Annotated in this window: 108 protein-coding genes and 1 pseudogene (2 of these 109 cut by a window edge); 43 read left to right on the top strand and 66 right to left on the bottom strand. The window is 47.4% G+C overall.

Going from position 1 to position 115,343, the window contains the following annotated elements:
* A protein-coding gene (gene glgP, locus NC997_RS15425; protein WP_190526946.1) for an alpha-glucan family phosphorylase crosses the window boundary here: on the bottom strand, positions 1-816 show its 5' end (the start). It extends 1,818 nt beyond the left edge of the window; only the first 816 of its 2,634 coding nucleotides appear in the window; its start codon is at positions 814-816; its stop codon lies off the left edge, out of view.
* Between the two features lie 644 nt (positions 817-1,460).
* On the opposite strand from glgP, the gene NC997_RS15420 reads away from it, so the two are divergent.
* Positions 1,461-1,577, top strand: a complete 117-nt coding sequence (locus NC997_RS15420; protein ID WP_190413836.1) for a photosystem II reaction center protein I — start codon at positions 1,461-1,463, stop codon at positions 1,575-1,577.
* A gap of 120 nt (positions 1,578-1,697) precedes the next feature.
* Positions 1,698-4,280, top strand: a complete 2,583-nt coding sequence (locus NC997_RS15415; protein WP_190526944.1) for a DUF3769 domain-containing protein — start codon at positions 1,698-1,700, stop codon at positions 4,278-4,280.
* Between the two features lie 105 nt (positions 4,281-4,385).
* Here the strand turns inward: NC997_RS15415 and NC997_RS15410 are convergent, their stop codons facing one another.
* Genes NC997_RS15410 through NC997_RS15400 form a run of 3 tightly spaced genes read right to left on the bottom strand, consistent with a single transcriptional unit; the run spans position 4,386 to position 5,487 of the window.
* Entirely contained in the window at positions 4,386-4,844 is a 459-nt protein-coding gene (locus NC997_RS15410; RefSeq protein WP_190526942.1) for a ferredoxin, read from the bottom strand.
* The gene (locus NC997_RS15405; protein ID WP_190413833.1) at positions 4,844-5,230 is read right to left on the bottom strand and encodes a DUF1257 domain-containing protein; all 387 of its coding nucleotides are present in this window, start codon (positions 5,228-5,230) and stop codon (positions 4,844-4,846) included. The genes NC997_RS15410 and NC997_RS15405 overlap by 1 nt, the downstream gene beginning before the upstream one ends.
* Positions 5,231-5,277: 47 nt before the next feature.
* Positions 5,278-5,487 carry a DUF2997 domain-containing protein gene (locus NC997_RS15400; protein ID WP_190413832.1) on the bottom strand — a complete coding sequence of 70 codons (210 nt, stop codon included), beginning with the start codon at positions 5,485-5,487 and terminating at the stop codon, positions 5,278-5,280.
* A gap of 365 nt (positions 5,488-5,852) precedes the next feature.
* On the opposite strand from NC997_RS15400, the gene NC997_RS15395 reads away from it, so the two are divergent.
* A complete protein-coding gene (locus NC997_RS15395) occupies positions 5,853-6,875 on the top strand; it encodes a saccharopine dehydrogenase-like oxidoreductase (RefSeq protein ID WP_190526940.1) in 1,023 nt (340 codons plus the stop codon).
* Between the two features lie 59 nt (positions 6,876-6,934).
* Here NC997_RS15395 and NC997_RS15390 read toward each other — a convergent pair whose 3' ends face one another.
* The 4 genes from NC997_RS15390 to NC997_RS15375 all read right to left on the bottom strand — a co-directional run bounded on the left by NC997_RS15390 (position 6,935) and on the right by NC997_RS15375 (position 12,268).
* The gene (locus tag NC997_RS15390; protein WP_190526937.1) at positions 6,935-7,522 is read right to left on the bottom strand and encodes a hypothetical protein; all 588 of its coding nucleotides are present in this window, start codon (positions 7,520-7,522) and stop codon (positions 6,935-6,937) included.
* 126 nt (positions 7,523-7,648) lie between these two features.
* The gene (locus NC997_RS15385; RefSeq protein ID WP_190526935.1) at positions 7,649-8,875 is read right to left on the bottom strand and encodes a type II secretion system F family protein; all 1,227 of its coding nucleotides are present in this window, start codon (positions 8,873-8,875) and stop codon (positions 7,649-7,651) included.
* 187 nt (positions 8,876-9,062) lie between these two features.
* Positions 9,063-10,169, bottom strand: coding sequence for a type IV pilus twitching motility protein PilT (locus tag NC997_RS15380; RefSeq protein ID WP_190413828.1), 1,107 nt, complete (start codon positions 10,167-10,169; stop codon positions 9,063-9,065).
* A gap of 107 nt (positions 10,170-10,276) precedes the next feature.
* Positions 10,277-12,268 (bottom strand): GspE/PulE family protein, encoded by a 1,992-nt coding sequence (locus NC997_RS15375; RefSeq protein ID WP_190413827.1) that lies wholly within the window; start codon positions 12,266-12,268, stop codon positions 10,277-10,279.
* 839 nt (positions 12,269-13,107) lie between these two features.
* Between NC997_RS15375 and grpE the strand changes: the two genes are divergently transcribed.
* From grpE to rsgA, 5 genes are all read left to right on the top strand, one after another.
* Entirely contained in the window at positions 13,108-13,887 is a 780-nt protein-coding gene (gene grpE / locus NC997_RS15370) for a nucleotide exchange factor GrpE (RefSeq protein ID WP_190526933.1), read from the top strand.
* Positions 13,888-14,032: 145 nt separating this feature from the next.
* On the top strand, positions 14,033-15,991 hold the full coding sequence (gene dnaK, locus NC997_RS15365; protein ID WP_190526931.1) for a molecular chaperone DnaK: 1,959 nt from the start codon (positions 14,033-14,035) through the stop codon (positions 15,989-15,991).
* A gap of 101 nt (positions 15,992-16,092) precedes the next feature.
* Positions 16,093-17,217, top strand: coding sequence for a molecular chaperone DnaJ (gene dnaJ / locus NC997_RS15360; RefSeq protein ID WP_190526929.1), 1,125 nt, complete (start codon positions 16,093-16,095; stop codon positions 17,215-17,217).
* Positions 17,217-17,492, top strand: a complete 276-nt coding sequence (locus NC997_RS15355; RefSeq protein WP_190413870.1) for a sulfurtransferase TusA family protein — start codon at positions 17,217-17,219, stop codon at positions 17,490-17,492. The genes dnaJ and NC997_RS15355 overlap by 1 nt, the downstream gene beginning before the upstream one ends.
* Entirely contained in the window at positions 17,489-18,661 is a 1,173-nt protein-coding gene (rsgA, locus tag NC997_RS15350; protein WP_190526927.1) for a small ribosomal subunit biogenesis GTPase RsgA, read from the top strand. The genes NC997_RS15355 and rsgA overlap by 4 nt, the downstream gene beginning before the upstream one ends.
* A gap of 123 nt (positions 18,662-18,784) precedes the next feature.
* Here the strand turns inward: rsgA and NC997_RS15345 are convergent, their stop codons facing one another.
* The 8 genes and pseudogenes from NC997_RS15345 to NC997_RS15310 all read right to left on the bottom strand — a co-directional run bounded on the left by NC997_RS15345 (position 18,785) and on the right by NC997_RS15310 (position 23,964).
* Entirely contained in the window at positions 18,785-18,943 is a 159-nt protein-coding gene (locus NC997_RS15345) for a hypothetical protein (protein WP_190526925.1), read from the bottom strand.
* Between the two features lie 160 nt (positions 18,944-19,103).
* A pseudogene (locus tag NC997_RS15340) lies at positions 19,104-19,490 on the bottom strand (alpha/beta hydrolase); the annotation flags it as partial.
* Positions 19,491-19,651: 161 nt separating this feature from the next.
* Positions 19,652-20,713 (bottom strand): NAD(P)-dependent alcohol dehydrogenase, encoded by a 1,062-nt coding sequence (locus NC997_RS15335; protein ID WP_190526923.1) that lies wholly within the window; start codon positions 20,711-20,713, stop codon positions 19,652-19,654.
* Positions 20,631-20,957 (bottom strand): hypothetical protein, encoded by a 327-nt coding sequence (locus NC997_RS15330; RefSeq protein WP_190526921.1) that lies wholly within the window; start codon positions 20,955-20,957, stop codon positions 20,631-20,633. The genes NC997_RS15335 and NC997_RS15330 overlap by 83 nt, the downstream gene beginning before the upstream one ends.
* Positions 20,938-21,732 carry an SDR family oxidoreductase gene (locus NC997_RS15325; protein ID WP_190526919.1) on the bottom strand — a complete coding sequence of 265 codons (795 nt, stop codon included), beginning with the start codon at positions 21,730-21,732 and terminating at the stop codon, positions 20,938-20,940. Before NC997_RS15325 ends, NC997_RS15330 begins: the two co-directional genes overlap by 20 nt.
* A 23-nt stretch (positions 21,733-21,755) precedes the next feature.
* Positions 21,756-22,850 carry an alpha/beta hydrolase gene (locus tag NC997_RS15320; RefSeq protein WP_190526917.1) on the bottom strand — a complete coding sequence of 365 codons (1,095 nt, stop codon included), beginning with the start codon at positions 22,848-22,850 and terminating at the stop codon, positions 21,756-21,758.
* Positions 22,851-22,933: 83 nt separating this feature from the next.
* A complete protein-coding gene (locus NC997_RS15315; RefSeq protein ID WP_199306150.1) occupies positions 22,934-23,461 on the bottom strand; it encodes a cyclophilin-like fold protein in 528 nt (175 codons plus the stop codon).
* Positions 23,461-23,964 carry a cupin domain-containing protein gene (locus tag NC997_RS15310; RefSeq protein WP_190526978.1) on the bottom strand — a complete coding sequence of 168 codons (504 nt, stop codon included), beginning with the start codon at positions 23,962-23,964 and terminating at the stop codon, positions 23,461-23,463. The genes NC997_RS15315 and NC997_RS15310 overlap by 1 nt, the downstream gene beginning before the upstream one ends.
* A gap of 360 nt (positions 23,965-24,324) precedes the next feature.
* On the opposite strand from NC997_RS15310, the gene NC997_RS15305 reads away from it, so the two are divergent.
* Positions 24,325-25,308, top strand: a complete 984-nt coding sequence (locus tag NC997_RS15305) for an AraC family transcriptional regulator (protein WP_190526976.1) — start codon at positions 24,325-24,327, stop codon at positions 25,306-25,308.
* 366 nt (positions 25,309-25,674) lie between these two features.
* Here the strand turns inward: NC997_RS15305 and NC997_RS15300 are convergent, their stop codons facing one another.
* The 3 genes from NC997_RS15300 to NC997_RS15290 all read right to left on the bottom strand — a co-directional run bounded on the left by NC997_RS15300 (position 25,675) and on the right by NC997_RS15290 (position 27,536).
* A complete protein-coding gene (locus tag NC997_RS15300) occupies positions 25,675-26,574 on the bottom strand; it encodes a class I SAM-dependent methyltransferase (RefSeq protein ID WP_190526916.1) in 900 nt (299 codons plus the stop codon).
* A 188-nt stretch (positions 26,575-26,762) separates the two neighbouring features.
* Positions 26,763-26,945 (bottom strand): hypothetical protein, encoded by a 183-nt coding sequence (locus tag NC997_RS15295; RefSeq protein WP_242031345.1) that lies wholly within the window; start codon positions 26,943-26,945, stop codon positions 26,763-26,765.
* Between the two features lie 369 nt (positions 26,946-27,314).
* Positions 27,315-27,536 carry a helix-turn-helix transcriptional regulator gene (locus tag NC997_RS15290; RefSeq protein WP_190413812.1) on the bottom strand — a complete coding sequence of 74 codons (222 nt, stop codon included), beginning with the start codon at positions 27,534-27,536 and terminating at the stop codon, positions 27,315-27,317.
* 118 nt (positions 27,537-27,654) lie between these two features.
* Here NC997_RS15290 and NC997_RS15285 point away from each other — a divergent pair, with 118 nt between their 5' ends.
* The gene (locus NC997_RS15285) at positions 27,655-28,110 is read left to right on the top strand and encodes a hypothetical protein (protein ID WP_190426374.1); all 456 of its coding nucleotides are present in this window, start codon (positions 27,655-27,657) and stop codon (positions 28,108-28,110) included.
* A gap of 69 nt (positions 28,111-28,179) precedes the next feature.
* Here the strand turns inward: NC997_RS15285 and NC997_RS15280 are convergent, their stop codons facing one another.
* The 4 genes from NC997_RS15280 to NC997_RS15265 form a co-directional block, all read right to left on the bottom strand.
* Positions 28,180-29,559, bottom strand: coding sequence for a serine/threonine-protein kinase (locus tag NC997_RS15280; protein ID WP_190436290.1), 1,380 nt, complete (start codon positions 29,557-29,559; stop codon positions 28,180-28,182).
* 46 nt (positions 29,560-29,605) lie between these two features.
* Positions 29,606-30,835 (bottom strand): DUF445 family protein, encoded by a 1,230-nt coding sequence (locus NC997_RS15275; RefSeq protein ID WP_190526913.1) that lies wholly within the window; start codon positions 30,833-30,835, stop codon positions 29,606-29,608.
* Positions 30,836-30,975: 140 nt separating this feature from the next.
* Positions 30,976-31,677 (bottom strand): bifunctional demethylmenaquinone methyltransferase/2-methoxy-6-polyprenyl-1,4-benzoquinol methylase UbiE, encoded by a 702-nt coding sequence (ubiE, locus tag NC997_RS15270; RefSeq protein ID WP_190526911.1) that lies wholly within the window; start codon positions 31,675-31,677, stop codon positions 30,976-30,978.
* A 66-nt stretch (positions 31,678-31,743) separates the two neighbouring features.
* Positions 31,744-32,691, bottom strand: a complete 948-nt coding sequence (locus NC997_RS15265) for a response regulator (protein WP_190413807.1) — start codon at positions 32,689-32,691, stop codon at positions 31,744-31,746.
* A gap of 244 nt (positions 32,692-32,935) precedes the next feature.
* Here NC997_RS15265 and NC997_RS15260 point away from each other — a divergent pair, with 244 nt between their 5' ends.
* Positions 32,936-34,036 (top strand): RuBisCO accumulation factor 1, encoded by a 1,101-nt coding sequence (locus tag NC997_RS15260; RefSeq protein WP_190526909.1) that lies wholly within the window; start codon positions 32,936-32,938, stop codon positions 34,034-34,036.
* Between the two features lie 304 nt (positions 34,037-34,340).
* Here the strand turns inward: NC997_RS15260 and NC997_RS15255 are convergent, their stop codons facing one another.
* Positions 34,341-36,161: a glycosyltransferase family 39 protein gene (locus NC997_RS15255; protein WP_190526907.1), complete on the bottom strand. Its 1,821-nt coding sequence runs from the start codon at positions 36,159-36,161 to the stop codon at positions 34,341-34,343.
* A gap of 224 nt (positions 36,162-36,385) precedes the next feature.
* On the opposite strand from NC997_RS15255, the gene NC997_RS15250 reads away from it, so the two are divergent.
* On the top strand, positions 36,386-38,743 hold the full coding sequence (locus NC997_RS15250) for an ATP-dependent helicase (protein WP_190526972.1): 2,358 nt from the start codon (positions 36,386-36,388) through the stop codon (positions 38,741-38,743).
* Between the two features lies 1 nt (position 38,744).
* Here the strand turns inward: NC997_RS15250 and NC997_RS15245 are convergent, their stop codons facing one another.
* From NC997_RS15245 to NC997_RS15230, 4 genes are all read right to left on the bottom strand, one after another.
* A complete protein-coding gene (locus tag NC997_RS15245; RefSeq protein ID WP_199306149.1) occupies positions 38,745-39,368 on the bottom strand; it encodes a PEP-CTERM sorting domain-containing protein in 624 nt (207 codons plus the stop codon).
* A 173-nt stretch (positions 39,369-39,541) separates the two neighbouring features.
* Positions 39,542-40,831, bottom strand: coding sequence for a choice-of-anchor tandem repeat NxxGxxAF-containing protein (locus tag NC997_RS15240; protein WP_199306148.1), 1,290 nt, complete (start codon positions 40,829-40,831; stop codon positions 39,542-39,544).
* Between the two features lie 135 nt (positions 40,832-40,966).
* Positions 40,967-41,581, bottom strand: a complete 615-nt coding sequence (locus NC997_RS15235; protein WP_190526904.1) for a PEP-CTERM sorting domain-containing protein — start codon at positions 41,579-41,581, stop codon at positions 40,967-40,969.
* A 145-nt stretch (positions 41,582-41,726) separates the two neighbouring features.
* Positions 41,727-42,377: a PEP-CTERM sorting domain-containing protein gene (locus NC997_RS15230; RefSeq protein ID WP_190526902.1), complete on the bottom strand. Its 651-nt coding sequence runs from the start codon at positions 42,375-42,377 to the stop codon at positions 41,727-41,729.
* Between the two features lie 688 nt (positions 42,378-43,065).
* On the opposite strand from NC997_RS15230, the gene NC997_RS15225 reads away from it, so the two are divergent.
* Positions 43,066-43,539: a tryptophan-rich sensory protein gene (locus tag NC997_RS15225; protein WP_190413802.1), complete on the top strand. Its 474-nt coding sequence runs from the start codon at positions 43,066-43,068 to the stop codon at positions 43,537-43,539.
* A gap of 184 nt (positions 43,540-43,723) precedes the next feature.
* Positions 43,724-44,782, top strand: coding sequence for a galactokinase (gene galK, locus NC997_RS15220; protein ID WP_190526968.1), 1,059 nt, complete (start codon positions 43,724-43,726; stop codon positions 44,780-44,782).
* A gap of 54 nt (positions 44,783-44,836) precedes the next feature.
* Here the strand turns inward: galK and NC997_RS15215 are convergent, their stop codons facing one another.
* A complete protein-coding gene (locus tag NC997_RS15215) occupies positions 44,837-45,280 on the bottom strand; it encodes a late competence development ComFB family protein (protein WP_190526900.1) in 444 nt (147 codons plus the stop codon).
* A gap of 130 nt (positions 45,281-45,410) precedes the next feature.
* On the opposite strand from NC997_RS15215, the gene rpmI reads away from it, so the two are divergent.
* From rpmI to NC997_RS15195, 4 genes are all read left to right on the top strand, one after another.
* Positions 45,411-45,608 carry a 50S ribosomal protein L35 gene (rpmI, locus tag NC997_RS15210; protein ID WP_190413800.1) on the top strand — a complete coding sequence of 66 codons (198 nt, stop codon included), beginning with the start codon at positions 45,411-45,413 and terminating at the stop codon, positions 45,606-45,608.
* A gap of 98 nt (positions 45,609-45,706) precedes the next feature.
* The gene (gene rplT, locus NC997_RS15205) at positions 45,707-46,063 is read left to right on the top strand and encodes a 50S ribosomal protein L20 (protein ID WP_190413799.1); all 357 of its coding nucleotides are present in this window, start codon (positions 45,707-45,709) and stop codon (positions 46,061-46,063) included.
* Between the two features lie 98 nt (positions 46,064-46,161).
* A complete protein-coding gene (locus NC997_RS15200; RefSeq protein ID WP_190526966.1) occupies positions 46,162-46,935 on the top strand; it encodes a transporter substrate-binding domain-containing protein in 774 nt (257 codons plus the stop codon).
* 97 nt (positions 46,936-47,032) lie between these two features.
* The gene (locus tag NC997_RS15195) at positions 47,033-47,560 is read left to right on the top strand and encodes a tetratricopeptide repeat protein (RefSeq protein ID WP_190413797.1); all 528 of its coding nucleotides are present in this window, start codon (positions 47,033-47,035) and stop codon (positions 47,558-47,560) included.
* A 284-nt stretch (positions 47,561-47,844) separates the two neighbouring features.
* Here NC997_RS15195 and NC997_RS15190 read toward each other — a convergent pair whose 3' ends face one another.
* The 6 genes from NC997_RS15190 to NC997_RS15165 form a co-directional block, all read right to left on the bottom strand.
* Positions 47,845-50,022, bottom strand: coding sequence for a hypothetical protein (locus NC997_RS15190; protein ID WP_190526899.1), 2,178 nt, complete (start codon positions 50,020-50,022; stop codon positions 47,845-47,847).
* Positions 50,023-50,141: 119 nt separating this feature from the next.
* Positions 50,142-51,089 (bottom strand): glycosyltransferase, encoded by a 948-nt coding sequence (locus NC997_RS15185; RefSeq protein WP_190526897.1) that lies wholly within the window; start codon positions 51,087-51,089, stop codon positions 50,142-50,144.
* 77 nt (positions 51,090-51,166) lie between these two features.
* Positions 51,167-52,264, bottom strand: coding sequence for a glycosyltransferase (locus NC997_RS15180; RefSeq protein ID WP_190526894.1), 1,098 nt, complete (start codon positions 52,262-52,264; stop codon positions 51,167-51,169).
* Between the two features lie 105 nt (positions 52,265-52,369).
* Positions 52,370-53,662: an O-antigen ligase gene (locus tag NC997_RS15175; RefSeq protein WP_190526892.1), complete on the bottom strand. Its 1,293-nt coding sequence runs from the start codon at positions 53,660-53,662 to the stop codon at positions 52,370-52,372.
* A 125-nt stretch (positions 53,663-53,787) separates the two neighbouring features.
* Entirely contained in the window at positions 53,788-55,188 is a 1,401-nt protein-coding gene (locus tag NC997_RS15170; RefSeq protein ID WP_190526890.1) for an oligosaccharide flippase family protein, read from the bottom strand.
* A complete protein-coding gene (locus NC997_RS15165) occupies positions 55,185-55,367 on the bottom strand; it encodes a hypothetical protein (protein ID WP_190430198.1) in 183 nt (60 codons plus the stop codon). Before NC997_RS15165 ends, NC997_RS15170 begins: the two co-directional genes overlap by 4 nt.
* 695 nt (positions 55,368-56,062) lie before the next feature.
* Here NC997_RS15165 and NC997_RS15160 point away from each other — a divergent pair.
* The 4 genes from NC997_RS15160 to NC997_RS15145 all read left to right on the top strand — a co-directional run bounded on the left by NC997_RS15160 (position 56,063) and on the right by NC997_RS15145 (position 57,189).
* A complete protein-coding gene (locus NC997_RS15160) occupies positions 56,063-56,200 on the top strand; it encodes a hypothetical protein (RefSeq protein ID WP_190526888.1) in 138 nt (45 codons plus the stop codon).
* Between the two features lie 142 nt (positions 56,201-56,342).
* Positions 56,343-56,543 carry a hypothetical protein gene (locus tag NC997_RS15155; protein WP_190526886.1) on the top strand — a complete coding sequence of 67 codons (201 nt, stop codon included), beginning with the start codon at positions 56,343-56,345 and terminating at the stop codon, positions 56,541-56,543.
* A 130-nt stretch (positions 56,544-56,673) separates the two neighbouring features.
* Positions 56,674-56,862 carry a hypothetical protein gene (locus NC997_RS15150; protein WP_190526884.1) on the top strand — a complete coding sequence of 63 codons (189 nt, stop codon included), beginning with the start codon at positions 56,674-56,676 and terminating at the stop codon, positions 56,860-56,862.
* A gap of 141 nt (positions 56,863-57,003) precedes the next feature.
* Positions 57,004-57,189: a hypothetical protein gene (locus tag NC997_RS15145; RefSeq protein WP_190411464.1), complete on the top strand. Its 186-nt coding sequence runs from the start codon at positions 57,004-57,006 to the stop codon at positions 57,187-57,189.
* Positions 57,190-57,880: 691 nt separating this feature from the next.
* Here the strand turns inward: NC997_RS15145 and NC997_RS15140 are convergent.
* The 7 genes from NC997_RS15140 to NC997_RS15110 all read right to left on the bottom strand — a co-directional run bounded on the left by NC997_RS15140 (position 57,881) and on the right by NC997_RS15110 (position 66,445).
* On the bottom strand, positions 57,881-59,068 hold the full coding sequence (locus NC997_RS15140; protein ID WP_190411463.1) for a glycosyltransferase family 4 protein: 1,188 nt from the start codon (positions 59,066-59,068) through the stop codon (positions 57,881-57,883).
* Positions 59,065-60,312 carry a glycosyltransferase family 4 protein gene (locus NC997_RS15135; protein WP_190526882.1) on the bottom strand — a complete coding sequence of 416 codons (1,248 nt, stop codon included), beginning with the start codon at positions 60,310-60,312 and terminating at the stop codon, positions 59,065-59,067. Before NC997_RS15135 ends, NC997_RS15140 begins: the two co-directional genes overlap by 4 nt.
* 1,102 nt (positions 60,313-61,414) lie before the next feature.
* Positions 61,415-63,628 (bottom strand): polysaccharide biosynthesis tyrosine autokinase, encoded by a 2,214-nt coding sequence (locus NC997_RS15130; RefSeq protein WP_190411461.1) that lies wholly within the window; start codon positions 63,626-63,628, stop codon positions 61,415-61,417.
* Between the two features lie 209 nt (positions 63,629-63,837).
* Positions 63,838-64,185 (bottom strand): hypothetical protein, encoded by a 348-nt coding sequence (locus NC997_RS15125; protein WP_190411460.1) that lies wholly within the window; start codon positions 64,183-64,185, stop codon positions 63,838-63,840.
* A gap of 24 nt (positions 64,186-64,209) precedes the next feature.
* Positions 64,210-64,377, bottom strand: a complete 168-nt coding sequence (locus NC997_RS15120; protein ID WP_190526880.1) for a hypothetical protein — start codon at positions 64,375-64,377, stop codon at positions 64,210-64,212.
* A 23-nt stretch (positions 64,378-64,400) separates the two neighbouring features.
* On the bottom strand, positions 64,401-66,197 hold the full coding sequence (locus NC997_RS15115; RefSeq protein WP_190526878.1) for a serine/threonine-protein kinase: 1,797 nt from the start codon (positions 66,195-66,197) through the stop codon (positions 64,401-64,403).
* A 107-nt stretch (positions 66,198-66,304) separates the two neighbouring features.
* Positions 66,305-66,445, bottom strand: a complete 141-nt coding sequence (locus NC997_RS15110; protein ID WP_348257801.1) for a hypothetical protein — start codon at positions 66,443-66,445, stop codon at positions 66,305-66,307.
* 207 nt (positions 66,446-66,652) lie between these two features.
* On the opposite strand from NC997_RS15110, the gene NC997_RS15105 reads away from it, so the two are divergent.
* The 5 genes from NC997_RS15105 (at position 66,653) to NC997_RS15085 (ending at position 69,721) form a co-directional block, all read left to right on the top strand.
* Positions 66,653-66,829 carry a hypothetical protein gene (locus NC997_RS15105; RefSeq protein ID WP_190436328.1) on the top strand — a complete coding sequence of 59 codons (177 nt, stop codon included), beginning with the start codon at positions 66,653-66,655 and terminating at the stop codon, positions 66,827-66,829.
* A gap of 56 nt (positions 66,830-66,885) precedes the next feature.
* Positions 66,886-67,569, top strand: a complete 684-nt coding sequence (locus NC997_RS15100; protein WP_190526876.1) for an S-layer homology domain-containing protein — start codon at positions 66,886-66,888, stop codon at positions 67,567-67,569.
* A gap of 148 nt (positions 67,570-67,717) precedes the next feature.
* Positions 67,718-68,560, top strand: a complete 843-nt coding sequence (locus tag NC997_RS15095; RefSeq protein WP_190436622.1) for an FAD-binding domain-containing protein — start codon at positions 67,718-67,720, stop codon at positions 68,558-68,560.
* A gap of 48 nt (positions 68,561-68,608) precedes the next feature.
* Positions 68,609-69,025: a hypothetical protein gene (locus NC997_RS15090; RefSeq protein WP_190411456.1), complete on the top strand. Its 417-nt coding sequence runs from the start codon at positions 68,609-68,611 to the stop codon at positions 69,023-69,025.
* Between the two features lie 15 nt (positions 69,026-69,040).
* Positions 69,041-69,721 carry a chromophore lyase CpcT/CpeT gene (locus NC997_RS15085; RefSeq protein ID WP_199306147.1) on the top strand — a complete coding sequence of 227 codons (681 nt, stop codon included), beginning with the start codon at positions 69,041-69,043 and terminating at the stop codon, positions 69,719-69,721.
* On the opposite strand, the gene NC997_RS15080 is transcribed toward NC997_RS15085, so the two are convergent.
* Positions 69,685-70,047: a hypothetical protein gene (locus NC997_RS15080; RefSeq protein WP_190526874.1), complete on the bottom strand. Its 363-nt coding sequence runs from the start codon at positions 70,045-70,047 to the stop codon at positions 69,685-69,687. The two genes, NC997_RS15085 and NC997_RS15080, sit on opposite strands and share 37 nt — an antisense overlap.
* 43 nt (positions 70,048-70,090) lie before the next feature.
* Between NC997_RS15080 and NC997_RS15075 the strand changes: the two genes are divergently transcribed.
* The 4 genes from NC997_RS15075 (at position 70,091) to NC997_RS15060 (ending at position 74,161) form a co-directional block, all read left to right on the top strand.
* Positions 70,091-70,969: an AAA family ATPase gene (locus NC997_RS15075; RefSeq protein WP_199306146.1), complete on the top strand. Its 879-nt coding sequence runs from the start codon at positions 70,091-70,093 to the stop codon at positions 70,967-70,969.
* A 14-nt stretch (positions 70,970-70,983) separates the two neighbouring features.
* Positions 70,984-71,361 carry a hypothetical protein gene (locus NC997_RS15070; protein ID WP_199306145.1) on the top strand — a complete coding sequence of 126 codons (378 nt, stop codon included), beginning with the start codon at positions 70,984-70,986 and terminating at the stop codon, positions 71,359-71,361.
* 430 nt (positions 71,362-71,791) lie between these two features.
* Positions 71,792-73,948: a tetratricopeptide repeat protein gene (locus NC997_RS15065; RefSeq protein ID WP_347276093.1), complete on the top strand. Its 2,157-nt coding sequence runs from the start codon at positions 71,792-71,794 to the stop codon at positions 73,946-73,948.
* A gap of 57 nt (positions 73,949-74,005) precedes the next feature.
* Positions 74,006-74,161 (top strand): hypothetical protein, encoded by a 156-nt coding sequence (locus tag NC997_RS15060; protein WP_190526870.1) that lies wholly within the window; start codon positions 74,006-74,008, stop codon positions 74,159-74,161.
* Positions 74,162-74,169: 8 nt separating this feature from the next.
* On the opposite strand, the gene NC997_RS15055 is transcribed toward NC997_RS15060, so the two are convergent.
* Positions 74,170-74,388 carry a hypothetical protein gene (locus tag NC997_RS15055; protein WP_190411451.1) on the bottom strand — a complete coding sequence of 73 codons (219 nt, stop codon included), beginning with the start codon at positions 74,386-74,388 and terminating at the stop codon, positions 74,170-74,172.
* A gap of 213 nt (positions 74,389-74,601) precedes the next feature.
* On the opposite strand from NC997_RS15055, the gene NC997_RS15050 reads away from it, so the two are divergent.
* The 7 genes from NC997_RS15050 (at position 74,602) to NC997_RS15020 (ending at position 82,938) form a co-directional block, all read left to right on the top strand.
* The gene (locus tag NC997_RS15050) at positions 74,602-75,687 is read left to right on the top strand and encodes an RNA ligase family protein (protein ID WP_190526868.1); all 1,086 of its coding nucleotides are present in this window, start codon (positions 74,602-74,604) and stop codon (positions 75,685-75,687) included.
* 167 nt (positions 75,688-75,854) lie between these two features.
* Complete coding sequence (locus tag NC997_RS15045; RefSeq protein WP_190526866.1) at positions 75,855-77,213, top strand: sorbosone dehydrogenase family protein; 1,359 nt, start codon at positions 75,855-75,857, stop codon at positions 77,211-77,213.
* 33 nt (positions 77,214-77,246) lie between these two features.
* Positions 77,247-78,539, top strand: a complete 1,293-nt coding sequence (locus NC997_RS15040) for a pentapeptide repeat-containing protein (RefSeq protein WP_190526864.1) — start codon at positions 77,247-77,249, stop codon at positions 78,537-78,539.
* A 131-nt stretch (positions 78,540-78,670) separates the two neighbouring features.
* Positions 78,671-79,174, top strand: a complete 504-nt coding sequence (locus NC997_RS15035; protein WP_190526862.1) for a pentapeptide repeat-containing protein — start codon at positions 78,671-78,673, stop codon at positions 79,172-79,174.
* A 143-nt stretch (positions 79,175-79,317) separates the two neighbouring features.
* Positions 79,318-81,102, top strand: a complete 1,785-nt coding sequence (pyk, locus tag NC997_RS15030) for a pyruvate kinase (RefSeq protein WP_190411446.1) — start codon at positions 79,318-79,320, stop codon at positions 81,100-81,102.
* Between the two features lie 244 nt (positions 81,103-81,346).
* Positions 81,347-82,282, top strand: a complete 936-nt coding sequence (locus NC997_RS15025; protein ID WP_190526861.1) for an ABC transporter permease — start codon at positions 81,347-81,349, stop codon at positions 82,280-82,282.
* Positions 82,279-82,938 (top strand): HAD family hydrolase, encoded by a 660-nt coding sequence (locus tag NC997_RS15020; protein ID WP_190526859.1) that lies wholly within the window; start codon positions 82,279-82,281, stop codon positions 82,936-82,938. The genes NC997_RS15025 and NC997_RS15020 overlap by 4 nt, the downstream gene beginning before the upstream one ends.
* 10 nt (positions 82,939-82,948) lie before the next feature.
* Here NC997_RS15020 and upp read toward each other — a convergent pair whose 3' ends face one another.
* From upp to NC997_RS15000, 4 genes are all read right to left on the bottom strand, one after another.
* Positions 82,949-83,584 (bottom strand): uracil phosphoribosyltransferase, encoded by a 636-nt coding sequence (upp, locus tag NC997_RS15015; protein ID WP_190426659.1) that lies wholly within the window; start codon positions 83,582-83,584, stop codon positions 82,949-82,951.
* Positions 83,585-83,856: 272 nt separating this feature from the next.
* Entirely contained in the window at positions 83,857-85,092 is a 1,236-nt protein-coding gene (locus NC997_RS15010) for a URC4/urg3 family protein (RefSeq protein ID WP_190526857.1), read from the bottom strand.
* A 72-nt stretch (positions 85,093-85,164) separates the two neighbouring features.
* A complete protein-coding gene (locus NC997_RS15005; protein WP_190526855.1) occupies positions 85,165-86,430 on the bottom strand; it encodes a GTP cyclohydrolase II in 1,266 nt (421 codons plus the stop codon).
* A 482-nt stretch (positions 86,431-86,912) separates the two neighbouring features.
* The gene (locus NC997_RS15000) at positions 86,913-87,467 is read right to left on the bottom strand and encodes a DUF2808 domain-containing protein (protein WP_190526853.1); all 555 of its coding nucleotides are present in this window, start codon (positions 87,465-87,467) and stop codon (positions 86,913-86,915) included.
* 526 nt (positions 87,468-87,993) lie between these two features.
* On the opposite strand from NC997_RS15000, the gene NC997_RS14995 reads away from it, so the two are divergent.
* The gene (locus tag NC997_RS14995) at positions 87,994-89,811 is read left to right on the top strand and encodes an iron uptake porin (protein ID WP_190526851.1); all 1,818 of its coding nucleotides are present in this window, start codon (positions 87,994-87,996) and stop codon (positions 89,809-89,811) included.
* 202 nt (positions 89,812-90,013) lie between these two features.
* On the opposite strand, the gene NC997_RS14990 is transcribed toward NC997_RS14995, so the two are convergent.
* The 7 genes from NC997_RS14990 to NC997_RS14960 all read right to left on the bottom strand — a co-directional run bounded on the left by NC997_RS14990 (position 90,014) and on the right by NC997_RS14960 (position 101,861).
* Positions 90,014-91,114 (bottom strand): ABC transporter ATP-binding protein, encoded by a 1,101-nt coding sequence (locus NC997_RS14990; protein WP_190411438.1) that lies wholly within the window; start codon positions 91,112-91,114, stop codon positions 90,014-90,016.
* Between the two features lie 145 nt (positions 91,115-91,259).
* Positions 91,260-92,066, bottom strand: a complete 807-nt coding sequence (locus NC997_RS14985) for a carbohydrate ABC transporter permease (RefSeq protein WP_242028893.1) — start codon at positions 92,064-92,066, stop codon at positions 91,260-91,262.
* Between the two features lie 81 nt (positions 92,067-92,147).
* Positions 92,148-93,059, bottom strand: coding sequence for an ABC transporter permease subunit (locus NC997_RS14980; RefSeq protein ID WP_190436357.1), 912 nt, complete (start codon positions 93,057-93,059; stop codon positions 92,148-92,150).
* Positions 93,060-93,186: 127 nt separating this feature from the next.
* Positions 93,187-94,515, bottom strand: coding sequence for an ABC transporter substrate-binding protein (locus tag NC997_RS14975; RefSeq protein WP_190526849.1), 1,329 nt, complete (start codon positions 94,513-94,515; stop codon positions 93,187-93,189).
* Between the two features lie 589 nt (positions 94,516-95,104).
* On the bottom strand, positions 95,105-97,759 hold the full coding sequence (locus tag NC997_RS14970) for a response regulator (protein ID WP_190526846.1): 2,655 nt from the start codon (positions 97,757-97,759) through the stop codon (positions 95,105-95,107).
* Between the two features lie 204 nt (positions 97,760-97,963).
* Positions 97,964-98,425 (bottom strand): response regulator, encoded by a 462-nt coding sequence (locus NC997_RS14965; RefSeq protein ID WP_190436369.1) that lies wholly within the window; start codon positions 98,423-98,425, stop codon positions 97,964-97,966.
* Positions 98,426-98,495: 70 nt separating this feature from the next.
* Positions 98,496-101,861 carry a PAS domain S-box protein gene (locus tag NC997_RS14960; protein WP_190526843.1) on the bottom strand — a complete coding sequence of 1,122 codons (3,366 nt, stop codon included), beginning with the start codon at positions 101,859-101,861 and terminating at the stop codon, positions 98,496-98,498.
* A 420-nt stretch (positions 101,862-102,281) separates the two neighbouring features.
* Between NC997_RS14960 and NC997_RS14955 the strand changes: the two genes are divergently transcribed.
* Together NC997_RS14955 and NC997_RS14950 are read left to right on the top strand one after the other, a co-directional pair.
* Positions 102,282-102,467 carry a DUF4089 domain-containing protein gene (locus tag NC997_RS14955; protein WP_190411431.1) on the top strand — a complete coding sequence of 62 codons (186 nt, stop codon included), beginning with the start codon at positions 102,282-102,284 and terminating at the stop codon, positions 102,465-102,467.
* Positions 102,464-103,864: an AtzE family amidohydrolase gene (locus NC997_RS14950; protein WP_190526841.1), complete on the top strand. Its 1,401-nt coding sequence runs from the start codon at positions 102,464-102,466 to the stop codon at positions 103,862-103,864. Before NC997_RS14955 ends, NC997_RS14950 begins: the two co-directional genes overlap by 4 nt.
* Before the next feature lie 320 nt (positions 103,865-104,184).
* On the opposite strand, the gene NC997_RS14945 is transcribed toward NC997_RS14950, so the two are convergent.
* The 4 genes from NC997_RS14945 to NC997_RS14930 all read right to left on the bottom strand — a co-directional run bounded on the left by NC997_RS14945 (position 104,185) and on the right by NC997_RS14930 (position 107,440).
* Entirely contained in the window at positions 104,185-104,373 is a 189-nt protein-coding gene (locus NC997_RS14945; RefSeq protein WP_190411487.1) for a hypothetical protein, read from the bottom strand.
* A 193-nt stretch (positions 104,374-104,566) separates the two neighbouring features.
* Positions 104,567-105,958: an aminotransferase class I/II-fold pyridoxal phosphate-dependent enzyme gene (locus tag NC997_RS14940; protein WP_190526839.1), complete on the bottom strand. Its 1,392-nt coding sequence runs from the start codon at positions 105,956-105,958 to the stop codon at positions 104,567-104,569.
* Positions 105,959-106,139: 181 nt separating this feature from the next.
* Complete coding sequence (locus tag NC997_RS14935) at positions 106,140-106,769, bottom strand: methyltransferase domain-containing protein (protein WP_190526837.1); 630 nt, start codon at positions 106,767-106,769, stop codon at positions 106,140-106,142.
* Positions 106,770-106,918: 149 nt separating this feature from the next.
* Positions 106,919-107,440: a hypothetical protein gene (locus tag NC997_RS14930; RefSeq protein WP_190526835.1), complete on the bottom strand. Its 522-nt coding sequence runs from the start codon at positions 107,438-107,440 to the stop codon at positions 106,919-106,921.
* Between the two features lie 208 nt (positions 107,441-107,648).
* On the opposite strand from NC997_RS14930, the gene NC997_RS14925 reads away from it, so the two are divergent.
* The gene (locus NC997_RS14925; protein ID WP_190526962.1) at positions 107,649-108,818 is read left to right on the top strand and encodes an FAD-binding oxidoreductase; all 1,170 of its coding nucleotides are present in this window, start codon (positions 107,649-107,651) and stop codon (positions 108,816-108,818) included.
* Positions 108,819-108,894: 76 nt separating this feature from the next.
* Positions 108,895-109,728 (top strand): sulfite exporter TauE/SafE family protein, encoded by an 834-nt coding sequence (locus NC997_RS14920; RefSeq protein ID WP_190526833.1) that lies wholly within the window; start codon positions 108,895-108,897, stop codon positions 109,726-109,728.
* Positions 109,729-109,957: 229 nt separating this feature from the next.
* Here NC997_RS14920 and NC997_RS14915 read toward each other — a convergent pair whose 3' ends face one another.
* From NC997_RS14915 to hypA, 7 genes are all read right to left on the bottom strand, one after another.
* Positions 109,958-110,413 (bottom strand): cupin domain-containing protein, encoded by a 456-nt coding sequence (locus NC997_RS14915; RefSeq protein ID WP_190526830.1) that lies wholly within the window; start codon positions 110,411-110,413, stop codon positions 109,958-109,960.
* A 70-nt stretch (positions 110,414-110,483) separates the two neighbouring features.
* Complete coding sequence (locus NC997_RS14910; protein ID WP_190526828.1) at positions 110,484-111,263, bottom strand: cysteine hydrolase family protein; 780 nt, start codon at positions 111,261-111,263, stop codon at positions 110,484-110,486.
* Positions 111,264-111,537: 274 nt separating this feature from the next.
* Entirely contained in the window at positions 111,538-112,341 is an 804-nt protein-coding gene (locus tag NC997_RS14905; RefSeq protein ID WP_190526825.1) for an ABC transporter ATP-binding protein, read from the bottom strand.
* Between the two features lie 106 nt (positions 112,342-112,447).
* Complete coding sequence (locus tag NC997_RS14900) at positions 112,448-113,296, bottom strand: ABC transporter permease (RefSeq protein ID WP_190526823.1); 849 nt, start codon at positions 113,294-113,296, stop codon at positions 112,448-112,450.
* The gene (locus tag NC997_RS14895) at positions 113,293-114,312 is read right to left on the bottom strand and encodes an ABC transporter substrate-binding protein (protein ID WP_190526821.1); all 1,020 of its coding nucleotides are present in this window, start codon (positions 114,310-114,312) and stop codon (positions 113,293-113,295) included. The genes NC997_RS14900 and NC997_RS14895 overlap by 4 nt, the downstream gene beginning before the upstream one ends.
* A gap of 28 nt (positions 114,313-114,340) precedes the next feature.
* Complete coding sequence (hypB, locus tag NC997_RS14890) at positions 114,341-115,051, bottom strand: hydrogenase nickel incorporation protein HypB (RefSeq protein ID WP_190526819.1); 711 nt, start codon at positions 115,049-115,051, stop codon at positions 114,341-114,343.
* On the bottom strand, positions 115,035-115,343 hold the 3' portion of the coding sequence (gene hypA, locus NC997_RS14885; RefSeq protein ID WP_199306142.1) for a hydrogenase maturation nickel metallochaperone HypA. Its footprint extends 78 nt past the window's final position; the window shows 309 of its 387 coding nt (coding positions 79-387); the start codon falls outside the window, past its right edge — the gene reads right to left on this strand; the stop codon is at positions 115,035-115,037. The genes hypB and hypA overlap by 17 nt, the downstream gene beginning before the upstream one ends.

Raw genomic sequence — 115,343 nt, 5'->3', positions numbered from 1 at the left:
CCGCATATCCAAGTCACCACCATACAGCTCGTCGGTGATGTCGTGGTCGTAGGGATTGTTTGGCTCAATGTTGGTATCGAGCAGGTATAGGGGCACAGTTCCCACTTGCACGCGCCAGACACGGGCATAGACGGTGCGCCCTGGATACTCTACAGAAATCCGCAGTTCCGAACCGTCAGGATTTTGCTCCGGGTGCAACGGCATATTGTAGAAATCGTTAACCGGATAGCGTTCCTGCTGCCAACCATCGGCATTGAGGTACTGGGCAAAATACCCTTCCTGATAGAGTAAGCCGACGGCAACCAGCGGTAAGCCTAAGTCACTGGCTGATTTCAGATGGTCTCCCGCGAGAACGCCCAAGCCACCAGAGTAAATGGGCAGGCAGTCGGTTAGACCAAATTCCGCGCAGAAATAGGCATAACACTCCTGAGTCCTGAGTCCTGAGTCCTGAGGACTGAGCGAGGAAGCAGAAGAATTTTCTTGTTTCTTCTCAGTCCTCTGACCGTTCACCTCATTCCTGTGTTTGCGATACCACGTCCGTTCTTGCAGGTAGTCGTCTAGCTGGCGGCTGGCTCGTTCCATGTGGGCAACAAAGCCTTCATCTTCAGCAACTTCTTGTAGCCGCGCTTGAGAAATAGTTCCCAGCATTAGCACTGGATTGTGACGGCTGGATTCCCACAAATCGCGGTCTAGGCGGCGAAATAACTCTTTAGTTTCAAAGTTCCAATCCCAATGCAGGTTATATGCCAGTTTTCGTAAGGGTTCTAGTCTTGACGGCAAGGCGGGGGAAACGTTAAATGTCCGAATCGGCTGCATTGACAAAGCCTCAAAAGTCTTAATAGAGCTATTGTGTACTCACTTCCGCTACAAGTTGGATGCTCTTTATACTCTTTTTTTGGACTGGAAATGTTGATCCCTTTATCCAGCTAGCTGCCCTTAGCAAGCTGCCGCTTTCAATCTAAAATCCTAGTTTTTCCAGGGAATATTGAGAAAATTTGTTTAGAAAAGCGCTCCTAGCACGGGAGCGATCGCCTAAAAGCGGTGAACATCGCGTCTCTTGCAACGCTGCCCTTGGGCACCATTAGTGGCATTTAGTGGCATTCGCGTGTTTATCCTCCTGGCGTCCAAACACCTTAGCTATCTGGGATCGCACCCTAGCAAAGATTCCAGTATTTCCCAGGTTCTGCAATTTCCTGGATTTTGAGCTAGGGAAAAGTTAAAACCCAGGAACCGGGTGCGATCTCGTGGTATAACAACTAAGCGATCGCTAGGGAAACTTCGCGCTCTGGCAATCGTCAGAGCAGTTTAAGCAGCTCAAACGACGGCTGGACTGACCGCTTGAGGTCAACAATCACTCCAGACTCAAGGCAAAAATGAAGCAATATTTCGGTATTATGAGAAAGTTGTTCTGCCTTTAAGGCAGCAACATTCAGCCTTTCCCGTCTGGAGTAGATATCGGTATGGTGACTCTCAAAATTGTCGTTTATATAGTCGTTGCCTTCTTCAGCCTGCTCTTTGTGTTTGGATTTTTGTCCAGCGATCCTTCCCGTAACCCAAAACGCCGGGATCTGGAATAAACAGCGATCGCTTTATGCCTCAGGCCGATGTCGGGGCAGCAGTCCACTGCGAGGCACCCTACTCAGAGTGCAGTTGAGGATAGGCATTGGTGCTGTCCGCTCAACTCCTGTTGCTAGAAGATGCCCCAACCAGTTCCGCCGCCCCCACCGCCTGCGATTATCAACACGTTGCCGCCAGAGGATGTCACTTCTCTAGCTGTCTCCGCTCAAACAATTGCATCGGATTCCCAGCGAACCCTGCAACCTGAGACCCTTGCTGCCCCGACGCAGCCGGAAACGTTTGCGCCGGAGTCTTCTTCCTCGCTCTCTGTAATTTCTATCCCCACCAGAAAAGCTGCCCCCCTTGGTGCCCCAATTTCAGTGGGTCATCCAATTGTCAGGAATGGGAGTGGTAGGGAAGAAGCATCTGTGCAGACAGACCAGAATGACGACGACCCTGCATTGTCAGCACAACGGCTTCGCCCTTACGCATACCCAGATCAGGATTTTCCGAACGTTGCTGAATTTGATGCTTCGTCGGTAGAAAATCAAGAGTCAGAACCTAGGCAAGAGAACACTGAAAGTCAGGCTGCGATCGCAAAAGAACGCGCGGCAACTCCTATGTTGCAAAAGCAGCTGCCGAGTGTCGAGCAACAGCCTCCAGAACCCTCAGAATCTCCGGAATCTCCGGAATCTTTGCCGAGTGAAACTCCGATAGAGTCTACTCCTCCAGCGCCCGTGTCGGAGGGTGAGCCTTGGCCTGAAGAGGAATTGGCACCGGCACCGGCACCCGCACCTCCCACCCCAGAAAATCAACCAGCACCCGCCCCTGCCCCCGGTACAACGCCACCTCCGCCTACGACTTCTGGCGGTACGGGAGGCGTTGTGGAATTAACTTCTGACCAGCAAGAATACGATGTAGATCGACAAGTCGTTACAGCAGAAGGCGATGTTGTCTTGCGCTACCAGGGTGCGGTAGTAGATGCGGATCGGCTACAGGTAAACTTGCCGAATCGCGTTGTAGTGGGCGACGGGAATGTCGCCATGACGCGAGGCGAACAAGTGCTGCGGGGCGATCGCGTTGAGTATTATTTTGCCCAGGATAGCGGTTTCCTCCTAAATGCCAGTGGCGAGATTTACCAGCCTTCAGCAGGGGCAGATTTTTCGAGTCCTTTACCCAATGATGCCAGTGCTGCGGCTGCCTCAGTACGACCGTTAAGCGATCGCATTACCGCCAACCAACCCGTCTCGAATATCACCAGTCCCGGCGGCTACGGACTGGTCTTTGGGGCTGGTCAGAACATCCAAAACCAGCAGTCGTTTCAGCAAGGGGGCGCAATTAACCGGTTGCGCTTTCAAGCCGATCGGGTAGATTTCGACTCCGAAGGAGCCTTTGCCACCAATGTTCGGCTAACCAACGACCCCTTTTCGCCACCAGAACTTGAGGTACGGGCAGATACAGCCAGATTCAGGCGGATTTCGCCCCTGGTAGATGAAATTACCACCACCCGCTCCCGCGTCGTTTTTGACCAGGGTTTTTCGATCCCGATTTTTCAAGATCGTAGAGTAATTGACCGGAGCGAAACCGAACCGGGTCTTCTCACCTTTGGGTATGATGCTGAAGACCGAGGCGGTGTGTTTGCGGAACGTACCTTTCAATTGATTTCTACCAACCGCGTGCGATTGCGCGTGACCCCGCAATATTTTCTTCAAAAAGCCGTTTCTGAGGGAAGCTTCCTCGATCCCTCCGTGTTTGGTCTCAGGACTAGACTAGATGCCACCCTCAGTCCTACCACAACCCTGAGAGGGTCGGCTGTTTTCACCAGTCTAGATCCAGAAGAGATTTCAAACGACCAGCTACGAGCGAGCCTGCGACTGCGCCAGATCATCGGCACCCGTCTACCCCATACCTTGAATGTAGAATATAGCTACCGCGATCGCCTGTTCAACGGCTCTCTCGGCTATCAAACTGTCCAGAGTAGTTTAGGCGCAGTTCTGACTTCTCCGGTCATTCCCTTAGGGAATACTGGCATCAACCTCACTTATCAAGCGGGTGCCCAGTTCATTAACGCAGATACAGACCGTTTAGACTTGCTCGAACCAGGACAAACCAACAATCGCGTTAGTCTCAGTCGCTATCAAGCTAGTGCCTCCCTCAACCGCAACTTTTTACTTTGGCGGGGTAAAGCTTTGCCTGCCACCCCCACCGAAGGATTGCGCTATACACCCGTGCCAGTTGTTCCCTATGTACAATTAACGACGGGCATCACCGGCGTTTATAGTGGTTACAGCAGTGGGGATAGCCAGGAATCCCTGAGTGGGAACATTGGGCTGCAAGGGCAATTCGGTCATTTCTCTCGACCTTTTTTAGATTACACCGGGTTTAATGTTACTTACTCTCAAGTTGCTCGTGGTGGCATATCACCTTTCTTATTTGACCGCCTCGTGGATACCAGCGTTCTTTCCGCTGGCATTACTCAACAGATTTATGGGCCGTTTCGCCTGGGTTTTCAAACCTCGGTCAATTTAAATACTAAGGAGAACATCAGCACCGACTACTTTCTGGAATACAGCCGCCGCACCTACAACATTGTCCTGCGTTACAACCCTGTTTTGCAGCTGGGTTCCATCAGTTTTCGGCTGAATGACTTTAACTGGTTGGGTACTCCGGAACCTTTTCCTGGCTCTGGTGTGCGTCCAGTCGTGCAAGGGGTTTCTCGTTAGAAGCGAGAGTGCAACGCTTTAAATAAAACCCCCAATAGCTGCCTGCTATTGGGGGTTTTATTTATTTAGCCCGTGCAGACGGGCATTTTTTATACGAGCGAACCTTTATTCTATTGGTTTCGGTTGCTTTTTCTTAACCTTCCTTTGCCGCTGCTTCACAGCCGTAATCGCATGGTCAGCAGGGAATCCGATCAATGGAATCACCTGATATTGCCGCTCTTGTTCAAGCTTTTTCAATTCCGTGTAATCGACCCAGTGGATACAATCGACCGGACAGGTGTCAATGGCTTCTTGAATGACTTCTTCTGAGTCTCCATCCTGCCGAACTACACGCGATCGCCCATAATCTGGCTCAATATAAAAAGTATTGCGAGCAACATGGGCACAGTGCTTGCAGCCAATACAGGTTATTTCATCAACATAGACGCCTTTTTGCCGCAGGGTGCCACCCAACTCCGGCTCCAAACCCGAACGTTCCGGTGCATCCCGCCAAATACCACCTAACTCTGGCTCCAAGCCAGAACGTTCGGGAGTTGGCTGTTCAGGAGTTGGGTAATCAGACATTAGGCACTCCAGCGCTGCACTACTAGGCGGATTGAACCATCTTCATTCTGTTTTTGCTCGGCAACTTGGAAGCCCTGCATTGCAGATTCTTTGACAACCGTGTGGTAAGCATAACGCTGAGTCACTCGGTTGAGAAACCGCTCTACAGAACCCGTTTGCTGCCAATACTGTAGGTCAGCAACAAGTTCGTATTCCTGACCGTTCCAACGAAAACCAATGTCATAACCATTTTTTTGCTCAATGGCAACATCAGCCGTAAGGGTTTGACCGCGATAGCCGCGCACTGTTTGCGGGCCAGATTTCCAATCTATTCCTAAGTCGGTCAAAGCGGCTTCTAACGAGACAAGATTGCGGATTTGAGTTTTGATGTTGCTAAAGTGTGACATGACGATTTTTTCAAATAAATTAAGTTGGACTCAAAAAAAAACTTACCTTACCACTCGCTATAAGTTGCCCCGGCTGTCGCCGTCGCACTCTGATGAATCACTGAGGCAAAAAATTCAGAAGTCGGTTCCTGAGTTAGTACCAGACCCAATTGGGCTTCAATAGCGGCAGTCACTTCGGCACAGGATTTCCCAGTAATTCCGGTGACTTTCTCCTGCACCCGACCATCCGGATAAATGATAAACTCTAGCGTTTCCATGCTCATTGGTTAGGGATTGCTCAAGTTAGGCGGCGGCACAAACCATACTGATGATGCTGCCGGATAAGACATCTTTCTTAGAACTGACTCGCTGGGATATTAATAAATTAATGTTGCTCAAATGTTGAGCAATTGAGTCACAACGAGTTAAAACGTAACAAAACTTAATTAATTAGGCGAGTCTTACTTTGATTATTTGTCAGTGTCGCTTAACTTTACATCTGCGTCAAGATAGAGAAATTATCCGAAATTGAGCAAAAAAGCCAACAGACTTCTTGAGCGATCGCTCAAGCTCTCAAAAGTGAACGAACCGGCGCGTCCAGGAGCCTGGATAATTAAAGTTTGTTCAATTGCAAGAAGACGCTATGAGTGCAGAGCAAGTCACAGGTTCAATCAACTCCCCAACCCCCATTCGAGTGGGCGTCTTGGGCTTTGGTGGACTGGGGCAGGCTGCCGCCAGAGTGCTTGCGCCAAAACGCGAGATGATCTGGGTTGCAGCTGCTGACCAGAAAGGCTATACCTACGCCGCCCAAGGGTTAGATCCAGATGCCAGCATTGGGATTTACCAAACAAGGGGTTCTCTTGGCTATTTAGAGCCGACAGGCACCCTCAGCAGCCAGAGCATCCAGGACTTAATCGAACGAGCTAAGCCGGTAGATGGATATTTCCTAGCACTGCCCAATCTGCCCAACACCTTTATGGCGTCCGTCGCGCGGCAATTTATTCAATCTGGCTGGCGGGGGGTTCTGGTAGACGCCATGAAGCGTACCAGCGCTGTCGAGCAGCTACTGGATCTGCAAGAGGAACTTCTTGCAGCAGGAATTACTTATCTGACTGGCTGTGGGGCGACGCCTGGATTGTTGACAGCGGCAGCGGCTCTTGCCGCCCAAAGTTATGCCGAAATCCATAGCGTCAAGATTACGTTTGGAGTAGGGATTGCAAATTGGGAAGCCTACCGAGCGACGATTCGGGAAGATATTGCCCATCTACCCGGATACGATGTGGAGCGCGCCAGAGCCATGAGTGATGCCGAAGTGGAAGCATTGCTGGATCAAACCAACGGCATCCTGGCTCTGGAGAATATGGAACACGCTGATGATGTGATGCTAGAGCTAGCTGGAATTTGTCCGCGCGATCGCGTTACGGTCGGCGGCGTCGTCGATACCCGCAATCCCAAAAAACCACTCAGCACGAATGTCCAAGTGACAGGTCGCACCTTTGAAGGCAAGATTTCTACCCATACCTTTACCCTTGGCGATGAAACCAGTATGGCAGCCAATGTCTGCGGCCCTGCCTTCGGCTATCTCAAAGCCGGAGTCGCACTCCATCGTCGAGGCATCTACGGTTTGTTGACCGCCGCCGAAGTCATGCCGCAGTTTGTCAAGTAGTTAACAGGTTGAAAATGGGTACGTTAGCAGGTTGATTACACTTCAACCTGCTTCAACCGTCAAACGTTGGGACTTTCAGGCAAAAAAGATTCCTGTGCCTGTTCCTCAACATCCAACATTGGGGTCTGGATGACAAAGGGGAGACAGGCTCCCATTAAGCCTCGCTTAATTCGTTCTGGCGTCTCTGGAAATACAACAAACAAAGGATATAGCTTGTCAGCGCCCTCGCTGAAAATGTGTTGATGGCGAGGCGGCATCAACCACTCATATTCTTTGTCCAGCCACACCTGCGTCTGCCGCCATCGACTCAAAAAGTCGGAAAAGTCTTCTTGGGGACGGTGAATAAAGACAAAAATCTCCACCCCCATTTTGATTTTCCATTCGGGGTCACACATTAAAATTGCCACATCACAGGGCAAGCGAATCGCTTCTCCTCTAGATGTGACAACGCCATGGCTTTCTGCTCTAGAGGAGGCATGGCGAATTCGCACCACCGGCAAAGGAATGGCGATCGCGCTCTCCTCAAACCGGCGCATACTAGGAATCATCTCCAGATAAGGTCGGTGCTGCTTGAGCAATGCGATCGCTCCAGACAGGTTACTGTACTCCGCCAAGCTAGCTTCGTAATAGGATTGCTTAACAAACATATTTTGATTTTAAATTTTCAATCTTAGATTGGAGATTAGGTCATCGTTAAGTACCATAAGCCCTCCATCCCAAATCTCATTCCCAGATAAATCTGGGAATGAGAAAAATCCAAAACCTGAAATTGATTAGCCTAGTTTGTCAAACACAGCAAACATGGGGAGATACATCGAAAGCAAAATCACCGCGACCATCCCCGCTAACACCACCATCATAATGGGTTCGAGAACGCTGGTGAGTGCTTTCACCGCTTGCTCAACCTCATCTTCATAGAAATCTGCCACTTTCATCATCATGGCATCTAACTGACCTGTCTCTTCCCCAATACTAATCATCTGAATTGCCAGGATTGGGAAAACCTGCTCTTTTTGCAAAGCTAAGCTCATCATCCCACCCTGTTGAATGTCTAGCTTGGCTGCTTCCACCGCGTTAGCAATTACCTGGTTACCCGCCGTATCTCTCACAATATCCATGCAAGTGAGAATAGGCACTCCAGAACGAGTCAAGGTTCCAAAAATGCGGCAAAAGCGAGCAACACATGATTTCTCATTCAAGTCGCCCAATAGCGGCATTTTCAAGAAAAAGCGATCCATCGTCACACGACCAACTGGCGTCTTGTAATACTGTCTGTAAACAAAAGAGGCAACGATGACAGTAATGATAGGGATGATGATCCTCCAACTTCTGAGGATTTCGCTAATCCACAGCATGAACAGTGTTAGAGCCGGTAATTCTGTCCCCAAATCTTTGAAAATGCCAGCAAAGATTGGGATCAAAAACACGGTCATACAAATAAAGACAATGATTGCCAAGATTCCCACTGCCACGGGGTATGCCATTGCCCCTTTGACTTGGTTTTGCAGGCGTGCCATATCCTCTAGGACTTTGGCTAATCGGTTGAGTACCTCATCGAGGACACCGCCGACCTCTCCTGCTTGCACCATACTGACGTATAGATTATCGAAACACTCCGGATGTTTACGCATCGCATCCGAGAGATTCACACCTTGTTGAACCTCTGAGCTAATTTCCACCAGCGCTTTTTTAAGCTTAGGATTGCTACATTGTTCCGAAAGTACGCCCAAACATCTAACAATCGCCACACCCGCGTTGACCATCGCGGCAAATTGACGAGAAAAGACGGCTTTATCCTTGACCGTAACCTTCGCTAAAGAAGTTTGAAACTCTTTTAGGTTTAATTTGCTCAGGTCAAAGGTTTGAGTTTCTTTGATATTTGCAACAGAAACCCATTTTTCGCGCAGGGCGTCGCGGGCACTCCCCAGGGAGTCGGCAACAATTTTGTCTTTCTTTGCGGCTCCTTTAGAGTCTCGAACATCAGCAATATAGGTAGGCATACCTCACCTCTAAGTGAAAGAAGAATGGCTTTTAAAAGGAAAATTTTTGTAATGGGAAGGTGTCTTCCGGGGAGGTTTTTGACAATTTCTGCTGAGGGCTGCCAGGTAGTCCAGACCGAATATGTTTCGGTCTGGACTACCTGGCATCATACAAGCTTAGTGCAATAGGTTTTACACCGCCTCGAACCTACCGAGCGCCAGCTTTTGCCCCTGTCGCTGGCGATGTCCCCAGGATACGCTGTAATTCTTCAGGTTTAGATGATTTGCCCATCGCCGCCTCAAAGGAGATGGCACCAGCTTTGACATAGCCAGCTAGAGCCTGTTCCATCGTCTGCATTCCCAATTTTGCTCCAGTCTGGATAGCAGAGTAAATTTGAGCAGATTTTCCTTCTCGAATCAAGTTAGCGATCGCTGGCGTTACCAGCATGATTTCCTGCGCCATTACCCGACCATATTCACCCGGTTTTGGATTGTGTTTGGGCACCAAGCATTGGCTGAAGACTGCCAATAACGAACCAGACAACTGAGCGCGGATTTGGGGCTGTTGCTCTGGAGGAAATACGTCCAAGATCCGGTCGATAGTACCTGCTGCTGAGCTGGTGTGCAGGGTACCGAACACCAAGTGACCTGTTTCAGCCGCTGACACCGCCAGACCAATGGTTTCTAGGTCGCGCATTTCCCCTACCAGGATAATATCCGGGTCTTCCCGGAGCGCGGCTCTCAGCGCATTCGCAAAGCTCTTAGTATCTTCGCCTTTTTGACGCTGGTGAAACAAGCTCTTGATGTTCGGGTAAACATATTCAATCGGGTCTTCCACCGTTAGAATGTGTTCTGCCCGCGTCCGGTTGATCAAGTCGAGCATCGCAGCCAGGGTGGTGGTTTTCCCAGAACCCGTTTGCCCCGTCACCAACACCATTCCTCTGGGTCTGTGAGTCAATTCCCGCACGACATCTGGTAAACCCAACTGATCGAAGTTCGGAATTTTAGAAGACAACGCTCTTAAGCACGCCGCATAGTAGCCCCGCTCTTTGTACACATTGACGCGGAAGCGAGCCAATCCCTTAACCCCATAAGAGCAGTCAAGTTCCCAGTTTTGCTCTAATTCCTTACGCTGCGTGTTGTTCAGCATACTGAAGATGAGTTTCTGACACTCCTGGGGAGGAAGCGGTTCGTCACCGATGGGATTGAGTTTCCCACTGATGCGGAAGTAAACCGGCGCTCCTGCCTGGATGTGCATATCTGAGCCGCCCATTTCAATGAGTTGCTCCATCAAGTCTTCAATCATTAATTCCATGAGGCTGTCTCCTGGGGTGATTCTTGATTTCTCAGTTGCTAATTTTCCGTGACTAAGGACGTAGCTTGGGTGATTGCCATTCGCCATTAGCGATTGACGATTGAAATTTATTCGGAAAAGCGAGGTGTCATGCAGTATGGACAATCTAGCCACTCTGGTTTTAACTCAGCAGTGCAAGTGACACATTCTAGACCGCTCTTACGCTTGGCTTTGAGTTCTGCCTCAAGACCAGAATCTGTAAATGTCACCCGTTCTACTTCTTCGAGAGTGGTATAACCTTGGCGTACCAGGTCTAAGCTGTAGGCCAGCAATGTCTTCATCCCTTCTTCCACGGCTGCTTCTTTAATGCGCTCAGTGGGGGCACCTTGGCTGATTAAATTTTGCAAGCGTTCGGTCACGCGCATAACTTCATAAACACCCACACGTCCCTTATAGCCAATGCCATTACATTTTTGGCACAGAGCATTTCTGCTTTTGGCTTCCTTCGCTTCATCGGGTTGTAAAGTATTGGCTTTGTAGAAGGTAATATCCCCGTCCCCAGAAGCCGATAAACCAAATCGACCGAGTTCTTGTGAAGTGGGTGAATAGGAAAGGCGACACTCGCTACAAACACGCCGCATCAAGCGTTGCGCCAAAACGCCAATCAGCGAACCCGATACCATGAATGGCTCGATGCCCATTTCGTCTAAGCGGGCGATCGCACCGGCGGCATCGTTGGTGTGCAGGGTTGTCAGCACCAAGTGTCCGGTTAGTGCTGCTTCAATTGCGGTTTTCGCCGTTTCTTTGTCCCGCGTTTCACCCACCAGAATTACATCCGGATCTTGGCGCATGAAGGCTCGTAAGATCGAGGAAAAATCCATTCCCTTCTCTCGAATTACCTGTACCTGAGTAATCCCAGGCAAGGCATACTCAATCGGGTCTTCTGCGGTACTGATATTAATTCCCGGATCGTTCCGTTCTGCCAGAACCGAGTACAAGGTGGTAGATTTACCAGACCCAGTTGGCCCGGTTACTAAAATCAAGCCGAAGGGACGGCTTGCCATTTCTCTGACAATTTCTAGCGATTCTGAATCGGAAATTAACTTATCCAAACCTAGCTGGGTGGAAGAGTTATCGAGAATTCGCAAGACCACCTTTTCGCCGTAGCGGCTGGGTAAGGTATTCACCCGAAAGTCAACCTTACGCCCTTCAAACACCCGCCGGATACGACCATCCTGGGGCATCCGTCGCTCGGCAATGTCTAGCTCAGCCATGATTTTGAAGCGAGCTGTGACGGCTGGGATGATTTTTTTCGGGAACGGCTCGAAGGCTTGTTGTAGCACCCCATCTTTCCGGAAGCGAATGCGTAAGAATTCTTCTTGGGGTTCAATGTGAATGTCTGAAACCTGCTCTTGCAGACCCTTGAGGAGGATTCTGTTAACCAAGTTGATGACGGGAGCGCCCTGTGCATCCTCTACATTCAGGTCATCTTCAATTTCAGGAGGTGCATCGCCTAAGTCGTTCAAATTATCCAGAACGTCTGAGACATCCACAGACTTTTGGATTCGCGCTACTTCCTCTTTCCTGGTTTGCTCATCCTTGTATTGGTTAATTAGATTCAAACAGTCTTCCAGAGTGATCACCATTCGCTGCAAGGCGATGCCCTGGGGTCGTAAGATGCGGTTGAGATCGTCCTGAGCCGCTAAATTATCTGGATCGACCATTGCCACCAGTACCGAGGGGGGCTGGGTGTCATTTTTCGTTAAAGGTACCAGTTTATAGCGACTACAGATATCGATCGGAATCAGGGTTTCAATCAAAGACCCAATCTGAGAAGTGGGAATTTGGCTGATTTCCGGATCTAGAGATTCAACTCCGTAAAGAATTTTGAGTTCAAAAAGCTGTTGTTTTTTATACTGACGTAGCAAATCTGGGGGAAGCGATCGCCCAGTAATCGTTTCTAGAACCTCGGTTAAGGGTCTACCAGACTTGCGGCTTTCTACCATAGCCTGCCGCATTTGGTCGGTGTCAACATAGCCTGCCTGAATCAGCTGGTTGCCGAAGGGCGAAAACTCATTGCGGACAGCAAGGGCGCGATTTCGTGGTGAGGATTGAGTCATAGATCCGTGAGAATACCTCTTTACAAATTGTTCCCAAAACCATGAAGCAAAATTGCTATCGTCAGCCAAAAACTAAATTTTTACGGTTTAGATAACCGACTTGGGCTTGCGCCCCCGCAGTACCACCAGACCGTTTCATCATTTATGTTGAGCCGTTGTGGCGATTTTAAAGGCAAAATTGACGCGATAAGCCAATTTGCTCCTCACTAGCCGCAAGCAGTAATATCCGTACAACGATGCTGTAAGTTTTAAGATTGAAGACCTGCCGGAGCCTTAGAAGACTCGGACACGACTTGGTTAATGACAAGGAGCGTGTAAGGCTGAACGTGGTAGGGAACATTCACGATAATAGCCTTAACCAAGTCTTAGGCGTAGGATTGTCTTAATTTATTTTGCGATTCATACATCGTCTACTGTCTAGATTCTGATGTCTGGCACGCCCACTCGCTCAATGGCTATCCTGAAATTCGTGAAGATGACGTTACAATCGGAAAGTAGGCAATTGCTTCTATAAAGAAAATTCTGTGCAAATGCCAGCAGATGGCATAGCTTGGCACAATGTAGGGTTAAGGTAGGGTTGGCGTGTTGATACGGTTTTCCCACCCAAGCCTTGTCAGAAAGTCAAGCCAAAAGCTTTAAAGAGTATTGGCAGGATGCCTGGGCACACTATGATTCTAGAAAGGGGAAAGTTTTGTGGCAATGCGCCTCTTCTCTCCATCCCTAACTCAGGGAGTGGTGAGACACCAACCTGATACAGAACGGGAGGTGGTAGTGGCGACATCGACAGGACTACCCATTAAAATGAGCGCGAGCAGTCTCTTAGCTGGGATGATAGCCCAATGAACGAGGAAGAAAATCAGCAAGACAATACTTCACCTCCAATGGTTGATAACCAGGCGGTGGCACAGGAAATGGGGAATGAACCATTATCTGAAACGGGAACCTTAAATGGAGAACCATTAGGGGAGGCGTCAGTGTATGGCACAAGCCAAACATCTGATGTGGTATCAGATGCCAGTGCAACCTCCGGAGCCAGCGGAGACGAAAGTAACGCAGAAGCAGCCAGCAACACAGCGGCTGTAGAAGCATTGACGCGGGAAGTGGAGGCTTTAAAAGCGCAAGTGGAAGAGCGCACGCAACAGTGTGACTCTTTCAAAACTCAGTACATGAGGATAGCCGCAGATTTTGAAAATTTCCGCAAGCGGACTCTCAAAGAGAAGGAAGACTCGGAGGTGCAGATCAAGTGCACCACCATTACTGAGTTACTGCCCGTAGTGGATAATTTTGAGCGGGCGCGATCGCAGATTAAGCCGCAAACTGATGGAGAATGGAGCATCCACAAAAGCTACCAGAGTGTCTACAAACAGCTGGCAGACGCTCTCAAGCGCATCGGAGTATCTCCCATGCGTCCCGAGGGTCAAGATTTCGATCCCAATCTCCACGAAGCCGTGATGCGGGAACCAACGAATGAATATCCAGAAGGAGCCGTGATCGAACAGCTGGTGCGCGGCTATTTCTTGGGCGATCGCGTCTTGCGCCACGCCCTAGTCAAAGTTGCTGCTGGTATGGAGCCCGTGGTACCCTCAGAGGAAGGTCATCCGCTTTCTGGCGAAAGTTAATGGAGTTTGATGCACTGCATCGACGGTTGAAGGCGTCAGAAATTACAATCAAATTGATGGAAATCTGGTGCCGGGTCCGAACCATTTCGGACAAGCAATTCGACGGCTACTTAACAAATCCTGTAAACCTTTACTACAGCTAGCTATGGGAAAAGTCATTGGCATCGACTTGGGCACGACCAATAGTTGCGTGGCTGTTTTAGAGGGGGGTCAACCCATCGTCATCTCTAACACAGAAGGAGGGAGAACGACCCCAAGTATCGTGGGATTTGGCAAGGGCGGCGATCGCCTAGTGGGTCAGCTAGCGAAACGGCAAGCTGTCACCAATGCCGAAAATACGGTATACAGCATTAAACGCTTTATCGGCCGCCGCTGGGATGACACCGAAGTAGAGCGATCGCGCGTGCCCTACACCTGTATCAAAGGTCGCGATGATACCGTCGATGTCCAAATTCGGGGACGCAACTACACCCCCCAAGAAATCTCAGCGATGATCCTGCAAAAGCTAAAGCAGGATGCAGAAAACTTTCTTGGCGAACAGGTAGACCAGGCAGTCATCACCGTACCTGCCTACTTCACAGACGCCCAAAGGCAGGCGACAAAAGATGCCGGTACCATTGCCGGACTGGAAGTTTTACGGATCATCAACGAACCCACGGCAGCTGCTCTTGCCTACGGCTTGGATAAACAAGATGAAGAGCAGTGCATTCTGGTGTTTGACTTAGGGGGCGGTACCTTCGACGTGTCCGTACTCCAATTGGGTGACGGCGTTTTTGAAGTCAAAGCTACCTCTGGAAACAACCATCTAGGCGGAGATGACTTTGACAACAGCATTGTCCGCTGGATGATCGAAAACTTCAAACAGCAAGATTCCATCGACCTGGGAACCGACAAAATGGCTCTCCAGCGGTTGCGAGAGGCAGCAGAGAAAGCCAAAATCGAACTTTCCAGCATGGGCAGCACCTCCATCAATTTGCCATTCATCACCGCCGATGAAACCGGGCCAAAACATTTAGAGATGGAACTTTCCCGCGCCCAGTTTGAAGAACTCGTCAACCATTTGGTGGAAGGTACCATTGAGCCTGTAGCTCAGGCGATCAAAGACAGCGGTTTGACAGCCAATGAGATTGACCGGATCATCCTGGTGGGAGGTTCAACTCGAATTCCGGCCGTTCAAGATGCGATTAAGAAGTTTTTTGGCGGCAAAGCACCCGATCGGTCGATCAACCCGGATGAAGCAGTGGCGCTGGGAGCAGCGATCCAAGGAGGCGTCTTAAGCGGCGAAGTCGAGGATCTGCTGCTATTGGATGTTGCCCCCCTAAGCTTGGGCATTGAAACCTTGGGAGAAGTGTTTACAAAAATTATTGAGCGCAACACCACAATTCCCACGACGAAATCCCAAGTTTTTTCCACCGCCACCGACGGACAAACCAGCGTGGAAATTCACGTCTTACAGGGTGAGCGGGCGATGGCGAAAGATAACAAAAGTCTTGGCAAATTCCTCCTAGCAGGAATTCCCCCCGCTCCCAGAGGCATCCCTCAAATTGAAGTGTCCTTTGAAATTGGCGTTGATGGAATTCTCAAAGTATTGGCTCAAGACAAAGGCACTGGGAGAGAGCAGAGTATCCGGATTAGCAATACCGGCGGCTTGAGTGCCAGCGAAGTCGAACGGATGCGGCACGAAGCTGAAACCTATGCCGAAGAAGACCAGCGTCGGATGCAAGTAGTGGAGCTGAAAAATCAGGCTGATAGCCTGTTCTACAGCTATGAATCGACGTTAAATGATAACGGGGATCTAGTTGCAGAGGATATCAAAACGCAGGCAAATAAGAAGGCTACAGCGGTGCGAGCGGCGCTGGCTAACCCCTCAATTAGTGTTGAGGAGATCAAACAACAGATTGACGATTTTCAGCAGACACTGTTTGCGATTGGTGCTGCCGTGTACCAGCAAGCCAGCGGACGCGAGACACCGGATGATTACGAAAGCTTGGAAAGTGGCATATCCCCAGAGTTTCGTGAAGCGCCTGACTCCACACCCGATGACGATGACTTTAGATTTGATGACGATAATACCGTTCAGGCTGACTACGAGCCAGTTGACTAAATCAATTAAAAATAAAAAAGGAAAAATGAAAAATTGAAGGATATCTAAAGTTTTCATTTTTCCGTTCTCCTAACCCTTAACCCCTAAAGAAGCAGCGTTCTATGGCCCGCGACTACTATGAAATTCTCGGGGTCTCCCGTGACTCAGACAAAGAGGAAATTAAGCGTGCCTATCGCCGTCTGGCCCGGAAATATCACCCGGATGTCAATAAAGAGCCAGGGGCGGAAGAACGCTTTAAAGAAATTAATCGAGCATACGAAGTCCTTTCGGAACCAGAAACCCGGACTCGCTACGATCGCTATGGAGAAGCCGGGGTGGCTTCTGGTGTCGGAGCTGGCCCAGACTTAGGCGATATTGGTAACTTTGCCGATATTTTTGAAAGCTTCTTCAGTGGGTTTGGGGGTGCCGGGGGTCAAACGGCTGCTCGCAGACGTAGCGGTCCCGTTCGCGGCGACGACCTGCGGTTAGATTTAAAGCTGGAATTTCGGGAAGCCGTCTTTGGGGGCGAAAAAGAAATCCGGATTCCCCATCTAGAAACCTGTGCTACCTGTAGCGGTGCAGGTGCCAAGCCAGGAACGCGACCGCGAGCCTGTCCGACTTGCAGTGGTTCTGGTCAAGTGCGTCGTGCGACACGGACTCCCTTTGGTAGCTTTACCCAAGTCTCTGTCTGTCCCACCTGTAACGGTGAAGGGCAGGTAATTGAGGATAAGTGTGAAACTTGCGGAGGCGTCGGTCGCAAACAGGAGACGAAAAAGCTTAAAATTACAATCCCTCCAGGGGTAGATAATGGAACCCGGCTGCGCGTTTCTAAAGAAGGAGACGCTGGTCTGCGCGGTGGGCCTCCGGGAGATTTGTACGTCTATTTGTTTGTTGAGGAAGACGCAGAGTTTCATCGGGATGGGATTAACGTCCTGTCAGAGATTAAGATTAGCTACTTGCAGGCGATCTTAGGATGCCGTCTGGAAGTGAATACAGTAGATGGGCCGGTAGAGTTAACAATTCCGGCGGGAACGCAACCGAATACGGTGCTGACGCTAGAAAATCATGGCGTACCCAAACTAGGGAACCCAGTCAGCCGGGGAGATCACCTGATTAATGTAGGAATTGATATTCCCAATCGGATTACGGCTGAAGAACGGGAACTGCTGGAGAAGCTGGCTAAAATCAAAGGCGATCGCACTGGGAAAGGCGGTTTAGAAGGATTTTTAGGAGGGTTGTTCAAGTGATCGACAATCCAGCGACTGCAACGGATGTGCCGGACGCTCAGCTGGACTTGCGGGGGACGCCTTGCCCGATTAACTTCGTTCGCACCAAACTCCGCCTGGAACAAATGGCACCCGGCACCTTATTAGAAGTGTGGCTAGATCCGGGTGAGCCAATTGAGCAGGTTCCTGATAGTTTAGCGATGGCGGGCTACACAATTGAAGAGACGCGATTCATTGCGTCTGAAGACCGCACAGGCTTTTTTGCCCTGAGGGTGCGGCGTCCAGCTTCCCTATGAGTTCTGTACCACCTCCGTCGCTACCGCCGACAGGAGAGGAGAGGGAGGAGAAATTTCCAGATCCGGTTGATCGGTTGGAAGAATCTTCGCCGTTAATTGGGACGGTGGTGGCTGTGCAGGCGAATTTCTATCAAGTGCGACTAGACCTCAGTAGTCCGGAGTTGGAAGCTGACACCCCGCCGATAACTCCCTTTCTCCTGTGTACTCGTCGCGCAAGGCTGAAAAAAATAGGTCAGAAGGTGATGGTAGGCGATCGCGTTCTGATTGAGGAAGCTGACTGGGCAGGTGGACGGGGAGCGATCGCCGAAGTTTTCCCCCGCACAAGCGAACTAGATCGTCCTCCAGTGGCAAATGCTCAGCAAATTCTTCTTGTTTTTGCCCTAGAAGAACCTACGTTGGATGCCTATCAATTGAGTCGTTTTCTGGTAAAAGGAGAGTCTACTGGCTTAGAAGTCTGCCTTTGCTTAAATAAAAGCGATTTAGTGACAACTGACCAACTCAACCAATGGCGCGATCGCTTGCAAGGATGGGGCTACCAACCGATATTTATCAGCGTCCACACAGGTCGAGGTCTAGAAGAATTCCAGCATCAACTAAATCATAAAATTACTATTTTTGCGGGTCTTTCTGGCGTCGGGAAATCGAGCATCGTAAACTTTCTCATTCCCAGCGTCAATCTGCGCGTCGGAGAAGTTTCCGGCAAACTCAGCCGAGGGCGTCATACGACGCGACACGTTGAATTGTTTGAATTACCGACAGGCGGATTCATTGCAGATACCCCTGGATTCAACCAACCAGACTTGGATGCGACTCCGGAAGAGTTAGTGCATTATTTCCCAGAAGCACGCCAGCGCTTAGCGGTTGCCCGATGTCAATTTAGTGATTGCCTGCATCGGGATGAGCCGAATTGTGCGGTGCGAGGGGATTGGGAACGTTACGATCATTATCTAGATTTTCTGAAAGATGCGATCGCTCTTTCTACTCATCTGAACCAACAAGCCGATCCCGACGCCACCCTGAAAATGAAAACGAAGGGTAAAGGGCACAGTCAATACGAACCCCGGTTGGAAGCAAAAAAATACCGTCGTCCTTCCCGGCGCACTCAACAGCAGGCACTTGACCAAGTGTATCAAGACACGGATTTTTCAGAAAAGATGGAAGATGAATAAAAAAGAGGGTTAGATTTATGCAGCAAATCGATCTCGCTGCGGCATCTCAACCTCTGCCCAAATTAATTGAGGTGGCACTTCGTGGTGAAGAAATCACGATCTCGAAAGACAACCATCCTGTTGTCAAATGAGTGCCAGTGTCGCCCCTGAAGCGTCGTCCTCAGTTTGGGAGTGTACAAATTCTCCATCGACGGACATCGCATGTCCAATTACAAACGAAGTCGCATCCGAATCAAGCCAAAGAACCGCTTCGGGGATTTCGTCAGGCTTACTCGTTGTCACGTCGCTCTCCGGAGTTGAGCTTCCACGGAAGGTGGTCGCAAACTGGCGCTTGATCTCGGATAAGGATAGTTCCTCGAACTTAGCCGCGCAGGCTATACCCCACGTTGTTGACGACGACGTCAATGTGACTAAATACTCGTCACGCCCGGACTCGACGACCGCTCTCGCCCCAGAAAGACAAATCGAGGGACAAGGTGACGAATCCCTGCTCAGCCAGCTTTTGGGCATACAGATTTGCGCTCTGTTCTTTGACTGCGCCCATTGGGTGCCCGGCAATGATTGCCGGATTCCTGGCGTTCTGATTCAAGGCTTTGGGGATGAAGAGAGTCCCAGCAACCTGCATGTTGTATTGGTTTTTGAATGTAACCTTCTGCACCGTCACCTTGTCGCTCTTATAGAAGTTGTCTACCCCCTCAACCACAGCGGACTGCTGCACGGGTGCTTGGGATATCTTCTTACGTGAGACGTGTGTTTTGTCGAGCGCAAATGCCGCCGTTGCACAGATTGCACTCATCAAGAGGGTTGGTATTAGAACGCGGTGTTTCATTGATTTGTTCGTAGGTGTGGGTTTATCTAGCGGGTTAGCTTCGGTTCGACGCGCCTGCCTTCAGCGGGGCTATGTCGATGACGAAGCGATAGCGCGCGTCCTTGTTCACCAAGCGCTCGTAAGCACGTTTGCATTGGTACTCCTGCGAAGTTTCACCTCGGTTATTCAGATTTCAGAGAAGCCATATCAATTACAAAGCGATATTTCACATCGGACTTGAGCAGTCGCTCGTAGGCTTCGTTGACCTTCTGGATGGGGATGACTTCAACATCGGCGGTGATATTGTGTTCACCGCAAAAGTCGAGCATCTCTTGGGTTTCGGCGATGCCGCCGATCATAGAGCCAGAAAGACTGCGGCGACTCATAATCAGACTAAATGCCGCGACATCTAGAGGCTTTTCAGGCGCACCAACCAGGGTGATATTACCATCGAGGCCCAGCAGGTTGAGATAAGCATTAATGTCGTGCTTGGCGGCGACGGTATCGAGGATAAAATCGAAGCTACCAGCGTGCTTTTGCATCTCGTCATCATTGTGGGAAACAACAACTTCATCGGCACCCAGGCGGAGCGCGTCTTCTTTCTTGTCGGGGGACGTGGTAAAGACAACAACGCGCGCTCCCATTGCATGAGCAAGCTTCACGCCCATGTGCCCCAATCCGCCCAGACCAACCACACCTACTTTCTTACCCTCTGTAACTCCCCAATGACGGAGTGGCGAATACGTGGTAATGCCTGCACACAGGAGCGGCGCAACTCCAGCTAGATCGAGGTTTGGGGGAACGCGCAGCACGAAGCGTTGATCGACAACAATGCTATTGGAATAGCCACCATAGGTAACTGGAGCGGTCTTGTGCTTGTCTGGGGAGTTGTAGGTGAAGATCGCATTTTGGCAAAACTGCTCAAAGCCAGCCTTGCATTTGGGACAGTGACCATCCGAATCGACCATGCAGCCAACTCCCACTAGATCGCCCGACTTGAACTTGGTCACTGCTGAACCGACTTGAGTGACCCGTCCAACAATCTCATGACCGGGAACGATCGGGTAGGTTGTGGACATGAAATCGCTCCACTCGTTACGCACTGAATGGAGGTCGGAGTGGCAGATGCCGCAGAAGAGAATTTCAATCTGAACGTCGTGCTCAGTAGGATCGCGCCGTGCGATCGTGTCGGAGGCCAGCGGTGATGTTGCACTGACTGCGGAGTAAGCTTTGGCGTTGTACATAAATTGATGCTCCAATCTGGAAGATAAGCTGGTTTACTTGTACTCGGTCTTGAATCTGTCCTGGTATTGTTCGTCGCTGACCTTTTCCATCCAGTCTAAGGGCTTGCCGTCGAGTACCTCCTGAGTAGCGATATGAGTCATCGTCGTTGGTGGTGAAGGAGACGATGGCGACAATGCTTTGTTGTCGTGCGTTTAGGGTTCGATCGGGTTGGCGTTGCACATCACTACACCGTTTGACCGCCATCGACGACCAGGGCGTGCCCAACAGCGAAGGAGGACGCATCCGAACACAGCCAGATGACGGCATTGGCGATCTCTTCGGGTTGACCCATCCTGCCAATTGGTTCCTGCGAGATCACTCGTTCTCGTCCTTCGGAAGTGCCGCCGCTGAAGCGATCCATCATCGGGGTGTCGATGATTCCGGGACACACAGCGTTGATGCGAATGTTCTGCGCGGCGTAGTCAAGTGCCGCCGCCTTGGTCAGTCCGACCACGCCATGCTTTGCAGCCACGTAAGCCGCTTGACCTTTGAAGCCTTTGACTCCAGCACCTGAAGAGGTATTCACGATCGCGCCACCCCCTTGCTTAAGCATCAGCGGGATTTCGTGCTTTAGGCACAGGAACACGCCGCGCAGGTTGATGTTGACGATGCGGTTCCACTCCTCCTCTGTAAGGTCGGCTGTCGCCGCTATCTTCTGTTCCACGCCAGCGTTGTTGAAGGCAAAGTCCAGCCGCCCGAAAGTCTCGATAGTCTTATCCAGAGCCGCCTTCACGTCCTCGGCTCGCGTCACGTCGCACCTGATGGCGATTGCCTTCGGCAGCAGCGAAGCTCCCGCCCGCCCGTCGAGTTCCTCAATTATGCGGACTGTTTCTTGATTGCCTTGTTCTGAAATGTCAGCGACCACCACGTTAGCGCCCTCACGGGCAAATGCCAGCGCTGTCGCTCGACCGATGCCGTTCGCTGCTCCGGTGACAAAAGCCACCTTATCTGTGAAGTTTCCATTCGAGTTGAGTAGCACATATTCTCCTGCCAGTTTCTCGCTTACCGACTGAGGTGCTGATTGAAAAAGGACGCAAGCTTGTCCCACGGGATAAGGTTCACCCGGTCGTACAAATCGACGTGTCCCGCGTTCGGAACGATATAGAGATCCTTTGGCTCGGCTGCGCGTTTGTAGGCATCTTCGCTGAACTCCTTAGAATGTGCATTGTCACCCGTGATGAACAGCATGGGACGAGGCGAAATCGTTTCAATGTCATCGAACGGGTAAAAGTTCATGAATTTGACGTTGCTGGTAAGCGTCGGATGCGTTGTCAGTTTCGGCGACGAACTTTTGGGGGTGTATTCGCCCCTAGGAGTGCGGTAAAAGTCATAGAACTCACGCTCAATGGGGGTAGAGTTCTCATTGAGTTCATGCACGGTTCCGCTTGTGTATTTGGTCTCGCCGCCCGTGAACTCCGCATAGCGTTGCTGGGCCGCCTCTGCGATCCATTTCTTCCTTTGTTCCAGGGTCGTAGAATGCTTAAGCCCGTTGCGAGCGGCAGCACCCATGTCATACATACTGACCGTCGCAATAGCCTTCATGCGCGGGTCGATCTTGGCGGCGCTGATGACGAAGCTCCCGCTGCCGCAAATCCCGAGAACGCCAATCCGATCCCTGTCAACGAATGGTCGAGTGCCCAGAAAATCGACCGCAGCACTGAAATCCTCGGCATAAATATCCGGCGAAACAACGTTGCGAGGCTGCCCCTCACTCTCGCCCCAGAAAGACAAATCGAGGGACAAGGTGACGAATCCCTGCTCAGCCAGCTTTTGGGCATACAGATTTGCGCTCTGTTCTTTGACTGCGCCCATTGGGTGCCCGACAATGATTGCCGGATTCCTGGCGTTCTGATTCAAGGCTTTGGGGATGAAGAGAGTCCCAGCAACCTGTATGTTGTATTGGTTTTTGAATGTAACCTTCTGCATGGTCACCTTGTCGCTCTTATAGAAGTTGTCTACCCCCTCAACCACAGCGGACTGCTGCACGGGTGCTTGGGATATCTTCTTACGTGAGACGTGTGTTTTGTCGAGCGCAAATGCCGCCGTGGCACAGATTGCACTCATCAAGAGGGTTGGTATTAGAACGCGGTGTTTCATTGATTTGTTCGTATGTGTGGGTTTATTTAGCGGGTTCACTTTGGCTCAATAGCCGTCGCAAGCAGTTTCATTTCGTACCCTCTTTACTGTGATCGCAACTCAATCGTCGCTTCTACAGAACCAGGCACATTCAATGCCTCGATGTCACCGTCAATTTTTCCGAGGATAATGAGTCCGTTTGAGTATCCAAAATCGTTGTAATACATCGCTAAATTCCCCCCAGGAGCGTAATAAGCAATATCTCCAACCGCAGGATCGGTGCCCGGAGGTGCATCTTCTGTCGATAATCGTCTTGGCAAATCACTAATTTTTTCGGTGTTTGCGTAATCTTTTAGCGTCAGTGTTAATGGCAGCAGGGAAATAAAATCCTGAGTGGTTTTGCTGTCAATCAACATGGCTGGTACAACCTTGTTTCCGATCTGGATGTTGATCTTCATCCTGTTTGTCTGCTCGGTTGATAGTTCAGTTGGTATCTCTGACGGGGCATTGCTGGTGATACTGTTATCGGCATGGCAGGCTGAGGAACTTAGGGACATTGCTAAAGCGAGAACCAAAATCAGCATTCGCTTCTGACCGTTTTTTCCTCTAGTGGGAAGCCATCTCGAAAGCATCAGGATCTCCCTTCGTACTGTTCGTCGCTGACCTGTTCCATCCAGTTCACAGGGGTGCCGTCAAGTTGTTCTTGAATCGCAGTATGGGTCATGGCTGTAGTTGCTGTGGCTCCGTGCCAGTGTTTTACGTTCGGTGGAATCCAGACAACATCACCGGGTCTAATCTCCTGAATTTGACCGCCCCACTGCTGAACCCAGCCAACTCCAGCCGTCACAATCAGAATTTGCCCCAAAGGATGGGTGTGCCATGCGGTTCGGGCACCTGGCTTGAAGGTGACACTTGCGCCAGATGCACGGGATGGATCGTGCGCCGGAAAAAGAGGATTGATGCGTACAGAACCCGTGAAATATTCGGCAGATCCTTCAGTGGAAGGCTGCGAACCGTTCCGCGTGATTTCTACCGTCTGTGGGCGATCGCCAGATGAGACTTGTGTATGCCCTGCCTGTGCAAACCCCAAAGCCAATAAGGAAAATGCCATAACAGGCATCGTGAGCCGTTTCATTTCTGTTCCTCCATGTTTGTGCTTAGTCATGCAAAGCTTTCCCACAGCGACCGATGCCTGCCGTGGATTTGAGGATGCTTCTGGTGCAATTCTGAGAAGCGCTTGACCAAATAAACCTGAGTGTTCTCTTGAAGAGAAATCCAGACGCTTACAAGAAGCCGGAATCACGTTTCATTGCTTTAACCTCATTCTAGGAATCTTGAAAGGCAAGCAATAGGACGATTGTCTAGGATGGTTGTACAATCCTGCAAACTTGCACCGCTTTCGATTCAAGCCGCGCTAGATTCTTATACAGGCTTAGCTGCCAAACCCTTTCTAGACCTTGATGTGTCTATAAATCGATTTGAACGGACATCAGAAATGAACGCTGCAAGAACGAGTGAAAAGTCCGATAGAGCGTTGATGAATAACCCTCAGGCAAAGCGTGAAGCAGACCGAGCGCAAGCCAACCGGGAGGAACTAACGGAGCGAATTGCCCAAGCGATTCGTCAGGATGGAACGATCGAGCCACTGAAAGGATTGCACTTCTATCGCACCTCCTTCCCTTCGGAATGCATCCATAGTGTCTCTATTCCTGCCTTTTGTGTCATTGCTCAGGGCAGTAAAGAAGTCCTTCTAGGCAGCGATCGCTATCAGTACGACCCAATGCATTATTTGCTGGGGACGGTCGAACTGCCGATTGCCAGCCGAATTCTAGAAGCAACCCAGGAAAAACCGTACCTGGGTCTTCGTCTCGATCTCGACCCTACCCTAGTTGGCTCAGTCATGGTTGAGGCAGGCTATCCCTCAGCGCAACGGGGTGCTAGTGTAAAAGCGATCGACGTGAGTCCGTTGGATGCAGACCTGTTGGATGCTGTGGTGCGGCTTGTCAGGCTTCTCGATTCTCCTGCCGAAGCCCATGTGCTTTCACCCCTGATTAAACGGGAAATTATCTACCGACTCCTAATGGGAACGCAAGGAAATCGGCTGCGTCAGATTGCCGTTCTAGGTGGCTACACTCACCACATCGCCAGAGCGGTCGATCGACTTCGCAAAGACTTTAACCAGCCGCTTCGGATTGAAAGCATCGCACGAGAGCTTGGCATGAGCGTTTCTGGCTTTCACCATCACTTCAAGTCGGTCACTGCCATGAGTCCCTTGCAGTTCCAGAAGCAACTGCGGCTCCAGGAGGCTCGCCGTCTGATGCTGGGGGAAAAGCTTGACGCTAGCAGTGCTGCCTACCGTGTGGGTTATGACGATGCCTCGCACTTCAACCGGGAGTACAAGCGGCTCTTTGGTGTCCCACCGATGCGCGATGTAGAGCGGCTGCGAGAAGCTGCCAGGGAGACTGCTGGTTCAATATGACCTCTTCAAGACTCCTAATCTTGCCAGAAGTCGCTAAAAAGTTTCTACCGGATAGATGTTCTAATTCGCTATAGGGCATTTTAACTCCCTCTTGCCGTCCTTCTTCCTAAGGTTTTCCCGATTCTCCTTTACCTTAATCGCTAACTGGTACATTGCTTTCCTATTCATGCAGGAGGTCTAAGGATGACACTCTACAGACAATGTTACGGTACGCGCCCACCGAGAAACGAAGCAGGCTAACTATCATTTCATTAGACTCATACAATCTATCTAACTCCTCTAATTCGGGCAATCATCGCTCTTTTGTTGCTCGCGTTAGAGTAAAATTTAAAACTCTTGCATCAAAGGAATTTGACCAATTTAGTATTAGCGTCGGGCTGACCAGTTGCGTCTATCTACTTTCGCACCGCCTAATATATCCACGCTTCCAATAATGGTGTTGTCAGAAATGCGCCCATTAAACTGCATGGTTACTAGCTTCCCTTGCTTCGGCTGTGTAACTTTAAAACTCAGTTGGTCGCCGGTTAATTTCGCCTCAGTAATCGGCATTTCCTCATTGCTCATTCTCACCGTTCCTGTAACTTCTTGGAACTGTTGACGTAATTGCAGCGTGTAGGGGTTTTTGCTGCCAACGGATTGCATATTCCATTGCCAGGTTCCTGTTACCTGTGCTGGAATCACCCAATAGAAAACTCTATGAATGCGAGAACCGACCCGCAACACTTCAGTCCGATCGGGTTTCCATTCCTTCATGTCGAACTGGTGAGATACAACGGGCGTTCCGGGTTTGAGTTCGCGCAGCAGTTTTGGTCGCAGTTGGACGTTAACTTTAGGCAACAGGTAAAGCGTCACCACGGTAGCTTCGCTGAGGTCAGTTTGGAACAAATCTTGCTCGACAAACTTCACGCGATCGCTCACACTGGCTAATCTAGCTTTTTCGTTACTTTCCTGAATTAGTCGGGGGTTAATCTCGAAACCGACACCCTTCGCGCCAAATTCCTTCGCGGCTGCGATAACCAACCTTCCATCGCCAGAACCTAAATCGTAGACAACATCATCTTGAGTGACGCTAGCCATCTTTAGCATCGCTGTCACCACCTCGTTAGGCGTTGGCACATAAGGCACATCAGTCTGCGATCGCACCCCCTCCGGCAAGGGTGGAGGTTGAGCTTGGGAGACGGGTAGCGATCGCCCTTCCTGCCAGATGAAGAGGCTGCTAACACCCGCACACAACACCAAAAAGCCAAGGATTCGCTTCAAACGCATAGCAACTGATGACCTTTGTGAATGTGACGCTTCTCCTTATCTTGCCAGAAGCGATCGCTTGTGAAAACTAGATGACAAGAGAGAGCGATCGCTGATTATCACCCGTCTTTTGCAAATCTTACAAACCGCTATAAATTACTTTTGGCTACAAGTTACCAGTCTCGACGCGAGAGAAGACATTTCCACAATTAAAAATGAAGAACCCACGTCGCCCCTAAGATAGAAATTAAGCGATCGCATCCAAGGAAGATGTCCTCCTGGTGCATCCAAGCTGAAGGTAAGTTCATCATATTCGCACCAACCTTGTTCAAACCATCCCAAGCGATCGCCAAAACTTTGCCAAGTTTTATCGCCAGCGTGCAGCTTACCACCGACACTCTGCCAGATACTCTTTTGTACGCTATAACCGAAATGCCCGTTGCTGTATCTTAACCATAGTTTTTCGATAGTACAAAAGTCTGGATAGGGAATCTTTTTAATCGCTTCTATATCTAGCCAACCTACTTTTTCGATTGGTTATTTTAAGTACAACAGCCGCAGTTTCTTTATCAGCTTCTTTCCATTTCCATCTGCTAGTCAATCTTGCAGTCTGCTGTAGTCCATTCCTACTGCTGAAATTAATTTCAACGCCCCAAACCATCGATTGCAATGTTGAAACGCTTGGGTTCATTTTGGCACAGTACCAAGAAATGTCCCCACAGCGAGATCGCTCACTTAAACTTTATTGAATGTTACGCCGCTTATTCTTGTACCACTTCCAACAAATCTTCAATTAACACGTCAAAGGTTCGCGCTAACTTTCTTAAAGCAGCTAAGTCCGCCATCACCATTCCCGGCGACACTGCATAAGTTTTGATGGTGCTGTAGGAGACTCCGGAACGTTCGGAAACCTCCTTCAGCGTCCAGCCTTCCTTGGCGGCAAACTCCCTAATCCGCAACTTTATTAACTCTGTTCTTGACATAGAGTTTAAATTTCGACTAAAATATTTTATCCAGTAAAAAGCGATCGCCCTTTGGCGTCGGAAACTGAAGAGCGATCGCTAATTCCACAAAAACTCCATGATATTGGAGTTAATTATTATGATATCAAGCTCACAGCCTGAAGCAAGGGTTGTTCATCAATTGGCTCGGTTTGTGACGAAAGAAGCGATCGCGCTTTTGCTTAACCTCAACCCCGAACAGATATATCGGATCGACTGTTGGCAATATGTCATCCACGTTGTTGGCAAAGGCGTGAGTACGTTTGTCAGCTATGCGGATCTGCCACCCATTTTAGGCGCAGAGACACCCACTACCAAAGATTTCCTCAGATGGCGCAAGCGTTGGAGAAAGCATCAATATAAAGCCCCCGGCTTTTGGGTGAAATTTTACGAGCAGAAACTAAACACAGCCCCTTCCTTGGCAGAAATGTACAGATGGGGGGAATTGCTGAGCGTCATTAAATCTGTGCTGTCAGAGGCTCAATTGCGGAGGTTGCGGAGTCTCTATGCCCAGAAAAAACAAGCAATGGAAAATTTTCAAATTCAACTTGTTTAAGAATTAATTTCCAGAAATCTTGCGAACCAGCTGCTTCAAAACAAAGCGATCGCTCTTGAGTTGATCTGCTTACAAATCGGGACGCGCCAGCAGCGACTCGCCAACCGTTACAAAACAACCCCAAACACCCCCCGAACCCCCAACTCGCCATCCCGGAAGATGTCCGGGGAGAGCATCGGAAGTGAAATTGAGGTCATTCCACCACAACCAAGTTTCGTTGACGCGCCAACCCACGCGATCGCCAAACGTGACAAAATCTTTCCCACACTCGTTGTAAATCCGCTTCTGGACGCTCAAGCCAAAGCGTCCGTTGCTGTAGTTTACCCAGAGAGTGTCGATGGTGCGTAAATCTTGCCCTGGAAACGATTCAATGTGTTCGTAATCCAGCCATTCTTCGTCCCGACGGGCTACCTTCAGCATAATCGCCGCCGTTTCCATATCGGCTTCTCTCCACTTCCCTGCTGCTAATAAATCCCGCAATTGACGGTAATTTTCCCCCGCCTCCGGACTCAGCTTGTTGTGAGAGTCTGAAGAAACAAACATTGTCGTGGGAAGCGTGGTGTCAGACGTAGTAATGACTGATTCAACGTTTCGGATGGGTAACGTCGCCGCATCTTGATTCAGACTGCTGAAATTAAATAAATCCAACCAAGCTTGCACGGAAGCAGGACGATTCTCTGGTTCAAACTCCATACCTTGGAGAATTGCCAGCTCAAGGCGATCGCTAATACTAGAATTAATTTGTCTCGGTGCCTCTAAGGGAACTTTCGCCGCCCTGGCAAAAGCCGGAGTCGGGCGCTTTCCCGTGAGTAAATAATACAGAGTTGCAGCGAGGGCGTAGACATCCGTATACTCGCCTCGCCTCGCTTCCTCAGCATATTGCTCAATCGGTGCAAAACCGTGGGTTAAAGCTTGAGTATGAGCTTGGGTAGTATCCCGGATAAACTCCCGTGCAATCCCAAAATCAATCAAAACTGCCTCTAATTTCCCAGAACGCAGCATGATGTTGTGCGGCTTTACATCCCGATGCAGCAACCCTTTATCGTGAACGACGGTAAGCGCTTCACCAATCTGCTGAATGTAGCGCAGTGCTTCTATTTCCGACAGCAGTCCCCACCTGTTCACCCACTTCCATAAATCTTCCCCTTCCACATATTCCATCGCCATACAGGGAAGCGAGCCTTCCTGAAAAGCATTGTCAATCTGTACGATATGCGGGTGACGACATAAGGCTAAGCGTAGCGCCTCATCTCGGAAATCCCGCTGAAATTTATCCCGGAAAGAAGCGAGTTCTGGGTTGTTGAGGACATCGTCCTTCAGCGTCTTGATGACAACTTGATTGCCTTTTCTGTCTTTAGCAAGATAGGTAATCCCAACACCACCCTGACCCAGGGGTCTTTCGATGATATAGCGATCGCCGTATAACCTCTGCCCAGCTGCCCAAGCCATAGCTTACCAACGACTCCGAAACGAACCGTGTTAATTTTTGCACAGCTTAACGCAGCAACAGCAAAACCCCCTGTAATAAACCCACGACAAACCCTAAGATGCCCCCCAAATTGACAATTGCTTGCAGTTCACTTTTGACGATGCCTTGAATTGCCATTTCCAATTCCGCCGCCGATGTTCCCTTGACTCGGTCAATAATCACCTGATCGATCGACAAAATCGGAATCACTTGAGCGACAATTTTTTCGAGATCCTCCTCCAAATATCGCTCTAAAATTAACGCTAATTCTTTGCTCACTACTTCTAAGGAAGCATTGACCGCAGGCGATGTTCGCAGCCGACCCAAGATTAACTTAGCAATATTTTCCCAGTCCACAGAGTCACTCAATCCCTGCAACAAGTCAGCGCCCCGCTCTTGAATATAACTGCGGACGCTGTCGCGCATCGTTTTCCGCAACTGGCGCACCGTCGAAACCGGCAAATTTTGTAAAGAGAGATTTTGCAACCATTCCTGCAAACGTTCTCGCATTCCCAACGAGAGAATCAACTCTGTTATCCGCTGATTTGTTTCCTCTTTTTCATCCAGGCAAAACGTCCGCAGGCGCGTCAGAGTGTTGCGAAGACCAAACAAATTCGCCACTACCCAGTAAGTGCCACTCGTCTTTGCCCGAAAGCCTTCATCAATGACTTGAATATTGCGGTCAGTCAGGAAATCTATCAAAGCTTGCCGCACAATATCTGGCGGTAGCACCACTTGCAATATCCAGTCAGAAAGCTTCTTTGCCTGATCGTCACTCAGCTGAAATTCCAGCAAAACCTTATCAAAAATTTGGTTGAGTTGGACTTCCAGAAAATCCTCGCGGCGAGCTAAAACTTTCAGCAGGCGAGGAAACGATTCACCCAGCAAATCCCGCAGAATTCCCGCCATAATTTTAGCGGTTTTCTGCTCGGCATCGGGTTTGACCTGCTCTAGCGCTAGCCGGAGTAACCAAAGAATTGCTCCCTGCACCCGTTCTGTATGCAGCAGCCGTCGTGCCAGATTTTGCAATTCTTCTGGCGTCAGCAGAGAACCCATGATGGTGTCAGAAACCCGGTTGGCTAGGCGTTCCTGATTTCGGGGAATTAATCCAGGCGTGAAAGGGACGCGCCGCCCACCGATGTAAAGAGTCCGATAGGGGCGGAATAACATTTTAATGGCGATATCGTTGGTGAAATAGCCAATAATTGCACCAACAATCGGGGGGCTGACGTAAAGCCAGAGGTTAGACCAATTCAAGGCGGCGATCCAATTAGGCAGGGGTTACGTTTTAAGGGAAGTTATGAATATTGAATGTTGAGTGTTGAGTTAGGGTCAATTCATAACTGATAATTCAACACTGATTACTCAAAACTCATCTGCTACCCCCTACTACCATCTTAGGCTTTGGTTACTACCAATACGCCCATGACCCCACCCGCAATTTGATAGTGGGTCGCGGCGGTAAATCCCGCTTTTCCGGCTAAATCCACTTGTTCGCTGCCCGTGGGAAATTTATCTAAGCTAGGGCTAATGTAGGCATATTCTTCAGTCAATCCCATGTCTTTGGCGGTTGGGACGACGATGGTATCGAGATACCACTGCTGAAAGTAACGCAATTGAGGATTGCTGGGACGATGGAAGTCTAGGATAGCGGCTTTAGCACCCGGCTTGAGGACGCGGTGCAATTCTTCCAGACATCGAGGAATATTGGTGACGTTGCGAAGTCCGTAACCCATTGTGGCGCAGTCGAAATGGTTGTCGGGGAAGGGGAGATTGAGGGCATCGCCTTCTATCCAGGTGATGGGGCACTCCTTTTGGGTGCCCCTATTTTCCCATCGCTCTCTCGCGATCGCTAATTGCGCCGGTGAAAAATCTACCCCAAATACTTGACCCTTCTCTCCCACCTGTCGCGCCAGTAGCTGGGCGATGTCACCACTCCCACAGCAGACATCTAAGCAAATATCTCCCCGACTTGCATGACTCCACTTCACCGTCATCAGCTTCCATACGCGGTGCTGTCCCAGACTTAAGCGATCGTTAAGCTCGTCGTAAACGGGTGCAATGCGGTCAAAGATGGCTTGAATATGCTCAGAGGTCATGATGTTTCAGTTGCTAACAGGTAAGGGCTAATGGCTAATTAGGAAATTACCATCAGCCCTTAACGATTACTGATGAGTGCGGGTCGTGGTTAGAACCAGAGCAATCTGCTGGGCGGATAAGTGAATGAATTTCAACTCATCTTCGCGTAGTTTACAGGGTCGTTTCCACTGGAGGGATAGCAACGCTAGTACGTCGCTCCGATAGATGATCGGGATCGCTAGATGCGCCTGGAGACCGGAAGCTTGGTATTGTTCGATACTTGCTGGAGGAGTCGTTCCCGGAGTATTTACCCAAACCTGAAGTTTTCGAGAGGCGATCGCATCCTGTACCAGAGGGTCTTTTTCCAGCCAGTTTTCCGTGTCGCCTACAGCACTATAAGTTCCTTTTGCCGCTACCAGCTGATTGCCATCTACCTGCTGTAAAATACAGCCATCTGCTGCGAAATTTCTGCCAAAGGCACTGGCGATGGGTTCTAGCGTTGCCTCTACATTGGGAGACTCCTGAGCCACTTGCACAATCGTTGCCAGCAGTGCCGTTTGTGCTTGAGCGCGATGCAGTTCCTCCGTGCGTTGCTTTAGCAATTCATAGGTATCTGCTGCCCGCTGGACTACCGCCTTTAATTCGTTGGGGTCCCAAGGCTTGGTAATGTACTTGTAGACTTGTCCAGAATTAATCGCTTCTACCAAATCTTCCACATCAGTAAAACCCGTGAGGATGATTCGTACCGTATCCGGGAACTTGGGCACGGTTCTGCTCAAAAATTCCGTTCCCTTCATTTCTGGCATCCGCTGATCGGAGATAATCACGGCTACTTCCCCTTCTGTCGCCAGCACTTCCAGGGCGTGAATACCGCTTTCGGCTCTCAGCACATTGAAATCTCGTCGAAAAGTGCGGTAGAGCAAGTCTAAATTATCTGGCTCATCGTCTACCACCAACATTTTGGGCTTCTTGGGGCGTTCTAGGCTCATTAACTGACGGCTGATACTATCAAGCTCTGGAATAGCATTGTCCATAACGATACAACAAACTCTTGGTCAACTTGTTAAGGCAAATTCAGATACACAAAACATCTATCTTAAGACCGATTGTTTAGTAGCGCTTTCGGGACAAATGACATAACTAGGAATTCCTGGTTTGCGTCAAATAGACCGGACATCAAACTAAACTTGCCATGTAAATTTATTCGTGACCCGAACGCGATACATTTAAAAACGTTCCTGGTCGCTTGATAGCGATGAAAAGCTTTTTGAGGTCATTATGACTGAAACACCTTCCGCAGACACTCCCGATCGTAGCCTTCAACCAGAGTCAGCGAACGTGAATGCTGAAGATTTGCTGTTCTTGCTCCGACGTAAAGAAGGAACCTGGGTTGACTGGGGACACGCCTGTGCCAAATTGCAAAAAGCCGGTTACAGTACCCAAGCGATTTTTGAGGCAACTGGCTTTGAGCCAATACATCAGAATCAAGTAATTGTAGGTTCACAAGTCTATACGTCGTTGGTGAACGGTGGGGCAGTAGAAGAAGTGCGATCGCACTATTCTCGCACTGGCAGTGATATTTTATACGAATTGCGGATTCTGACTGAGCCAGAACGGGTCGCAGCGGCAGACTTTATTCGATCCAGAAACCTCGACGCCGATGTTGCCCGTGAAGTCGCCAAAGACGTGAAAGAATTGTCCCGGATGCGGACTCTACCGCAGGGATTTACCGACCATCCTGGAGACGCGGTTGCTTATCAGTATTGGAGACGGGCAAAACAATTAAGTAATTTGCAAGAGCGATCGCGTTTTATTGCACGCGGCTTAATGTTTGCCCACAGCCAAACTGCCCGAAATCAAATCGAACAGCTGCTAACCGAAGGAATTGCCGGTGCTGCCCCTCGTCGTGCCCCCTCTTTGCCCCTGTACCGACTGGATGAGGACGAACAACTCCCTCGCACGATACCCGTCGCCGGTGCCTTGCCCTTGACACCCGCAGACTTGCAATTGGTTCCCCCAGTAGAACAGATTGAGCCGTTCCGGTTAGTGCAAACTTCTTGGAGTGGATCTTGGGTGTCTCTACCCGGTTGGCAAGTCGTCTTGAACGCACAAGACCCGGTCGTCATTCTCTGCAACAGCAGCCAGTTGCCCAGCCAACATACCAACAAACCGGAAGGAATTCTAGTTCTCATCGATCGATCTCGACAAGAATGGAATGACAGCAGCTATTTTATCGTTGACCAGTCAGGAGAGTTGCAACTTCACTGGTTCCCCGATGCTCCTACTGTGCCCATTTTGGGACAAATCCTCCTGGTGTTGCGTCCGAAGAAAATTGTCGATGAAGACATGACTAAGGATTTATGGCAGATCGAAGAATAGTTGCCAATGGCTAATCAGAGTTTTGAGTGACAAGAGAATTCTTTAATTCCAGGGCTTAGGCAAAAACTCTCTCAAACTCTTATTCTTGTCTAAAGCGAAGATATAGCAGTCCTATTTGAGTTGTAAATTTTTTTTAGGAACCGCGTTGGCGTTAGCCTCGCGTTCGCGTTCGCGCTTAGGAAGAGTAAGAAGAGAGAGCCAAGATTTCATAATCATTTAGGATTGCGATCGCGCTTCGCAAGACTTACGCGGTTCATTTTGCCGTTCCTAGTGCGTAAGTCCTAAACTCAAAACTCAAAACTGGCTAACGACACCGATATAGCTGATAAGGAACCCCGATTCGGTAGTGCTGAGTAGAGTCAATCGTACAACTCGTTGACTCGGCAAGTGCCAACGATTGGGGATAATCAACCCGCTTGAGTCCAGGGGCAACTACCCACAAGTTCAGGGGCGATTTCAAAGGAGTTTGGATGGCAGAGAGATTTTGCCAAAGGGCATCATAACTAGGTTTCGCGTTTAAGAAAGCAAAGTAGGCTTTTTCGCCCTCCGGCTCAAAATCACCGACGCGAGGTGCCCGGATTTTATCGACAGCAAGGGCAAAGCTTAACCCCAAAGCGACATCCTGGGAATCGTTGTATCCCACCACAACCATTAGAGGAATGGTCGGTTCTAAGTTCATGTGGTGGGAGACTTGCAGGGGGTTAAAGGGCTTTAAGAATGCCAGGTTAAAAACGACAAAAACGCTGCTGAGAAGGCAAACTAGCAGTACATCTGAGGACTGAGGACTCAGGAGTAAGTATGGATCTTGGCTTTGGTGCTGAGTTCGTGCATTTCCATCAAAATTTTCTTGGGCATCTTCAGTGGGCAATTCTTTTGCCGCAGTCCCGATGGTGAGGATAGCTCCCAAAAGGGCGCACAAAGCTGGGTAATAGACAAAGTGATAGCGAGGGGCAATGGTGATGTCTTTGTCCAGCAGGTAGACAATGGCTAAGAATTGCAGCAGCACGCAAAAAGTGAAACTACCCAAGGCGAAAATTGCTGAGGAATAGAGGGTTTTAAAGCGACTTGGATTTACCTGCGTGTGCCCTCCAGAGGCGGTTAATTGCCTCTTTCCCTTAAAAAAATTATAAATTTGCCTTCCCAGCCAACAGCCAAACAGAAGCATCAGCAGCCCCGATGGAATCGCAATCCATAAAGGCTGACTTTCTACGGGTAGGGCGATCGCCATCAGCAGCCAACCGACCAAAGTTTGGTATAAGGGCGCAACGTTATGGGGAGACGGAAGCCAACTGGTTTCCGAACGTCCAGAATGTCCCAGTAGCACCGGCAACCAAGGCAGAAAACTGAGTACAATCCCCAAAATTGTCAGACTAAGCCCAACCCAGGTGTGAATTTTAAGCGATCGCCGCCGCCAGTAAAATATCGTCAGGAGCGTCACCAGCTGCGCCACGAAAGCCAAGACAAAAAAGTAGTGGACGTAGAAGGCAATACTGTTGACAACTCCCCAGCCAAGCCAAACGCGCCATCCCGTCTGCCGATTTTTTTCCAGGTCTTGCTGAATTTGAATGAATCCTACCAGTGCCAAGGTAATCAACAGCACCGGAAGGGTGTAGTGCCGTGCTTCTTGGGAGAGGTAGACGCCAAAAGGGGAAACCGCCATGATTGCGGCGGTCATCAAACCGACAGCGGGGAAGAAGGCGATGCGTCCCAGCCAGTAAATTGCCGCGATCGCGCCGACTCCGAAAATTGCAGGAAGCGATCGCAAGTCAGTGCTCAGAAGTAGGGGGACGGTAGCGCCGTGTCCGTACTCATGGCTGAGTAATTTTAGCCAGCCGTGCATCAGGCAAAAAAATAGGGGAGGATGGGTAGACTGAGTTGCAAGTGTATGAGCAATTTCAGCACAGCTAACATCTGGCTTCAGGGTAAAAATTTGCTTTAAGGTTGATAGGGGAAAAACCACGTCGAGCGGGACATCATTGTAAGTCCGTCCCAAACTAAATAACCCTGTAATCACCTCATCTAGCCACAGCGGTTTCAGGTCAAGATGCCAAAACCGCAAAGCAGCGCCCAAGACAATTACCCCAGCTAGCGCTAAATAATGTAGAAAGAACTTTAGGCGATTCATGTTTTTCTGTTGTTAGCTGCTAATTAGTAAAAAGTTTTAAGTGTTAAATTTTGAACTAAAAAATTCTCTTGGAACTCAAACCTCAAACGCGATAAACCGCGACTCTACAACTCAAAACTTAAACCTTAGACGCGACAAACCGCGACTCTACAACTCAAAACTCTCACAAGCCATTAGCCATGAATGACGATAATCTTATTCACCCAGATGGTACAGCAGCCCAAATGGTGCCGGATTTGGCTCAGGTGTCGCTAGCAGCAGTGCGCGAACAGGCAATGCAGCGACTCCGCAATGGGTTGCGAGCGGGGCAGCAAAGCATGGCTGACTGGCGAGGTGGCCCTTTAGCGGTTTCTGCCGTACCCGGTGCGGGTAAATCGACCGGGATGGCAGTGGCGGCGGCTTTAGCGATCGCTCGTTACCAATTGCATACTCGACGCTATTTAGTCGTTGTCACCTTTACTCGCTCGGCTGCGGCAAATATTAAAGCCAAGATTCGGCAGTGCCTGCGGGAGGATTTGCGACTACCGCAAACTGGCTTTGTTGTTCATACGTTGCACGGTTTGGCACTGAATATTGCCACCCGTCATCCAGAGCTATCGGGTTTGAATTTGGAAACGGTAACTTTGGTTTCTCCGAACCAAAGTCACCGCTTAATTCGGGACTGCGTAGAGCGATGGATTTCCCACAATCCTCAGCGCTACTCCACGCTGCTGGAGGGATTGCAATTTGATGGGGAAGAAACCGAGCGGTTGCGCCGTCAGGCAGTTTTACGCACCGAAGTGTTGCCCAGTCTTGCTAACACAGTGATTCACGAAGCAAAAAGCTCTGGATTGTTGCCGGAAAATTTGTGGGAACTGGCAAGACAGACGCCGGATGATTATGGAATTTTGAGCGTCGCTGCTGGGTTGTACGAACAATATCAAGCTTTATTGCGATCGCGCGACTTGATTGACTACGACGAAATGATTCTCGGTGCCCTGCGGGTGCTGCAAAACGAAAGCGCCCGCCAACTTTGGCAAAACCAAGTCTTTGCCGTCTTTGAAGATGAAGCCCAAGACTCTAGCCCCCTCCAAAGCCGACTTTTAGAAATTCTCGCCGCTCAACCCGCCAGCAATTCCCCAGCCCTCAACTTGGTGCGCGTGGGGGACCCCAACCAGGCAATTAACTCCACTTTCACCCCTGCCGATCCGATTTACTTCCGTCGCTTCTGCGAAGCCTGCCAAGCCCAGGAACGCTTGGCAACGATGGATCGAGCGGGTCGGAGCAGTCAAACGATTGTTGACGCCGCGAACTTCGTCCTGGAGTGGGTGAATCACACCTATGGGGGCAAACTCGACCGTAGAGGAACAACTTCGTCAAAATCCTCCCAAAACCCAACTGAACTGCCCTTTCGTCCCCAAACCATTCATCCCGTTGACGCAGGAGATCCCCAATCTGACGCCAACCCGGAACCAACGGGTCGAGGGCTGGAAATCTACACCCCCCGCGACATTTACCATACCGTCCAGCTGATCGGAGAACGGACGATCGAATTATTTGAGAAAAATCCCAAAGGTCGGGCGGCGGTTTTGGTGCGGGAAAATCGGCAAGCCCGATTTGTGGCTGAAAGGCTGAGTTATCTGCAAAGCCAGCACAAGATTGAGGTGTACGATGTTTCCCAGAGCGATCGCCACTCTAACGTCCCCACCGAAATCCTCGCCCTCTTACAATTTCTCGATCGTCCCCACTCCCCCGACTATATAAAAGCCGCACTAGAGGTACTCGTACAGCGTCAGCTGATTCCCACCCAAGACCTCAACGCCCTCGCCACTTTTCCAGAGCAATTTCTCTATCCCGGCCCGCTCGATCCTCCCCAAACGCCACCCGTGCATCAGGCGGCGCGGTACTGTCGCAGTTTGCTTCGCGCCCGCTTGGAACTGCCCCACTACCAATTGCCCACCTTTCTCGCTCTCACCTTAAAATACGACCCGTCCGAACTCGCCACAGCGGATAAATTAGCCGAACGCATCGCCCAACAAACCTACGGCAACAGTTCCATGAGTTCTACTCTGGAAGTCTTAAGCGAAATTGTGAATTCCGAACGCTTTGAACCCGTAGAAACTGAGGACACAGACGCCCGCTATGTCCGCGCCGGTCAACTCACTATCATCACCATGCACAAAGCCAAGGGATTGGACTGGGATTATGTCTTTATGCCGTTTTTGCACGAAGATAGTATTCCCGGCAGTCCTTGGGTGCCTACTGCTGCCCAATTCCTGGGCGATTTTACCCTAGCAGAGGTCGCTAGGGCGCAGATTCGCGCCAGTCTCCACGGTCAATATCCCTTACCCCCAGCACCCGCAGCCTGGGGACAAGCGGGACAGCTCAAAAACGCAGAGGAATTCCGCCTCCTCTACGTGGCGATGACACGAGCGAAGCGCCTACTCTGGATGGCAGCTGCTCAAAAGGGACCTTTCCGCTGGAACACCTTCAACTGGAATAATCAAGACAATTTACAGGAGAAAAAACCGTGTCCGGTGATACCCGCGTTAAAGAGTCGCTTTCCTAAATCGGTGGTTGCTTTGTCTAGGATGCCGAGTTAGTTTACTTTTTTTGTTTGCGCTTAAGTCGTGAAGTTGCACCGAAAGCACCCAATGCCAGTAAACCCAATACAGAAGCTGGTTCGGGAACCGAAGCGGTTCGAGCGGCGGTTAGATAACTAAGGTTGTCAAATCCCCATGAACCTAATTCGTTAGTGAAATCTACAACTGCCCGTTTTACAGGGGTGCCGCTGTAAGTAAAAGTAGTGCCGGAAACACTAATTCTGAGTGGGGAAGGAAAGTCGTCTACGAATGTTTTATCCAGAATCACCTCTGTGATGCCAAGAGAAGTGAAGTCTTCGTCAAAAAGTTGGACGGTTAATTTGGGTAGAGGCTGAAAGCGAAAATCCCCTAGCTTCGCCACGTCGAACATAATATTAGAAGTAGACATGGCAAAGTCAAGTGTTAAAATTCCTGGCGCACCGATCTCTAAGACGGGGGGTGATAAATCAAGGAAATAAAATGCTTCTTCAACGCCGAATAAACCTCCGAGATTCAATTTTCTTTCAACATTGTAGGTGGCAGCAGTTGAGTTTTCTCCATTTACTTTAAAGTCGAATGTAACGCCCTTAAAACTCAAATCATCCGCTGGTTGAGTCGGCAGCTCATCAAAAGTTAATGTAGTCAATGTAGCAGCCTGCACGCTTTTAGGTACTATCAGTGCAGATAAGGAAAAGCAGGCTGTGCTGAAGACGAAGGCTGAAAGTGTTTTTCGGAAGGTAGCCATACAAGCCATTTCTCAAAAATTGTAGAAGTTGCAAGTGGGAATGGGTAAAAGTGGAATGCGATCGCTATCTATAATTAGTCGTCGATCTGCTGTTTCTGTTGACGCTGCATCACTGAACCAGCACCCAAAGCACCCAATGCGAGTAAACCCAAACCTGAAGCGGGTTCTGGAACATCCTTTGGCGGTTCGCTAGACACTCCCGGATCGGCGCGGAAAATGCCCATAGTGCCATCCGCAAGACTGGCAAGAAATGCCACCTGACCAGCATTATTTAATCCTTCCCGCGAAAAACTAAGGGACGTTACGGTGGAACCAAATAGAGTATCACCAGTACTAATTACCTTATCTTTTAGGGGATCGGCTCCAGTGAAGATCCCTGTCCCGCCTGCATCCAGTTCAGCAAAGAAGGCAATAGTTCCCACATCATTAATTGAGGGAACGCCAAGAAAGCCGTTCAAGGAGCCGCTCGTGTCTGCAATTAAGGTTGTTGTTTTGCTATTGCTAGCGAACAAAGCTGCATTTTTTCCTCCCACAAATGGCTCTGGCGGAGTATACCAATCATTGCTTGGATCAATAGCCGGGGGAGCATAAAAGGCAACGTTTCCTAAATTATTGAGGGCAGGGGAACCAAAGCCAGAATCCTCAGGATAATTATTTCCAATGCTGGCAACGATAGTCCTTGTAGTGCCGTTACTCGTAACAATTACCGTGCTAGGATTCCCACTTTCAATTCTATAGGCTACAGTTCTTTCATCATTGATGAAGGGGGAATTGACGCTGCCATAAAAGATAGTATCGATAACTTTTCCTTCGCTGGTGAGAATACGTTCGCCCCGGTAAAGTCTCTCTACGAAAGCTACAACTCCAGCATTATTAATCGAGGGCAAATAAAAATCGCTAAAGTAGTCCTTCGCTACAATAACGTCATCATCAATCCAGGGTGACTCAACACCATTCGAGTCGGATTGAGGGAAAGCAAGGGCGACAGGAGTGGGCGTTGTTGTTCCGTTCCCCTTGAAAATACCTGTGGCTACCTGAGCTAGGACAGCGCTGAAGGCGACGGTTCCTCCATCATTAATGGAGAGAGGAGTACGAAAGCTACTAAAGAAATTATTGGTGTTGGCAATCGTGGTAATTGTGGAGCCATTGGCCGTGAAAATACCTATGCTCCCTGTATCTAGTCCAGCCAAAAAGGCGGCGGTTCCAGCATTATTTAAGGCGGGAGATGACAGAAAGGAACTGAAGCGATCGCTTGTATCCGCAATTTTTGTAAAGGTGAAGCTGGCAGCTTGCACTTCTCTCGCTGCCAAAAAGCTGAGGCATAAGCCCATCAATGCCGTGGGAATGCTCAAGTGTAATTTCATAGCTATTTCTCTTTTGAAATGGAGTGACTAGCGACAAGAGGAGTTACTTGTTTTGCAATTACCAAAAATTTGCCAGAATGTGCAGACTGTAGTAAAACAGTTTATTCTGGCAAATATTGCTAATTGAAAGCTAGTTTAGGCCTGTGGCGAGGACGATAATTTTCTTTTGCGGATTAGCATAGAAGCGCCTATCACACCTAACGCGATCGCGGCGGTTGGTTCTGGTACGGATTCCGGGACATTCACGGGTTTATGGGAAACAAATCCACTTCCATTAACGCCCGAAACGCTAAAAATCGTAAATCCTTGACATTCTTTAACTAAACACTGAGCAACAGGTTCTCTTGGCCCATTATCACCAGTTGCTACACTTAGCTGAAAGTCAAAATTCGTATCATTAACATCTAGTCTCAAAACCTCTCTGAAAGCAAAGACTTGATTTACTGGAATTAAAGATGTTAAGGATGAGTCTGATGGCTTGCCACTAAAGATATTATTGCCATTCACGCTCAAGGAGAAAAAATCAAAAGGATTTTTGACATCTAGATAATTTCCTATCCGTACATCGCTGACTAATAAGTCTAGAATTTCATCGGCGACGGTGTAAGTGCCTTCAACTGAGTCTCCATCAAGATTCCCTTGAAAATTAAATGTTATGGCGTTCGCGGGAGCCAAATTAACTGTTCCCAAAGCCAAAAATGCTGCACTAACAGCTATTGACAATTTCTTCCACATTGTTGAAGTAGACATAAAACAAGCCTCCGTAAAGTTAACTGTTGATAAAATTGGTATTTTTAACTGCTTATGGTATCGCCATAAATCTGCTAGGTTTTTCCGGATTGCAGGCTGTGTTCAAGCAGTTAATACTGGCAAATATTGCTAATTGAAATCTAGTTTAGGCGGGTGACGAGGACGATAATTTTCTTTTGCGGATTAGCATAGAAGCGCCCATCACACCAAGCGCGATCGCTGCCGTTGGTTCTGGTACGGATTCGACATCATTCACAGGTTTATGCGGAACAAAGCCACCTCCGATAACGCCTGGTGGAGAGTTGATTCCACCTCCAAGGGCAAAACCCAGAAATCCTTGACATTCTTTAACTAAACACTGGTCAACTGGTTCTATCAGTCCTTCATCAGCGGTTGCGACATCTAGCTTAAAGGCGAAAAATAGGCCCCGATCATCTATAACGTCTAGTCTCAAAACCTCCCTAAAAGCAAAGACTCCATTTACCGGAATTAAAGATGTTAAAGATGAGTATGATGGCTTGCCACTGAAGATGTTATTGCCATTCACGGTAAAGGAAAAAAAATCCAAAGGATTCTCTACCTGTAGGAAAGGAGCTTGTATCCGTACATCGCTAACTAAGGTTTTGAGGATATCATCGGCGACGGTATAGCTGCCTTCAACTGAGCCTGCGTCTTCAGCATCCCCTTGAAATTTAAATGTTATGGCGTTCGCAGGAGCCGAATGAAATGTTCCTACAATCAATGTTGCACCGGCAACAGCCATTGATAACTTATTCCAAGTAGTTGAAATAGACATAAAATAACCCTCCCTCCGTAAAGCTTAATTTTGATATTGGAAATGATCCAAAGTGCGATCGCCACAATTGTCTTACCAAGGGCAACTGTGTATCTTTGGCGCTCAACAGAAGCGATAAATATTTGCGGAAATTACTTAGGCTGGTAATCTGGCGATCGCCAGGTTTTTTAGAGTGTTTTCGCTTGTCATGAAAGTTTCACATATTTTTTAGGAAAAATGCTAGTAGTTATACTGAATCTTTATCAAAACAATAAACTTTGAAGAGCCAAGAAAACGAAAAAACCCCTAAAGACCTCATGATTCGGTCGGTCTAGCTTTAAGTAGTTCTACTGAGACTTTATGAAGTTTTGGTTTAGATAAAACAAGCCAGACTTAAGGAAGATGCATAATCAATATTTTATTTAAACTCCCTTCATTTATGCGATTCATCTACCACCACAGAAATAGTAGAAAAAACTGTAAGTTCTATATCTAGAATGGATTGAAATTTTGAATCTATCTTTTGATAGATAAAGGGTGCTGTGAAGCTAATAACAGTCAAAATTACCCACACTCTCACACCAAAGACTGATTAAAGTCATTCTTGAAATTGACACGATCGATTTGTACAGGTTGCTTCAGCTCAATCGGGAGCGCAAGTATAGCGATAAACCATTTGGCACGCTAGGCGATCGCAGAGGGTAAAAAAATGATTAATTCAATGATGATTATTGGGGGCGTGACCTTATTCGTTGCGCTAGGAAGTCTCTTGTTTAGACCGCGCGATACTCAATGGGTCAAAAACTTGACCCGACCTAGTTGGCTTGTCTTTGAGCCTCTGATTCCGTTTATCTGGACGATTGTTTTTGCAGGCGGAGCTTTATCAGCAACCATAATTTGGGAACAAGATCCAGGTAGCCTCAAAACTTGGTTGTTGATGGCACTTTACCTACTCTTGGAAATTGTCACAGTCGCTTACATTCCTACCACGCTCAGACTCCGCAGCCTTACAGTCGGTACGCTATTAGGGGGATCGGGCGTTATTTTAGGGGTTCTTTTAGCATTGTTTGTATTACCGATTTCTGGATTATCGGCTCTTTTATTACTCCCCTATGTGCTTTGGAGTCCAGTTGGAACCTATACGACTTGGGAGATGATTCAACTGAATCCTGAGTCTATATAGTTAGGAAAGGCTTCTCACCCGGTTTGAAATCTATTTGTAAAGACCCGAAACTTTGCCTCTCGACAGTCAGCGAAGACAGACTTCGTTTGATAAAAGCTCTCGCAATTTCTGCCCTCCTTCTTCTGAAGGGGGGCAGAAGTTGCGATTATAAACATCGCTAGGTACTTTCTCTCAACAAACCATGATGAATTTTCAACAAGTATTCGGTACAGAACCAGAAGTCGAAGCCAGCGCACCAGGACGAGTAAATCTACTAGGCGAACACACGGACTATAACGATGGATTTGTCCTCCCAACAGCTATCCCCCAAAAAACGACGGTACAATTGGGATTTAGCAAAGATGAACAGCACCACTTTTACTCTGCGGAACTTGACGAAAAAGTAGACGTTTTAGAAAGCACTCATACGCCGTCTAGTTTCGCAAGTTATGTATTTGGGTGTATCCGACTTTTAGAGCAGGAAGGTAACACTATCCCGCCGGTTAACGTGTATGTTACATCCTCCGTTCCTATTGGTTCGGGTTTGTCTAGCAGTGCGGCGTTGGAAGTGGCGACTCTCAGAGGATTGAGATCGCTTCTTTCACTTACTCTCGATGATGTGCAAATCGCCCAACTCGCACAACAGGCAGAAATTCACTATGCTGGCGTGCAATGCGGAATTATGGATCAGATGGCGTCCAGCCTTGCTGACACTGATTCGATGCTGTTTCTGGACACGCGCACGCTGGAACGTCAAGTTCTTCCTTTCCCAAAGGGAGCAGAAGTTGTGGTAATCGATAGCGGCGTGCCTCGTACCCTGGCGGCAAGTGGCTACAACCAACGACGCGCTGATTGTGAGGAAGCCGCACGGTTGTTGGGAGTGAAGGCGCTCAGAGATATCACCGATCCGCAAGCTGTAGAATCTTTACCCGAACCGCTGCGGCGTCGCGCTCTTCATGTGGTTACAGAGGATAACCGGGTGCTGGAGGCGATACAGGGCGTCTCTCCGGAGCGCTTTGGCGAGTTGATGAATGCTTCTCATGCCAGTTTGCGGGACGATTACGAAGTTTCCGTACCGGCGTTGGATACGCTGGTGAGAATGTTGCAAGAAACCCGTGGCGTATTCGGCGCACGGTTGACGGGTGCTGGGTTTGGGGGCGCTTGCGTTGCTTTGGTAGAGGTTGGGAAGGCGGAAGCGATCGCCCAAAATGTACTTCAACGCTACAACGGATCGGGTTACACCGGACGGATTCTGGTTCAGTAAGGCGAAGCTAGCGGTATACACTTTATAAACTCAGGGAAAGGGCGAGCAGCCGAATCATCCCGGCATCGGCGATCGCGCGATCGCTTCTTTAACTTTCTGGGTAATTAACTCTCGAAGTTCCTCCTTGCCACGCTGACGCTGAAAGCTAGCGCCTTCCTCAGTGGTGGCATAGAGGGGTGGCAGTCGATTGAGCGCATAAGCAGCAATCTCTCCCAGATCCAGAAGGCAAGGGTTGGTTACTTCCATTTTTAGCACCTGCACGCTCGCTTCTATTAGCACCAATGCTTCCATCACATTGATAAACTGTTTTCCGGGAATCGCGATCGCTTCATCGGTTAAAAGTTGCCCGAATAAGCGATCTAAAGCGATGTAGTCGTCAACAGAAATTTCCGAAATTTCGCAGATGCTGCCAATCTCTTGTGCTAGAGATGGCGTCATATATCCGTCCTGCAAAGCTTGTTCGACAATTGTTCCTATCGTGAGCTTTTCTAGACTCATCGCATCTCTCCCTGACGATCGCATTTCAAACGGCAATCCTATGATTCTGCCTTAGATTTGAAATTTATAACTTGTCTAATTAGCATAAATAGTGCTAACTTTATAGATTGTGTCGAATTAAAGACCATCCATGCCTAAACTGAAAACCCGTAAAGCAGCGGCAAAGCGTTTTAGAGCCACCGGCAGCGGCAAAATCGTCCACCGCAAAGCCTTCAAAAGTCACTTGCTACAGCACAAGAGTTCTGACCGGAAACGGCGGATTTCTAAAATGGCTCTGGTGCATGAACGCGATGAAGAAAATGTGCGCTTGATGCTGCCCTATTTGTAAGGAAGCAATTTGCTTTCTATGATGAGTCTCTAGTCAATTGCTAATGACTAATGACGAATGACTGCTGACCACCGATCAATAACAACTAATAATTAGCCATGACACGGGTAAAACGCGGTAACGTTGCTCGCAAACGCCGCAAAAAAATTCTCAAACTAGCCAAAGGCTTCCGAGGTTCTCATTCAACTTTGTTCCGGACAGCCAATCAACAGGTCATGAAGGCGCTGCGTAACGCCTACCGCGATCGCAAGAAGCGCAAGCGCGATTTCCGCAGCCTCTGGATCACCCGTATCAACGCCGCAGCACGTCAGCACGGCATTAGCTATAGCCAGCTGATGGGCAAATTGAAAAAGGCAAATGTCCAGATTAATCGCAAGATGCTGGCGCAGATGGCTGTTCTCGATCCCGCTGGCTTTGACAAAGTGCTGCAACTCGCTACACAGGCTCAAGGGTAAAGGATGAAGGATGTAGGGCTTTGTCCTTCCCAGAGGGTGGGATGAATGAAGCTCGCCACTCGTTTGTTGCCAGCCTCGTTCCCAGGCGGTGCCTGGGAATGTTTTTTCTTTGGCTCTTTGCTAGTATAAAAACGCCAAACTTAGCGGTTGCTGCCGAGCTACAAGAGATTGTGGAGCGCGGCTACCTAATTGTTGCAGTGAAAGACAATGTCCGTCCCCTGGCTTTTCGGGATGGGGAAGGCAAACTGCAAGGGCTGGAAATTGACATTGCCCAGCGTTTGGCAGCAGAACTCCTAGATAAACCCGATGCGGTAAAGTTGCAACCGGTGGCGAATCGAGAGCGGCTCTCGGTGGTGGTGGATGGAACGGTCGATCTGACGATCGCGAGGGTGACACAAAATGCTTCGCGCGATCGCTTGGTCAACTTCAGCATTCCTTACTACCTAGACGGCACCGCTTTAGTCACTCAGGACGCATTTTTACAAAGGCTTAACGATCTGCAACAGAGAAAAGTCGCCGTTCTGAAAGGATCGGATACGATTTCTACGGTGCGCTATCTTATCCCCCAAGTTCAGCTAATTGGCGTAGATTCCTACGAACAGGCGCGATCGCTCCTGGAATCGGGTAACGCCGATGCCTTCGCCGCCGATGCCAGCATTCTCAGCGGCTGGGTGCAGGAATATCCCCAGTACCGACTGCTGCCGGTACGCTTGTCGGGGGAGCCGCTAGCCGTGGTAATGCCCAAAGGGTTGCAGTACAATCAATTGCGGCAACGGGTAAATGATGCGATCGCGCGTTGGAAACGAGAAGGCTGGCTGCAAGAACGGGTTAAGTATTGGGGACTCCCCCAGAGCGATACCAACCGATTTTAGAAAACTTCCGATAGGGCACCTGTGGCGATCTACCTCCGCCGCAATCACGTCCCATAATGAATAGAGAAAGCAAATTAATCTCTGTATTTGAAGGGCAATGGATAACTCTCTGGCAATTTTTTATCTCTCCTTGTTGCTGGTACTGCTTGCCGTTGCCGGTTGGGCAGTTGTGCGCCAGGTTTTCAAAACCCGCAAAGTTGAAAGTGTCCTCTCTCGGCTGCAAAATAAGGTGCAAAACGACAAATGCACAACCCAAGAGTTTTACGAACTCGGCAGCATCTATTTAGATAAAAAACTTTACACCCAGGCAATCTCGCTGCTTCAAAAAGCACTCAAAGCTGAGGATGCCGAAGAGGAAAACCTCGCGCCTATCTACAATGCCTTAGGCTTTGCTTACTTCTCCCAAGAGCAGTACGACGTAGCGATTCGCAACTACAAAGAAGCTTTGAAAATAGCTCCAAATTATGTCACGGCGCTCAATAATCTGGGTCATGTTTACGAGAAGAAGAAGTTAACTGCTCAGGCGTTGGAAAGCTATGAGGAAGCGCTGAAGCACGAGCCTGACAATGGCACCGCCAAGCGCCGCGCCGAATCCTTGCGGAAACGGTTGGTTCCCTCGACTTAAAACGCCTTGTCATCCCTGAGGCTCTGCCTCCTGCGGAGCTCAAATAAAACGTAACGATTGTAGGGGCGCAAACCTTTGTGCCCCTACAGCTTTATCCGTAGCAAGGTCATATTTTGGAGGCTGTAGAACTGATGGGACGCTATACAAAGCAAAGTTAATTAAAAAAGCTGACGCCTGTGATGAGGCTGAACCTCATCACAGGCGTTTCAAGTTGGAGGCTGGGAGCGGGAAAAAGCAAACTTTCAGTGACAGAGCGCGATCGCCCGCGTGGAAGATGAAGCCGCCTATCCAGAGGAACCATCTGGTTTTCCGTAGTAGATGCCCCTACCATTGGTACCGATAAACACCAGCCCAAACTGCTGCCAACTCGCCTCCATCACATTTGGCTCACCACCGATAGGATTCTCTTGAGAGCCAATGCTCGTCCAAGTTTGGCCTCTATCAAGAGAACGAAAAATTCCCTCGCCCATGCCAGCAACTTTTCCATACAGATAAAGTGCCGGAGTCGTGCTGCCATCCGGCGGTTTCCCGAAGGCGAACAAATGTGCCCTCTCTACTGAAGGCAGCTTAGTCAGCGTCTTGCCACCGTCTGTTGAACGGTACAAACCATTCCAGTCCAGACTAAGCCACACCTCATCTTTCACACCCGGAACTGTTTTCAGCCTGCACCACAAATCTGCCCAATACTCGCTTTTAATCGATGAGTTAACAACCTGAAACGATGCGCCCCTATCAGTACTGCGATAAACTTTGCCTTCGCTGTAATAGTAAAACGTGTTGCCATCTACTTTATCTGCGGCCAACGGCTCACCCCAATACCAGGGGCCTTTAGCCCCATTAGGTAGCCCCGACACTTTACCCCATGACGCGCCGCCATCAGTTGTCTGTATCGGCTGAGCCTCGCTGAGAGTCACGACAAAATTGTTTGGGTTATTTGCCGATATAGCTACGCGCAACGGCATTGCCTTTGAGGGAAATGACCCAAACTTCTTCCAAGTCAATCCGCCGTCTGTCGAAGTTGTTCCGCCATTGTGGATTGGTTCCCACTCCACACCACCAACCCGCACCACCCGCGACGGGTCGCTTTCAGAGTAGGTAATACCGTAAGTATGCTGAGGCCAAGGTCCGATACCGCCCATCCTTTTCGATGGATAAGAATTAAGCCCATTGTTGTGATTGAAACCGTCTACATCGGCTACACCACTCAATAACACAGCACCTTTTGGAGGTGCAGCTAGGGCGAAAGCGACTATCTCTTCTTGTCCTTGCTGATAGTTAGCCCAAGTAACCGGATTGGCGTTGATATTGTCTGTTTGCCAAATTCCAGAACCATTCGTCAACCAAACTTTTCCCGGCACTTTCGGGTCAAATTCAATTGCTGAAACCCACGATTCAAACATGGCATCATGCCACCAAGAAACCGTGTGGTTTATATTTGCCTTTTTTTCTGTCCAAGTCGCTCCCCCATCTAAGGAACTATAGAGGATTTTGCTAGTTATTTGACCTAAAGATACTACTAAATGATTGGGATTCGTTGGGTTAACACCCAAGGCATTGAAAAACGCTGGCTTGCCATCTGGAGTGATGTTACTCCAGGTTCCACCAGCATATTTGCTAACTCCTGATTTGTGCGTAACGTAGAGAATACTGTTGCTGGAAACAGCCATTCGCTGTGCCTGTGTCGGGCTTCCTTGGATTTTGCTCCAAGTATTACCCGTGTCAGTAGATTGATAGATTCCATCTCCATAGACATTCGCGTAGACTAAACCGGGCGAGCGCTTGTCAAACGCAATGCCTAAAATTCCAATTCCTTTTGTCAGATTTGGGGAAAAAGAAGTAACTCTAGCCCATGTCGCCCCCGCGTCAGACGACTTCCACAACCCATCGTGCCGCGAACCAAACAAGATTACTTTAGAGTTAGACGGATCGACAGCTAACCTTTCTCCTGCCCACCGCTCTTCGGAGTTGCTGTCCATCCCTAAGTCTATCTTCAACTTAGTCCAAGTTTTTCCGCGATCGCTAGACTTGAAAATTGACCCCTTCGGCTCCCACTGGGAGTATTTGCCTGCCGCCATGTAGACAATATTCGCATCATTTGGATCGACGGCTAGTGCTTCTCCCCCGTAATAAGTTTTTTGGGCAAGTGGAAAGCTGTCATTTAAAGGAATCCAACTTTTATCTGCTGCATTCCAGCGATAAAAACCACCAACGTCAGTTCTGATATAAACAAGATCCTTTTCTAAAGGATGGGGGTAGACACCTGTAACAAACCCACCTCCACCTATAGAAACGTTAGCCCAGCGATATCCATTTCCCCCGATCGAGTAGATGGGTGCTGCGGCTACAGATGCTATGCCAAGGCTTTTGTATGTTTGCGGTTGTTGGTTGCTAGTGGCACACGCAGCAATAATTCCCACCAAAATAGGCAAACCAGTCAAAGCGATAAATTTTGGTATTTTCATAATCTATAACCAAAGATAAACACAGATGAACCCCAATGAATTATTTGTGTAAGTCTCTGTTCATTCCCGATTTCATTCCCAGTAAATTGATGGTGTACGAGAAGTTATATTGCTTAAGTTTAATATTTAGGGTTTTTTACAAAATTATAGAAAGCTCTAATATAGATTTTTAGTTTATCTATCGGTTTTACGGTGGCAAGATGATTTTTAACAAGTTTTTTAAACTCCGCATCCATTTCTCCATTCCGGAGATACACACCCATTCCTGTCGCCATCATGTGGTTAGAAAACTCATAAAATGATGAGAATTTGACTCCTATCCAATAGCCTAAAAGGATATTGATCTTGGCGGTTCGCTTCTGATAGTCTTTTGATTTCCCCTTAGTCTCTTTTCCGATAGCATTGGCGTTCTTCCCATGTACCCGATAAAGACTTAATTCCTTATCCAAAACGATACCTTTACTTAGCCCTAATGAGCTAAAAATTAAAAAAGCATCATTGAGCAAAGTGCTTCCTGCTTTATCCGGCATTGGCAGAATTTGTTGTAAGAGTGACCGTTTCAAGCAAAGACCAGAGGTAGAGGGGTAAGGAAAGTTTTTGTAGAATCTGCCACTTTTAGTTAACTGTGTCAAATCGTACTCGCGGAATAAATCGGGACTGGTTTTAAGTTTTTTATCATTTATTTCCACTAACTTTTCGTCCACAAATTTAAGAGGATGGAAACACCAACCTAAATCTGGGCGATCGCCTAATGCTTCTACTACTTTTTCTGCTTTTTCAGGTATAAAAGTGTCGTCAGCATCCAAAAAGCAAACAATATCTCCTTTACTCGCGGCAAAGCCTGCATTGAAAGCTGAAGCTTGTCCCCCATTTTCCTTTAGCACCGGGAGAATTTTATCGCCATAACTGGCAATAACTTCTCGTGAATTGTCAGTAGAACCATCGTCCACCACAATTACCTCGACGTGGGGATAGGTTTGGCTTAGGGCGCTATCAATTGCCTGTGATAGGAAACGAGCATAATTGTAGTTATTAATGGCGATGCTAACTTTAGGGTTGCTGTTCATACTTTTAGTGTTGTTATGAGCGTCTGGTTTGAGTAGTGACAGTTATAGCAGCAAGCTTGGGAAGAACACAGCAATGCCTATGAATCAATACCCAATACTTGCCGATACTGTGCTACAGACTTTTCCAGGGAGAACTCATCAGCTCTTAGCCGCAGTGCTTCCGAGTCAGAAGGCTTATCTAAGGTAGTCGCGATCGCTTCTGCTAAACCTTTGACATCTCCAACACTGACTAACTGACCGTACTTTCCGTTTGCTAAAATCTCTTCTGGCCCGCTAGGACAATCGGTAGAAACTACCCTGGTTCCCATAGCGATCGCCTCAATGAGTACAGTAGGCAATCCTTCATATAAAGAAGATAGGACGAATACTGCTGAAGATGCCATATAAGCATAGGGATTTGCCACAAACCCAGGTAAAGCCACATTCGATGCTATACCCAATTCCTGCACCAAAGCTTCAAGCTGCGATCGCTCCGTTCCCTCCCCTAAAATCATCAGCCGCGCCGGACGCTGTTGTTGCACTTGAGCAAAGGCGCGAATCAAAGAAGGAAAGTCTTTCTGCTTTTCCAGGCGTCCCACACCCAAAATCACCGGAGGCTGTCCCGCCTCAAACCAAGGATGTTCCACAAGTTCACTGGCTTTTTTGAACAGATCCGGGGTAACAACTGGGTTGTAAATAACTTTGATTTGCTCTTTTGCTAATCCTAGATGCACCAAATCATCAGCCGACCCTTGAGACACACTAACAACTGCATCAGCCATCGGGTAAAACCAGCGTACCAAGTAAGGTGCAATTCGCCTTTTCAGCTGCTTAGAGTTTTGCGCCTCCTGAGACAGGGTGTTATGTACGCTCACTACCACTCTTGTAGATACACCAGCCAGCCTTCGAGCCAACAAAGCCACTATATTCGTATCTTCCAAAGCCGAAAGCAAAGCTGTAGGTTTATTTTCTTTCAGATAGCGTACCAAGGCGGGGAGACTTGATAGCAGCCGCTTACCTTTCAAGTCCACAATTCTCACCTCTGGCGGTACTAGAGACAGATAAGGTCCTTCCACCTTAACTAAAACTAAGTCTACGCTTAAGCCTTGCTCGACAAAACCACGAGCCAAATTAACGAGGACTCTCTCAGCGCCACCGCCATATAGGGAAGTAAGAAAAATTGTTATGCTAGACATTTTTATTTGAGGTTGAAAATACTTCTATTCCCTAATTCCCGCTCTCTGGGGAGGAGTTAAGGGAAGGGTTACTTGAAAAAGTTGGTAAATTTATTGCTAACCTTACTACGTTGTTTCAACTAATCCTTCTTTTCTTTCCTCCGTCTCAAACGACCTAATATTCGACATTGGGAGGCGCTTCAATGATAAGGTTACTGATACATACAATATCCAAAACAGAGAGTGCGGTTCTACAATTGTACTTTCGGTATAGTTATACATTAGTAAAAACGTCACGTAGGTTATCGGCCATAAATCTTCGGGTTCTTTAGTGGAACGCACCCATTTTATGGCTCTAAAATAGGTGAAAATAATACTAATCCCAAAAAAGAATATCCCTACAAAGCCGAGATCAACCGTCAAGTTTAAAAAGCCATTGTGAGCGTGGTATACCTTATAGCGAAGTACACGCCAAACATATTCCGACTCCCCTCCATCCAGCCAAAATCCCTGATAACCATAGCCTAACCAAGGGCGATCCCAGATTTTTTCTATTACAGCATCCCAAATCTCTGTACGACCGCTGAGGGTAGGATCTTTGCCTAAGCTAAACAGCAAGTTATCCCAACTTGCCACGCCCCATGTAGCTAGACTTCCACCGATTAATATCAATGTAATGAAGAAGGGAATAGCTAAGTTGTCGCTCCACCGTAAAGCGCTGTAAAAAGGCAAGAGAATTATCAAAGTCAAGAAGATGATTAAAGCAGTTTTTGAAGTTGTAAGTACAATCACGCCAACGCAAATACCACAAACACCCCATACCAAGTAACGATATTTGCGAACGTTCAGAGCCACAAGTAAGGTAGACAATGCTGGTACCAGCATCAGGCGAGACAAGAGGTTTTTGTGTAACAAAGGCCCCCGCCAAGCTCCTGCATGAGTTCCACTTTCTATTCCACCTCCCCGAAAAACTAGGGTGTACATTACGGTAATTACTGCTCCTATACCCAGCGCCCACGCTATTATGCGTACTTGCTCTTTCAAGGTATAGCGCGAAGCAAAATACAGTCCAAACAAGGTTGTTTGTAACACATTGATGCCAGCTTTTCTAGAAATAGGCGGGAAATCAGACCAAAAAAATGAGATTACAATTGTTGCGACTAAACCCCATAAGAAAACGTCTCTCAAAGCTGGACGAACAACACTTTTGAACCGGGCAATAATAAAGAAAATTGTCCCGGCATAGACTCCCAACTGTAGCAGCGATATAATCTTGTCAAACACAGAAGGAACATAAACAGCGTAGCCAGCTGTTCCCTCCGACGCATTGTTTAAGCTGGCAAAGTTTAATAATCCTGAGAACACTAGCAGCGCCAGAACCGAGAATCTCTTTTCAGCGAAATTTAGGAGTGGATTCACGACTTTAGAGGGTGGTAAAAGTATCTAGAATTCAACTCAAGTCTAGGTCTTTTCAGTCGGGTGAGGGGGGAGAAAATGACTTTTGACAAGTTTCTAGGATGATGCAGTTTTTGTTGAAGGTGGCGTTAAGCTTCGGATGATTTTTCCTGCTTTACTCCTTTGATACTTTTAATATAATCTCTCAGCTTCTGCTGGGTACTGGGCAACAATGCCACGACTACTAAGCCCAAAACTACCCACCATCCTAACTGGTAGGCAAACAAAGCTATTCCAAAGGTCCCGCACCACAAGCCAGCCAATCGATAGTCAGGACTGCCAATGTCCCGCACTAGGTAGAAGTGGATGACAATATAACTCGCTAAAGTCGCCACCTCAGCCCAGCCGTATCCCACTAATTCCAAGCGGGGTAACAGCACGAATGCTGCTCCTACAAAAAGAGCCATATACACGATGTGAAAAACTGTAACTTCCCAGTTCCGCCGCAAAACGTAGAGGGTTGAGGAATGCATATTAAACATGGAGTTGGTCAGATTGCTCAAGGCGATATAAGGATAGATCGCCACTACAGGAAGCCAGCGATCGCCAAACACCAATGGAATAAGCACAGGCAAAGCCCAGCTGACTACTACGAGCAGGGGTCCTAAAGCTAATATCTGAAGGCCCATGCCCTCAGTGACAGCTCTCCGTAACCGCTTTCGATCTCCCTGCAAGCGCCCCAAGGTGGCAATGGAAATCCGCCACGTTGCGGTTTTTACGAAACTGAGAATGTCGATGATCCGGATGGCTAGGGCTACATATCCCACTGCCTCGGCACCAGCGTATCTACCTACTAGCAGGGGGTTGATCAGAGTACGTAGTTGCCACACCCAGACTGAGGTAGAAAATCCGATGCTGTATCCCAGCATCTGCTTAACTAAAACCCAATTCCAAGCAAAGCGGGGACGATATCCGGCACTCCAGTAGAGTAGTGCTAGAGTTTGAACTTGCTGTAGCCACCATCCAGCCACCAGTGCCCAAACTCCGGCTCCCCGAAAAGCCATTGGAAAGGCTATCACGTAGTAAACTAACTGACCGAGAAGTTCAATTAAAGCTACCCGCTTGTAATCTAGATTGCGCTCTAGCCGAGCCATCGGGACTTGATTGAGGAGAACTACGGGAAGTCCCAGAAACAAGACTTGCGCTACCGGGCGAAACCCTTGGATGTTCACCCAGCTTTCTATTAAGGGAAGCGCCAAAAAAGCTAAAAGCATTCCTGTAAACGCTTGCAGCAACAGCAGGGTGAAAGCTTGGTGATATACTCCGAGTTCCTCTTCCCCTTCCCGCCGCACCAGATAAACTTCAATGCCTAGCTGGCTGAGCATCTGAAGGTACAAAAATATACTGATGGTGGCAGCATAGAGACCGTATTTCTCCGGTCCTATGACTTTGGTAACTAGCATCACTCCTGCCAGACTGATGAATACTCCCAGTCCCTGACGCAGTACCAGGTAGACTCCTCCCCGCATGACTTGCGTTTTCAGGTTCATGCTTGTCCCTCAAAGTAGCAAATATTACGGAGAAATCCTTGATGTTCTACCAATGAAGACTTCCAGAAAAAGAGATTTATAGATAGCGATCGCAGCTTGGGAGTCTTTAGCGGCGCAAGATGCGGGAAAATCGGTAGAATGCTCATCAATTTTTTGAGCAGGTGGCTCAGCTCCAGCACATTTTTCTCCTTAGTTTGCCTTGGTTCATCGCTACTGCATCAGTAGACGGCCTTCTAAGGTCGTCAGCATATTTCATTGAATAAATAGTCAATTGCTACTAACGCTAGTAGAGATTGGCAAAAATATCTCAGCAACAGTTAAAGCGATCGTACTTGGGTGCCAATCTCTTTTTAAGCAAGCAAATTTAATTTACCACAGACAACAGTGTGGATTTGTGAGAATTCCCCCCCAAAGTTTAAAGCTTTTATAAAGACACTGAATATTTACACATTTGGCATTGAGCTATGGAAGGCTTGATAATTCTTCATTAGAACTTCAACTTTATGAAATAGATAACTTACATTATTCTCTGCAAAATGTCTGTAATCTTACCAGTGTTTAGGCAATCATGATATTAAAACTTCTCCATCGGGCTGTGGCTCCTGTGTTTATTGGCACTATGCTTGGGTGTACTGCTAGTAGCAATAGGTAGCAACCAACAGCCGATTGTAGGCGCGGATTTTGTGTCCGTACCGATGGCACCCACTTCCTACGTCGCTGGGCTAACGTGTCGATAGGCAGTAGAGGGTTTGTTACAGGTGTTTATACTTACAACGCACAAAAGGATCTGGTTTAGATCAGAACCGACGTTGGTGGCTTTTATCGCTGGAATGCCGAAGATAAAACCTGCATTCGATTACATGACAGCTTCACAATGAAAGAGAAAACATGTTACGGGGAAGAAGCGATCGCAACAGATCCCATCAACCCAAATATCGTTTACATGGCAGCAGGTAAATACTCCCAGCGGCAACCCAAAGGATCAATCTTTAAGTCCACAGAGCGAGGTTAAAACTGGACTAAACTAAACATAAACTTAGGGATAGACAGTAATGTTGAGCATTGCTGGGTGGGAAAAAGACTAGCTCTGAATCCGGCTAACTCCAACATTATTTTCATTGATTCGCGGCACGATGGGGTGTGGAGATCCTCGGATGCAGGCGCGACAATGGGCGAAAGTCGCTTCTTTTTCCCCAACGCTTACCAAAGAGCGTTGGCATCTCGTCCGCGTTGGCGGTTCAAGGTGGCACTCAACTTATACAGAAGCAACTTCAACAGACGCTGGATTAACCTGGAAGAAGTTTGCGTCGTTTCCGGCATCAATTACCACTGCGCGTAGCGATATCGGCAACTAATCCAAACTTGTTTGTTGTAGCTGTAAGTAAAGCTCTACCCCTACGCACCACTAATGGCGGCGCTTCAGGGAGTGCAGTGTCTGGACTACCAAATTGCTCAGAATGTCCCTGGTATTGAGATCAGCCCTTGGTGGCGAATAAAGTAGATGGAAATACTTTTTACTATTACAGCGACAGCAAAGTTTACCGCAGCACTGACCAAGGTGCATCCTTTAGCGTTGTCAACTCATCGATTCCCAATATTAGGAGTGACTACTATTCGTATGCGCTGAAAACAGTTCCAGATGCGAAAAATGAAGTCTGGCTCAGCTTAGACTAGGAAGGTTTATTCCACTCCACAGACGGTGGCAAAACGTTTGCTAAGCTGCCTTCAGTAGAAAAGGCGCATTTGTTTACTTTCGGGAAACCGCAGACCGGAAGGACAACTCCAGCGCTTTATTTGTATGGAAAAATTTCTGGTATGGGCGAGGGAATCTTCCGTTCTCTCGACAGAGGTAAAACTTGGATAAGCATTGGTTCTAGCCAAAATCCCATCCCTGGCGAGCCAAATGCGATGGAGGCGAGTTGGCAACAGTTTGGCTTGGTTTTCGTTGGTACCAATGGCAGGGGCATCTACTACGGAACTCCTGACGATTCCAAGGAGTAGGCTGCTTTATCTTCCGCGCCCGTACACGCAATTCGCCCCTGAATACTGGTTAAATTTACCCGAAAAGTACCAAGGCATTAGCCTTTAACAGAAGACGGTTCTTTCACGCTAGTAACACGTTCTGTTAAAGAATGATTTTGTAGTGCTGTTACTTGTGACAACACGTACGAGACGAGGGATTCAACCGTCATCAAGACTACCGAAAATGCCAATACTACGAAACCAGCAGCCGTGAAGAGAAACATGACGCTTGTAGAAATTAGTTTCTTGATAAAGGCGTTCATTTTGGTAAATAGTTTTGTTTACCCCTCTAGGATATGAAACACTACAGGGTCTTGACATCAGTGAATTTTTTGAATTTTTTGTAAAGAACTCCTTTATAAACCCGAAAACATACGGAGACGCTTTAAGTATATTTTTCTACAAATAAATTAAAGGATGTTTTTCTGATTTTGTCCTGAAAGCTAAGTTTTTTAACTGAATGCTGCTAGTAAATACGTAATTGAATGTAAATATGTGTGTCGCGCTTATAACACTGGTGAAGTGAGTGTTAATGGCTATTTTGTGTAAAAAAAATATAAAGATAATATAAAGACAAAAAATAGTAGGGGCGTACAGCTATTTGTGCGCCCCTATCACCTGGCAGGAAAATATTAAGTTATATTGACAATTTAGAAATGCAACAGCGCTTTTAAGCCTTGACCAGGTCTGATGGAACTGGAATTCGTTTGCCGTTTTCGTTGTCTAGGGGAGCAAGGGCGGTGAGTGTTCTGTACAACTCCAATGTTTCGCTAGTAATCTGGTTCCAGGTATAGTGTGCTTGCACATAACTCTGGGCGTTTTTAGCCATTACCGCCAATTCATTCTGGTGATTGATTGCCCATTCCAAGCTGCGGAGGCAGGAGTCTACATTTTTTACCTGGAAAAGCATCCCTCGGTTTTTGCCAATCAATTGCTGATGCACGGGAATGTCACTACCGAGTACGGGAACACCTTCCTGCATTGCTTCCAACATTGATAGAGGTAATCCCTCCAACTCAGAAGGAAGTACAAACAATCCCGCACCCCGAAGGATTTCTGCAAGACGGGGACCTCTAAGTTCACCTGTGAATATGATGTTCTTGTTATTCGCCGCCATCTCGGTGATCTCCGAGGTGAACTCATTGGTATCGCTGGTACCGCCCACCATGACGAGTTTCCATCCTTCTTGCTGAAGGTTTTGGAAGGCTTTGATGAGTAAGTCGGGGCACTTTTCCGGTACGAGTCTACCTAAAAATAGAATATAGCGTCCCTGTTCCAGACCTAGCGAAGTTCCATAGCTAAAAGTAGGGTCTGAATCACCCATATTTGAGGGTGCGTTAGGAATATAAATTGTCTCCTTACCGTAAGTTTCCTTAAAGTATGAGCGCAGTTCCTCTGAGACGACGATCATGCTATCAGAGAAGCGGACAGCAGCACGTTCGCCGCGACGGATTAGGTCGCTAGAAGCTTTGTTCCATTTGGCACGTTGCCAATCTAAGCCATGACAGGTAACAACAACTTTTGCCGAGGAAGCAATTTTGGGTAGCCAAGTAAAGAGGGCTGGTCCTAAAGCATGGAAGTGAACGATATCATAACGCTTCGCATTGCAAGCGATCGCTCCCAGCGCCGAACTCAACAGAGCATCCATTCCCTTGATATTCAAGCTGGGTATAGAAACAACCTTCACACCATGAACGTTATAGTGGCTGAGCGAAACATCTCCAGTGTATGAGGAACGGGCAAACAAATCCACTTCATGACCCTGTTCCACAACCCGTGAATAAATTTCTTCACAGTGGTGCTCGATACCACCCTGTTTAGCAGGCAACCCTTTTGCTCCAATTACGGCAATTTTCATGGCGAAACCCCGGTAAAAGTTTTTTGATTAATCTGGCTAGTAGACAAATTCCGCTGTTGCCAGCGGCTTAGCATATCGCTGTAGATATCACCCACGACAGTCTTGGCACTGTAAGGTTTGGCAGCTTTAACGCACGCCTCGATTGGATAATCTCCACCGTTGTGCAGTACCTTCCGCAAGGCATCTGCAATTGCGGCTGGCGATCGCTCCTCGCACACCACTCCACTATCAGTAGTGAGTAGGTTTGGAGTTTCGCCGCATTGGGTTGTCACCACTGGCGTACCGCTGGCAAGTGCTTCGAGAACGACCATAGGAAGACCTTCATAGGCGCTCGTTAGTACAAAAACACTACATACACGTTGCAACTGTGCAAGTTCTGCCTGGGCTAATGGCCCCAGCAGCGTTACCTGTCCGGACAATCCAAGGCGGGAAATCTCAGAACGTAGCTTATCCTTTAAGTCTCCATCGCCTGCTATGAGGAGGTGAACATTTGAATTGTTCAGGGCAGCAATGGAGCGGACTAGCAAGACGGGGTCTTTCTGGGCGTGAAGGCGACCAGCAAATAGAATAAAGCGTGTATCTTCCGCTAAACCCATCTGCTGTGCAAGTGTGCGCCTACCTTTCTCTCGTTCATCTAAGGTCAATGGGTAGCAGATTTCGTTATCTACTGTGTTTTTGACGTAGGAAATGCGCTCTGCTATCTCTGGGTAATGCTGCTGGTAATGTTGCACCGATTCAGTATTACACGACAAGATTTGAGAAAACTGACTTACAAGATAGCGTTCGATAGCAAAATATGCTGCTGGAAAACGTTGCCACAGAATCGCATTTTTTTTGTCCGCAGAATTAATTTGCTTTTGAATATCGTTGTGAATAAAGAGAGTCTTTTCTCCTGACCAGTTGCGAGTAAAAAGTGTGGGTTCCAGCCTGTGAAAGTGCATGAAATCCGAACTCAAATTCCGACCCAAAAGGGCAGCCGTATATTTAATAGTGGTTGGTACTAATTTTTTAAAGTTATCGTTTTCTATAAAAAACAAGGGCATAAAGCGGATCTCTCTGCCTGCCAACTGGGCGTCTCTCCATACTCCTATGGGTTGCGATGGATCGTTCTCCGTTCCTACCAGTCGGATTTCAAACTCGCTAGGAGCATATTTAACAAAAGTGCGTATGACTGTTTGTATACCCCCGATGCTAATGCTACTCGGATTGAACTGGTAGAAGATAGTCAAAACAGGTTTACGCATAACAATACCTATATATAGCTAGGTGTATTGGTTGTTTTTTTGTTGTGGCAAAGATTAATTAAGCAGTCTGTCAGTAGATTTATTTCAGCATGATTGCTTAGCTGATTTGAGAGTCTGAGATTCTCTTCCTCATAATTGCTTAGATTACTGTATAACCCTACTTAAGTAAATGGAATTTGCCAGATTTTACAGAAAGTTCTCAAATTTTCCACTTGACTTCATGGCAACTTTATAATGAGGTTCAAGACGCTATGAAGGCAAAAAATGGCTCAATTTTAACACTGCCTAATAATTTCTCCCAAACCCGAAAAACCCTGACCCAGCCATTCCTAAGCTTTTACCCAATCTAATACCACTCTAGAAGAGAACTCGTTACTCCTACTACTACTATCAAAAGTAGGAGTTATGAAATACTCCTTATGGACGATGCGAACTGAGTTTATACGTAAGATTACTTAGTTTTATGAATTGTACTTTGCAATTGGCTTTCCGAAGCCTATTGCTACTATCAAAAAGAGGAATTATAAATACTCCTTATGAAAGATGCGAACTGAGTTTATACGTAAGATTACTTAGTTTTATGAATTGTACTTTGAAATTAACTTTCCGAAGCCTATTACTACTATCAAAAGTAGGAATTATGAATACTACTTATGGAAGATGCGAACTGAGTTTATACGTAAAGCCGCTTAATTGTATAAATTGTACTTGTGTACTTTACAATTAACTTTCCGAGGCATCGGATATAAACTGCTAAGGAAGTCTGTATTTAAAAGTGTAATTTGACAGCCACTATACAAAAATACAATTTTCTTTAATATTCTCTACTAGAAGATATTTCTTTGCCGATCCGCAGTAGCAGCCTGCAAGAGCGAATTTGCTTAGTTCTCCTATTGGTGAGGGTTATCAGCGTAACGGCATTTAAGCAAGTGTATATCAGCGGTCTTCTCTACACGGAAAGGGGACTCGCCCTTTTCCTATAACAAAATTCTCCTACCCCGAACACGGTTAGGAGAAGAGGATTCGCCATAAGCGTATAGAACGTCCTTACAACGGTACGCTTATGGTTCGAGCTAGAAGTAAGTAATCGATTAATGCTTGTTTAAGCGCGATCGCTATTTTTAGGAGCCTTCGCTGTCAGCATTTTTGGCGTACTGGCATCTTCCTTGTAGTATGCCTTGGCATGGTGGAAATAACTATCAGGTTCGTTTTCCACAATCACACCATTGACGACCAAGCCCAAGACCTTCTGACCTGACTGTACCAAAAATTGCTTACAAGCAGCAGCGCTGACAGTATCAACCACGCCTGGGCGAACTACCAATAACATACCATCAGTCATCTTGCCTACTGCCAGAGCATCTGCCACCAGAACAATTGGAGGCGTATCAAGGATTATAAAATCGTAGTCTTTAGAAAAATTGTCAATTAATCCAGCCATCCGCTTTGAGTCAACAAGAGCCAATGGATTAGGAGGAATTACCCCGGAAGGAAGCACATCCAGGTTATCCATCACTTCGCGCACAGCCATCTCAAACTCAGCTTGATTAACGATGACATCGCTCAGACCAATTGCATTAGTCAAGTCCCAAATATGATGCTGCATGGGATGGTGCAGATCCGCATCTATTAATAAAACTCGTCTTCCTAGTTGAGCCATAGCGATAGCCAAGTTGGCACAAACTGTAGACTTGCCTTCTTTAGAAACAGAACTTGTCACCGCAATGACTTTCAGCTCTTGATCTGGACTGAGAAACTTCAAGTTTGCCTGAAGCATACGGTAAGCTTCACTGATAACCGAATGTGGATTATCTCTAACAGGAAGCTGCGGAAGAATTCTTTCTAGTTTCTTACTGCGAAAAGTAACTTTTTTCTTCAAAGAAGGAATCATTCCCAGGACAGTATATTTAAATAACTCCCGCACCTCCTTGGCAGTTTTGATAGTTGGATCTTTCAGGTCTACAAGGAAAGCAGTAATTACATAAAGTAGACTGCCTGCAACAATTCCGGCAGCTATGATTATTAGCTTGCGAGTACCTACGGGCTTTTCTGGAACTGTAGCGGCAGAAATTAAACTAGCGTTGCCTACATTTTGATTTTCCGCAATCTGAACCTCTTGAAGATTTTTTAAAAGAATTTGGTAGGTAGATTGCGCGGCTTCTACTTGCCGTTGTAAATCCCGCTGACCCTGTTGCAATCTAGGTAAAATGTTCGCTCTTTGTTTGTACGCCTCCTGAGCGCGAGATAAAAAAGTCACTTGATTAGCCAAACCTAAGCGTTGCACTTCTGCATTGACTAATTCTGCGGTCAGTTTTTGTTCAAGTTCCCCAATTTGTAAATTTGCTTCGGATACTTGTTGGTTGGTGCCAACAATCTCTCCTACCCGTTCCTGTAGTAAAGCTTTTAATGCCGCTTGTTTGCTTTCGAGATTAATTATTTTGGGGTTTTCATCCTGAAAGCGGGTGCGCTCAACTGTCAACTCGCCTTCAATTTTTTGGAGTTCTATCAGCACTTGCTGAACTGCGGGAGATTGGCTGAGCGAGTTTAGAGCCATAGCCCGCTGTGAATTCAGTCCTATCTTACTTTGGAAGGCGGCGACTCTAGCAGTTGCATCTTCAAGTTCAGCTTGAGTTTGCGCTTTTTTGCTGTCTAGCTCTGCGATCGCTTTTACGGCTGAGCTTCCTTCTTCTTCTAGAGCTACAATGTTATTCTGTTCTTTGAAACTACGCAAAGCGGCTTCTGCTTGACGAACAGTGGCTTCAGTCTTCGGTAGCTGCTTACTAATAAATTCGCGAGCCGCCGCTGCTTGAGCGCGGTTATTAAGTACATTCTTCTCGCGATACAAATCCATCAGTTTGTTGACTATCTTTGCAGCTTCCTGGGGATCTTTGCCTTTAACGGATATCTGCAAAACATCGGTTCCTTTGATCCCTTTTACCGTAAGCTGTTTTAGGAAATCAGCAGGTTTTAGGGGATCTCCCTTTTTGTCTTTTAGGTTTAGAGAATTTATCGTCTCTTGTATCAGAGGCTCAGAACGGACTATCTCGGCTTCTGTATCCAGAGGAGTATTCAAGACATTGAGCGGTTCCAACTGTCCGATTTTTGCCCCCGCCTCTGTGACTAAGGCAGAAGTCGTATTTTGCTTCTTAAACAAAAGCCTCCCTTCGGCTTCGTAGGTAGGCTTTTTTAAGAACGCAAATGCGGCGGCGAGTGCAACTGTAAATATAAAGACGGTACTGGCGGGTAGCCAACGCCGTTTGAGGATAAGCCAGTATTTTTTAAAATCTATATCTTCTGTGTATTGTCTAGTTTCCATAAGAGGCTCGTGTAGGAGAGTGGTAATAAGGTTGTTTTGGAGGCAGGTGTATTAGCCGCTCCCAGAAGCGAGTCCTTGCAGTGTAGACTATTTCCTCGCTTATCGAGAGGCAGCATCTGGTAGTTCTTACTCAGCCGACAATTGTATCCTAACAAGGCTAGTAAAAGTTGGAGTGATAAAAAAAACTGTTAATCAATGAAAGGATGAGCTTAAAGCTGTATGCAGTAGCATTCGGCTGGTAGCTCTAGATAAGAGGGATTAACAAAAGCGGGCTGCGAAATTTTTTTGATGCTGACGGACAACCGGACTATGGCAAAGAGTAGAAGTGCGATCGCTTTGGATGAAAGCACCTTAAGCTTACACCTTAAAGCAGGATTAACTGCGCGATCGCTATAGAATGACTCAAACAATTGAGTCGGAAATATTTTAGGTCCTATCGGAGGCAGTTTTGGGACGATTGCCGGAGTGACTGGAAGATTAATTTGGCACAAATATCTGGGAACATATTTCTGCTTTGTGCGATCGCCCTCAAAATCCTGAGATATCTGTATAAACATCCGATTATTCTTTAGCCAAAGAGATTACCACCAGCCTGAACAAATCGGATGATTGCCAGGATTCACGGCATGAATATCCTTGGTGTGTGAAGAAACCGTCCCCGCTCCTGAAGATAAATCTCTTACCTTAAAGCTTTCAACCTGTTTGACAGGTTGAAAGCCTTTGCCTAAACTCCCTAAAAAAAGTTGCACGCGGCGTGAGCCAAATTGCCTGACTACGGCTTAATCAAATGTTGCTCAAACTTGCGATAGTTACCAATTAACCTTGCCCGCTCAAAAGGGGGATAGAACAAGATGGTTCCCAAAGGTAAACCAACTGCCAAAACAGCGCCCATCACCAAAGGATTTAGCAATCCAACTTGGAAGCCAACTCCTAAAGTCATGCCTAACGCCATTGCTAATAGCGACACCCCAATCGCGAGATTGGGACTAAATCCTCTTTTCAAACAACTAACTGCCAGACTCTGCGCCCCAAAACCAGCCATAAATACAGCAAAATCCACCGCTTCAAACCCAACCGCCGCCGAATTTGCCGCTCTAAATTGCTCGCCAAAACCCGTCACAAAAAAAGCGACAATTCCCGCAACCAACAAAGCTACAACCGTGTCTATACCCGCAAACTTAACTTTATACCTGGATAGAAGCTTAGCGACAAACACAGCCCCAGCCGCCGCCGTAGCCGCTGCTGCCACACCAAATGCAGCGACAAACAGCGTGATAAACCCAGCCATGACCACACCCATCGCCCCAACTTGGGCAATCGTTCCGCCCCAAGCGATTCCCTCAATCCAAGCCGCCGAGGCAGCAAGTGTCACCAGTAAAGCGAGCGCGATATAAGGTAGTTTTTTGTTCGCAATCGGAACCGGGGCAGTCTGAATCTTAACAGTAATATCGTGAGTTTCTGGCAGAGAATTTGTGTGTAATAACAGATGTCGCTCGTAGGTTTTATCTGCCATCAACCGGCTGGTATTCACATTGATTTTAAACTTCGCCTGATTGTTCTCAAACTTAACGGAATCAAAAGAAATCCAAGTGTGAGTATCTGGTGTATGGGGGGGATCGCTTTCGTGGGGTGCCACTTCCCAATTTCCTTCCAGAAGGGTATCAGGAATCGAGTTCGTAACTGCGATTGTTTGAGTCACCCTTTCACCTAATTTTCTTGCCTTAAATTCTAGGATGGGTTTACTCAGCTTCGCTTCGGGTACGCGAATCACATAGATAGGCTTGAGAGATTCCAAGGCGATCGCTGCGTTAGGATAGCGGTCTTTTGGTTTGATTTCCACCATCTTTTGCAACCAGTCAATCCACCGCAGACTGAGCTTGGGAACGAGATGCTTGAAATTAATTCGATAATCATCATCAATTAACTGGCTAATCTCAGAAGATTTGATGCCAGTTAATAAGCAAATCAGCGTTGCTCCCAAACTATATAAATCTGAGGCTTCAGTGAGTTGGCGATGAAATAATTGTTCGGGCGGCATGAACCCTAAAGTTCCTTTTGCCACGCTGTTCATCGTCACTTCCCCATCCCCAATTCGAGCCAAACCAAAATCAACTAAAAAAACATTGATGTTGCCATCGACCAAGATATTTTCGGGTTTAATATCTCGATGGATAACGGTGGGAATGCGATTTTGCAGATAAACAAGAATTTCTAATAAAGAGACGGCAATTTTCTTAATTTCATCCGGGTCGAAGCTACGAGGTACGGCTAAAGACGGTGCTTTTTTATACTCCTGAACCATGCAAAAGCCATCGGATGTTTGGAAGGAATCTAGGTAGCGGGGGATTCCGGGATGATTCAGTCCCTGTAACACTTGAATTTCGCGCTGGTAGGCGTCGTAGTCTGACCAGGTGGCGTTGATTTTAGCAAACTGAAACCGTTTAATGACAGCGGGTTGCCGAGTTTTCAGATTGAGCGCCAGGTAGGTTACTCGACCACCGGCGCGGTTGTGTCCTAATTCTCGGACGACCTGATAACCGTGGCTGGATAAGTCTGGAAAGTTGCTCATGTGTGAGAGAACGAACGCAGGTTGAATGAGTTTATGCAACTGCTACGCGAGCAGTTGCAGTTAGCGGGAGCAGCTAGAGCGAGTAGCCGCTAACTTGCGGTCATACGCTAGAGCGAGTAGCCGCTAACTGCGGCATACGCCAAAGCGATCGCGCAATCCGAACAAACCAGGGATGGCAGATAAAGGAAGTGGGTGTACGCCTTTTTTGAGACTTCATCTTTCCCCTTTTCCCAGTTGTCCCTTCTCATCCTAGTTCACCAGCTTAGGAGTAGGAATTTCTGTTTTCGCTGTGAAAGTTCATAAAAATAAAGTGAGTGAGCTACACCTAGTTAAGAACTTGATATCTAAGGATCGTAATTATGACACAGCTATCAGAAGCGAATGTGGCGATTTCTAAGGAAGTTAATAATTCGAGAGGTTCCGATTGTTTAGGTTGGGAGTGTCTAGGCTGATTGTTGCGATCGCCTTCTTCCTATGCGCTCTTAGCCGGGATCGTCGTCAGCGAATGCCACTTTTTGCAACGGCTCCTCGGAAGCATCCACGGTCTTAGCACTGGTTGCAACTTTGCAAACTCCAGATTCGTCACCATTATTGCCAACATCCCCGCTTGGATTGACCCGAATGGGCGATGAAGATTTGGTTCCAGTGTTTATACAGTGAAGTTAGCAACTGAAAAGTGATTTTAATTATGCGTCAGATCCTGGGCACTCTTTCTCTATTGGGGTTTCTACAATGTTTTCCAGCAGTTGTTTCTGCTCAAACACAACCTGCTTCAGACGCCCCATCTGACCCCATCGAACAGGTGATTGCTGCCAAATTAATGACTGCATATCCTGATGGACAGTTTCGTTCAGAACAATTCATCAGTCGTGCAGAACTTGCCTCAATTTTGGTCAAAACTTTTAAACTGGACAAACGAGCGGGTGCCACCAAACAAGAAGTTATTTCAGTTCAAGATGTACCTTCTTCCCACTGGGCATATAACGACATTCAGACAGTTTTAAAAACTGGCATTATGAAGGGATATCGGGGAGATATGTTCTTCCCCAACCAAAAAATCAATCGCGCTGAAGCTTTATCTATCTTTGCCCAAGCTCACGGTGTATTTCAGTTTCCGAATGACACCGTTGCTAAAATTCTTGCGAAGTATCCAGATTCCGGGAATATACCGGATTGGGCTAAAAAATCGATGGCAACTGCACTTTACGAGGGATTTGCTAATCCCGATGAACAAGGCAATCTGAATCCCCTAAATCCGATGACGAGAGGGGATATGGCTTACGCCTTGAGTAAATTTTTGGAGCGACAAGAAGCACCCGCACCGATGTTGGAAGAAGATTTACCTTTGCCAGCGAGCTTACCAATCCAATAAGTTCCGAAAAAGCCGTTTTCTCAAAGAAAGCGGCTTTTTTGCTTTTGAAGAGCGCAAGAAGGCGGCTGGCTTGTTACACTCGATAAGTTTGGAGTGAAAAGTTTGGAGCGATCGCTAACCGATGAACGCCACGCCAAATAATCGAGATATGCGGCGAGATTTTGCCAGCCGCGACGATTTAATTACCTATCTCCGCGAACAATTCCCTACCGTCACCGAACGCGATGACGCGATCGCTACCACCGTAGGAGGACGTAAAGCCGCAGAAGCCTTCTTAAGTCAAGTAGATCCCGCCCGTTACGCCAAAACGCGCAATTCTTTTAGTGGCGCAGTCACGCGCCTTTCACCCTATCTCCGCTACGGCGTCTTGAGCTTGGCAGAAGTGCGGGATGCTGTGCTGGACAAAGTGGAAAACCGAGATGACGCACAAAAACTCATCAACGAACTCGGCTGGCGCGATTACTGGCAGCGTCTCTATGCCAAGCTGGGAAACGACATTTGGGAAGATCAAGAGCCTTACAAGACAGGCTACACAGCCAAAGACTATGCCGAAAAGTTACCGGAAGATGTTGACAAAAGTAGCACCGGCATGGTCTGTATTGACAGTTTTAGCCGCGACTTGCACTCCTCTGGCTACCTGCACAACCACGGGCGAATGTGGCTAGCCGCTTACCTAGTTCACTGGCGGCGGATTCGTTGGCAAGTCGGGGCAAGATGGTTTCTGCAACACTTACTGGATGGCGATCCAGCCAGCAATAATCTCTCCTGGCAGTGGGTTGCCAGCACCTTTAGCCAAAAGCCTTATTTCTTTAACCGGGAGAACTTAGAACGCTATACGGATGGCGTCTATTGCCGCCAATGCCCCCTGTACGGTCATTGTGACTTCGAGGGCAGCTACGATGAACTAGAGAAGCGATTGTTTCCTAAAGCTCAAAGCTTCGATCGAAGTGGCGGTAGCAAGAGTTTTCAGCGCGGGAAGAAGCGTCGGTAGTGCGTGAGTTTTGAGTGCGCGAGTTTTGAGTGCGTGAGCCTTGAATTAATGAAACAGCCGATTATTTGGATGCATGGAGACTGTTTAAGTCTTGGAAATCCCGCATTGCAAGCATACCCTGAAAGCCCCGCGATATGGGTTTGGGACGATGCTTTGATTGAAGAGTGGCAGCTGAGTCTCAAGCGGATTACTTTTATTTATGAGTGTTTGCTAGAACTGCCAGTAACGATTCGACGCGGTGATGTCGCTGCTGAAGTTATCGCTTTTGCCAAGGAACACAATGCTGATGGAGTCGTTACAGCAGAGAGTCCTAGCCCGCGATTTGACCACATTTGCGACAAAATTGAGGAATCGCTTCCTATCGAAGTGTTATCTGTTGAGCCATTTGTAAAATACGACGGATATATTGACCTTAAACGCTTTTCTCGCTACTGGCGCGTTGCCGAACGTTATGTTTTTGATTAGCACTGGGAGACTATTGTGAAGAATACAAGAACTCGGAGTTTGATCGCGATCGCCCTTGTCTCCTCAACTGGCACAGCGGCTTATTCGCGTCCAGCAACGAATATCCAATCGATACCAATGCAGCAACAAGTTGGGGAAGTAGTGTCGCATTTAGTCGGAGTAATGGACACGTCTGCACAAGCGCAAGCCAATCCCAAAACCCCAAATGTGAGAATGACTACCTGCAAAGTCAGCATAGAAAATACTAAAAAAAATCCCAAGGTAGTTTTCCTCTACCAAGAACAAGCGATGTCCCAGAATCTTGCCAAACCCTATCGGCAGAGATTCCTAAAAATTGCCCCCAGTGCTGATAACCAAAGCATAGAATCGCAATCATTTAAACCACCAACACCAGAAGCTTTGATTGGTCTATGTAGCAAACCAGAAGCAAAGCGTGTCATCAAATTAACCGATATTGGTGCTGCTAAATGCAGCGTATTTTTAAAACCTGACGGTGAGAATTACATCGGCGAGACGCCGAAGGCAGGTTGTTCCAGCGACTACAAAGGCGCAGTAAAAGTAACAAATCGAATTGTGTTGAATTCTACTGGAATGGACACATTAGATCGGGCTTTTGATGCCGCTGGTAATCAAGTTTGGGGTTCAAAAGGCGAACCTTATCAGTTTCGGTGGGTTAAGCCAAGCGCGAGTCGGTGAAGCAGTTGCTTGGACGCCAAAGCTTCTTGAAGTTGGTAGCGATCGCAGTGCAGTGGATGAAACTCATGCATCGCGTAAGCTTGCACAGTGCTAACTTGATATTGCCGATACAGTTCAACTGGAAAATTCCCCGTGTTAGCTACTTCTAACGCCAGGTTTTCCCGCTTCGCTAGCTCAACTCTATCCGACAAAGAGGTGCCTGGGATTAAACTCTCGTTATAAGCAAGTACAGGATGAATAGTCGAGGGCATATATAGAGATGAAGTGGCTTGGTGTGATGAAGCGAGCGCCCTAATCTCAATCAGATAAACTCTGCTTATAGACAAAGCAGGCTCCTTTCCCAAATTTCTCTAGGCAAGTCAAGTCACGATGGTATCGCAAAACCCTTTTTTTGTTGGAGGTCGCGTTCCTTTAGAATCCTTTATAGGACGCACCTCTGAAGTCAAAATTGCATTTGATCAGATTTCCAAGTGTGGTCACGCGGCGTTTTATGGCAGCACAGGCATTGGCAAGTCCTCTCTATTACAGTATTTAGCTTCGCCTCAAGCTTGGCAGATGCAAGGACTTAAGCCATCAAAAGCATTTATTGTTTATCTCAACTGTTCCGGGATCTATCCTTTTAAGCCTTCTTTCTTTTGGAGAGAGGTACTTAGCCTATTGAAAGAGCAGGCAGAGGATAATGGCTCCTTACAGACTGCTATTGAGCAGTTGTTGCAAAAGGAAACAGTAGATAAGGGAGATTTACGTCGGGTATTGCGGCAAATTGGGCAGCAGAACCAATTCTTGTTACTGTTGCTAGACGACTATGATGTGGCTCTCTATCCCAACGATCAGTACACAGAAGCGGAGATGCTAACCTTCTTAAGCGAGTTTCGGGATTTGGCAGTTCACAGTCAGGAAGGTCGATACCTGTCAACTATTGTGATGTCATTCCGGCGTTTAAATGAACTGGGGCCTAAACTTCCTCCAGGCGGCTCTCCGTGGTACAACCACTATCTCTTTCTACCACTTAGACCATTTTCTAACAACGAGATTAATTCTCTGTTTGTCCTGCCTATTACACCCACTCTAAGAAAAGGGGTTTTAGAGATTACTGGTGGACATCCTGCTCTGCTTCAAATTGCAGGATATTTGTTGTATGACACTCTTGCTGCTAACAAACACCAGACCTTGAGGCATTTACAAGGGATTTTCAAAGCCGGAGTGAGCAGTTCTTCCATAATGCATGGAAGTGGTCAACTGAGGTAGAACAACTCCTTTTGATGCTGATTGCTCTATGCCCTTTGGAAGGTCGTTTAAATAGAAAAGAACAGTACGCTCTGGTTGATATTGACTTAATTCTCAGCCAGCGGAGTCGAGAGCTGATTGATCTAGAAGAGAGAGGGATGGTTAAGCACACCGTACAGCAAGAAAAAAAGGTCTATTCTTTTGCTTCTTCTATGATGGAGTGGTGGGTGATTCGGGAAATTGAGAACAGCGATAACGTAGAACTTCAGAACCGAGAGAAGGTGTTTCTTAAGCTGATGAGCCGTGAGCAAGCACAGCGAGTTAAAAAGGTGATCCAACAAGTATGGCAGTCTAGAGAAGCAGCCAAGTCATTGATTGAATGGATAGTGGGTACTTTAAAGGCTACTTCTTGAGAAGCAACTTAAAACTGCCTTGAACTTTTGTCAATTTTTGGCTGAGTTTTTTAAATTGAGCGTTCGCAGTAATGCCCTTCTGCTGAGGAAGAATAGAATTCTACAAGGGAGAAGTTGATCGAGAATGGCTACTTCAGAAGATTGGAAGGAGAATCCTTATATTATTGGTCGCCCAATCTACGAACCAGAATACTTCTTTGGGCGGGAGGAGCTTTTCCAGTTTATTCAAGACAATCTCAACAAAAGCGCTAAAGTCATTCTCTTACATGGTCAGCGCCGCATTGGTAAGTCATCTGTACTGTGCCAAATTCCTAACTTTGTCCATCTAGAAAAGTTCGTCTTTGTTTCCCTTTCACTTGAAGGTAAAAGCCAGAAACCACTGAGTGAAGTTCTACACGAACTTGCTAGAGACATTATCGATCACCTAGGATTGCCCAAAGACAAGGCAACTCTGCCTACAAAATCCGAACTGGAAAAACAGTCACAGGTCTTTGCTGATGATTTCTTGCCCCAAATTTATCAGGTTCTCGGCGGTAAGAATCTTGTACTTCTGTTGGATGAATTCGATGTTTTAGGCGACTGTAACCCCGATACAGCGGCTAATCACTTTTTCCCCTATTTACAATCCATCGTTTATCAGCAACCGGAACTGTTTATCATCCCAGTTGTAGGACGGCGACTGACCGATATGCCAACTCTACTGGGTTTGTTTAGGGAAGCACCCAGGCAGGAAATTAGTCTGCTAGACAGGCGCGGTGCAGAACGGCTAATTATCGAACCTGCTAAGGATGTGCTGGAATACAACTCTGAGGTGATCGATGCAATTTTAGAACTCTCAGCCGGGCATCCTTATTTTACGCAAGTAATTTGCTTTGCTCTTTTCGCAAATGCCAGGGAGGAACAGCGTTGGCAGGTGACTCGAGCAGATGTAGAGAGCATTGTAAACAAGGCGATTGAAATTGGTGAAGGTGGACTGGCATGGTTTCGGGATGGGTTGCCTATTCCTGAGCGGGTGTTTTTCTCAGCAGTAGCAGAAGCTCAGCAGGAGCATGTTGCCAGTTCTACAAAAGATGGAACTCCAGAAGGTGGTGTTGTTGAAGGAGAAGCTTTAAACCTGTTAAAGCAGTTTGGAGGAACTTTAGAAGTTGGTGTTGTTGAAGGAGAAGCCTTAAATCTGTTAAAGCAGTTTGGGGTTATCTTAACAGAACCATTGCGTAAAGCAGAGGAGCAATTGCTCGAATGGAATTTTTTACAACACTTAGGGCTTGCCGGAAATCCGCTACCGCTGAAACTTAATACTTACAAAGTAACAGTTGAATTGGTTCGTCGTTGGTTAGTAAAGCGGTACTCCCTACGACGAGAAATATTTGAACTAGAGAACCTTGACCCAGAAGCTCATCGCCTCTACAAACTAGCACCTCTAATGCGTCAGCGAGGTGACACACTAAATGCCATCAAACTCTATAAGCAAGTTTTAACAGCCAATCCTAACCACTTTAGCGCTTTATTCGATTTGGCAGAGGCATACTTAGATGTCCAGGAGTTTGACAAGGCTGTGGAACTTTTCAAGCGAGCTTACAAAGTTGACCCGATACGTACTAAAGAGGGATTTTTACAGTCTCTATTAGTATATGCAAAAAACTTAATACTGCAAGGAAAGTTTGAGTTGGCAAGAGAGCAATTCGCTCAGTCATTACTCCTTCAAAATAATCAGTCTTTGCGGCTTTTAGTTGAAGAGCTACGCCCTAAGTATGTCTCTAAAATAAATGATATTTCCTTTATACAACATTTATATAACGTAGTAAAACTCAACGATGAACAGAAAGTAGTAATTGAAGCACAAATTAATGCTTGGACACAATACCAACGAAATCTAGAAGAATACCGAGACTTTTTACTAAAATTAACTCACCAAGAAAATTCGCTATCGTCATCTACTCGCACTTTATTAGATAATTTACAGGCAACATTAAGACTTAAAGAAGAAGATGTTAGGAAAATTAGGAAGCAATTTATACCACAATTAGAAGCTGCTCTGGAAAATTCTAAGAGCAGCTACCGTCAAGAAGTTAAAAGTTTTGTTAGTGATGGAACTATCTCTCCAATTGGTCGCAGAATTCTGAACGTAATGCGTAATCAGCTAGAATTGCGGCCTGAAGAAGCTAACGAGATTGAACGGGAAATTCTAAAACCTTATGAAGATAATAGACGAAAACTTTGGGAGTATTCCGAAGCGTTTAATGAATCAATAAAGTATGAATCCCTATTCAATAAATCTAGCCGCAAAGAGTTAAAAAAACTCCAAAGAGTTCTCCGTCTCACAGACAAAGAGATATTCATAATTGAAGCAACAGCAGAGATTAAATTATTACTGAATCAACTGTCTGAGGAATACTCTGCTCAGAGCGCAGATGACCGACTGTTGCTTCTATCTCAGGAAATTCAGCAGAATTCTACCCTCAAAGGTAAGCTGCTCAGAGTAATAAAACTAGGTGGTATGGAAACACTGAAAGCAATATTGAATCACTCGCTTGCAGGTATTTCCAGTGAAACAATTCAAAGCTGGCTCGAAGCTGAAGAAGACTGATGATAATCAGGCACTCTCAACCTCCTTAAGTTATTTGTCAATAATAAATAGGAAACTATGATAGCGATCGCATCTCCTAAACCGAGACTAAAGACGCGATCGCTCTTGATAAGCTTGAAGCTTCATCTAGTTGCGATTTTGGCTCAAAATTTTAAAATGCGATCGCTGCTGAGTTCAACGCCCATTGTCCTGGCAGCAATGCACACTTTCTGACTTTGAGATTAAGCGGCAGCGGAGAGGTCAGCCACTACTGTTACCCGTCCTTTGAGGACAGAACGCAGCAGTCTGTTGACGCAACCTCTTTCTTCCTCATCCAAGGACTCATCCAGAGCGGCTGCCATCAGTCCATAACGGTCAGCCAGAGTCAGAATACCAGTTTCGCTAACAGAGGCTAGGATTTCAGAGATAGCACCGGGGAGCAGTTGGATTTGGGGAAGCATGGTTGTTGGGCGTCAACTCTACGATATTTAATATCTCACTCCTTTGCGTCTCGCCGAGCGATCGCTTAGATGAGTAACGTGTGAAAATTCTCAGCCTTTCGAGTGATCTGAATTACATAGGCACTCAACCCACAAGCGGCTCAAGCGCGATCGCATCCCTCAACCAGCTACGCGATCGCATTCTCTCAGCTTCTTTCCAAAAAAATAAAACCGATGGACAAACAAGAAAGCAACTTCACCGGCTGCACGCATATCAGCTATGAAAAAATACCGGAAAGCTGGAATAATTGGAATTTGACAGAATCAGATTATCGCATTTTCAAGAAAACGAATTGGGCCGTAACTGAAAAGATTCACGGGGCGAATTTCTGTATAATCGCAGACGGCTCAGACGTTCGCTTTGCCAAGAGAAAAGAATTATTGCAGCCAGACGAAGACTTTTTTGGATATCAAACGCTTAGATATAAATTAGCCCAACAAGCCAAAGATATATTCAAAATTATCCAGTTGGAACGTCCGCAAACGTTTAGAGTTTCTGTGTATGGGGAATTGTTTGGCGGAGAATATCCCCATCCTGACGTAGTGACTGTTCCTAGTGTTCAGGCTGTCCAAACAGGAATCTATTATTCACCTAAAATTGAGTTTTGTGCTTTTGATATTGCTGTTGAAGAGAATAGCAAAGCTGCCCAACGGGATTATATAGATTATGACGAAGCTCTAAAATTATTTCAGCAAGTAGAAATGCTGGCTGCCAAACCGCTATTTATTGGAAAATACGAACAAGCGCTTGCACAGAAGATAGAGTTTGATTCTACCATTCCTGCCTTATTAGGTTTACCCAAATTGCCGTTTAGCAATCAGGCGGAAGGGATTGTCATTAAACCTGTAAAGTCGATCTATATAGATACTTCCAAGGGAAGAATTAGGCCGGTTTTGAAGAGAAAAATTCCAAAATTCGCTGAAGAGAGCCGATTCCATCAGGCAGAAAAGTGGGGCGACCAAAAATTAGCAACATCTTCTCACTATTTGAGTGATGAAAAATGGCTCCATGAGGCGATGCTTGCATTGGTTACAGAAAATAGATTGATGAATACTCTATCAAAAGTAGGCCGGGTTTCTGGTAAAGACCCAAAAGCAATAGACAAAGTTTTTCAATTATTTGTGAATGATGTAATAGAAACATTTAACGAATCTTACGAAAGCATTTTTAAAACCTTACCTGAGAAAAGTCAACAGACTTTAATCGAACAATTGGAGCAGGAATCTAAAAAATTGATGAATAATTACTTCAAGAAATAATATTTAGGAACAGGTGTAGGGTGAGCAGCGGCTAACTAAATACTCGATCTGAAACGAAGAGTGCGAACTGACTTTTTCTGCGCTAGGCTAACGCCTCGCTTCGCATGAGCGCGATCGCACTCTAGTCTTCAATGACTACCCTGGAATTAGAGTTCCCACCTTTTGACATGAAATCGATACGTTTCTTGCTGCTGCTGCTCATCCTGACTACAGTAGCCGCCTGTGACTCGACTCAGGCCTCTCTCGACCCCCAGACAACTCAACCAACCGAACAGCCGACAGAAACTCCGGCACAGCCGAACCAACAGCTTTCCCAAGCGACGCAAACCAACAACGTGGTGCGAACCGAACCACTCACACCCCAACCGATTCGCATCACCCTCGATAACTTACCTAAACCCTACGCCAGCGACAGTGCCTCCAACTCGCCCAACGTGGTGCCTATCCCGCAAAACCCCACCCTGCGCGTCCCGGCTGGTTTCGTCGTCAACGTTTTTGCCGATGGATTAGATGCACCCCGCTGGCTGGCACTCACCCCGAACGGTGACGTGTTAGTGACCGAAACGCGACAAAACCAGATTCGCTTGCTGCGCGACACTAACGGCGATGGCGTCGCTGATGTCCGCCAAACCTTTGCCAGTTCCCAAAATGGGGTAAATATCCCCTTTGGCATGACTTTTGCGGGCCGATACTTCTTCCTCGGCAACACAGGCGAAGTCCGGCGGTATCCCTACACGCAAGGACAACAACAACTCACCGGAACCGGCGAAAAAATCGCTAACTTAACCCCCGGCGGCTACAACCAGCACTGGACGCGCAACGTCGTTGCCTCACCCGATGGGCAAAAGCTCTACGTCTCAGTTGGGTCGGCATCCAACGCTTCAGAAGAACCCATCCCCCGCGCCTCTGTACAGGTGATGAACCTAGACGGTTCCAACCAGCAAACTTTTGCTTACGGTTTACGCAACCCAGTCGGACTCGACTTTCACCCCACCACTGGCGAACTGTATACCGCCGTGAACGAACGAGACGGACTGGGCGACGACCTGGTACCCGACTATCTAACCCGCATCCAACAGGGAGAATTCTATGGCTGGCCTTACGCCTACCTGGCACCAAATCTCCTTGACCCGCGTCATCTGGTCAACGGAAAAAGCAAACGTCCCGACCTGGTAGCGAAAACAAAGACGCCCGACGTTCTTTTCCAAGCCCACTCGGCTGCTTTGGGATTGCAGTTTTATGACGGTAATACCTTTCCAGAAAAATATCGCAATGGCGCTTTTGTCGCCTTTCGCGGTTCCTGGAACCGTAACCAAGGCACCGGCTACAAAATTGTCTTTGCCCCCTTCTCTAACGGGCGTCCTCAGGGCTACTATGAAGACTTTCTCACTGGGTTCCTGCTTGACCCCTCTGTCCCAACCACCTGGGGGCGTCCGGTGGGGTTACTCGTGCTACCCGATGGGAGTTTGCTGCTGACGGAAGAAGCCAATAACCGGATTTACCGCATCCAGTATCGTGGCTCTTAAGTAGTTGTTAATCGCGGCTCAAAGAACTGCCCCATGCGCCCAAAACTCGTTAATCAATTTGCTGTCCTTAAGCCCGCCTTCGCGGGCTTGGTTTGTTTAGCTGCGACTTCAGCCGTCGGAGTGTTAACGCTTGGCTTACCAACCCCAGCCCAAGCGGCAAACTCCAAAGACTTGCAGAAGTTACTGACGCTGAAAACTTGCCCTGGATGTGACCTAAAAGATGCCCAACTCAGGGGGATTAATCTCAGAAACGCCGACTTGAAGAATGCCCAGCTTGACGGTGCGGATTTAACGGCGGCTGACCTTTCGGGCGCTAAGCTAGAGGGTGCCCAGCTCAACGGTGCCAAACTAACTGCCGCTAATTTGGAAAAGGCGAACTTGAGACAGGCAAAATTGGTGGCTGCAAATAAAATTGTTGCTGATTTAACAGACGCTAAATTGCGGGGGGCAAACTTATATGCAGCGAACCTCACGGGCGCTAAGCTAGAGCGTGCCCAGCTAGCCCAAACTCAACTGAATTTTGCTCAGTTAGTCGGTGCAAATCTCGGACAAGCGAATTTGATCGAAGCGAATCTTTCGGGTGCCAATTTAGGCGGGGCAAACCTAAAAGATGCTCAGATGCAAATTGTTAACTTAGCCGGTGCCAATCTTACAGGTGCCAAGTTGAATAATGCCCAGTTAGAGACTGCCAATATGGATAGTGTCAACTTGAGCAATGCTGATTTGAGTCAGGCTTCTTTGAATAATGCTGACTTGAATGGGGGAATTCTCACGGGTGCCAATCTGCAAAAAGGATCGCTGACAGCAGCGAATTTTCAAAGTGCTACGCTCACAAATGCCAATTTGACGGGTGCCAATTTGACGGGTGCTGGTTTCAATCGTGCCAATTTGACGGGTGCTAAATTCAACGATGCTGATTTAACCAATGCCAAATTGCCGCTTGCCAACCTCACCAACGCTAATTTAGCGGGTGCTAACCTCCAGGATGCTTATCTGGATAGTACCAATCTCAACGGTGCTAATCTCAGCGGTGTAAACTTGCGCGGGGCGAATTTGCGGTCTGCCAATTTAAGCGGTGCGTCGATGATGGGTACCAACCTAGAAAGTGCCAATCTGACGAATGCTATTTTGACAGGAGCCAATTTGAGTTACACCAATTTCAGCAGTGCCGATCTCCGGGGTGCCAATTTAGGAAATACTAATCTGAGTTATGCCAACTTGACTCAAACAGATTTGGGTCAAGCTAGCTTAGCGAATGCCAACCTGACGGGTGCCAACTGGAAGGATGCTAAGCTCAAAGGTGTCATTGGATTGAATGGATATTGAGCGATCGCATTCTATCCCCATTGACTCTTTTGTTCTGATTTTGTGCATTCTATAGCGCGATCGCGCATGGCTACCCAGAGGGCGTCTTGGCAGTTCAATCGATACTCATCTCCTCCGTTGGCTAGCCTCCCATGAAACCAGGAATCCTCGCTGTAGCCCTGTTGATGCCTGTCTGCTTTGCAGTGCCGGTCAAAGCAGAGAATCCAGAACACGTTCAGAGATTATTAATTTATAAAGAATGCCAATTTTGTGACTTGAGCAATGTGAACTTAACTGGGTATGACCTCAGCGGTGCCAACTTGAAGGGTGCCAATCTACTCAATGCCAATCTCACCAGTGTCGTGCTAGCTGGAGCCGATCTTACAGCAGCCACCTTGGAAAAGGCGAATTTGAACAATGCGGTTCTTAATGGCGCGAACCTCAGCGGTACGAAGATGCGGTTTGCGAACTTGCAGTATGCGAGTCTACAAGGAGTCAAAGCGAAGGAAGCATTTGACGTGACAGGTGCCGATCTCACCGGGACAATTATGCCTTCCGGTCTAGTTTACAAGCCGCTTGCTGAGGGTCAAAAGAAACCGGCACCTGAGACCGGGAAACCCCTCAACCAAGACCGAAGCGACCCGATAAACCCGTAAAATCAATAAGCTTTTTAGTATAATACCCACACAGTAGAGAGGGGAACCAGCTCCAAAGCCCTAATAGGAGTTGGAACAAATGTGATAGTATCCCTTTGCTTTCCTGTTACACGCAGTCCTCTTCTGTCCCTGAATTTTGCCCCATGCAACTGCGAAATCCCCAGCGCCGGACAAAAATTGTCGCAACGATTGGCCCTGCTACCAGTAGCCCAGAGGTCTTACGCGCTTTAATTGAAGCGGGTGCGACGACCCTGCGCCTCAACTTTTCTCATGGAACTCATGAAGACCATCAGCGGAGCATTCGCTTGATCCGCCAGATGGCTTTTGAACTGAATCAGCCGGTGGGCATTTTGCAAGATTTGCAAGGCCCGAAAATTCGTTTGGGACGGTTTGAAACGGGGTCTATCGTCCTGAATAAGGGCGATCGCTTCATCCTAACCAGTCACCCTGTCCCAGGCACCCAAGAAATTAGCTCTGTCACCTACGAACCTCTAGCAGATGAAGTTCCAAACGGGGCAACGATTCTCTTGGATGATGGCAAAGTGGAAATGCGGGTCGAGCAGGTAGACCGCACGGCGCGGGAATTGCACTGTCGCGTTGTCGTCGGCGGCCCACTTTCTAACAACAAAGGAGTGAATTTCCCCGGCGTCTATCTGTCAATTAAGGCGCTAACTGACAAAGACCGTAAAGACTTGATGTTTGGTCTTGACCAAGGGGTTGACTGGGTAGCGCTGAGCTTTGTCCGCAACCCCCAGGATGTGCTGGAAATTAAAGAGCTGATTTCTAGTGCTGGTAAGCAAGTGCCGGTGGTTGTCAAGATTGAAAAGCACGAAGCCATCGACCAAATGGAAGCGATTCTCTCGCTCAGCGATGGTGTCATGGTAGCTCGTGGTGACTTGGGCGTAGAATTGCCTGCGGAGGATGTCCCAATTCTGCAAAAGCGGCTGATTGCCACGGCAAATCAACTGGGGATTCCGGTGATTACGGCAACTCAGATGTTGGACAGCATGGTGAACAATCCCCGTCCCACCCGTGCTGAAATTTCCGATGTCGCCAATGCGATTTTGGACGGAACCGACGCCGTGATGCTCTCCAACGAGACAGCGGTGGGTAAATACGCCGTCGAAGCGGTGGAGACGATGGCGCGGATTGCCGTGCGGATTGAGCAAGAACAAATCGCCCGGAACGTCCGGGGCACCACTCGCTCGATCACGAATGCGATTAGTCAGGCGGTTGGTCAAATTTCTGAGCAGCTAGGGGCAGCTGCGATTATGTCGTTGACTAAAAGTGGTGCCACTGCCCGAAATGTTTCTAAGTTTCGACCTTCAACGCCCGTTCTGGCAGTGACTCCCCATGTAGACGTGGCGCGGCAGTTGCAGATGGTGTGGGGCGTGAAGCCGCTTCTAGTGCTGGATTTGCCTTCTGCGGGTCAGACGTTCCAAGCGGCAATCAATGTGGCGCTGGAGAAACAGCTGCTGGCTGAAGGAGATTTGGTGGTAATGACTGCCGGGACGCTCCAAGGTATCTCTGGTTCAACCGACCTGATTAAAGTTGAGGTGGTGACATCCATTCTTGGCAAGGGAATTGGGATTGGTCAGGGATCGGTGAGCGGTCGAGCGCGAGTGGCTCGTACTGCTAGAGAGGTGGGAAATTTCAATCATGGGGAAATTTTGGTAGTACCGGGCACAAATGCCGATTATGTGGAAGCAATTCGCAAGGCATCTGGGATTATTACTGAGGATGAAAGCCTAACCAGTCATGCGGCTGTGATTGGCTTACGCCTTGGGGTGCCGGTGATTGTGGGCGTCAAGAAGGCGACGGAAATGATTCGGGATGGGGCGATTTTGACCCTAGATATGCAACGGGGTCTGGTTTACTCTGGGGCGATGGCAGGGACTTCTCAGACGACTCCAGCACTGCCAGTTTAAGTGCGATCGCGTCTGTTTATCTCTCATAAGCGATCGCGCTTTCCCCCAAACCTTCACAATGAGGTAAAGAAAGCAAGGATTTAATTTTTACTGCACGAGACAACAAAAAACATAACCTCCAGCCCCCTTCGCATCTCTCTTCCTGCTCCTAATCGGAGCGGGAAGAAGAAATTTTTTATCTGGAAGGGATCTTTCTCCCCTTTCCTCGCAGGGGAGGGGTTGGGGGAGAGGTTCCCGATTCAGCATGGATCATCTCAACTTTTTCACCGACTATCTAATTGCCAGCCTGCGCCTCTCAGTACCATTAGCCTTTGCTGCCCTTGGCGGACTTTTTTCCGAACGATCGGGAGTGCTAAATATTGGACTAGAAGGAATGTTACTCTCCGGGGCATTTGCGAGTGCAGCAGGAGCATTTTTTACCGGCAATGTTTGGCTGGGAATGCTGTTAGCAATCGTCATCGGGGGATTGGTTGGACTGCTTCATGCCTATCTGTGCGTTAGCTTGCGTGTCGATCAATTAGTATCTGGACTTGCCATCAATCTTACAGCAGCAGGATTAACTTCTTTCTGGTCGCGTGTCTTATTTAATAGCGGTCAGGCGCAGCAGCTACCAGGCATTCAAATCATCGGCATTCCCGGATTAAAAAATATTCCAGTTATCGGTAATCTCTTGTTTAATCAAGACCCCTTAATTTACTTATTATTTCTGTTAGTTCCCCTGAGTACATACCTGCTATTTCGTACAAGTTTAGGCTTATCTTTACGTGCCGTTGGAGAATATCCCCGTGCTGCGGATACGGCTGGCGTTTCTGTCACTAAGGTACGCTATGTTGCAGTCACTCTCAGCGGCTGTCTCGCCGGTTTAGGAGGAGCTTATCTAACATTAGTTCACGTCAGATTCTTTGTAGAGGATATGAGTGCAGGAAGAGGTTTTATCGCCCTTGCAGCTTTGATTTTTGGCAGATGGCATCCCATCAGTACGGCTTTAGCTTGCTTGTTATTCGGTGCTACAGAAGCTTTGCAACTGCGAATTCAAGCCTTTAATCTGAATATTCCCTATCAATTTTTAGTAATGTTGCCTTATGTCATTGCGCTATTGGCGCTAGTGGGATTAGCTGGCAAATCAACCCCTCCCGCCGCCCTCGGTATTCCTTACATTCCCGAAAGTCGCGAACAATGAGTCGATATCAGTTAATTATTTTTGACTTTGATGGCACTTTAGCAATTACGCATCCAGCTATCATATCCTGCGTTATTAAAACCTTCCAAACATTTAACATTGACCCGCCAGATGAGGAACAGATTCGCTCAGTCATTGGCGTTACGCTTGCCGAGGCTTTCCCGATTTTCCATCCAGCGATCGCGCCCGAAGAAATTCCTACATGGATTCAAACTTACAGACACTTTTACCAAACAGAAGGTTTATTAAAAATCAATTTATTTTCGGGAGTGAAGCAAGTGATTCAAGCTGCATCCTCCGAGGGTTTGAACTTAGCAATTGTTAGCGTCAAACACACTAAGTTTTTAAAGCTTGCTGTAGAAAAGCTAAAAATTAATACTGACTTCGATCTGGTTATTGGCGATGACGGACAAACGCCAACCAAACCGGATGCAAGATTATTCCACTCAGTCATCCAGCCAATTTATCCAGACATCCAAAGTAACGAAGTTTTAGTATTTGGCGACAGTCATGTAGACTTAATGTTTGCTAAAAATGCTGGATTAGATGCTTGTTGGGCTACTTATGGCTATGGCGATCGCGCAAAATGTTTAGCACTCAACCCAACTTTTGTTGTTAACGAGATTTCCCAACTGATTTCAATCATCAAATCCTAAGCGCAAATCGCTACTTTGTCCCGTACAAGCGATCGCCTGCATCCCCAAGTCCTGGGACAATATAACCGTGTTCATCTAATTTTTCGTCAATCGCCGCCGTATAAATAGGCACGTCCGGGTGTTCGCGGCGTAAGTGTGCAATCCCCTCTGGTGCTGCCAGCAAGCACAAAAACTTGATTGACATCGGGCTAACTTCCTTAATTCTGTCAATCGCCGCGACGGCTGAATTTCCGGTTGCCAACATGGGATCGACAACTAAAATATCTCGCTGTTCAATATCATTCGGAACCTTGAAATAATACTCGATCGCTACATGAGTAGTCGGATCGCGATATAAACCAATATGCCCAACTCTTGCGGAAGGAATCAGTTCCAAAATTCCATCTAAAATCCCCTGTCCTGCCCGCATAATTGAGACAATTACCATCTTCTTTTCAGCAGCCAGCATCGGTGCCAACATCGGGGCAATAGGCGTCTTAATTTCTTCATATTTTAGCGGTAAATCTCGCGTCACCTCGTAAGCTAACAACATCCCGATTTCTTTGAGGAGATTGCGAAATTTTCCTGTGCTAGTTTCCGTTTTGCGCATCAGGGTTAATTTATGTTGGATCAAGGGATGTTCGATTACAGTGACTTCAGCATTCATTAATAAATTCCTCTCGAAAGATGCACAAAGACAAAGCCTACCTACGCAGGCTTAAAAAATAAGCAAAAATTCCTTTTCACTTGAGTGCAATATATAAAAGAACCTCACCCCCAACCCCTCTCCGTTCACGGAGAGGGGGGAATATTTAACCCCTCTCCGTTTACAAGCAGGAGGGAATATTTAACCCCTCCCTGTTTACGGGGAGGGGCAGGGGTGGGGTTAAACCATACTGCATCCAATAGAGCATTGCTATATTCACCAGCTAATTTCTATTAAAACACGGTTCCATCACTCGCAATTTCAATTGGAGGAACGCCGCCTTCTCGTAATTGTGTGGCAATTTTTCTCCCCGCACTCCAAGTTCCTCCTTGTAAAACTTTTACTAGGGGTAATTCATCAGCAGTCATATTCAGCTTTTGTCGAATCGTTGCCGCAATTTTATCTAACAAACTAACCGTTAAAGCCCTCCATTCTACAATTACCTCAGAACCTACTGGATGACGTTCCTGCAAAACTGCTGAATCTTTGACTTGTAACAATCCAGTATCTAGACATAAACCGCCATTACGATATTCGGGCAAACCTGTAAGTTCCTCTAGTCCAGTGATTTTTAAATCGAGTTTCTGAAGGGGTTCTAAAAGAGAATACGTTAACCACTGGGAGAGTTTGTGAAACGGCACATAATTGTCGCTTTTCTTATCTCCCGATAAAGCTGAATGAATCCACACATCGCCTAAGTTTACCCCAGCGATCGCAAGTCTCCCCGACCAAATTTCCCCCAACCCCTCCAAAACTGCACTCAACACCTTACTCGCAGCCAGTTGTCCATGATTGCTGCTATCCCACAAATAATTGACTAGATTACCAAGACGCGGGCTTTCGGTGCCAAAAAACTTAGGATTTTGAGCGAGGACTTGTCCCAAACGCTGTAGCAGCTGAACGCGCCCTTCCACCCCAACCAGCGGATTTTTTTCACTAACTTGGAAACCTTGCACTAAAGCGTCTTCTGTTAACTGTAGGAGTCCATCGGCATCTACCTGTAATGGTGATTTCGAGTGACTAGAGAAAGCACCTTGGAAAAACATTCGGAAGCTAGCCACGGCTAAGCCTTCCGAACGCCGAAACACTTGTCCCGTTTCTGGTTCGCAATACTGCCAATGAGTGCCCGCGCCTGCATCCAGTAAAACGCTAACAATCGCTAAATCAAACTTAACTTTCGCTTTTTCTAATCCAGTCAGTCTCGTTAAAGCTTGTTCAAGTTCCAAAAGACGAGGCAAATTTCCAACTTCAAAATGTCGCCAGCGACTGTGAAAAGGAATATCGAGATCGGGATAGTCATCGCGCATCACCCCGATGACATAATCAGCGCATTTCTCTAACTGGGTTAAATCAACTCGAAAGTAACGCAGTTTGTCTTCACAGCCTAAAAGAAAGAGGCGATCGCATCTTTCCCGAATTGCCGCCGGACTCCTCAAATATGCGATCGCTTCCGATTCAGAATTGCTCATAAACAATAAAAACGCAAAGATTAACTTTGCGTACCTTTGCGTTAATCTTTGCGTACCTTTGCGTTAAAAAACCTAATCCCCTAAACCCCGTCCCTTAATTTCTGCCAGAGTTGTCGCAGTGGGCACTTCTCCCGGCGTGTAGTAACCGGCGGCTTGCTTGGCAGCAATTTCCACCCACGCATCTTCTGGAATCCAATCATCGGGAATCGGGATGCGTTCGATTACCTTAATGCCAGAATTTGTAATCGCGTTGTATTTCATATCACTCATCGACACCAAGCGGTCAATTCGCGTAATTCCTAGCCAATGCAACACATCCGGCATCAGTTCTTGAAACCGCATATCTTGAAGTCCTGCCACGCATTCAGTCCGGGCAAAATAGGCATCTGCGCGATCGCCTCCTTCCTGACGCTTCCGGGCATTGTAAACTAAAAATTTAGTTACTTCGCCCAAGGCACGACCTTCTTTGCGGAAATAGACAATCACCCCTGCGCCGCCTGCTTGTGCTGTCTGGACGCAGACTTCAATGCCATGCACCAGATAAGGGCGACAAGTGCAAATATCGGAACCAAACACATCTGAACCGTTGCATTCATCATGTACCCGCACGGCAAGCAGTCGGTTGGGATCTGTAATTGCGGCGACATCGCCAATCAGATAAATCGTCGTGCCGCCAATCGGTGGTAAGAATACGTGTAAATCTGGGCGCGTTACCAATTCTGGGAACATCCCGCCTGTTTGCTGGAAGAGAATGCGACGTAAATCGCTTTCTTCAATGTTGAGTCGCTTGGCAATCCCTGGTAAATACCAGACTGGATCGATTGCGACCTTTGTGACGACTAAATTACCGTTATTTTTGATAATTTGACCGTCAACTTGCAAGCGCCCTTTTGCCACAGAATCTTGCAATTCCGGCATATTAATGTGAGCTTTGGTGACAGCAATGGTGGGACGAATATCGTACCCCTCTTCATAAAATGAAGGGAAAACTTCACCCACAATTGCTCCAAATGGATCGAGTGAGACAATTTTGTTCGCATCTGCCCAACTGGGATATGGCCCAATGTGGACAACCGGAGAAGTATTGGTTAAATCGGCGCGGTGATTTGCCTGGAGTGCGCCAGATGCGATCGCAAGTGCCCGATAAACGGCATAAGATCCCGAATGCGTGCCAATTGCATTCCGTTGATTTGGGTTCGCTAATGTCCCAATAATGGGTCCTCGTTTAATCGGATCGCTTTCTCCCCAATGAACGGAAACGGATTTTTTACCCGATTTACCGGGATGGGATGTTAAAACAATATGCTTATGCGAAGATACTTTTTTTGGGTTTTCCATAAATAGCTCACAAGATGCACTCAAGATGTCGTCTAGGGCAATCTACGCAGGGAATTGGAAATAAGCTCTCATCATAGCAAGGGGATTTTGGCTCTCGGAGTATCCTGCACAGCCAAATCTGTTTGTGGTTGCTACCCTTTCATTTAGTATTATTTGCTACAAACTTATACAATTTCCAGATTTTTAAATTAACTTAATAGAAATCTAATCCTATCGCTATACTTCCATGAATTCATCTATACAAACGTTTGTGCTTAACTTTTTTCCCTTGAGTTTTTTAGAGGATTTTTAGCCCTAGTTAGGCTATATGAGTAAGTTCGCTCGGCGCGATCGCGGCAGACGATCCCCGCACTACAATACAACGCCGATACAGAGAAATCATGCTTAACCGAGAATCACTATATTGTCAAGAATATTCACGAAAAAACCGCTAGAGAAAACTCCCCAGCGGTTGCGGCTTGGCTTTATTGATAATACAAACTTTACCGAGCATCAAAAAAGCGCAAAGGACCATAACCTAAAAATTGCTTTTCGGGTTTATCGCCTGTAGGAAACGCTGACACGCCAAAGTTATAAATCCCAGAAACACTAGGATTTTCAAAGGGTCCAATGGCAACCGTTACAGTTTGACCGGGTTGAATTGGGGGATCGAATACTAGGTCAACTTCCTGAGTTTTTTTGTCAACTTTTACTTCGCCCAACTTACAATTCTCTTTGGGTTCCTCATTGAGAAACGCTTTAGTTCTGGCAGAATCGAATTCAACTAAATTGCCACCATTTTGACGAATTGTTACTCGATTTAAAGATTGAGACGCCGTTTTTGGTAAGTTAAAAGTGAAGTAATAGCTTGCGCCTCTGAACCGGACGCTGGCTTGACTCGTTCTGGTATTACTTAATTGAAAAGGAACACCAAAAGAACTTCTGCCATTTGAGAATTGAATCGCCTGCGCTGATGGATTGTTTACTCCAGAAGCGCCGACGCCAAAGGTAAGAGTGCCTGCAATTAATGCCAGAGACAATTGCTTAAGACGCTTCATTGTTGTGACCTCCTAGGGGTGCGAGTGTCTGGTAGATGCGATTCACGAACTTGGAAAGCTTTTCTAAAGGGAGAGCCATTTACGGCAAAGCGATCGCGTATATCATCTTCAACAATTATTCATGAAAATGATAAGCAACAATGCTACCTAAGAAGGATGCTTTATCTTTCTTACCTTTTTTATAGCAAAGAATTTTAAAAGTAGCTCCGCCTTGAACATATAATTTTAAACCTTCATTTAAGATTTGAGCGATCGCTCCTAATAATTCCCTTCAGATTTGTGCAGTTCTCATTCGCCGCTTCTAAGTTTACAGAATGTCAATAACTGCATCAAATCAGCTAAAAATCGGAAAATAATAGATAAAATCAAGCTACAGATTAATTTTTAAAGCGCGGTTGAGCAAAGCTGAGAACAACCGAGTTTTAACCTAACTACAAAAGATTTTGAAAAACTAGGGAGTTTTTCACAGGTTGTCTTTGCCGACTCAGCGCTTTCACCAGCGTGTATACAGGTGTGCGGAGGAACTATGTTTAAGCTATTCCGGGCTTTAGGACTTGGTATAGGCATCTGGGGTGTCGCTTTGCTATTGTGCAATCGTGCCGTTGCTATAGAAGCGATCGCCACAGAAATTGCCAATACCGAACCTAATACCACTTCCTTAGAAACAATTGCCTCATCTACCCCAGAAACCCAGGAGCCACCAGGAGCAAACAGCACCGAGCTTTCACCAATAGATATCAGCATAGATGTCAGTTCAGTTGCCGTTCTATCTGAGCCGACTCCTGCCGATCTCAATCCAAATTTACCGGAAGCGCCAGTTATTGAATCAGTTATTGAAACAGAGTTAAGCGAAAAAGCGACAACAATAGCGCAAACCATCGACGGCTTGGAGCTAACCAGCCTAGATGAGCTAGAAGCTGACTCGATGGAGCAAGTCACTTCCGTCACTCAACTTTCCGATGTGCAGCCGACAGACTGGGCATTCCAGGCGCTGGAATCCCTAGTCGAGCGCTATGGTTGCATTGCAGGTTATCCCGACAGCACCTTTAGAGGCAACCGCGCACTCAGTCGCTATGAATTTGCCGCCGGGTTGAATGCGTGTCTCAATCGAATCAATCAACTCATTCAAACCTCAACTGGCGAACTTGCCAGCCAAGAAGATTTAGCGACATTGCAACGATTGCAAACGGAATTTGCACCAGAACTCGCAACCTTGTTAACTCGCGTCGGTAACTTAGAAGCATCCGTTACTCAGTTAGAAGAACAACGCTTTTCCACGACAACCAGACTCCGGGGAGAAATCCTGTTTGCCGTCAGTGGAGTTGGTGGCGGTGAAATCAACAACCAGGATGGCGATGCGAATGTTGTCCTCAGCAACCGAGTTGAATTGAATTTTGATACCAGTTTCTCTGGTCAAGACTTGTTGAGAACCCGATTAGCTGCTCAAAATACTCCTAACTTTGCAACGGTGACGGGAACTAACTTCGCCAAACTCTCATTCACCGGAAACAACGAGAATGACATTCAAATTGGCGGACTGTTCTATCGGTATCCGGTGACAGAACAAGCGATTGTTTACTTTGGTATTATCGGGATTGGCTTTGGTGATTTTACGCCTACCCTCAATCCCTATATCAACAATTCTCTTCTTGGCACCGTTTCTAACTTTGCCGGGGAATCGCAGCTATTCGGGTTGAATGGAGGCACGGGGTTTGGTTTAGAATATCGCATTAGTCGAGCGGTGCGGCTGTCTTTGGGATATCTCGCATCGAACACCAATCAAGCGGAAACGGGTCTATTTGGGGGTCGTTACGGCGCGATCGCTCAAGTCACTTTATATCCTACAGACAGTCTGAGTGTGGGTTTGACTTATATTCATTCTTATAACATCGTCACTGGCAAAGGCAGTCGTAACGCCGAAGACCCTTTTAATGGTGCGAATCTTTCTACCAATGCTTATGGATTACAAGCCTCTTATCAAGTCTCTCCTAACTTCAACATTTCCGGCTGGACAGGGTTAATTAATGCTCGTGCCGAATCCGATCCACATAAAGGCAGCGATGCCAAAATCTTTACGTGGGCTTTAAGCTTTGCTTTGCCCGATGTCGGTGGACTGGGTAATCTGCTCGGATTCGTGATTGGTCAACCGCCTAAAGCGATTGAAAATGATGTTGTTGGGCGCGAAGATCCCGATACCTCCTTACATTTAGAGGCCTTTTACCGCTATCAAATCACTGATAATATTGCGATTACCCCAGGATTTTTTGTAATTACAAATCCCGAACACAATGCTAACAACGATCTAATTTATGTCGGCACCGTCCGCACCAGTTTTGTGTTTTAAGAAAGTGTTTTAATCCTGTTACCATTCTGAGCATTACCGAAACGCGATCACTTGTTAGCGTAGCGGTGCATAGCACAGGCAAGCTCTGTAGAGTCTTCGCAGATTTAGGGGCATAGCAAAGAGTCAGGGAAACAATCCCCTGGCTCTTTGACCGAGTCAAACAAAAATTTTTTCTGATTGCAAAATGAAGCTTTAGTGTTGCCTAACGCCCAACCGCAAGCGGTTGCCGTCTAAAAACAGCATCCCCCGTCTGCACATCAAACCAGTGGATATTCTGAAGTGGCAATGCCAGTGTTATATCTTCGCCACTCCAGCGCCGATCCGTCGGTAACAAGGTACGAATTGTCGTGGGTTCGCCAGCAGAACCCTCAACCCGTACGCTTACTAAGTTGTTCATCCCCAAGTTTTCTACCAAAAACACCCGACCCCGAACGGTGTTTCTATCTTCAGGTTGTGCAATGCGAACATTTTCCGGACGAATCCCCAACACAATCTGCGGCGGCACGGTTGGAACTTCCGGCAGCGGGATTCTAAAATTACCTAGCATGGCGGAATTTCCCTGGCAAGGCAGCGTTAACAAATTCATCTGGGGACTGCCCACAAACCCAGCTACAAATAGATTTGCCGGATTATTATAAATACGTTCGGGGGGGTCAAGTTGCTGCACATCGCCCTTGTTGAGAACAGCCACTTTGCTAGAAAGCGTCATCGCTTCTGTCTGGTCGTGGGTGACGTAAACAACTGGAACGTGTTGAGATTCAAATAATTGCTTAATTTCAGCCCTGACGTTTTCCCGCAACAGCGCATCCAAGTTACTTAGGGGTTCATCTAATAAAAAGACATGAGGACGGCGTACCAAAGCCCGTGCTAGGGCGACCCGCTGCCGTTGTCCGCCAGACATTTGACCCGGTTTGCGGCTCATTAATTCGTCTAATCCCAATACTCTTGAAGCTTCTGCCACCCGTTGTTTAATTTCTTCCGGGGGTGTTTTTTGCAGTTTGAGACCAGAACCGATATTCTCGTAAACCGTCATGTGAGGATAAAGGGCATAGCTTTGAAATACCATTGCAATGTCGCGATCGCCCGGTCGCAAGTTTGTGACATCTTTATCCCCGATCGAGACCCGACCGCGAGTGGGTTCTTCCAAACCTGCAATCAACCGCAGAATGGTAGATTTACCGCATCCAGAAGGTCCAAGTAACGTGAGAAACTCACCATCTTCTACGCTCAAGCTAACGTCTTTGACCGGGATGACTTTCGGATTATAGGTTTTATTTAAGTTTCGGAGTTCGAGTCTAGCCATGATTTTAAACAGGTTGAAGGTTGAAAGTTGCAGAAAGTTGAAGGTTGAAAGTTTTTTTACCTCGGTTTCTGGCTCAGTCTGAGAAAAGGGATGATTTTTAAGGTTGAGTGATTCATTCATCACTCAAAACTCAAAATTCATCCCTTTATCCTTTAACAGCACCCGCTGTTAAACCTTGGACAATCTTGCGCTGGAAGAACAACACCAGTAAAACTAGGGGCAAAGTTCCCAAGACCGTTGCCGCAGCAATTGGCCCGTATGGAATTTCAAATAGGGACGCACCGCCTAATTGAGCAGCCCCAACCGGAATCGTCTTCATATCTTCACGAGTAATAAAGGTGAGGGCGAAGATAAACTCGTTCCAAGCAAAAATAAAGGTGAGAATTCCAGTTGTTACCAAAGCTGGAACCGTCATCGGCAGTAAGATTTGCGTCAGCATTTGGAACGTATTATAACCATCGACTTTAGCAGCATCTTCCAAATCTTTTGGCAATTGCTCGAAAAAGCTTCGCAGCACTAAAATCGTCAACGGTAAATTGATGGCGGTATAAGGAATTATCAGCGCCAAATAGTTGTTACCCAAGCGAAATGCCTGGACAATTTCTAACAGTCCCAAGAACAACAAAATTCCAGGGAATAAAGTAATGATTAAGACACCAGCAAGGATAACTTTGCCGCCCCGAAGATGCAATCGTGCCAGAGCGTAAGCCGCGGGTGCCCCAATGGCTAAAGCTAGAGCAGTGGAAGTAATCGAGACGAAGGCACTATTTAAGATGTAGCGCCAAAACGGACGACGAACGAATAACTCAATGTAGTGAGCAAGGGTGTATCGAGTGGGAAAATAGACCGTGGGAACGGCGGCAATATCCTCATTGACTTTGAATGAAGTCAGCAGTTGCCATAAAACTGGCGCTAGGCAGAAGATTACTACCAGGGCAACTGCCAGGGGCATTAAGATTTTTTTCCAGGAAAACTTTTTCCCCTTGGTTGGGGTTGGAGCGGTTGGGCGTTCTTGGGGAATGACAGTCATAACTTAAGCGGCTCCTGAAGTTTTGGCACGAGAGCGACTGAGCAAGAAACTAGCGATCGCTACTGCTACAATCAGCAACGTAAAGGTCACTACCACCAGCGCCGCACCATAACCAAAGTCTAAGTAGCGCATCACGGTGGAGTAGATGTACAGCGAGACCACTTCCGTCGAACCTCCAGGCCCGCCACCTGTCATCACCGCAATCAAGTCGAAAATCCCGAAAGATTGGGCAAATCGAAATAGCAGTGCAATTAAGATTTGCGGCATCAGCAACGGTAGCGTAATTCTAGTGAAGTTTTGCCAAGGGGTTGCTCCATCAATCGAATGGGCTTCGTAGAGGTCAGGCGAAATCGACTGCAACCCAGCTAAGAGCAGAATGCTGATAAACGGCGTGGTTTTCCAAACATCGGCAAAGATCACCGCCATCAATGCCAGCGTTGGATCTCCCAGCCAGTTAATCCCACCTTCTATGAGACCGACTCGTCTGAGAATGTCGTTGACAACGCCAAACTGGTCGTTAAAAATCCAACCCCAGGCAAGACCGATCAGAGCAGTCGGTAATGCCCACGGTAAGATAGCTGTCGTTCGCACCAAGCTTCTTCCCCGAAATTTCTGAGTCAGAACCAGAGCGATTCCCAGCCCTAGTAATAGCTCGATAATGACGGCTGAGGTAGTGAAGACTGTTGTTGTCCAGAAACTCTGCCAGAAACGACCATCCCCCGCCATCCGCCCGTAATTATCCAGACCCACGAAGACAGGTTGCAACTCGGTTCCTAGGTTCTTCGTAAACAAACTCAACCAGAATGCCCGGACAATCGGGTAGCCATAGACCAATAACAGGACAAGCAAGGCAGGCAGTAGTAAGATCCAGCCCGTGCGTTGTTCCCGACCTCGGATTGTATTCAGGTTCATCATGAAGTCAAAGGTAAAAATTCAAAAGACTAACTCTTAAACAAGTAAAAAGTCCAAGGTGAAAAGGCAAAAGAAACCGCAAATGATGCAATTGTTTTGATTGACTTTTGCCTTTTACAGGGTTGCCTGGTTATGCCGACGGTTTCGCTTGACCCGCGTTGAGGAGTCGGCGCGTTTCATTGGCGGCAGATTGCATTGCTTTTTCCGGACTCGTTCGGTTGGTGAGTGCGGCACTGAGGTAGCGTTGCAAAATATCAGAGGCTTGGGCATATTGTGCAATCGGCGGACGTAAGACGGCTTTTTGCACCACCTCTAAAATCTGCGGGTAGTGGGGGTATTTAGTGACAATCTGTGGGTCTGTAAATAATGCCCGTCGGCTGGGCAGATAGCCCTCTTTCAATATGAATTGCCGCTGTGTTTCTTCACTGGTAAAGTATTGAATCGCTTTCCAGGCTTCCTCTGGATGTCGAGAGGATTTAGAAATTCCAAAACCCCAGCCGCCTAGGCAAGCCGCCCCACTTTGACCGGCGGCGTGAACCATCGGTTTAATCCCGATTTTTCCCTTGATGGGCGAAGTCTCTTCATTCGCTAAGGGCCAGACATAAGGCCAACTTCTTAAAAACGCTGCCTGACCGTTTTGGAAGAAGCGTCGGGTATCTTCTTCGTGATAGGTTGTCACCCCAGGCGGAGCAACACCCTCCTGAACGGTGCCGCGCAAAAACTCGATGGCTCTTAAGGCTTCCGGTCGATCTAACCCAACTTCTAACGTGTCGGGATTCACCCAGAAGCCACCAGCGCCTTCGAGAACCTCCATAAACATTGCCACCGCTCCTTCGTATTGGCGACCTTGCCAGAGGTAGCCCCATGTTACCTTTCCTGCCTTCTGCAAGGTTTTGGAAGCTGCCATCAAATCTTGAAAAGTTTCTGGCGGCTGCAATCCGGCTTCTGCTAGCAAGTCTTTCCGGTAGTAGAGCATCCCCGCATCAGAACGAATTGGCAGTCGGTACAGCTTGCCTTCGTAACGTCCCCCTTCGACATCATTGGGTGAAAATGCTGCCAATTCGTCTTGGGAAATCCGGTTGCTGAGGTCTAGCAGCCAACCCGCCGCCGCAAATTTTGGCGTCCAGATGATATCCATGACCACCAGGTCATAAGGAGATTCTCCCAAGATGAAAGCAGAGGTATAGAGGTCTTCAACCAAGTTTGTAGCGTTAGGACCTTCAACGATGTTGATGCGAATGCCTGGATTCTCTGCCTCGAAGTCTTTGATCATCCGCTGCAAGGGTGGGGCATCTGGGGCAGGCAGCAACAGGTTGAGCGTGACTGGCTGCTGAGCCATCACGAACCAGCTAAACAATACGATGCCCAAGAAAAGAAGAATAGATATCCCAAAGCGACGCAAAGAGCGGAGGTTTGGTAGGAATTTTCGCAGTTTGTTTACCGATTGGCGATATAACATTGTTGCTTTATCAAGCAAAGGTTTAATAGTTGATTGGGAAACAAATAAAGACAATTAAATTTTCTCAACCGGCTTATTTGATGGCTAGCTTACTCACTTTGCTTAAAATTGCTTAATACTCTGATAAGAAGCCCGAAAAAAAGCTCGTGCTACAGATAAAGTTTCAGCTTGTCATCAATGCAGATGATTCCTTTGAAAAAGGCAAAGTTTGCAGAAGCGTTCCTAGGCTGAACTGAGATCGTCTCTGGTTCTGCTAGGAGTACAAACTGTTTATTTCTGATAGATAAAAATGCTTTGATATCAGTAAATTAATTTCTTATTAATGAGAGATCAACCTTCCAAAGAGATAGCAAGCTATAAACAAAAAACTTTCCTGGGGGGTTTGAGTTGCAGACCTAAAAGTGGTAAAATCCTCGTTAATATAAGATTAAGTTTTATTAAATTTAAAAAAAGTTTGATTAACCTTGGAAGGGTTAAGACTCGCGATCGCTACGAAAAACTCTAAGGTTAAGACTAGCGATCGCTGCGAAAAACTACCCAATTGTACAAACCACAATTTCTATTGATATTCATCTATTAGAATTAGCAGTTATCGATTTGAAGTGCTTGCCGCCAGCTTTGCAACCACATTCGCCAATTCATCTGGCTCAACTGGCTTCGCCAAATGCATCTGAAAGCCTGCCGAGAGAGCCTGCGTGCGGTCTTCTTCCCTCGCATAGGCAGTCAGCGCGATCGCCGGAGTCTCTCCTCCTTGGCTGGCATCCAGTTTCCGCACTTTCCCAAGCAAAGAATAGCCATCCTCGTCGGGCATCCCAATGTCACTCACCAGAACATCCGGTCTGACTTGAGGGATTCGCTCAAATGCTTCTTGTGCCGATGCCGCTGCGATCGCTTCAGCGCCATATTGTTCCAGCATGAAGGTCAGAAATTCCCGCGTGTCAGTATCATCGTCCACAACCAGTACTCGCACGCCATCGAGTAAAGCGCTGCCGACGGAGGATTCAGAACCCAATAAAACATCTTCTTCCATTGTTAGTTTTTTCGCCTCACTCTTGATAAGTGGCAATATTACTGTGAAAGTTGCTCCCTGTCCTTCGCCCGGACTTTCTGCGTAGACAGTCCCACCGTGCAGTTCTACTAAATGATGCACGATTGCCAAACCGAGTCCCAGTCCACCGTGCTTCCGAGTCGTTGAGCCATCCGCTTGTCGGAAGTAATCAAAGACATGGGGCAAAAAGTCAGCACGGATGCCCTTCCCGGTGTCGAGGACTTGAATTTGGGCATAGTTGCGATAAGTCCTGAGTCCTTCATTTGTCATGAGTTCGCGTTCGTTGGCGAATGACTTTTGACCGCTGACCATTGACAGTCTTATCTCAACACGACCGCCTTCCGGCGTAAACTTAATCGCGTTTGAGAGCAAATTCCAAACAACTTGTTGTATGCGGCTGGAATCGCCCGAAACCAGCCCGACCGTTGGATCGAGGAAAGACTGAAGCTGAATCGATTTCGCGTCAGCCGCCAGACGCACCGTGTCGATAGCTGCCTCAAGGGTAGAGACTAGGTTGATTGGGGAGATATTTAGACCGACTTTTCCGCGGATGATCCGCGAGACATCCAGCAAATCATCAATGAGCTGTGTCTGCAATTTAGCATTGCGCTCGATGGTTTCAATCGCACGAGCAGTGGTAGCTTGGTCAAACTTTCGGGTGCGGAGTAGTTGCGTCCAACCGAGGATTGGGTTGAGCGGCGATCGCAACTCGTGAGAAAGTATCGCCAAGAACTCATCTTTCATGCGATTCGCTTGCTGAGATTCTTGGTAAAGCTGTGCATTATCAATCGCCGCCGATGCCATCTGAGCCATTTGTACCAGAATGGCTTCATCCTCTTCGGTAAATTCCCCCTCGTATTTGTCGGAAAGCTGAATTAAACCGATATTTTTTCCATTCCGACCGATCAGGGGTACAGCTAGCCAACCCCGCATCGGTGGGTGCTGGTCAGCCGCCTTCCCAAAACCTCGCCAAGCTGGATGTGCTTCTAGTTCGGCTTGCGTCATCCGCATCGGGCGCTTCATGCTACAGACCAGTGCATAGATGCCAGAACCATCGGTTGTTTCACTGTAATCTCGCCACTGCGCGTACTTATCTGACAGAGAGACTGAGTTAATCGCCTGTTCCCAGTTCTCGCCTACCGTGATGCTAGTGACTGACTGATGTGTCCCGATGATTTCGCGGGACTGTGCGGTAATCAGCGATAGCATTTCGTCGAGAGATAGGGTTGAGTTGATGGAAACGGATGCCTCTGCGAGGCGTTGCAAACGGCTGGTATATTGCCGTTGACGGGTCAACATTTGGGCGCGTTCTAATGCGATCGCTACCTGATCGCAAACAACCTTCATCAATTCAATTTCATCCGTCTCGAAACGGATGCGGTTGCGGGTGCCAAAAGAAAGGGTTCCCATGAGCTGACCGTGGGCGAGTAACGGGTGACAAGCATAAGCTGTAATCCCTAGCGATCGCGCCATTTCTATTTTCGGGTCTGTCGATTGCTGAATGTTCTCTGCGACGAAGTGGTGACGCTCTAAAGCGACACGTCCACACACAGTTTCACCCAAATCCAACCACTCTCTTTCTTGGGAAACTTGCTCGGAAACTCCACCACAACAGTTTAAATGCAGAAGTTGTTTTTCCCGATCGACCAAGTAGTTGAAATAAACTTCAAGTCCTAGATGAGAAGAAAGTTCTTGAAATAGGTTATCGATTAGTTCTTGCGGTCGATCGTTCAACAGTAACTTGCTTGCGGTTTCCGATAGAAGCTTGAGCCGCTCATGGCTTTTGTGTAGGTCTTGTTCCGCAGCTTTGCGATCGCTGCGTTCCTGGCTTTCTCGCAAAGCTCGCATGACTGATGGCACCAGTCGCTCTAGCCGTTGCTTCACCACGTAGTCTGTCGCACCGTTTTTCAGAGTCTCAATCGCCAATTCCTCGCCAATCGTCGCCGAGACAAAAATAAATGGCACATCGCAGCAAAGGGAGCGAGCGATTTTCAGCGCTGAGATGCCATCAAACGACGGCAGTGAGTAATCTGAGAGAATCAAGTCAAAAGAGTCTGTTTCTAGTGCTGTAACAAAGTCAGTGCGCGTCTCTACTTGCACCAACTCGCAGTCAATCCCACCATTGCTTAAATTCGCATAGATGAGTTCTGTATCTAGCAGACTGTCTTCGAGTAGGAGGATACGCAGTACTTTCACAGGACTCAAACCTTTTTTTGATTATTCAGCGCAACCGTGGAAATCAACATTACTGCTTAAAGCTGAAAACGAAAGTTTTGATTTTGAGTGATTAGATTTTTTTTTGATTCCAAATTTAAAACTCATAACTTAAAAATTTTTCGTTTATAATCCCTTGTTTTCATGAATAAACTCCATCATGAATGCTTAATTTCTTCTACCTGCTTAGACAGTACAGGCAATGGGTAAAGAACCAGGTGGTGGCTGATTGACGACTGCCCAAAAAAGCCCGATTTCCTTGATGGCGTTCACAAATTCATGAAAATCAACTGGCTTCACAACATAAGCATTCACCCCTAAATCGTAACTCCTAATCAGATCTTGCTCTTCCCGTGAAGAAGTCAGCATGACGATTGGGATTACTTTCATCGTAGGGTCAGACTTCAACTGTGCTAGCACTTCCAGCCCATCCACTTTGGGTAATTTTAGATCTAGCAGTACCACGACCGGATTCCCTTCAATCCGCAGCTTAAAAATCCCCCGTCGATAGAGATAATCTAGCGCTTCCTCCCCGTCGCGCACGACCACCACTTCATTCGCTAGATGGTTTTCCTCTAGCGCTGCGAGTGTTAACTCAACATCGTTGGGACTATCTTCAACTAGCAAAATTCGTTTCAATTCTTTCATTCATCCCCCTGTATCAATTAAAAATTAAAAAATTTATTCTTCTTAATTTTTAATTTTGCATTTTTAATTTTCATGTTTTTCCTGCCAATTTTGGCAATGAGAAGTAGAAAGTTGCTCCACCCTCTACCGCACCCTCTGCCCAGGTTCGACCGCCATGACGATGGATAATTCGCTGGACGTTCGCCAATCCAATGCCAGTCCCCTCGAACTCTTGTTGGCTGTGCAGGCGCTGAAATACGCCAAAAAGTTTGTGTACGTACTGCATATCGAATCCTACGCCATTATCACGAATAAAAAAGACAACCTCAGACTCATTGTCAGTGCTGCCAATTTCTATTTCGGCATGGGTGCGTGTCTGCGTGTACTTAATAGCATTCGCCATCAGATTCTGGAGTACCAGCCGTAACATGGAAGGGTCGCCTTGGACTTCAGGTAAGTTTTCAAGTTGCCAAGTTACCGCCCGGTTATTGATTTCCGGCTCTAGATCGCGTTGGACTTCTCGAACCAGCCGATCCATATTAATCGATGCATAGCGCATCTCAGTGCGCCCCATGCGGGAAAAGGCGAGCAGTTCATCGACGAGAACTCCGGCTTGTTTAGTGGTCTGGGCAATCGTTTTGAGATAACGCAGACTGGTTTCATCGAGGGTTGTTGACCCTAGCCGTTTTAGGAGCAAGTCCACGAAACCGCTAATATGGCGAAGTGGTGCCCGCAAGTCATGGGAAACCGAGTAGGAGAAAGATTCAAGTTCTTTATTAGCAGCTTCTAGTTGAGCAGTCCGTTCTTGGACCCGTTTTTCTAACTTTTCATTGAGTTGTCGAATCGATGCTTCAGCTTCTTTGCGATCGCTAATATCGATACACGAGCCGATATAACCCAGAAAAATGCCCTCTGGCGTAAATCGGGGAATCCCAATATCTAGAAGCCATCGGTACTCCCCATCAAAGCGTCTGAGGCGATATTCCATTTTTAAATCTTGACGAGCATCAAACGCATTTACATAAGTGTCTAAACAAAATTGGAGATCGTCAGGATGAACTCCTTCCATCCAACCGTTGCCCATCTCTTCTTCCGTTGTCCGTCCGGTAAAGTTCAGCCAGGGTTTATTGAAGTAGTAACAGAGCTTGTCTAAACCAGACATCCAAATCAAGACGGGAGCCGTATCTGCCATTAAGCGAAAGCGTTCTTCACTTTCGCTTAAGGCGGCTTCAGCGTGCTTGCGATCGCTAATGTTGCGGAAGTATACCGATAGCCCTCCGGTTTCGGTAGGATAGGCGCGGACGGCAAACCAAGCGTCGAACGGTGGGTAATAATCTTCCAGTTCCAGAGGCACTTGCTCGGCAATTACCCGCCGGTACATCTGATCGAAGCGGGTATTGACAACTTCTGGCAACTCTTCCCAGAAGTTCTTGCCCAGAAGTTCTTCCGAGGAACGACCCAAAGTTCTGGCTCCCTCGCGGTTAACGTAGGTAAAACGCCACTCGCGGTCGAAGGCGAGAAAGCCGTCGGTGATGCTTTCGAGAATATTGGAGACTTGCTCTTTAGCAGTTTCTGCTTCCGCACGGGCGATTTGCTCCAAGGATAAAAGCAAAGCGCGTTCTGCCTCTACTTGTTTGCGATCGCTAATGTCCAGTAAAAAGGCGACACCCTCTTGCTGAGAGTCGTTAAGCAAGGCAATCCCCAGAACGATCGGCACTCGCTTGCCGTCCCGTTGGACGTACTCTTTCTCGTAAATATTGGAAACTCCCGTTGCTAGAACCTCTGCGATCGCTCGCTCATCTACGTGTTGGTACTCTGGGGGCGTTAGGTTTTTCCAACTGATTTTTCCCAATTCGGTAAATTCTTCGCGGGTGTAGCCAACCAAGCGGAGGTAAGCGTCATTGGCTTCAGTGATGAAACCATCCAAATTCCAGAAGGCAACGCCGCTCAGGTTGGAGTCGAAGAGTCTGCGGAAGCGCTCTTCCGAGCGACGCAACGCTTCCTCAGATGCTTTGCGATCGCTGATATCGCTAACTAAGCCGACAAATCCTTCAACTTGCCCAAGACTGTCAAACTGGGGAATGTAAGTGGCACTGATGTAGCGGGTATCACCATCTTTATAGGGGAGTTTGGTTTCGTAAGTAACTTGTTTTCCTGACAAGACTGTCTCAATATACGGACGAGTCGCTTCATAAGCGGCTTCGCCCAGAACCTCCCGAACTTGCTTTCCATTCACTTGCGTGCCAGAATCCCCGAACCATTCTTCATAGGCTTTGTTGTGAAAGCAATAGCGCTGTTCTGAATTGATATAGGCAATCAGGACTGGCAAGGCATTTGTAATCAGGCGGAGTTCATTTTCTTTTTTTTCCAGCGTCTCCTGCGCTTGCTTGCGCTCGGTGATGTCCCGGTAATAAATGCTCAGCCCGTCTTCGGAAGGATAAGCATGGATCTCTAACCAGATGCTTAACGGCTCGTAGAACACCTCGAAATGGACAGCCACCTGCTCGGTAATTGCCCGTCGATATTCTCGCTCAACTTTCGTCCCTACTGACCAAGGCCATTGCTCCCAGTGAGTTTTTCCAACGATTTCCTCCAGCTTTTGCCCGTTGAGCCTCGCTGTTTCATGGTTTACATAGGTGATCCGCCACTGGCGATCCAAAGCGACAAACGCATCAGTGATGCTCTCTAGGACGTTCGTAACGCGACGGGTGGACTCCTGTAGCACCAACTCTGCTTGCTTGCGATCGCTGACATCGGTAATCATGGCAAGCGTGCCGAGGAATTCCCCCATGTCGCTGAAAATTGGACTGGTACATACAATTGCCCAGAGATCCGAGCCGTCTTTGCGGCGGAACTGCAAGTCATATTGAGCGGTGACGTCTGGGTTGGGTTGTAGTATTTTTTGCAGTGCTTCCTGGCGCGACGCTTCATCCACAAAGTCGAAAATGGATCGTTCCAGGATTTCTTCCACCCTGTATCCCAGCATTTGCGCCATTCGCTGGTTGACGTAGTCTGTCCGTCCTTGGGTATCGATTGTCCAGATGCCTTCGTTGGCAGTATCGATGAGGCGACGATAGCGCTTCTCACTTGCTTGTAGCTTCAGCAGACTCGTCTCTAGCCGCTGTTTTGCAGTGTGTAGTTCTGAGTTCAGCGAGCTGATCAGGAACGTCACAAGAATAAATACACCCAGTCGCACTACAAGGCTCGTGCTGGCGACGTTTAAAGAATAGAGCGGCCCTAAGAAGAGGAAATTGGTAACTAAAGCCGATAAAATTGCAGCTAGCAGCCCCGGAACCATGCCACCATACCAGGCACTAATCGACACTGCTGCATAAAAGAAGGGGAAAATGAGCGGTCCCATCAGTGGCTGTAACAGGAGTGTCAGTAGCAGAGCTACCACCACACTCAATACAACCACGCCATAGCTCAAGAGTTGGGAGCGTGTTACTTTCAGCATGAACCTTTCAAGATCGAAATCCAAAGCGCACCTTCATCAAGGCTTTTTTAACCCTAAGGTAGATGACAATTTTTTGGCATTCACCTTATGGATTATTTATTGAGTTGTTAGGTTTCGCAATGATTAGCAGCGATCGCGCTCAAAATCGCAACTCGCCACTTTTTCCCGGTATCTTTGGGTTTTAGTATCTAAATTCACGCGAATCTCGTTCATTCAATGCGATCGCTCTGGAAATTTATTCATAAAATTTAAATTAAACTCAGTTGATAAAAACGACATGAAAACAAAAAAATACTTGGCGCATAGAGTTCGCATCTGAATAAACTTATGCAAACCCTCCGCGAAAGTTAGTCTGCTTTCATCGAACTAATCGGGGATCTGCCCAAGTAATCCGCACCATTAGCCATTCTCTTTTCCGCAATGACCACTGACGACATCGCTGAAGAATATGTCAATTTGATGGCAAAATTAATTGATTTGCCGCTGGCTCCAGAACACCATCCAGGTGTGGTGGAGAATCTGAGTAAAATTGCTGCGATCGCGCAACTCGTCAACGAGTTTCCTCTGCCCGATGAAATCGAAGCCGCACCCGTGTTTCAACCATGAGCCAAGCCTATCCTGACGCTACTCAAATTGCCTATGCCGTGCGGAATTCTGAAGTTTCAGCAAAAGCCGTCGTTGCTGCTACCTTGGCGAGAATTGCCGACCAGAATCAGACGCTGAACTGTTTTACGGCTGTTACGGCTGAGACGGCAATTGCGGACGCCGAAACCATCGATCGCGCGATCGCTCAAGGCGACGATCCGGGTATTTTAGCAGGGGTACCTTTCGCCGTTAAAAATCTCTTCGATATCGCGGGTTTAACCACCCTCGCAGGCGCAAAAATTAACGCCGAAAATCCTCCAGCGATCCAAGACGCCACCGCCGTCGCCAAACTCAAACAAGCAGGTGCCGTCCTAGTCGGGGCGCTGAATATGGATGAGTATGCTTACGGCTTTGTCACTGAAAACAGCCACTACGGTACATCAGCAAACCCCCACGATCTGACTCGCGTTACCGGAGGTTCTTCTGGAGGTTCTGCGGCTGCTGTGGCATCTGGGTTAGTGCCGCTGACGCTGGGTTCGGATACGAACGGCTCGATCCGCGTTCCTGCGGCATTTTGCGGAGTTTTCGGCTTTAAGCCGACTTATGGGCGTTTGTCAAGAGCAGGCGCGGGATTGTTTTCGAGTAGCTTCGATCATATTGGGCCGTTTGCCCGTTCCGTGCGCGACCTAGCTGCCGTTTTTGATGTCTTGCAAGGGGCAGATGCCAGAGATCCGGTTTGTACAACTCGCCCCCCAGAACCGTGCTTGCCGTACCTCAAACGGAGCATTGAGGGGTTGCGAATTGCCGTGGCGGATGTTTATTTTGCCCAAGGTGCAGAACCAGAAGCGTTGGAAGCGGTTGCTAATGTCGCGCGGGCGTTAGGCGTGCAAGAAACTGTCACCATCCCGGAACCCCATCGGGCAAGGGCGGCGGCGTATGTGATTACGGCGAGTGAAGGGTCGAATCTGCATTTAGCTTCCTTGCGATCGCGTCCTCAAGATTTCGATCCGGCAACCCGCGATCGCTTTCTAGCCGGTGCCCTCATTCCAGCAAGCTGGTACATTCAGGCGCAAAGATTTCGGCAATGGTACCGCGATCGCGTTCGGGAAATCTTCAGCGAGGTTGATATCATTCTCGCCCCAACCACTCCCTGCATTGCCCCTCCGATTGGACAAGAAAAAATGGCGATCGCTGGCGAGGAGGTGCTAGTCCGTCCCCACCTAGGACTCTTCACGCAACCCCTATCTTTTATTGGTTTGCCGGTTCTCTCTGTCCCCATTCATCGCCCCGATGCCATGCCTTTAGGAGTGCAAATCATCGCCGCACCTTACAACGAGACGCTGATTCTCCGGGTGGCGGCGGTACTGGAGGCACAGGGGATCATTTCAGTACCGATTGCAAATGGCGATCGCGCTTAACCCGATACATCTCGTTATCGAGATTCAGTTTTTAGAAATCCCATCCCTGATAACGTCGGGGTACGGGGGTTTCTGATCTATCGTTGCCCAAAAGTTAAAGGGTATCCCAAGAAAAAACCTCGGTTGTGTATGCCGAGGTTAATGTCTAGAGAAGAGATATCCGGTTTAGGAAAGTGTTTTAGCCGTGTTGAGCTTTTTCAAACCCCCGATCTTGCTATGGGTGTCAATCGCTCTAACAACCACTCTGTAACACTTCCAGAATTCTTTAATTTTTGAAGTTTCTGCAACAGTAAAGCCATTACACCTTCGTAGGGAGCGGTTTATGTGCGATCGCTTGGATTGGCTGCTACTGCTTTCTTCGGTTTCTTGCCTGCTTTTAGCTCTTGTTTTTCGTCGAAATGCATCTCTAGTGGTTCGCCGACATACACATCAGCCTCCATAAAGAAGCTGTCGGCAGTCATACACTCATCGAGGGTTAGGGTATTCCCTTCTTTATTGGTGTATCGCATGAATGTGTAACCTCGTGTGAACCTATGTAAACTAATATAACATCTTTTTTAATTATCTTGACAGAATTTCAATTTCATAATAAAAATCATGCTTTGGGAGGAGCATCCTGATGCATGCGAATTTAGTCCCACCGCCTCAAGCTTGGGGATATGTGCGTATTCAGTCCGCCTAGTCGCCCTTACATTTTTGCTGTCATGGGGCACACTTCATGGAATTGATTAATTGTGCAAGACACACTAGGTCATTTTCCGGTAAAGATTCAGACACGGGCAGGTATAGCACATGCTGGATCAGCCGTTGTGCATTCTCAGCTCCTTCAGTCGCTGGTTTGTCACCTGACGAAGCGTTATCTATATCTATATCTATATCTATAAAGGTCAAACTGGTATTTCCTTGAGTAGCGTCAAAACCTTGCTCTCTAAGTTTTGCCATCATCGCTGGGGGATTTGAAACCAGTATGGGAACAACCCAAAACGAGTTGTACTCAGTTTGGCTTCCGGGGCAAGGAATTTCGGGTTTGAGAAGAGACAGAAATTTGCGGGCATTTTTTGACCGCCTTTCAAACCATTGGGTATTGCAGGTTCTTAATCTCCGCCTCAAAAGAACCAGCATCCGAGTCGGAGGACGATACCTAATTTTTGTCAGAATATCTCCTTGAGAAAACCCCCGTGTCATTGAGTTGATCGCGGAGTCGAGATTCTTTCCCAAGTATTTAATAAAAACCAGTAGAGGGTAATATATCCAAGGAATGGAAAAAAGCTTTAAGCAAAAATACTTAAGGATACGTTTAAAAAACCAAGGCTCGCTCTTGGAGGGATATTGTTGCTCGATCTCTCTCATTTGTTGAGCAAGCGATCGCTCTCGAATGATAGCGATCGCTCCCCCAAGCGCGGTACAGGACTTGATCGGGCCAAAACTAAATAAACTTACATCTGCGTCCTGATAACCGTGATATTTGTCACCGGCAAAAGCTTGGGCACAATCCTCTACTAAGAAAATCTGGTGTTTCTTGCACAGTTCGCCATAAGGCTCCAGATTGATAATCGAGCCGAATAAATGTGCCACAATCAAAACTTTACTTTTTTCCGAAATCAGAGATTCCAGTAAATTGAGATCGGGTGCAAGCGTATCTAAGGAAATATCAACGGGTATCGGCACTAACCCATGCCGTTTCACCACATCAACCATATCCCGAATATTGACAGCACTCATCAAGACTTCCGACCCAGCAGGAAGGTTTAATGACTGTAGCAGCAGATCGAGAGCTGTTCTAACTGAAAGTGTAACTAGAACCTTGCTACATTCATCAATTTGCTCGTCCCATCTACGCTTAAATCCAGGCTTAGGGAGAATTTTGACGCGCTCGTATTGTGTTTCTAAAAGTTCTCGCCCCAGCCAGTCAAGTTGAATGTCTCGGATGATTTGCTCTCTGTTTGGGAAGTAAAGAAAGGAAAAAAAACTTGCTGCAAGGTCGGCAAAGCTAATATGCAGACGCAATCTAGGATAAACTTTCAACCTTGTTACAGGCGACTTTAAGCTCGACGCTAACGATAAGTTGGTTGTCACATCTTTCACCAGTCGCATTACCCGCCCGGAGCTTAATTCCTGGCTAACAGAATCAAGTCTTCTAAGAGAAGACTGCCTAAGAATTTTAGTTTATTTCAATGGACTTGAGCGATGAGCCTTGAACTTGAGTTTAAGGCGGACTTGGGGCTACACAAAGAGCGCACTCCAAGCACTTCAATTACTTTCCCAAACAATCCTGCTACTTGGTCGCGACACCGGCGATTTGAGGGCTAACAATGGGGAAATCGATCTCAAACTTTTCGTAATTGAGGCGGTCAAAACCAGCGTTTTCCAATGCTACCCAAGTTTCTCGATCTGGGTTGCAACCATCGGCAAGAAATTTCCACACTGGACGCACTCCCTCCTGTAACCGTCGCAAGAAAGTACCTTGGGGTGCGGCGACGTGTTCGATAAACAAGAAGCGTCCGCCGGGTTTGAGAACTCGCAAGATTTCATGGAAAGTTGCCGTTAAATCCGGCACCGAACACAAGACAAGGGTACTAACAACCGCATCGATACTGTTATCTTCAGCTTCCAGTCGTTGGGCGCTAATACTGCGGATATCGGGATTGTTTAAGCCATTTCGTTCGGCTTCTTTTCGCAGATAAGGATGCATATACGGGTTCGGCTCGATGCCAATCCAGCGAATGTCTTTGGGATAATAAGGGAAGTTAGCACCCGTTCCGGGGCCAATTTCCAACACGTCGCCGTGCAAGTCAGAAAATAGATCGCGCTTGCGATCGCTTACCAGTTTTTCATATCCAGCGTTGCCTTTGGATAGCAACCACGCAAATAAGCGCTTATTCCAGCAACAGGGACAGCTTTGCATTTGTAACTCCATAGAAATTTCTTATTATCTACTAGCTGCTGACCGAGTGCTGAGTGGCTGTGCTGGGCGGCTATAAAAATACCCTAGGGGCATGGCAATACCATATCCCTAGGGAACACGAACTTTATACGTTATTTAAGCCCGATTCCTTATTCAATCGTCAACTTAAATGTGTATCTGGAATTGGTCAGCTTATAAGGCTGTGCAACCACAACCCGATAATCGCCTGTTGACGTTGCCTGGAAATAAATATTTTGTGGGTGTTCCATCACTTCTCCGTTAGGCCAAACGAAGGTGAAGCCAGACAGTCCTTCGTCGTTGTTATCGGCACCTACGCGATCGCCTTCCCAGGTTATTTCTGTAATAATTGTTTGACCTTTCCGTGCCCTGAAAGTATAGATGTCTTTTTTGCCTAGGGGCACCGCTCCCTTAATCGTAGTAGAGCTTCTCCCCCGTGCAAACTGTACGCGCCGATTGACGCCGGTTTGGGGTTGGGCGGCAATTTGGAGGGTAGTATTGCCTACGTTAGTCTTAGAAACATGAATACCGGAAGCGTTGTTAGTGAGTGCTGTCGCCCATGCTTGGGAGTTCAACAATAGAAATGCGCCTGCACCGAGTAGCGCCAGCGTTGAAACATATTTGTAATTAAATTTACGAAGACCGAATGCCATGTGTTAACCTTCCTTTGAACTGAAGACGAGTTGTCGGCATCTGCACTTAGCACCCTTCAACTGCCTGCTTTTTGGTTCTTCAAATCGACGAAAAGCATTTCCAGAAATCGGGCAAAACCAAGGCTTGTTAGGGTTACAGAGCTTTACAGAGCGTGTGTGCGCGGGGAAGGAAAATCGTCATTAGACGCAGGAATGACCAATGGCAATGATGAAAACTTACGACTGGATTGTTGTCGGCGGCGGCATTACAGGCGCGGCGCTGGCTTACGAACTGGCAATCAAAGGCTTTTCGGTTCTTTTGTTAGAGCAACACGCCTCACTGCAAGGTGCCACTCGCTATAGTTATGGTGGAATTGCCTACTGGTCAGGGACGACTGAGTTGACGCGACAGTTATGTGCTGAGGGGATTGAGCGTCACCGGATCTTATCTGAGGAATTAGATACCGATACTCAGTTCCGCGAATTGGATTTAATTTTGACGATTGGTACTGATGACGATCCGGAGAAAGTTGCTGCCAACTACGCTGATTTTGCCATTCCGCCTCGGTTACTCAGCGTTTCAGAAGCTTGCGAGATGGAACCGCTACTAAATCCAGATGCGATCGCTGCTGCTTTAACGGTTCGTCACGGTCACATTGAACCCGAAAAACTAACTCAAGGCTACACTCAAGCTTTTCGCCGCGCTGGGGGTGAGGTGCAAATCGATCGGGTGGTGGAACTACTCGGCACAGGCTCAAAGATTCAGGGAGTCAAAACCCCAACGGCAACCTACCACGCTGCCAAAACGGTTATTTGTGCCGGTGCAATGAGTCGGACGCTACTCAAAGCTGCGGGTATTCCCATCCGCTTGTATTTCACCCATACCGAACTCATCGAAACGCCACCCGTTGATGTACAGTTGCAGACAACGGTGATGCCAGCAGAGATCAAACGCTTTCAACTAGAAGCCCAAGCAACTATCCCTGAATACGATCGCTTATGGGATGAACCCGATTATGAGCCTGTTCCACCGATTCTAGATGCGGGTGCGATTCAGTTCAAAGATGGCAGTTTACGCATCGGTCAAATTAGCCGCGCGATCGCGAACCCCGACGCTAAAATTGATGCGGCTCAAAGTGAAGCGAACCTTCGTGCTGCGGTGGGGAAAATCTTACCTGCACTAGAAAATCTACCCGGAAAGTGGCATCACTGCTTGGTTGCGTTTAGTAGCGATCGCCTTCCCTTAGTCGGCGCACTCAATAACGTGGACGGTGCTTATCTCTTCTCCGGATTCTCAAATCCCTTGGTATTCGTGCCATCCTTAGCCAAGCATTTTGCAAGTTGGGCAGCAGGTCAAGAAGACGAGGTTCTCACCCAATTATCGCCGCTACAGTTGTAGCGATACAATCCCTATTAGTCTGCGTAGGCAGGCTTTGTTTGTATAGCCGCGACTTCAATCGTCAGGCGTTTTTACTATGACAACCACGAGTTTATTGATTTTTGCGATCGCTGGACTGTTTGCCGGAATTCTCGCGGGATTTTTAGGCATTGGCGGCGGTACGGTTCTTGTCCCCTTATTAGTCGCTTTAAAATACACCCCTGTGCAAGCCGTTGGCACCAGTAGCCTAGCGATTTTAATCACAGCAATTTCTGGCAGCGCCCAAAATTGGCGGATGGGGTTATTCAGCTTCAAAAGAGTGATTGCTATTGGATTTCCGGCTGTAGTCACCGCACAAATTGGTGCTTATTTAGCAACCCAATTTCGTCCCTATTTACTGCTAACAGCTTTCGGCTTATTGCTACTTTTAAATATTTACTTAGTTGAACTACGCAAGCAGTTGACAATCAAAAAGAAGCAGGAAGAAGAACTACAAATTCAAGGCAGCCACGAATCTACTATTCATAGAAATTCAAACATCTTCTTCAATCCAAATTTTGCCAGAATTGCCACTGGTAGTGCTGCTGGGATACTAGCAGGTTTATTTGGTGTTGGTGGCGGTGTAATTATGGTGCCGCTGCAAATTTTACTTTTAGGCGAAACTATCAAAGTTGCCATTCAAACCAGTTTAGGTGTCATCGTGATTACAGCTATATCAGCGACTATAGGACACGCTTTCAGAGGCAATGTTTTGTTAGTTGAAGGACTGCTTTTAGGATGTGGTGGCTTCTTGGGGGCGCAAATAAGCACGCGCTTTCTACCCAAATTGCCCGATGAAGTCGTCAGCTTAGCCTTTCGCACCTTGCTAGGAATTTTATCAATTTATGTTTTTTGGCAAGCATGGCAAAACTATAACAATTTTAATAATTAAACTTACCAAAGAACCTCTTTTTAGATAAGTTTAAACTTTAGCCCACGATAAAGTGACTTTCTAGATTTATTGAATTCATTTGTATTAATTTATAGATAACAATCCAATTTTACTTATCAGATACCAGCGGTTCAGATACCCGACTTCTCGCAGAAGTCGGGTATCTTGCCTTCACTGATGACTCGTAACTAATAACTAAGCAGACAAACCGTTTCTTTCTCTCAAACCTTTAGCAGGCGACAAGCGCATCTGAACGATTCAGAACTGTTAAATCTTCCTCATCCAACTCGACGGGGACGCCGCTGCGAATTAGTTCCACAAAATCCTCGTTGGGAACCATAAAGCACAGCGTATACAAGCGATCGCAACCTGTATTTTCAATTTTATGAATCCCCGTCGGCGGTACTAATAAGCTGTCTCCAGGGCGAATCGGGACGGTTTTGCCGTCGCAAGTTGCCAGTCCTTGCCCCTTGAGGACAAAAAACATCTCCACCGCCATTTGGTGACGATTGGGAGGAGTTTTCCCACCAACATCAAAAATTTCTACACAAAAAGTTAATGAAACGTTAGCGCTTGCCGGATCGAAGACAATCGCTAACCGATTACTATCCTCAGGACTGATGCGAAAGGCTTGATAGTCTCTGGGAGACTTGACGATCGGAATCATGCAACGGGACGAGTCCATCGGGCATTTCTCCTCTAAAAGAGAGCAATATGGCTAATGGCTAATTGTTCGTTACCATTGGCGATTAGCATTAGCGGTTAGCCAACTGAATTGCTTCTACGATAGCTTGAGAATCTGCCACGAAACCAAAACACTGTTTTACGTTATAAAGGGTGGCTTGCCAGCAATACTCTGGGGATGTGGTAGCAGTACCATCCTTCACCAAAATGCAGTCATAGCCAAGGAAATTAGCATCTTGCAGCGTTGCCATCACGCATTGATCCGCATTAACTCCGGCAAAAAACAAAGTCGTTTTTCCCAGGTTCCGCAAGATGCTGTCGAGAGGTGTATCCCAAAAACCGCTCATCCGGTACTTATCGACGCGAATATCTTCCGGTTTTGGTTCCAATTCATCCACCACCGCCGCCGCCCAACTGCCCACCATCAGCACTGGCGCACCATTCGCGGGTAGCGGATCTCCTAAACCCACTCCATCGCCGGTGGGATTATAAACATGGCGTACACTAGCGCTGATATTCAGTAAGTCAGGACGATTTCCCCAATTAACCCAAATAACTGGAACGTTTACTGTTCGCAATTCTGGTAGCAGCGTTTTGAGAGGATTGATAGGAGTTCGGGCGGGTGTCACGTCTACGCCAATGTGGGCTAGCCAGCCATCTGGATGACAGAAATCATTCTGCATATCAATCACCAAAATCGCAGCTTTTGCCAAATCTAGGCGTAGCGTCTTGGTTTCTGTGGCTAGGGTGACAAGTTGCGGTTTTAAAGGGGGGCGCGTAATATCAGCAATTTCCGCATCAACTGCCCAAGCATTCGGGGGCATACCCAAGGTACGGAGGGGTCGATTCATAGGGAGAGTGCTAGGGGGCAATCTTGAGGAATACTACTTTTTCTGCCCAGGACTCTTAAATTTTTCTATTTCTTAACTTCAAGTTTGAAGCATATTCCCAAACCTAACCCCAGCGCCTTCCCTACAAGGGAAGGGGAGCCATTTTCAAAGCCCCTCTCCTATACGGAGAAGGGTTTGGGGAGAGGTCTGCCGACTTGTATGTACAACACGGTAGCGCCGTTCACGGGGAGGATTGGGATGAGGTTTCGGAACAAGAATGAAACAATCTTGTTGCTTACACCACCATCGGTAACTCTTGAAAGCTACTTTTTAGTAAAGTTTTATCTTCCTCGGCGCGGAGGAGTCCCATTACCCGATCCTTATAATCCTGAAACAGAGGATTGCACTTAATGTCATAAGTGCGATCGCTCGGCAGTTTTATACTCAATTCTTCTTTAACCGTACCTGGACGCGAACTCAGCACATAGATGCGTTGAGAGAGAAACACTGCTTCCTCAACATCGTGAGTAATCATAAATATTGTTGTCCGCGTGCGTTGCCAGACTTCTAGTAAAAATTGCTGCATCGCTTCTTTCGTCTGCACATCCAACGCCCCAAACGGTTCATCCATCAGTAAAATTTTCGGTTGCGAGGCTAAAGCACGCGCGATCGCTACCCGTTGCTTCATCCCGCCTGAGAGTTCCTTTGGAAGTGACTTGGCAAACCCAGACAACCCCACCACCTCCAGATAATAAGCCACCCGTCGTCGTCGTTCTATCGAGGAGACACCTTGCAGCTTTAAACCAAATCCCACGTTCTCTGCAACCGTCATCCACGGATACAGCGTATAGCTCTGAAACACCATTCCCCGGTCAGGGCCAGGTCCCGTCACGCGCACCCCATCGACCAAAACTTCCCCCGCCGTCGGAGTATCCAATCCAGCAATCAACCGCAGCAATGTTGACTTACCAGAACCCGAAGCACCTACCGCACAGATACATTCTGCCTCTTCAATCTGCAAATTGATATCTTTGAGAGCAACGAGCGAACCGCGTCGAATTGGAAATTGTTTATGGAGTTGAGAAACTTGCAAATGCATAATGAGTGATAATTTTAAGTTTTTAGATTGAGTTGCCCACTCTAATCGTCATTGGTCACTAGCACCGAACGAATCCTTCAAAACCAATGACTGCTTACTTCTTTTCTTAATCATTAGCCCACTTACAAGACACGCGCAGTAACAATCGAAACAAAAGGTCGATCGTCAAACCAATCAAGCCAATTACAATCAGTCCCGCAAAAATTTCATCGGTCTTGAGAAATCTTTGGGCGACACTAATACGGCGACCCAAGCCTTCTGTCGCTGCCACCAACTCGGACACGATGACTAAGTTCCAAGAAGCTGCCATATTGACGCGACCCGCATCGATAATACTCGGAAGAATAAAGGGAAAAATTACTTGCAATAAAACTTGCTTTCGCTGACCGCCCAAGGTGTAGGAAGTTTCCAATAGCTCTTTCGGTACAAACTTCACCGCATCCATCACCATGAGCGTGTTAAAAAATAGCGTTCCGATAAAAATCAGCAGAATTTTTGGTTCTTCTCCCAGACCAAAATACAAAATTAGTAAGGGAATAAAAGCCGGTGCTGGCATATAACGCACAATGCCAATAATCGGTTCCATCAGCGCTCGAATGCTGGAAAAAGTTCCCATCAGTATCCCTAAGGGAATTGCAATCAGCGCCGCCAGAGAAAAGCCACTCAGAACGCGAAACAGGCTATAGGCAATATCTTTTTGCAAATCGCCAGTTGCTAAAAGCCTCTGAAAAGCGCCCCAAACTTGAGCGGGAGTCGGCAAAAATAAAGGTGCGACTATCCCAGCATTGGAGACTATCCACCAAAGAGCAAGCGGGATGCAAATTGACAGAACCATTAAAGTCCATGCCAATTTTTTAGGAATCTCCTCACCAATGCGCCAGAAGACGCTAGGCGATAACATTTTACGAGGACGAGCGGAATTATTTTCCGGCAAATCTTCAGCGTAGCGGTTCATGATTTTTGCTTTGCCGCGTAGGCTTTGATAAACTGATCGTCAAATATTTGGGTGAGATTCGGAGCCTGTTTAGCTAACTTAGCCTCAACTAAAAATTTGCTAATTTCTTGAGCGGCGTAACCCAAAGAGGTCATGTCATTACCGGGACTAAATGCTTTCAAATTATCTTCAATGGTAAAGATTTTAGTCCCGGCTTCATATTTCTTGTATTCATCAACCGTGACCCCAGCCCGTTTTGCCATTGTGGCGTAAGCTTTGTCAGGATTGGTGCGGATAAACGCCAACGTGTCGAACCAAGTATTGACCAAAGCTTGCACGTCTTGAGGACGTTCGGTAATCAGTTTTCGACTGACCGTTAAATGATCGGGAATTGCTCCCGGAAAGTCTTTAGAACTGAATAATTCTTTACTTCCAGCACGTTCTAGCGCCTTGCTGGTAAACGGTGCAAAAACTCCAACTGCATCCACTTGACCCGCAACAAAAGCAGCTGAGGCTGCGCCGGTTTCTAAAGGCTGAAAAGTAATATCAGCCTGGGTTAAACCCGCTTTTTTCAGTCCGAGAAGTAGCAAAAAATGATCGACGGTTCCTTCTTCAGCAGCGATTTTTTTCCCTTTGAGGTCGGCAATACTATTGATACCTTCCCGAACAATAATTTTATCGTTGCCTGTCGAATTGTCATTAACTAATACAATCACTTGATCGGAACCAGCAGCCACTGAGCTGATCGTGTCATTCAAGGTTTGGGTATTCGCGCTGAGCTGACCAGCATTGAGGGCGTTAATGGAATCTAAATAGCCATCAAACCACTTCAAATTCACATTAACTTTGTTCGCGTCAAACAGCTTTTCTTCTTGAGCCACCTGCCAGGGCAACCACCCAGGCCAAACACTGAAACCCATTTGAATTGTTTCAGTTTTTGAGGATGTAGCGGTTTGCTGGGGGTTAGCACAACTAACAGTAATGACGAGGCTGAGCAAAAAGACTGAGAATAGAGAAAGTAACTGGCGGGTCTTCATTGAGTCTCACTCTTTACTAGCAGGCTCATTAGGCGGGTAGCATTTCTGTTGCCGCAGCAGATGAACGTTGATTTAAAACTTGCGACTTTACCCAATCAAACCAATTTTCTAATCCCTCACCCGTCTTGGCAGAAACCGCAATAATTGTGACATGAGGGTTCATCTGACGAACGTTGGCGGCAATCCGATTAATATCAATATCGAGATAAGGAGCTAAATCGATCTTGGTAATTAGCAAACAATCCGCTTCTTGAAACATCACCGGATATTTGAGCGGCTTATCTTCCCCTTCAGTCACGCTCAACAAAGCAACTTTAACGTGTTCTCCCACTTCAAACTCAGCAGGACAAACTAAATTACCGACATTTTCAACTAGCACTAAATCAAAATCCGAAGGATTATATTGGTGTTCTAGTTGATGAATTCCTCCAGCTACCATCTTGGAATCCAAGTGGCAGGAACGCCCCGTATTAATTGCAATTACAGGGACTCCAGATTGACGCAAACGGTCGGCATCCAACTCCGTCGTCATATCTCCTTCAATGACGGCGATTTTCAACTCATCCGTCAAAACAGCAAGCGATCGCTCTAACAGTGCCGTTTTACCCGCCCCAGGACTACTCATAATATTGAAACAAGTAATCCCCCACTCATCAAAATGCGCTCGGTTATGATCGGCTCCTTTCTGATTAGCATGGAGCAAGTTAATTCCTAATGCAGCGTCAAATGTTTGATGCATAAGCGTTTTTGTTTGCCTCGTCAAAACTATACTCAATCCGGTCAATTTTCAGTTCTCTCCCTGAGCGAATATCCTCCATTGGTGAGTGACACTCAGGGCAGCCGTACTGCAATCCAACTTGTGGTGCATATTCTTGTTGGCAGCGGTGACAAAAGGCAATCAGCGGTGTTTCCTGAATCACCAGTTCTACCCCTTCCAAAAAGGTGTTAGCAGTCTGTACCTCAAAGGCAAATTGCAGACTGACAGGTTCCACACAAGTGAACTTACCAACAATTAAGTGAATCTGCGTAAT

The sequence above is a fragment of the Trichocoleus sp. DQ-A2 genome (assembly GCF_039961915.1).
Taxonomy (GTDB): Bacteria; Cyanobacteriota; Cyanobacteriia; order Cyanobacteriales; family FACHB-T130; genus FACHB-T130.
Note: the sequence above shows the minus strand (reverse complement) of the source record. Positions and strands in the feature narration are given on the sequence as shown.

Bases quoted from the DNA above. Each gene is read 5' to 3' on its own strand.
- dnaJ (WP_190526929.1), top strand. From the start codon at position 16,093: ATGGCCCGCGACTACTATGAAATTCTCGGGGTCTCCCGTGACTCAGAC.
- NC997_RS15200 (WP_190526966.1), top strand. From the start codon at position 46,162: ATGTTTTTTCTTTGGCTCTTTGCTAGTATAAAAACGCCAAACTTAGCG.
- NC997_RS15190 (WP_190526899.1), bottom strand. From the start codon at position 50,022: ATGAAAATACCAAAATTTATCGCTTTGACTGGTTTGCCTATTTTGGTG.
- NC997_RS15250 (WP_190526972.1), top strand. From the start codon at position 36,386: ATGGTGCCGGATTTGGCTCAGGTGTCGCTAGCAGCAGTGCGCGAACAG.
- NC997_RS15035 (WP_190526862.1), top strand. From the start codon at position 78,671: ATGAAACCAGGAATCCTCGCTGTAGCCCTGTTGATGCCTGTCTGCTTT.
- NC997_RS14945 (WP_190411487.1), bottom strand. From the start codon at position 104,373: ATGCGATACACCAATAAAGAAGGGAATACCCTAACCCTCGATGAGTGT.
- NC997_RS15265 (WP_190413807.1), bottom strand. From the start codon at position 32,691: ATGGACAATGCTATTCCAGAGCTTGATAGTATCAGCCGTCAGTTAATG.
- NC997_RS14900 (WP_190526823.1), bottom strand. From the start codon at position 113,296: ATGAACCGCTACGCTGAAGATTTGCCGGAAAATAATTCCGCTCGTCCT.
- NC997_RS15315 (WP_199306150.1), bottom strand. From the start codon at position 23,461: ATGCTTTCGAGATGGCTTCCCACTAGAGGAAAAAACGGTCAGAAGCGA.
- NC997_RS15300 (WP_190526916.1), bottom strand. From the start codon at position 26,574: ATGCGTTTGAAGCGAATCCTTGGCTTTTTGGTGTTGTGTGCGGGTGTT.
- NC997_RS14935 (WP_190526837.1), bottom strand. From the start codon at position 106,769: ATGCAAAGCTGTCCCTGTTGCTGGAATAAGCGCTTATTTGCGTGGTTG.
- NC997_RS15025 (WP_190526861.1), top strand. From the start codon at position 81,347: ATGGATCATCTCAACTTTTTCACCGACTATCTAATTGCCAGCCTGCGC.
- galK (WP_190526968.1), top strand. From the start codon at position 43,724: ATGAATTTTCAACAAGTATTCGGTACAGAACCAGAAGTCGAAGCCAGC.
- pyk (WP_190411446.1), top strand. From the start codon at position 79,318: ATGCAACTGCGAAATCCCCAGCGCCGGACAAAAATTGTCGCAACGATT.
- NC997_RS14975 (WP_190526849.1), bottom strand. From the start codon at position 94,515: ATGTTATATCGCCAATCGGTAAACAAACTGCGAAAATTCCTACCAAAC.
- NC997_RS15185 (WP_190526897.1), bottom strand. From the start codon at position 51,089: ATGAACAGCAACCCTAAAGTTAGCATCGCCATTAATAACTACAATTAT.
- NC997_RS15000 (WP_190526853.1), bottom strand. From the start codon at position 87,467: ATGAAGCGTCTTAAGCAATTGTCTCTGGCATTAATTGCAGGCACTCTT.
- NC997_RS14990 (WP_190411438.1), bottom strand. From the start codon at position 91,114: ATGGCTAGACTCGAACTCCGAAACTTAAATAAAACCTATAATCCGAAA.
- NC997_RS15375 (WP_190413827.1), bottom strand. From the start codon at position 12,268: ATGACTCAATCCTCACCACGAAATCGCGCCCTTGCTGTCCGCAATGAG.
- NC997_RS15395 (WP_190526940.1), top strand. From the start codon at position 5,853: ATGAGTGCAGAGCAAGTCACAGGTTCAATCAACTCCCCAACCCCCATT.
- NC997_RS15320 (WP_190526917.1), bottom strand. From the start codon at position 22,850: ATGAAACACCGCGTTCTAATACCAACCCTCTTGATGAGTGCAATCTGT.
- dnaK (WP_190526931.1), top strand. From the start codon at position 14,033: ATGGGAAAAGTCATTGGCATCGACTTGGGCACGACCAATAGTTGCGTG.
- NC997_RS15155 (WP_190526886.1), top strand. From the start codon at position 56,343: ATGCAGGCGCGACAATGGGCGAAAGTCGCTTCTTTTTCCCCAACGCTT.
- NC997_RS15005 (WP_190526855.1), bottom strand. From the start codon at position 86,430: ATGGAAAACCCAAAAAAAGTATCTTCGCATAAGCATATTGTTTTAACA.
- NC997_RS15335 (WP_190526923.1), bottom strand. From the start codon at position 20,713: ATGTACAACGCCAAAGCTTACTCCGCAGTCAGTGCAACATCACCGCTG.
- NC997_RS15330 (WP_190526921.1), bottom strand. From the start codon at position 20,957: ATGGCGGTCAAACGGTGTAGTGATGTGCAACGCCAACCCGATCGAACC.
- NC997_RS14915 (WP_190526830.1), bottom strand. From the start codon at position 110,413: ATGGACTCGTCCCGTTGCATGATTCCGATCGTCAAGTCTCCCAGAGAC.
- NC997_RS15055 (WP_190411451.1), bottom strand. From the start codon at position 74,388: ATGCTTCCCCAAATCCAACTGCTCCCCGGTGCTATCTCTGAAATCCTA.
- hypB (WP_190526819.1), bottom strand. From the start codon at position 115,051: ATGCATCAAACATTTGACGCTGCATTAGGAATTAACTTGCTCCATGCT.
- NC997_RS15045 (WP_190526866.1), top strand. From the start codon at position 75,855: ATGAAATCGATACGTTTCTTGCTGCTGCTGCTCATCCTGACTACAGTA.
- NC997_RS15050 (WP_190526868.1), top strand. From the start codon at position 74,602: ATGGACAAACAAGAAAGCAACTTCACCGGCTGCACGCATATCAGCTAT.
- NC997_RS14920 (WP_190526833.1), top strand. From the start codon at position 108,895: ATGACAACCACGAGTTTATTGATTTTTGCGATCGCTGGACTGTTTGCC.
- NC997_RS15135 (WP_190526882.1), bottom strand. From the start codon at position 60,312: ATGCGTAAACCTGTTTTGACTATCTTCTACCAGTTCAATCCGAGTAGC.
- NC997_RS15115 (WP_190526878.1), bottom strand. From the start codon at position 66,197: ATGAGCAACTTTCCAGACTTATCCAGCCACGGTTATCAGGTCGTCCGA.
- NC997_RS14910 (WP_190526828.1), bottom strand. From the start codon at position 111,263: ATGAATCGACCCCTCCGTACCTTGGGTATGCCCCCGAATGCTTGGGCA.
- NC997_RS14955 (WP_190411431.1), top strand. From the start codon at position 102,282: ATGACCACTGACGACATCGCTGAAGAATATGTCAATTTGATGGCAAAA.
- NC997_RS15100 (WP_190526876.1), top strand. From the start codon at position 66,886: ATGCGTCAGATCCTGGGCACTCTTTCTCTATTGGGGTTTCTACAATGT.
- NC997_RS14965 (WP_190436369.1), bottom strand. From the start codon at position 98,425: ATGAAAGAATTGAAACGAATTTTGCTAGTTGAAGATAGTCCCAACGAT.
- rpmI (WP_190413800.1), top strand. From the start codon at position 45,411: ATGCCTAAACTGAAAACCCGTAAAGCAGCGGCAAAGCGTTTTAGAGCC.
- NC997_RS15260 (WP_190526909.1), top strand. From the start codon at position 32,936: ATGACTGAAACACCTTCCGCAGACACTCCCGATCGTAGCCTTCAACCA.
- NC997_RS15130 (WP_190411461.1), bottom strand. From the start codon at position 63,628: ATGGAAACTAGACAATACACAGAAGATATAGATTTTAAAAAATACTGG.
- NC997_RS15390 (WP_190526937.1), bottom strand. From the start codon at position 7,522: ATGTTTGTTAAGCAATCCTATTACGAAGCTAGCTTGGCGGAGTACAGT.
- NC997_RS14905 (WP_190526825.1), bottom strand. From the start codon at position 112,341: ATGCATTTGCAAGTTTCTCAACTCCATAAACAATTTCCAATTCGACGC.
- NC997_RS15400 (WP_190413832.1), bottom strand. From the start codon at position 5,487: ATGGAAACGCTAGAGTTTATCATTTATCCGGATGGTCGGGTGCAGGAG.
- NC997_RS14930 (WP_190526835.1), bottom strand. From the start codon at position 107,440: ATGGCATTCGGTCTTCGTAAATTTAATTACAAATATGTTTCAACGCTG.
- NC997_RS14960 (WP_190526843.1), bottom strand. From the start codon at position 101,861: ATGCTGAAAGTAACACGCTCCCAACTCTTGAGCTATGGCGTGGTTGTA.
- NC997_RS14925 (WP_190526962.1), top strand. From the start codon at position 107,649: ATGAAAACTTACGACTGGATTGTTGTCGGCGGCGGCATTACAGGCGCG.
- NC997_RS15160 (WP_190526888.1), top strand. From the start codon at position 56,063: ATGAAAGAGAAAACATGTTACGGGGAAGAAGCGATCGCAACAGATCCC.
- NC997_RS15420 (WP_190413836.1), top strand. From the start codon at position 1,461: ATGGTGACTCTCAAAATTGTCGTTTATATAGTCGTTGCCTTCTTCAGC.
- NC997_RS15170 (WP_190526890.1), bottom strand. From the start codon at position 55,188: ATGAACCTGAAAACGCAAGTCATGCGGGGAGGAGTCTACCTGGTACTG.
- NC997_RS15255 (WP_190526907.1), bottom strand. From the start codon at position 36,161: ATGAATCGCCTAAAGTTCTTTCTACATTATTTAGCGCTAGCTGGGGTA.
- NC997_RS15060 (WP_190526870.1), top strand. From the start codon at position 74,006: ATGATAGCGATCGCATCTCCTAAACCGAGACTAAAGACGCGATCGCTC.
- rsgA (WP_190526927.1), top strand. From the start codon at position 17,489: ATGAGTTCTGTACCACCTCCGTCGCTACCGCCGACAGGAGAGGAGAGG.
- NC997_RS14980 (WP_190436357.1), bottom strand. From the start codon at position 93,059: ATGATGAACCTGAATACAATCCGAGGTCGGGAACAACGCACGGGCTGG.
- NC997_RS14950 (WP_190526841.1), top strand. From the start codon at position 102,464: ATGAGCCAAGCCTATCCTGACGCTACTCAAATTGCCTATGCCGTGCGG.
- NC997_RS15195 (WP_190413797.1), top strand. From the start codon at position 47,033: ATGGATAACTCTCTGGCAATTTTTTATCTCTCCTTGTTGCTGGTACTG.
- NC997_RS15145 (WP_190411464.1), top strand. From the start codon at position 57,004: ATGGGCGAGGGAATCTTCCGTTCTCTCGACAGAGGTAAAACTTGGATA.
- NC997_RS15230 (WP_190526902.1), bottom strand. From the start codon at position 42,377: ATGTCTATTTCAACTACTTGGAATAAGTTATCAATGGCTGTTGCCGGT.
- NC997_RS15010 (WP_190526857.1), bottom strand. From the start codon at position 85,092: ATGAGCAATTCTGAATCGGAAGCGATCGCATATTTGAGGAGTCCGGCG.
- NC997_RS15410 (WP_190526942.1), bottom strand. From the start codon at position 4,844: ATGTCTGATTACCCAACTCCTGAACAGCCAACTCCCGAACGTTCTGGC.
- NC997_RS15020 (WP_190526859.1), top strand. From the start codon at position 82,279: ATGAGTCGATATCAGTTAATTATTTTTGACTTTGATGGCACTTTAGCA.
- NC997_RS15285 (WP_190426374.1), top strand. From the start codon at position 27,655: ATGATATCAAGCTCACAGCCTGAAGCAAGGGTTGTTCATCAATTGGCT.
- rplT (WP_190413799.1), top strand. From the start codon at position 45,707: ATGACACGGGTAAAACGCGGTAACGTTGCTCGCAAACGCCGCAAAAAA.
- NC997_RS15180 (WP_190526894.1), bottom strand. From the start codon at position 52,264: ATGTCTAGCATAACAATTTTTCTTACTTCCCTATATGGCGGTGGCGCT.
- grpE (WP_190526933.1), top strand. From the start codon at position 13,108: ATGAACGAGGAAGAAAATCAGCAAGACAATACTTCACCTCCAATGGTT.
- upp (WP_190426659.1), bottom strand. From the start codon at position 83,584: ATGAATGCTGAAGTCACTGTAATCGAACATCCCTTGATCCAACATAAA.
- NC997_RS14940 (WP_190526839.1), bottom strand. From the start codon at position 105,958: ATGCGACTGGTGAAAGATGTGACAACCAACTTATCGTTAGCGTCGAGC.
- NC997_RS15125 (WP_190411460.1), bottom strand. From the start codon at position 64,185: ATGTTTATACAGATATCTCAGGATTTTGAGGGCGATCGCACAAAGCAG.
- NC997_RS15225 (WP_190413802.1), top strand. From the start codon at position 43,066: ATGATTAATTCAATGATGATTATTGGGGGCGTGACCTTATTCGTTGCG.
- NC997_RS15140 (WP_190411463.1), bottom strand. From the start codon at position 59,068: ATGAAAATTGCCGTAATTGGAGCAAAAGGGTTGCCTGCTAAACAGGGT.
- NC997_RS15385 (WP_190526935.1), bottom strand. From the start codon at position 8,875: ATGCCTACCTATATTGCTGATGTTCGAGACTCTAAAGGAGCCGCAAAG.
- NC997_RS15305 (WP_190526976.1), top strand. From the start codon at position 24,325: ATGAACGCTGCAAGAACGAGTGAAAAGTCCGATAGAGCGTTGATGAAT.
- NC997_RS15110 (WP_348257801.1), bottom strand. From the start codon at position 66,445: ATGAGAAGGGACAACTGGGAAAAGGGGAAAGATGAAGTCTCAAAAAAG.
- NC997_RS15095 (WP_190436622.1), top strand. From the start codon at position 67,718: ATGCGGCGAGATTTTGCCAGCCGCGACGATTTAATTACCTATCTCCGC.
- NC997_RS15040 (WP_190526864.1), top strand. From the start codon at position 77,247: ATGCGCCCAAAACTCGTTAATCAATTTGCTGTCCTTAAGCCCGCCTTC.
- NC997_RS15090 (WP_190411456.1), top strand. From the start codon at position 68,609: ATGAAACAGCCGATTATTTGGATGCATGGAGACTGTTTAAGTCTTGGA.
- NC997_RS15415 (WP_190526944.1), top strand. From the start codon at position 1,698: ATGCCCCAACCAGTTCCGCCGCCCCCACCGCCTGCGATTATCAACACG.
- NC997_RS15070 (WP_199306145.1), top strand. From the start codon at position 70,984: ATGCTGATTGCTCTATGCCCTTTGGAAGGTCGTTTAAATAGAAAAGAA.
- NC997_RS15235 (WP_190526904.1), bottom strand. From the start codon at position 41,581: ATGTCTACTTCAACAATGTGGAAGAAATTGTCAATAGCTGTTAGTGCA.
- NC997_RS15240 (WP_199306148.1), bottom strand. From the start codon at position 40,831: ATGAAATTACACTTGAGCATTCCCACGGCATTGATGGGCTTATGCCTC.
- NC997_RS15405 (WP_190413833.1), bottom strand. From the start codon at position 5,230: ATGTCACACTTTAGCAACATCAAAACTCAAATCCGCAATCTTGTCTCG.
- NC997_RS15215 (WP_190526900.1), bottom strand. From the start codon at position 45,280: ATGAGTCTAGAAAAGCTCACGATAGGAACAATTGTCGAACAAGCTTTG.
- NC997_RS14985 (WP_242028893.1), bottom strand. From the start codon at position 92,066: ATGCCCCTGGCAGTTGCCCTGGTAGTAATCTTCTGCCTAGCGCCAGTT.
- NC997_RS15380 (WP_190413828.1), bottom strand. From the start codon at position 10,169: ATGGAATTAATGATTGAAGACTTGATGGAGCAACTCATTGAAATGGGC.
- NC997_RS15280 (WP_190436290.1), bottom strand. From the start codon at position 29,559: ATGGCTTGGGCAGCTGGGCAGAGGTTATACGGCGATCGCTATATCATC.
- ubiE (WP_190526911.1), bottom strand. From the start codon at position 31,677: ATGACCTCTGAGCATATTCAAGCCATCTTTGACCGCATTGCACCCGTT.
- NC997_RS15310 (WP_190526978.1), bottom strand. From the start codon at position 23,964: ATGAAACGGCTCACGATGCCTGTTATGGCATTTTCCTTATTGGCTTTG.
- NC997_RS14995 (WP_190526851.1), top strand. From the start codon at position 87,994: ATGTTTAAGCTATTCCGGGCTTTAGGACTTGGTATAGGCATCTGGGGT.
- NC997_RS15290 (WP_190413812.1), bottom strand. From the start codon at position 27,536: ATGTCAAGAACAGAGTTAATAAAGTTGCGGATTAGGGAGTTTGCCGCC.
- NC997_RS15075 (WP_199306146.1), top strand. From the start codon at position 70,091: ATGGTATCGCAAAACCCTTTTTTTGTTGGAGGTCGCGTTCCTTTAGAA.
- NC997_RS14895 (WP_190526821.1), bottom strand. From the start codon at position 114,312: ATGAAGACCCGCCAGTTACTTTCTCTATTCTCAGTCTTTTTGCTCAGC.